The 115,343-nt window shown below is 35.2% G+C and carries 108 protein-coding genes, 3 pseudogenes and 2 other annotated features; of the genes and pseudogenes, 36 read left to right on the forward strand and 75 right to left on the reverse strand.

Annotated elements, in window-relative coordinates; translation table 11 throughout:
- Window positions 1-103 precede the first annotated feature (103 nt).
- From LPC09_RS18920 to LPC09_RS18930, 3 genes are all read right to left on the reverse strand, one after another.
- On the reverse strand, window positions 104-265 hold the full coding sequence (locus tag LPC09_RS18920; RefSeq protein WP_162987434.1) for a hypothetical protein: 162 nt from the start codon (window positions 263-265) through the stop codon (window positions 104-106).
- A gap of 99 nt (window positions 266-364) precedes the next feature.
- Window positions 365-1,738: an argininosuccinate lyase gene (argH, locus tag LPC09_RS18925; RefSeq protein ID WP_098795014.1), complete on the reverse strand. Its 1,374-nt coding sequence runs from the start codon at window positions 1,736-1,738 to the stop codon at window positions 365-367.
- Window positions 1,735-2,937, reverse strand: a complete 1,203-nt coding sequence (locus LPC09_RS18930) for an argininosuccinate synthase (protein WP_098795013.1) — start codon at window positions 2,935-2,937, stop codon at window positions 1,735-1,737. The genes argH and LPC09_RS18930 overlap by 4 nt, the downstream gene beginning before the upstream one ends.
- Before the next feature lie 243 nt (window positions 2,938-3,180).
- Between LPC09_RS18930 and LPC09_RS18935 the strand changes: the two genes are divergently transcribed.
- Entirely contained in the window at window positions 3,181-3,516 is a 336-nt protein-coding gene (locus tag LPC09_RS18935) for a hypothetical protein (protein ID WP_231308013.1), read from the forward strand.
- 37 nt (window positions 3,517-3,553) lie between these two features.
- On the opposite strand, the gene LPC09_RS18940 is transcribed toward LPC09_RS18935, so the two are convergent.
- Both LPC09_RS18940 and LPC09_RS18945 read right to left on the reverse strand, forming a co-directional pair.
- Entirely contained in the window at window positions 3,554-4,069 is a 516-nt protein-coding gene (locus LPC09_RS18940; protein ID WP_098795012.1) for a MogA/MoaB family molybdenum cofactor biosynthesis protein, read from the reverse strand.
- Between the two features lie 12 nt (window positions 4,070-4,081).
- A complete protein-coding gene (locus LPC09_RS18945) occupies window positions 4,082-4,921 on the reverse strand; it encodes an EcsC family protein (RefSeq protein ID WP_176550942.1) in 840 nt (279 codons plus the stop codon).
- Window positions 4,922-5,199: 278 nt separating this feature from the next.
- Between LPC09_RS18945 and LPC09_RS18950 the strand changes: the two genes are divergently transcribed.
- On the forward strand, window positions 5,200-5,346 hold the full coding sequence (locus LPC09_RS18950) for a hypothetical protein (RefSeq protein ID WP_176550941.1): 147 nt from the start codon (window positions 5,200-5,202) through the stop codon (window positions 5,344-5,346).
- 238 nt (window positions 5,347-5,584) lie between these two features.
- Here the strand turns inward: LPC09_RS18950 and LPC09_RS18955 are convergent.
- From LPC09_RS18955 to sppA, 8 genes and pseudogenes are all read right to left on the reverse strand, one after another.
- A protein-coding gene (locus tag LPC09_RS18955) for an IS1182 family transposase (RefSeq protein WP_176551265.1) occupies window positions 5,585-6,936 on the reverse strand; the annotation gives its coding sequence in 2 pieces (ribosomal slippage) (window positions 5,585-6,369 and window positions 6,369-6,936; 1,353 coding nt in all).
- A gap of 140 nt (window positions 6,937-7,076) precedes the next feature.
- On the reverse strand, window positions 7,077-8,264 hold the full coding sequence (locus LPC09_RS18960) for an acetate kinase (RefSeq protein WP_098795010.1): 1,188 nt from the start codon (window positions 8,262-8,264) through the stop codon (window positions 7,077-7,079).
- A gap of 396 nt (window positions 8,265-8,660) precedes the next feature.
- Window positions 8,661-9,654: pseudogene (locus tag LPC09_RS18965) on the reverse strand (class I SAM-dependent methyltransferase).
- Window positions 9,655-9,781: 127 nt separating this feature from the next.
- The gene (gene tpx / locus LPC09_RS18970; protein WP_231308014.1) at window positions 9,782-10,282 is read right to left on the reverse strand and encodes a thiol peroxidase; all 501 of its coding nucleotides are present in this window, start codon (window positions 10,280-10,282) and stop codon (window positions 9,782-9,784) included.
- A gap of 127 nt (window positions 10,283-10,409) precedes the next feature.
- Window positions 10,410-10,892, reverse strand: coding sequence for a GerW family sporulation protein (gene ytfJ, locus LPC09_RS18975; RefSeq protein ID WP_231308015.1), 483 nt, complete (start codon window positions 10,890-10,892; stop codon window positions 10,410-10,412).
- 76 nt (window positions 10,893-10,968) lie between these two features.
- Complete coding sequence (locus tag LPC09_RS18980) at window positions 10,969-11,649, reverse strand: DUF2953 domain-containing protein (RefSeq protein WP_098795006.1); 681 nt, start codon at window positions 11,647-11,649, stop codon at window positions 10,969-10,971.
- A gap of 230 nt (window positions 11,650-11,879) precedes the next feature.
- Entirely contained in the window at window positions 11,880-12,407 is a 528-nt protein-coding gene (locus LPC09_RS18985; protein ID WP_231308016.1) for an RDD family protein, read from the reverse strand.
- A 12-nt stretch (window positions 12,408-12,419) separates the two neighbouring features.
- Window positions 12,420-13,424 (reverse strand): signal peptide peptidase SppA, encoded by a 1,005-nt coding sequence (gene sppA, locus LPC09_RS18990; RefSeq protein WP_231308017.1) that lies wholly within the window; start codon window positions 13,422-13,424, stop codon window positions 12,420-12,422.
- A gap of 154 nt (window positions 13,425-13,578) precedes the next feature.
- On the opposite strand from sppA, the gene LPC09_RS18995 reads away from it, so the two are divergent.
- Window positions 13,579-14,379, forward strand: a complete 801-nt coding sequence (locus LPC09_RS18995; protein WP_231308018.1) for an NAD kinase — start codon at window positions 13,579-13,581, stop codon at window positions 14,377-14,379.
- A gap of 37 nt (window positions 14,380-14,416) precedes the next feature.
- Here LPC09_RS18995 and LPC09_RS19000 read toward each other — a convergent pair whose 3' ends face one another.
- The 7 genes from LPC09_RS19000 to ezrA form a co-directional block, all read right to left on the reverse strand.
- Window positions 14,417-16,018: an amidohydrolase gene (locus LPC09_RS19000; protein ID WP_231308019.1), complete on the reverse strand. Its 1,602-nt coding sequence runs from the start codon at window positions 16,016-16,018 to the stop codon at window positions 14,417-14,419.
- A 164-nt stretch (window positions 16,019-16,182) separates the two neighbouring features.
- Window positions 16,183-17,766, reverse strand: a complete 1,584-nt coding sequence (mbcS, locus tag LPC09_RS19005) for an acyl-CoA synthetase MbcS (RefSeq protein WP_231308020.1) — start codon at window positions 17,764-17,766, stop codon at window positions 16,183-16,185.
- A gap of 160 nt (window positions 17,767-17,926) precedes the next feature.
- On the reverse strand, window positions 17,927-18,070 hold the full coding sequence (locus tag LPC09_RS19010; RefSeq protein WP_162987437.1) for a hypothetical protein: 144 nt from the start codon (window positions 18,068-18,070) through the stop codon (window positions 17,927-17,929).
- Between the two features lie 71 nt (window positions 18,071-18,141).
- Window positions 18,142-18,357: an alpha/beta-type small acid-soluble spore protein gene (locus LPC09_RS19015; RefSeq protein WP_098795000.1), complete on the reverse strand. Its 216-nt coding sequence runs from the start codon at window positions 18,355-18,357 to the stop codon at window positions 18,142-18,144.
- Between the two features lie 118 nt (window positions 18,358-18,475).
- Window positions 18,476-19,675 (reverse strand): tRNA uracil 4-sulfurtransferase ThiI, encoded by a 1,200-nt coding sequence (thiI, locus tag LPC09_RS19020; protein ID WP_098794999.1) that lies wholly within the window; start codon window positions 19,673-19,675, stop codon window positions 18,476-18,478.
- 5 nt (window positions 19,676-19,680) lie between these two features.
- Window positions 19,681-20,826, reverse strand: coding sequence for a cysteine desulfurase family protein (locus tag LPC09_RS19025; RefSeq protein WP_098794998.1), 1,146 nt, complete (start codon window positions 20,824-20,826; stop codon window positions 19,681-19,683).
- Between the two features lie 222 nt (window positions 20,827-21,048).
- Window positions 21,049-22,758 (reverse strand): septation ring formation regulator EzrA, encoded by a 1,710-nt coding sequence (gene ezrA, locus LPC09_RS19030; RefSeq protein WP_176550940.1) that lies wholly within the window; start codon window positions 22,756-22,758, stop codon window positions 21,049-21,051.
- Between the two features lie 415 nt (window positions 22,759-23,173).
- Here ezrA and hisJ point away from each other — a divergent pair, with 415 nt between their 5' ends.
- Window positions 23,174-23,986, forward strand: a complete 813-nt coding sequence (gene hisJ / locus LPC09_RS19035; protein WP_231308021.1) for a histidinol-phosphatase HisJ — start codon at window positions 23,174-23,176, stop codon at window positions 23,984-23,986.
- On the opposite strand, the gene refZ is transcribed toward hisJ, so the two are convergent.
- The gene (refZ, locus tag LPC09_RS19040) at window positions 23,969-24,619 is read right to left on the reverse strand and encodes a forespore capture DNA-binding protein RefZ (RefSeq protein ID WP_098794995.1); all 651 of its coding nucleotides are present in this window, start codon (window positions 24,617-24,619) and stop codon (window positions 23,969-23,971) included. The genes hisJ and refZ overlap by 18 nt on opposite strands.
- 120 nt (window positions 24,620-24,739) lie before the next feature.
- Between refZ and LPC09_RS19045 the strand changes: the two genes are divergently transcribed.
- A complete protein-coding gene (locus LPC09_RS19045) occupies window positions 24,740-25,219 on the forward strand; it encodes a GAF domain-containing protein (protein ID WP_231308022.1) in 480 nt (159 codons plus the stop codon).
- A gap of 28 nt (window positions 25,220-25,247) precedes the next feature.
- Here LPC09_RS19045 and LPC09_RS19050 read toward each other — a convergent pair whose 3' ends face one another.
- A complete protein-coding gene (locus tag LPC09_RS19050; protein WP_231308023.1) occupies window positions 25,248-27,047 on the reverse strand; it encodes a sensor domain-containing diguanylate cyclase in 1,800 nt (599 codons plus the stop codon).
- 403 nt (window positions 27,048-27,450) lie between these two features.
- Here LPC09_RS19050 and rpsD point away from each other — a divergent pair, with 403 nt between their 5' ends.
- Window positions 27,451-28,053, forward strand: a complete 603-nt coding sequence (gene rpsD, locus LPC09_RS19055) for a 30S ribosomal protein S4 (protein WP_098794993.1) — start codon at window positions 27,451-27,453, stop codon at window positions 28,051-28,053.
- 106 nt (window positions 28,054-28,159) lie between these two features.
- On the opposite strand, the gene tyrS is transcribed toward rpsD, so the two are convergent.
- Window positions 28,160-29,425, reverse strand: a complete 1,266-nt coding sequence (tyrS, locus tag LPC09_RS19060) for a tyrosine--tRNA ligase (RefSeq protein ID WP_098794992.1) — start codon at window positions 29,423-29,425, stop codon at window positions 28,160-28,162.
- A gap of 57 nt (window positions 29,426-29,482) precedes the next feature.
- Window positions 29,483-29,711 (reverse strand) — a binding site (T-box leader).
- Between the two features lie 143 nt (window positions 29,712-29,854).
- On the opposite strand from tyrS, the gene LPC09_RS19065 reads away from it, so the two are divergent.
- Entirely contained in the window at window positions 29,855-32,713 is a 2,859-nt protein-coding gene (locus LPC09_RS19065; RefSeq protein WP_231308024.1) for a transglycosylase domain-containing protein, read from the forward strand.
- 35 nt (window positions 32,714-32,748) lie between these two features.
- Here LPC09_RS19065 and acsA read toward each other — a convergent pair whose 3' ends face one another.
- Window positions 32,749-34,461 carry an acetate--CoA ligase gene (gene acsA, locus LPC09_RS19070; RefSeq protein WP_231308025.1) on the reverse strand — a complete coding sequence of 571 codons (1,713 nt, stop codon included), beginning with the start codon at window positions 34,459-34,461 and terminating at the stop codon, window positions 32,749-32,751.
- Between the two features lie 696 nt (window positions 34,462-35,157).
- On the opposite strand from acsA, the gene LPC09_RS19075 reads away from it, so the two are divergent.
- The 3 genes from LPC09_RS19075 to LPC09_RS19085 are packed head-to-tail and all read left to right on the forward strand — an operon-like array spanning window position 35,158 to window position 37,641.
- Complete coding sequence (locus LPC09_RS19075; RefSeq protein ID WP_231308026.1) at window positions 35,158-35,790, forward strand: GNAT family N-acetyltransferase; 633 nt, start codon at window positions 35,158-35,160, stop codon at window positions 35,788-35,790.
- Window positions 35,791-35,842: 52 nt separating this feature from the next.
- Window positions 35,843-36,487 (forward strand): acetoin utilization AcuB family protein, encoded by a 645-nt coding sequence (locus LPC09_RS19080; RefSeq protein WP_231308027.1) that lies wholly within the window; start codon window positions 35,843-35,845, stop codon window positions 36,485-36,487.
- Entirely contained in the window at window positions 36,484-37,641 is a 1,158-nt protein-coding gene (locus LPC09_RS19085) for an acetoin utilization protein AcuC (protein WP_231308028.1), read from the forward strand. Before LPC09_RS19080 ends, LPC09_RS19085 begins: the two co-directional genes overlap by 4 nt.
- 96 nt (window positions 37,642-37,737) lie before the next feature.
- On the opposite strand, the gene ccpA is transcribed toward LPC09_RS19085, so the two are convergent.
- Both ccpA and LPC09_RS19095 read right to left on the reverse strand, forming a co-directional pair.
- Entirely contained in the window at window positions 37,738-38,739 is a 1,002-nt protein-coding gene (gene ccpA / locus LPC09_RS19090; protein ID WP_098794986.1) for a catabolite control protein A, read from the reverse strand.
- A gap of 406 nt (window positions 38,740-39,145) precedes the next feature.
- Window positions 39,146-40,222, reverse strand: a complete 1,077-nt coding sequence (locus tag LPC09_RS19095; protein WP_098794985.1) for a bifunctional 3-deoxy-7-phosphoheptulonate synthase/chorismate mutase — start codon at window positions 40,220-40,222, stop codon at window positions 39,146-39,148.
- A gap of 327 nt (window positions 40,223-40,549) precedes the next feature.
- On the opposite strand from LPC09_RS19095, the gene LPC09_RS19100 reads away from it, so the two are divergent.
- On the forward strand, window positions 40,550-42,697 hold the full coding sequence (locus LPC09_RS19100; protein ID WP_098794984.1) for a cell division protein FtsA: 2,148 nt from the start codon (window positions 40,550-40,552) through the stop codon (window positions 42,695-42,697).
- A gap of 218 nt (window positions 42,698-42,915) precedes the next feature.
- On the opposite strand, the gene ytxJ is transcribed toward LPC09_RS19100, so the two are convergent.
- From ytxJ to LPC09_RS19115, 3 genes are read right to left on the reverse strand one after another with little or no spacing between them, the layout of a single operon-like run.
- Window positions 42,916-43,245, reverse strand: a complete 330-nt coding sequence (gene ytxJ / locus LPC09_RS19105; RefSeq protein ID WP_098794983.1) for a bacillithiol system redox-active protein YtxJ — start codon at window positions 43,243-43,245, stop codon at window positions 42,916-42,918.
- A gap of 54 nt (window positions 43,246-43,299) precedes the next feature.
- Window positions 43,300-43,782 carry a YtxH domain-containing protein gene (locus tag LPC09_RS19110; RefSeq protein ID WP_098794982.1) on the reverse strand — a complete coding sequence of 161 codons (483 nt, stop codon included), beginning with the start codon at window positions 43,780-43,782 and terminating at the stop codon, window positions 43,300-43,302.
- Between the two features lie 27 nt (window positions 43,783-43,809).
- Window positions 43,810-44,250: a DUF948 domain-containing protein gene (locus tag LPC09_RS19115; RefSeq protein ID WP_231308029.1), complete on the reverse strand. Its 441-nt coding sequence runs from the start codon at window positions 44,248-44,250 to the stop codon at window positions 43,810-43,812.
- 195 nt (window positions 44,251-44,445) lie between these two features.
- Here LPC09_RS19115 and LPC09_RS19120 point away from each other — a divergent pair, with 195 nt between their 5' ends.
- Window positions 44,446-45,561 carry an aminopeptidase gene (locus tag LPC09_RS19120; protein WP_231308030.1) on the forward strand — a complete coding sequence of 372 codons (1,116 nt, stop codon included), beginning with the start codon at window positions 44,446-44,448 and terminating at the stop codon, window positions 45,559-45,561.
- A gap of 57 nt (window positions 45,562-45,618) precedes the next feature.
- Here the strand turns inward: LPC09_RS19120 and murC are convergent, their stop codons facing one another.
- The 6 genes from murC to LPC09_RS19150 form a co-directional block, all read right to left on the reverse strand.
- Window positions 45,619-46,917, reverse strand: a complete 1,299-nt coding sequence (gene murC, locus LPC09_RS19125) for a UDP-N-acetylmuramate--L-alanine ligase (protein WP_231308031.1) — start codon at window positions 46,915-46,917, stop codon at window positions 45,619-45,621.
- Window positions 46,918-47,117: 200 nt separating this feature from the next.
- A complete protein-coding gene (locus LPC09_RS19130) occupies window positions 47,118-47,759 on the reverse strand; it encodes a hypothetical protein (RefSeq protein ID WP_231308032.1) in 642 nt (213 codons plus the stop codon).
- A gap of 149 nt (window positions 47,760-47,908) precedes the next feature.
- The gene (locus LPC09_RS19135; protein ID WP_231308033.1) at window positions 47,909-50,521 is read right to left on the reverse strand and encodes a DNA translocase FtsK; all 2,613 of its coding nucleotides are present in this window, start codon (window positions 50,519-50,521) and stop codon (window positions 47,909-47,911) included.
- Window positions 50,522-50,948: 427 nt separating this feature from the next.
- A complete protein-coding gene (locus tag LPC09_RS19140; RefSeq protein ID WP_231308034.1) occupies window positions 50,949-51,752 on the reverse strand; it encodes a DUF1444 domain-containing protein in 804 nt (267 codons plus the stop codon).
- 51 nt (window positions 51,753-51,803) lie between these two features.
- Window positions 51,804-52,121 carry a thioredoxin family protein gene (locus LPC09_RS19145; protein ID WP_231308035.1) on the reverse strand — a complete coding sequence of 106 codons (318 nt, stop codon included), beginning with the start codon at window positions 52,119-52,121 and terminating at the stop codon, window positions 51,804-51,806.
- A gap of 186 nt (window positions 52,122-52,307) precedes the next feature.
- Window positions 52,308-52,805 carry a hypothetical protein gene (locus tag LPC09_RS19150; RefSeq protein ID WP_231308036.1) on the reverse strand — a complete coding sequence of 166 codons (498 nt, stop codon included), beginning with the start codon at window positions 52,803-52,805 and terminating at the stop codon, window positions 52,308-52,310.
- Window positions 52,806-52,999: 194 nt separating this feature from the next.
- Between LPC09_RS19150 and LPC09_RS19155 the strand changes: the two genes are divergently transcribed.
- Window positions 53,000-53,443, forward strand: coding sequence for a YtoQ family protein (locus tag LPC09_RS19155; RefSeq protein WP_231308037.1), 444 nt, complete (start codon window positions 53,000-53,002; stop codon window positions 53,441-53,443).
- 362 nt (window positions 53,444-53,805) lie between these two features.
- Window positions 53,806-55,389, forward strand: coding sequence for an IS1182 family transposase (locus LPC09_RS19160; protein WP_231308038.1), 1,584 nt, complete (start codon window positions 53,806-53,808; stop codon window positions 55,387-55,389).
- Between the two features lie 117 nt (window positions 55,390-55,506).
- On the opposite strand, the gene LPC09_RS19165 is transcribed toward LPC09_RS19160, so the two are convergent.
- Together LPC09_RS19165 and LPC09_RS19170 are read right to left on the reverse strand one after the other, a co-directional pair.
- On the reverse strand, window positions 55,507-56,373 hold the full coding sequence (locus LPC09_RS19165) for a R2-like ligand-binding oxidase (RefSeq protein ID WP_098794973.1): 867 nt from the start codon (window positions 56,371-56,373) through the stop codon (window positions 55,507-55,509).
- 36 nt (window positions 56,374-56,409) lie between these two features.
- Complete coding sequence (locus LPC09_RS19170; RefSeq protein ID WP_231308039.1) at window positions 56,410-56,646, reverse strand: hypothetical protein; 237 nt, start codon at window positions 56,644-56,646, stop codon at window positions 56,410-56,412.
- A gap of 223 nt (window positions 56,647-56,869) precedes the next feature.
- Between LPC09_RS19170 and LPC09_RS19175 the strand changes: the two genes are divergently transcribed.
- On the forward strand, window positions 56,870-57,529 hold the full coding sequence (locus LPC09_RS19175; protein ID WP_231308040.1) for a hypothetical protein: 660 nt from the start codon (window positions 56,870-56,872) through the stop codon (window positions 57,527-57,529).
- Window positions 57,522-58,580 (forward strand): alpha/beta fold hydrolase, encoded by a 1,059-nt coding sequence (locus LPC09_RS19180; RefSeq protein ID WP_231308041.1) that lies wholly within the window; start codon window positions 57,522-57,524, stop codon window positions 58,578-58,580. Before LPC09_RS19175 ends, LPC09_RS19180 begins: the two co-directional genes overlap by 8 nt.
- A 47-nt stretch (window positions 58,581-58,627) precedes the next feature.
- Here the strand turns inward: LPC09_RS19180 and LPC09_RS19185 are convergent, their stop codons facing one another.
- Together LPC09_RS19185 and LPC09_RS19190 are read right to left on the reverse strand one after the other, a co-directional pair.
- Complete coding sequence (locus LPC09_RS19185) at window positions 58,628-59,152, reverse strand: DUF84 family protein (RefSeq protein ID WP_231308042.1); 525 nt, start codon at window positions 59,150-59,152, stop codon at window positions 58,628-58,630.
- Window positions 59,153-59,174: 22 nt separating this feature from the next.
- Entirely contained in the window at window positions 59,175-60,248 is a 1,074-nt protein-coding gene (locus LPC09_RS19190; RefSeq protein ID WP_231308043.1) for a M42 family metallopeptidase, read from the reverse strand.
- A 256-nt stretch (window positions 60,249-60,504) separates the two neighbouring features.
- On the opposite strand from LPC09_RS19190, the gene LPC09_RS19195 reads away from it, so the two are divergent.
- Window positions 60,505-60,816 carry a PepSY domain-containing protein gene (locus tag LPC09_RS19195; RefSeq protein ID WP_098794967.1) on the forward strand — a complete coding sequence of 104 codons (312 nt, stop codon included), beginning with the start codon at window positions 60,505-60,507 and terminating at the stop codon, window positions 60,814-60,816.
- A 52-nt stretch (window positions 60,817-60,868) separates the two neighbouring features.
- Here LPC09_RS19195 and LPC09_RS19200 read toward each other — a convergent pair whose 3' ends face one another.
- Together LPC09_RS19200 and trmB are read right to left on the reverse strand one after the other, a co-directional pair.
- Entirely contained in the window at window positions 60,869-61,714 is an 846-nt protein-coding gene (locus tag LPC09_RS19200; RefSeq protein ID WP_231308044.1) for a YtnP family quorum-quenching lactonase, read from the reverse strand.
- Window positions 61,715-61,844: 130 nt separating this feature from the next.
- Window positions 61,845-62,489: a tRNA (guanosine(46)-N7)-methyltransferase TrmB gene (trmB, locus tag LPC09_RS19205; protein ID WP_098794965.1), complete on the reverse strand. Its 645-nt coding sequence runs from the start codon at window positions 62,487-62,489 to the stop codon at window positions 61,845-61,847.
- Window positions 62,490-62,732: 243 nt separating this feature from the next.
- Between trmB and LPC09_RS19210 the strand changes: the two genes are divergently transcribed.
- Window positions 62,733-63,020, forward strand: coding sequence for a YtzH-like family protein (locus tag LPC09_RS19210; RefSeq protein ID WP_373995127.1), 288 nt, complete (start codon window positions 62,733-62,735; stop codon window positions 63,018-63,020).
- Here the strand turns inward: LPC09_RS19210 and LPC09_RS19215 are convergent.
- From LPC09_RS19215 to thpR, 7 genes are all read right to left on the reverse strand, one after another.
- Entirely contained in the window at window positions 63,017-63,817 is an 801-nt protein-coding gene (locus tag LPC09_RS19215) for a phosphotransferase family protein (RefSeq protein WP_121663092.1), read from the reverse strand. The genes LPC09_RS19210 and LPC09_RS19215 overlap by 4 nt on opposite strands.
- A 190-nt stretch (window positions 63,818-64,007) precedes the next feature.
- Complete coding sequence (pulA, locus tag LPC09_RS19220; protein ID WP_231308045.1) at window positions 64,008-66,134, reverse strand: type I pullulanase; 2,127 nt, start codon at window positions 66,132-66,134, stop codon at window positions 64,008-64,010.
- A gap of 88 nt (window positions 66,135-66,222) precedes the next feature.
- Window positions 66,223-67,119 carry a diacylglycerol/lipid kinase family protein gene (locus tag LPC09_RS19225; RefSeq protein ID WP_098794961.1) on the reverse strand — a complete coding sequence of 299 codons (897 nt, stop codon included), beginning with the start codon at window positions 67,117-67,119 and terminating at the stop codon, window positions 66,223-66,225.
- 168 nt (window positions 67,120-67,287) lie between these two features.
- Window positions 67,288-68,247 carry a nuclease-related domain-containing protein gene (locus LPC09_RS19230; protein ID WP_098794960.1) on the reverse strand — a complete coding sequence of 320 codons (960 nt, stop codon included), beginning with the start codon at window positions 68,245-68,247 and terminating at the stop codon, window positions 67,288-67,290.
- A 115-nt stretch (window positions 68,248-68,362) separates the two neighbouring features.
- Window positions 68,363-69,049, reverse strand: coding sequence for an LrgB family protein (locus tag LPC09_RS19235; RefSeq protein WP_098794959.1), 687 nt, complete (start codon window positions 69,047-69,049; stop codon window positions 68,363-68,365).
- A complete protein-coding gene (locus LPC09_RS19240) occupies window positions 69,046-69,432 on the reverse strand; it encodes a CidA/LrgA family protein (protein WP_098794958.1) in 387 nt (128 codons plus the stop codon). Before LPC09_RS19240 ends, LPC09_RS19235 begins: the two co-directional genes overlap by 4 nt.
- A complete protein-coding gene (gene thpR / locus LPC09_RS19245) occupies window positions 69,429-70,010 on the reverse strand; it encodes an RNA 2',3'-cyclic phosphodiesterase (protein ID WP_098794957.1) in 582 nt (193 codons plus the stop codon). The genes LPC09_RS19240 and thpR overlap by 4 nt, the downstream gene beginning before the upstream one ends.
- Window positions 70,011-70,208: 198 nt before the next feature.
- Here thpR and cysK point away from each other — a divergent pair, with 198 nt between their 5' ends.
- Window positions 70,209-71,138: a cysteine synthase A gene (cysK, locus tag LPC09_RS19250; protein ID WP_098794956.1), complete on the forward strand. Its 930-nt coding sequence runs from the start codon at window positions 70,209-70,211 to the stop codon at window positions 71,136-71,138.
- A 77-nt stretch (window positions 71,139-71,215) separates the two neighbouring features.
- On the opposite strand, the gene pepV is transcribed toward cysK, so the two are convergent.
- Window positions 71,216-72,610, reverse strand: coding sequence for a dipeptidase PepV (gene pepV, locus LPC09_RS19255; RefSeq protein ID WP_098794955.1), 1,395 nt, complete (start codon window positions 72,608-72,610; stop codon window positions 71,216-71,218).
- Between the two features lie 233 nt (window positions 72,611-72,843).
- On the opposite strand from pepV, the gene LPC09_RS19260 reads away from it, so the two are divergent.
- Window positions 72,844-74,148 (forward strand): NCS2 family permease, encoded by a 1,305-nt coding sequence (locus LPC09_RS19260; RefSeq protein ID WP_098794954.1) that lies wholly within the window; start codon window positions 72,844-72,846, stop codon window positions 74,146-74,148.
- Between the two features lie 55 nt (window positions 74,149-74,203).
- Here the strand turns inward: LPC09_RS19260 and map are convergent, their stop codons facing one another.
- The 3 genes from map to LPC09_RS19275 form a co-directional block, all read right to left on the reverse strand.
- Window positions 74,204-74,950, reverse strand: a complete 747-nt coding sequence (map, locus tag LPC09_RS19265; RefSeq protein ID WP_098794953.1) for a type I methionyl aminopeptidase — start codon at window positions 74,948-74,950, stop codon at window positions 74,204-74,206.
- A gap of 143 nt (window positions 74,951-75,093) precedes the next feature.
- Window positions 75,094-76,251 (reverse strand): ABC transporter permease, encoded by a 1,158-nt coding sequence (locus tag LPC09_RS19270; protein ID WP_269217400.1) that lies wholly within the window; start codon window positions 76,249-76,251, stop codon window positions 75,094-75,096.
- A 6-nt stretch (window positions 76,252-76,257) separates the two neighbouring features.
- A complete protein-coding gene (locus LPC09_RS19275; protein ID WP_231308047.1) occupies window positions 76,258-76,962 on the reverse strand; it encodes an ABC transporter ATP-binding protein in 705 nt (234 codons plus the stop codon).
- 335 nt (window positions 76,963-77,297) lie between these two features.
- Here LPC09_RS19275 and LPC09_RS19280 point away from each other — a divergent pair, with 335 nt between their 5' ends.
- Entirely contained in the window at window positions 77,298-77,519 is a 222-nt protein-coding gene (locus tag LPC09_RS19280) for a DeoR family transcriptional regulator (protein ID WP_046590011.1), read from the forward strand.
- A gap of 77 nt (window positions 77,520-77,596) precedes the next feature.
- Here LPC09_RS19280 and LPC09_RS19285 read toward each other — a convergent pair whose 3' ends face one another.
- Window positions 77,597-78,325 (reverse strand): pseudouridine synthase, encoded by a 729-nt coding sequence (locus tag LPC09_RS19285; protein WP_231308048.1) that lies wholly within the window; start codon window positions 78,323-78,325, stop codon window positions 77,597-77,599.
- Window positions 78,326-78,653: 328 nt separating this feature from the next.
- On the reverse strand, window positions 78,654-80,288 hold the full coding sequence (locus LPC09_RS19290; RefSeq protein ID WP_231308049.1) for a putative polysaccharide biosynthesis protein: 1,635 nt from the start codon (window positions 80,286-80,288) through the stop codon (window positions 78,654-78,656).
- Between the two features lie 168 nt (window positions 80,289-80,456).
- On the opposite strand from LPC09_RS19290, the gene LPC09_RS19295 reads away from it, so the two are divergent.
- Window positions 80,457-81,722, forward strand: a complete 1,266-nt coding sequence (locus tag LPC09_RS19295) for a BaiN/RdsA family NAD(P)/FAD-dependent oxidoreductase (RefSeq protein ID WP_231308050.1) — start codon at window positions 80,457-80,459, stop codon at window positions 81,720-81,722.
- Between the two features lie 79 nt (window positions 81,723-81,801).
- Window positions 81,802-81,987, forward strand: coding sequence for a sporulation protein Cse60 (locus LPC09_RS19300; RefSeq protein WP_098794947.1), 186 nt, complete (start codon window positions 81,802-81,804; stop codon window positions 81,985-81,987).
- 44 nt (window positions 81,988-82,031) lie between these two features.
- On the opposite strand, the gene LPC09_RS19305 is transcribed toward LPC09_RS19300, so the two are convergent.
- The 14 genes and pseudogenes from LPC09_RS19305 to LPC09_RS19370 form a co-directional block, all read right to left on the reverse strand.
- Window positions 82,032-82,355: a rhodanese-like domain-containing protein gene (locus LPC09_RS19305; RefSeq protein WP_121663110.1), complete on the reverse strand. Its 324-nt coding sequence runs from the start codon at window positions 82,353-82,355 to the stop codon at window positions 82,032-82,034.
- Window positions 82,356-82,603: 248 nt separating this feature from the next.
- The gene (leuS, locus tag LPC09_RS19310; protein ID WP_231308051.1) at window positions 82,604-85,018 is read right to left on the reverse strand and encodes a leucine--tRNA ligase; all 2,415 of its coding nucleotides are present in this window, start codon (window positions 85,016-85,018) and stop codon (window positions 82,604-82,606) included.
- 100 nt (window positions 85,019-85,118) lie between these two features.
- Window positions 85,119-85,348: a binding site (T-box leader), on the reverse strand.
- A gap of 120 nt (window positions 85,349-85,468) precedes the next feature.
- Window positions 85,469-86,245, reverse strand: coding sequence for a 3-hydroxybutyrate dehydrogenase (locus LPC09_RS19315; RefSeq protein ID WP_231308052.1), 777 nt, complete (start codon window positions 86,243-86,245; stop codon window positions 85,469-85,471).
- An 18-nt stretch (window positions 86,246-86,263) separates the two neighbouring features.
- Window positions 86,264-87,583 carry a GntP family permease gene (locus tag LPC09_RS19320; protein WP_231308053.1) on the reverse strand — a complete coding sequence of 440 codons (1,320 nt, stop codon included), beginning with the start codon at window positions 87,581-87,583 and terminating at the stop codon, window positions 86,264-86,266.
- 369 nt (window positions 87,584-87,952) lie between these two features.
- Window positions 87,953-89,325: pseudogene (locus LPC09_RS19325) on the reverse strand (sigma-54 interaction domain-containing protein).
- Between the two features lie 83 nt (window positions 89,326-89,408).
- Window positions 89,409-90,614: an MDR family MFS transporter gene (locus tag LPC09_RS19330; RefSeq protein WP_231308054.1), complete on the reverse strand. Its 1,206-nt coding sequence runs from the start codon at window positions 90,612-90,614 to the stop codon at window positions 89,409-89,411.
- 153 nt (window positions 90,615-90,767) lie between these two features.
- A complete protein-coding gene (locus tag LPC09_RS19335) occupies window positions 90,768-91,250 on the reverse strand; it encodes a GNAT family N-acetyltransferase (protein ID WP_231308055.1) in 483 nt (160 codons plus the stop codon).
- Between the two features lie 151 nt (window positions 91,251-91,401).
- The gene (locus LPC09_RS19340; RefSeq protein WP_231308056.1) at window positions 91,402-92,736 is read right to left on the reverse strand and encodes an ABC transporter permease; all 1,335 of its coding nucleotides are present in this window, start codon (window positions 92,734-92,736) and stop codon (window positions 91,402-91,404) included.
- On the reverse strand, window positions 92,726-93,424 hold the full coding sequence (locus tag LPC09_RS19345; RefSeq protein WP_098794938.1) for an ABC transporter ATP-binding protein: 699 nt from the start codon (window positions 93,422-93,424) through the stop codon (window positions 92,726-92,728). The genes LPC09_RS19340 and LPC09_RS19345 overlap by 11 nt, the downstream gene beginning before the upstream one ends.
- A 21-nt stretch (window positions 93,425-93,445) precedes the next feature.
- Window positions 93,446-94,402: an ABC transporter permease subunit gene (locus tag LPC09_RS19350; protein WP_231308057.1), complete on the reverse strand. Its 957-nt coding sequence runs from the start codon at window positions 94,400-94,402 to the stop codon at window positions 93,446-93,448.
- Window positions 94,396-95,273 (reverse strand): annotated as a pseudogene (locus LPC09_RS19355) (ABC transporter ATP-binding protein). The gene LPC09_RS19350 and the pseudogene LPC09_RS19355 overlap by 7 nt, the downstream one beginning before the upstream one ends.
- Window positions 95,239-95,655 (reverse strand): GntR family transcriptional regulator, encoded by a 417-nt coding sequence (locus LPC09_RS19360; protein ID WP_098794935.1) that lies wholly within the window; start codon window positions 95,653-95,655, stop codon window positions 95,239-95,241. The pseudogene LPC09_RS19355 and the gene LPC09_RS19360 overlap by 35 nt, the downstream one beginning before the upstream one ends.
- A gap of 149 nt (window positions 95,656-95,804) precedes the next feature.
- Complete coding sequence (locus tag LPC09_RS19365) at window positions 95,805-95,972, reverse strand: glycogen biosynthesis protein GlgD (RefSeq protein WP_098794934.1); 168 nt, start codon at window positions 95,970-95,972, stop codon at window positions 95,805-95,807.
- Window positions 95,969-96,241 carry a YtzC family protein gene (locus tag LPC09_RS19370; RefSeq protein WP_098794933.1) on the reverse strand — a complete coding sequence of 91 codons (273 nt, stop codon included), beginning with the start codon at window positions 96,239-96,241 and terminating at the stop codon, window positions 95,969-95,971. Before LPC09_RS19370 ends, LPC09_RS19365 begins: the two co-directional genes overlap by 4 nt.
- 180 nt (window positions 96,242-96,421) lie before the next feature.
- On the opposite strand from LPC09_RS19370, the gene LPC09_RS19375 reads away from it, so the two are divergent.
- Both LPC09_RS19375 and LPC09_RS19380 read left to right on the forward strand, forming a co-directional pair.
- Window positions 96,422-97,384, forward strand: a complete 963-nt coding sequence (locus LPC09_RS19375; protein WP_098794932.1) for a tRNA modification radical SAM protein MnmL/YtqA — start codon at window positions 96,422-96,424, stop codon at window positions 97,382-97,384.
- A complete protein-coding gene (locus LPC09_RS19380) occupies window positions 97,384-97,956 on the forward strand; it encodes a tRNA 5-(aminomethyl)-2-thiouridylate-methyltransferase MnmM (RefSeq protein ID WP_098794931.1) in 573 nt (190 codons plus the stop codon). Before LPC09_RS19375 ends, LPC09_RS19380 begins: the two co-directional genes overlap by 1 nt.
- Before the next feature lie 30 nt (window positions 97,957-97,986).
- On the opposite strand, the gene LPC09_RS19385 is transcribed toward LPC09_RS19380, so the two are convergent.
- Both LPC09_RS19385 and LPC09_RS19390 read right to left on the reverse strand, forming a co-directional pair.
- Complete coding sequence (locus LPC09_RS19385) at window positions 97,987-99,066, reverse strand: tetraprenyl-beta-curcumene synthase family protein (protein WP_098794930.1); 1,080 nt, start codon at window positions 99,064-99,066, stop codon at window positions 97,987-97,989.
- A 52-nt stretch (window positions 99,067-99,118) separates the two neighbouring features.
- Window positions 99,119-99,913, reverse strand: a complete 795-nt coding sequence (locus LPC09_RS19390) for an alpha/beta hydrolase (protein WP_098794929.1) — start codon at window positions 99,911-99,913, stop codon at window positions 99,119-99,121.
- Window positions 99,914-100,041: 128 nt separating this feature from the next.
- Here LPC09_RS19390 and LPC09_RS19395 point away from each other — a divergent pair, with 128 nt between their 5' ends.
- The 3 genes from LPC09_RS19395 to LPC09_RS19405 all read left to right on the forward strand — a co-directional run bounded on the left by LPC09_RS19395 (window position 100,042) and on the right by LPC09_RS19405 (window position 102,699).
- A complete protein-coding gene (locus tag LPC09_RS19395) occupies window positions 100,042-100,554 on the forward strand; it encodes a gamma carbonic anhydrase (protein ID WP_098794928.1) in 513 nt (170 codons plus the stop codon).
- Window positions 100,555-100,930: 376 nt separating this feature from the next.
- Window positions 100,931-101,485 (forward strand): phosphatase PAP2 family protein, encoded by a 555-nt coding sequence (locus LPC09_RS19400; protein ID WP_098794927.1) that lies wholly within the window; start codon window positions 100,931-100,933, stop codon window positions 101,483-101,485.
- Window positions 101,486-101,556: 71 nt separating this feature from the next.
- Window positions 101,557-102,699 carry a glycosyltransferase family 4 protein gene (locus LPC09_RS19405; RefSeq protein WP_098794926.1) on the forward strand — a complete coding sequence of 381 codons (1,143 nt, stop codon included), beginning with the start codon at window positions 101,557-101,559 and terminating at the stop codon, window positions 102,697-102,699.
- Between the two features lie 113 nt (window positions 102,700-102,812).
- On the opposite strand, the gene LPC09_RS19410 is transcribed toward LPC09_RS19405, so the two are convergent.
- Window positions 102,813-103,226, reverse strand: coding sequence for a FixH family protein (locus LPC09_RS19410; RefSeq protein ID WP_098794925.1), 414 nt, complete (start codon window positions 103,224-103,226; stop codon window positions 102,813-102,815).
- Window positions 103,227-103,406: 180 nt separating this feature from the next.
- Here LPC09_RS19410 and LPC09_RS19415 point away from each other — a divergent pair, with 180 nt between their 5' ends.
- From LPC09_RS19415 to LPC09_RS19425, 3 genes are read left to right on the forward strand one after another with little or no spacing between them, the layout of a single operon-like run.
- Window positions 103,407-104,372 carry a YncE family protein gene (locus LPC09_RS19415; RefSeq protein WP_098794924.1) on the forward strand — a complete coding sequence of 322 codons (966 nt, stop codon included), beginning with the start codon at window positions 103,407-103,409 and terminating at the stop codon, window positions 104,370-104,372.
- On the forward strand, window positions 104,362-105,048 hold the full coding sequence (locus LPC09_RS19420) for a response regulator transcription factor (protein WP_098794923.1): 687 nt from the start codon (window positions 104,362-104,364) through the stop codon (window positions 105,046-105,048). Before LPC09_RS19415 ends, LPC09_RS19420 begins: the two co-directional genes overlap by 11 nt.
- Window positions 105,032-106,462 carry a sensor histidine kinase gene (locus tag LPC09_RS19425; protein WP_231308058.1) on the forward strand — a complete coding sequence of 477 codons (1,431 nt, stop codon included), beginning with the start codon at window positions 105,032-105,034 and terminating at the stop codon, window positions 106,460-106,462. Before LPC09_RS19420 ends, LPC09_RS19425 begins: the two co-directional genes overlap by 17 nt.
- A 26-nt stretch (window positions 106,463-106,488) precedes the next feature.
- Here the strand turns inward: LPC09_RS19425 and metK are convergent, their stop codons facing one another.
- Window positions 106,489-107,685 carry a methionine adenosyltransferase gene (gene metK, locus LPC09_RS19430; protein ID WP_098794921.1) on the reverse strand — a complete coding sequence of 399 codons (1,197 nt, stop codon included), beginning with the start codon at window positions 107,683-107,685 and terminating at the stop codon, window positions 106,489-106,491.
- Between the two features lie 891 nt (window positions 107,686-108,576).
- On the opposite strand from metK, the gene pckA reads away from it, so the two are divergent.
- Window positions 108,577-110,169 carry a phosphoenolpyruvate carboxykinase (ATP) gene (gene pckA / locus LPC09_RS19435; protein WP_231308059.1) on the forward strand — a complete coding sequence of 531 codons (1,593 nt, stop codon included), beginning with the start codon at window positions 108,577-108,579 and terminating at the stop codon, window positions 110,167-110,169.
- Window positions 110,170-110,283: 114 nt separating this feature from the next.
- On the forward strand, window positions 110,284-110,778 hold the full coding sequence (locus tag LPC09_RS19440; protein WP_231308060.1) for a CBO0543 family protein: 495 nt from the start codon (window positions 110,284-110,286) through the stop codon (window positions 110,776-110,778).
- Between the two features lie 42 nt (window positions 110,779-110,820).
- Here the strand turns inward: LPC09_RS19440 and LPC09_RS19445 are convergent, their stop codons facing one another.
- Window positions 110,821-111,063: a DUF2584 domain-containing protein gene (locus LPC09_RS19445; protein ID WP_098794920.1), complete on the reverse strand. Its 243-nt coding sequence runs from the start codon at window positions 111,061-111,063 to the stop codon at window positions 110,821-110,823.
- 91 nt (window positions 111,064-111,154) lie between these two features.
- Window positions 111,155-111,934, reverse strand: coding sequence for an alpha/beta hydrolase family protein (locus LPC09_RS19450; protein ID WP_231308061.1), 780 nt, complete (start codon window positions 111,932-111,934; stop codon window positions 111,155-111,157).
- A gap of 280 nt (window positions 111,935-112,214) precedes the next feature.
- Between LPC09_RS19450 and LPC09_RS19455 the strand changes: the two genes are divergently transcribed.
- From LPC09_RS19455 to LPC09_RS19465, 3 genes are read left to right on the forward strand one after another with little or no spacing between them, the layout of a single operon-like run.
- The gene (locus LPC09_RS19455; protein ID WP_231308062.1) at window positions 112,215-113,204 is read left to right on the forward strand and encodes an ABC transporter substrate-binding protein; all 990 of its coding nucleotides are present in this window, start codon (window positions 112,215-112,217) and stop codon (window positions 113,202-113,204) included.
- 12 nt (window positions 113,205-113,216) lie between these two features.
- A complete protein-coding gene (locus LPC09_RS19460) occupies window positions 113,217-113,987 on the forward strand; it encodes an ABC transporter ATP-binding protein (RefSeq protein ID WP_231308063.1) in 771 nt (256 codons plus the stop codon).
- Window positions 113,974-114,789, forward strand: coding sequence for an ABC transporter permease (locus LPC09_RS19465; RefSeq protein WP_231308064.1), 816 nt, complete (start codon window positions 113,974-113,976; stop codon window positions 114,787-114,789). The genes LPC09_RS19460 and LPC09_RS19465 overlap by 14 nt, the downstream gene beginning before the upstream one ends.
- A gap of 47 nt (window positions 114,790-114,836) precedes the next feature.
- Here the strand turns inward: LPC09_RS19465 and ytkD are convergent, their stop codons facing one another.
- On the reverse strand, window positions 114,837-115,307 hold the full coding sequence (gene ytkD, locus LPC09_RS19470) for an RNA deprotection pyrophosphohydrolase (RefSeq protein WP_231308065.1): 471 nt from the start codon (window positions 115,305-115,307) through the stop codon (window positions 114,837-114,839).
- Window positions 115,308-115,343 lie beyond the last annotated feature (36 nt).

Genomic DNA, 115,343 nt, shown 5'->3' on the forward strand with positions numbered 1-115,343 from the left:
AGAGATTTTACAATTATCTTGTTTTGAAAAGGATTTGAGGAAAATTAGTAGGGTTTTTGAGGATTAAAAAAGCTGACTCATCTTAAGCCAGCATGACATACTTTTAATCTTTTCTTATTGCTCGAAAATGTTCTTGTAAAAAGTTTGGATCATATTGCTGTTCGACAACCCCACTTGAATAAGAATCAGTTAATTGTTGCATTGTTTCTTGTTCGCCAAGGTGGTCGTAGTAATACGTTTGTCTCGTAACTCTTCTTTCTTTCACAGTTTTCAGCTCCTTATTTTCAAATGCTCGCGATTAGTTTATCTGAAAATAAGGAGCTTATACTGTTAATTACTGTTTTTTATTTTTTAGGAAATTGTTTTAGCTTAACGTTTTCTTTGCCTTTTCCAGTGCTTGTTTGACCATTTCAAAGCCAGTCCCACCAGCGCTCATACGTTTTCTTACTGCTTCGTAAGGATTGATCATTTCATATAAGTCTTCTTCAAATAAAGAGGAGGCTTTTTTATATTCTTCAAAAGGCAGATCCTTTAAATAAATTCCTGATTGAATGCATTGATAAACCAAAGTCCCAACAACTTCATGTGCGTCTCTAAATGGCATACCTTTTGTTGATAAATAATCTGCAAGTTCAGTAGCATTAGAGAAATCTTCTGATGTTGCTTTTTCCATCTTCTCTTTGTTTACTTTCAATGTATCAATCATACCGATAAAGATTTGAAGACTTCCTTCAATCGTTTTTACGGTATCAAACATTCCTTCTTTATCTTCTTGAAGGTCTTTGTTATAAGCAAGTGGAAGTCCTTTTAAAATAGTTAAAAGTGACATTAAGTTTCCATACACTCGACCTGTTTTCCCTCTAATTAGCTCAGCCATATCAGGATTTTTCTTTTGTGGCATAATACTGCTTCCTGTTGCGTAAGTGTCATCAAGTTCAATAAATTGAAATTCTTGCGAACACCAGAAAATAATTTCTTCACAGAAGCGTGATAAATGCATCATTAGCAATGAACTGTTGCTAAGAAATTCAATAATAAAGTCGCGGTCGCTTACCCCATCCAAGCTATTTTCATAGATGCCATCGAAATTCAGCTTTTCAGCAGTATATGCACGGTCAATCGGAAAGGTAGTTCCAGCAAGTGCAGCACTGCCAAGCGGCGAAATATTTATTCTTTTTAGTGATTCAGTAAATCTCTGTTTATCACGGTCAAGCATCCAAAAATAGGCCATTAAATGATGGGCAAATGAGATTGGTTGTGCACGTTGAAGATGAGTGTACCCAGGTAAAATTGTTTCAACATGTTCCTCAGCTTTGCCAATTAGCGATTGTTGCAAGCCCTCAATTAATTCAACAACCATTGCAACATGTTTACGCAAATAAAGATGCATGTCAGTGGCTACTTGATCGTTACGGCTTCTTCCTGTATGTAATTTCCCTCCAACAGGACCAATCTCATCAATTAATAGTTTTTCGATATTTAGATGAATATCTTCATAGTTTACAGAAAAAGTTAGTTCATTCTTTTTCGCTTTTTCTAACAGTGAAGTTAAACCTTTTGTGATTTGGTTTGCTTCGTCTTGAGTAATAATTCCGCACTTACCAAGCATTTCAACATGTGCGAGACTACCTGTGATGTCTTCCTCAACTAATTCCTGATCAAAATGGATGGATGCGCCGAACTCATCCACCCATTGTTCAGGGGTTTTTTGGAAGCGACCACCCCAAAGTTTTTTCATACTTCCACCTTCTTGTTGTTTTTCACCATGCTGTTTACTTTTGTTGGAAGTCCAAATAATTCGATAAAGCCAATTGCTGCATTGTGATCAAATGCATCATCTTTCGTATATGTTGCAAGTTTCTCATCATATAGAGAGTACTCAGATTTTCTTCCTTCAACAATCGCATGACCCTTGAATAATTTCACTCTTACAGTACCTGTTACATATGTTTGTGTTTCTTTTAAGAAAGCGTGTAAAGCAGATTTTAATGGTGAGAACCATAAGCCGTTATAAATAAGTTCTGCAAGCTTTTGTTCAATCACTGGTTTGAAATGAGCAACCTCTTTCACTAATGTTAAATCTTCTAACTCTTTATGAGCCTTAATTAGTGTCATTGCACCAGGACATTCGTAAACTTCACGAGATTTAATACCAACAAGACGATTTTCTACATGATCGATACGACCTACACCATGCTTACCAGCAATTTGATTTAATTCAAGAATTAATTCATGTAATGGATAAGCTTTATCATTAATCTTCACTGGTACACCTTGCTCAAATTGAATTTCGATCATTTCCGGTTGATCTGGTGTTTTTTCAATTGGTGTTGTTAAATCATATGCACCTTCAGGAGGAGCAGCCCATGGGTCTTCTAAAATACCGCACTCGTTACTTCTTCCCCAAAGATTTTGGTCAATTGAATATGGGCTATCTAAATTAATAGGAATCGGAATACCATGTTTAGACGCATATTCGATCTCCTCTTCACGAGACCATCCCCACTCCCTTACTGGAGCAAGAACTTCAAGATCAGGATTTAATGCTTTAATTGAAACTTCAAAACGTACTTGGTCATTTCCTTTTCCAGTACAGCCGTGTGCAATTGCAACCGCGTTTTCCTTTTCTGCAATTTCAACTAACTTCTTAGCAATTAATGGACGAGATAAAGCAGAAACTAACGGATATTTTCCTTCATAAAGTGTATGTGCTTGTAAAGCAACTAGCGCAAAATCTTTTGCGAATTCTTCTTTAGCGTCAATCATATATGATTCAACAGCACCTACTTGAAGAGCTTTTTGTTGTACAAATGCTGTATCTTTTCCTTCACCTACATCAAGGCAAACCGCAACAACAGCGTAACCTTGTTCTTGTAACCATTTAACTGCAACAGAGGTATCTAATCCTCCGGAATATGCTAAAACAACCTTTTTCATCTAATTGTTCCTCCTCAGTTGTATAAAAATTAATATATGTTTATAAAAATACATTTATTGTATAGATAACACTTTACCAACTGTTTCCCTGTTTCGTCAATAGAAAAATGTATATTTTCTTAATTCTTTGTATAAAAATAAATTTTTCTGTATTGCTCAAGTTAATATATACGGTTCATTTAAAAATGTTACGTACTTATAGATGATTTGATTCCACTATTGTAAAATAAGGAAAGATCATGAATGGAAGAAGGAGAAAAATTGAGCGAACACTTTACCTATGATCCTAGACTTAAAATAATGATTCCAACCCTGGATAAACCATGGACAACATATAGTATGCAAACTCAAAACCTCATATTAACAGAGTGGGAAAAAATCCGTGGTCATATTCCTGACAAAATTATAGAGGTAGAAAAAGAAATAAATAGGAAGCAGGAGCTACTTAACCATGAGGAAGATTTTGATACATCTTGTGAATTAAACGGGGAAATTGCGGAGCTTGCTTCTATCATAAATGATTTGTGGATATGGTTTAGAGCAACCCAACATGTGTCACCAGTTAAAACGCATAGCTAAAACAAAAGAAGGCTAATTCTAGCCTTCTTTAACTATTTCATATTAAGTCCTTCTTAACCTCTCTAACTACATGACCTAGTTCAGGAAGGATCAACTTCTCCATTGCCAGCTTAACAGCACCAGATGAACCTGGCATAGAAAAGATCGCAGTATTCATTGCTACTCCAGCTACAGCTCTACTTAAAATGGCGGCAGAGCCAATATCATCCCGGTAGCTAAGCATACGAAAGATCTCACCGAAGCCTGGTATTTCTTTTTCAATTAACGATTCAACTGCTTCAATCGTCACATCTCTTTTCGCTATCCCAGTACCCCCATTTGTTAAGACAACATCAATCTCTCTTGTTTCACACCCTTTTAAAACAGAACTGCGAATCAATGTTTTTTCATCACGGACGATTTCATAATCAACTATGATGTGGCCATTCTCCTCTAATAATTTCTTTATTAACTGACCACTTTTGTCAGTTCCTTTATCTCTTGTGTCACTAATTGTTACAACCTTGCACCTTATATGATCAGGAGCGTGTAACTTATGTTCTTCAGTACTCATGATACCCTCCTGCTACTGACTAGTTTTTTCAGAAATAAGTCTATATTGATAATAATTATTTGCAAATTCCGTTATCTGCCGTGTAAATTGATAATTTCCAGCAGCACCAATCATCATACTAACAAGTGGAATCCCTGCGACCAATTTTCTCTTAAATAAAGATAAGACAGAAAGCTTCGCAATTTGAGCAAGAATATACTTTATGCTATTTTGGTCAGCCATATCCTCGTTACCTTCATAAAAATAATTCATCCCATTATCCGATTGGAGTTCTTTCTTTAATTTAATCCATTGTTCGTATTGTAAATGTTTTGGCATTAAAGCGGCATGATACACTTTTAACGAAGTCATCATTTCATATGGATTATTTATCTCATAACCATAACACATAGAAATCATTTGAATGGCTCTTAGATTCATAACTGCCTGCAATGGAATATCAGCACTTGTGAGAAGCATTCCTCCTGTACCAGTGATACCTCCTTGAAAAAAGGAATAAAGCCGGTGTTTAGAACTCTGTAAATCAGCTAAGTAATGAAGCTGATCGATCGAAAGGAAATGTAAATCACTGATCTGCTGAATACGATTGTTCAATGCTCTTGCAGACAACAGTATTTGACTTTTCGCATCTTTCTGTATAAATGAATTTTGAATAACAGAGTGCAGGTTAAAAAGACTCGTATCCACTTTTTCATAAAACACCTTCTGCATTCGCTCAGGTATGTCATCAAGTTTCCGAGTAAGCCACCTGTCAAACGTTCTTTGAAAATCTGTACGACCATCATTTTGAAGGTCAATTTCCCATGTTTTAATTTCCTCTAATATAGCTTTCTCACGACTCAATTCATTCATCCTCATGATCTCCTTACTCTAAGCAAAGTAGGTATTATTTGGTGAACTTGTTATTTTTATCATAACATAAAAGCCCAGAATCAGAATAATAACAAAGGAACTGATTTTGTATAGATCGTTGCATTTGAAAATTGTGAAAAGACATCAAATTTGAAGTTTTTGTTACATCTATTTTCTTTCGACAAGAAAAGCATGTAACGAAATATAACAATCTTATAGAATGATGTTGTACTCTAACATATGATTAACACAATCAAAATAAAGAAGGAGTGTTGAAGATGAAACATTTCGTGTTTACGATTGATTCAGATGAAATTATTATCAAAGCCAATGGAATGATTGATGCAGTCTCAAAGGTAAAACAATTGATCATAGACAGTGGAAATGATAAAAAAGAATTGAAGTTTGTAGGTGTTAAGTATTAATGATTTTATATAATTCCTGTAAAAATAATTCTAAACAATACCCCGGTATGCTGGTTAAATAAACACTTTAACCCAGCATACCATTTTTAATCTTCATAGAAAAAGACAACCATTTATGGTTGCCAGCTTGTAGAGAAAGTGGGTGTTTTTCTCTACAGGCTTTTTTATTTTCTAAAAATGTTTTTATAAATAGTAATAATTTTCTTAAGCCAACCAAAAGAAAAAGCTTCTCACACACCTAGCTTAACTTAGCTAGGTGTGTGGCAATCTTTTTCATATTCTGGCAAGCAGCGGTGAGAAGCACCTGCTCACTTGCATTCCTTAATCCCCGTAACCGGCAGTAGCGAAGCCCATGCAATTCTTTTGAATCTGCAAAGCTTCGCTCTACCTTTTCTTTTCTAAATTTATATAGTTCTTTCCCAGATGGGGAAAGGCGATTTAATCTAACTTGATCTTTATGATCTTCCCAAACATGTCGAGTTACTACTTTTTGGTTGTTTTTCGACCTTGTACACTGTGAGAGTAGAGGACATGTTGCACATTTCTTGGGATCAGATTTATATTCTCGATATCCCTCTCTTGTAGTTGTTCGATAAGTTAACTCATCCTTATTTGGACAAATATATAGATCATTCTCTCTATCATATGTAAATTTCCATTTAGGAAACAAACCTTTGGTTGGTTTAAATCTTCTATGAGCAATTACTCCAAATATGTTTCTATCCGATAATCCCTTACAAACAGCACTAGTTAGATATCCTGAATCCAAAGCTGAAGCTTCTACTTTAAAACCAAATCGCTCGATTTGACGGTCAAGTCTTGATAAATAAGGAACAGAATCATGGACATTACCTGGTGTAACATACGCATCAGTTATAATATTGAATTTAAAGTCTGTCGTTCGATGATCTAGGTAACAGAACATTTCCTGTTTGTTATCTCTAGACATAAATCCACTTTCAGGATCTGTTGAACTTACACGTATTTCCTTAGTTTCCTTCACCTCCTCTCTTTCTTTCAGAGCTTTTTTCCATGTTCTTTACGATCTTGTTCAATAGCTTTATTTAAGTCTTCAATATAATCTCTAGTCTCAACCTCAACCGTTTCTCTAGTGAATTTGTGTTTATTCGCATTAGCTTTTAAATGAGTAGAATCTGTAAAGAGAACTCTTCCTCCTACCATACGATGTTCCATTGCCTGAAAGACAATCTCATCAAAGATTTCTTGGAATATATTTGTTTCTTTATAACGAGTTCTACGATTCCAACTTATTGTAGAATGATGAGGAACTCGATCAGATAATTTCAATCCTAAAAACCATCTATAAGCAATATTCATTTTAATTTCTTCTTCTAATTGTCTCTCAGAGCGAATTCCATATAAATAGCCAACAAACATCATTTTAAAAAGAACTAAAGGATCAATTGAAGGGCGTCCATTATCCTCACAATAATAAGGTTTTACCTTTTCAAGAATGAATGAAAAATCTATATATTTATCTATTTTTCGAAGCAGATGATTTTCAGGAACAAGGTCATCTATTACTATAAATTCAACTTCATTTTGTGTGTTTTCTCTTGTATTGAACATAAATATCACCATCCCCAATTTGTTATATATATTATACCAAATTAACGCGGTGAAAAGTAAAAGTAATCAGACAAAATAATAGGCTGCCGAGGTTTCTCGACAGCCTGACAACCATTTATGGTTGCCTTTAAGAAACATGATTATTTTGCCATTCTTACTACATCTCTTGCTATCATTACTTCTTCATTTGTAGGAATTACTAATACTTTTACTGGTGAATGTGGATAGCTAAGGTATGCCTCTTCTCCACGAACCTTATTAAGTGCAGGATCCCAATAAATCCCCATAAATTCAAGACCTTTTAATACACGTGCACGAATTTCTGTACTATTTTCACCAATACCGGCTGTGAAAATAATTGCATCAACACCTGACATTCTTGCAGCATAAGAACCAATATATTTATGAATACGACTAGCAAACACTTCTAATGCTGTTTCTGCTCTCTCGTTGCCTTCTTTAGCAGCTGATTCGATATCACGTAAATCACTTGAAAGACCAGAAATCCCTAAAATACCGCTTTTCTTATTTAAGATATCCAGCACTTCATCAGCTGTCTTTTCTGTTTTCTCCATAATAAATGGTATTAAAGCCGGATCAATATTCCCTGAACGTGTACCCATTGCTACACCTGCTAGTGGTGTGAAGCCCATAGATGTATCAATAGAGCGACCGCCTTCAATTGCAGCAATACTTGCTCCATTACCTAAGTGACATGAAATTAAGCGTAAATGCTCTACAGGTCTTCCTAAGATTTCTGCTGCACGCTCTGATACATATTTATGGGAAGTTCCATGGAAACCATATTTACGAATTCCATATTTTTCGTAATATTCATAAGGCAGGCTATATAAGAAAGATTGTTCTGGCATGGTTTGGTGAAATGCTGTGTCAAATACTGCAACAGCCTCAACATTTGGAAGAACTTCTTTGAAAGCCTTGATTCCTACAACATTGGCTGGATTGTGAAGTGGTGCCAAATCAGAAAGCTCTTCAATCTTAGCAAGTGTTTCATCTGTAATTAAAACAGAGTCATTAAATACTTCTCCACCATGTACAACACGATGTCCAATTCCATCTATTTCATCTAAAGATTGAATAATCCCTAAACCTGTAAGCTTAGATAATAAAATTTTAACAGCTACAGCATGGTCTGGAATATCTGATACTTCTGTTTGTTTTTCATCATTTACAGTAATGCTGAAAACCGAATCGTTAATCCCAATTCTTTCAACTAATCCTTTTGTTAATACTTTCTCACTTGGCATATCAAAAAGTTGAAATTTTAGAGATGAACTACCTGCATTGATTGCAATAATTTTTGCCATTTAGTAACTCTCCTTTTTTGTTTATACAAGCTGCCGTTAACAAAAACTCTTCATATGTAAAACGATCAGCAAGACATCTTTCATTTAATCGTTAGTCTATATTGAAAAAATCATTTCACAGAGATTCATCATAATCTTTACTTTCTTATTCTCTACAAAATGCTACCGATTATTATCTGCCTTTTCCATTTAAACACTGACATTTCGACATTTCAAGAACTTGATAAAATTGCAATCGGTTACACCTAAAATTCGTATAATTCAAATAATTCAACTTATGGATTAGGTGCAGTAGATAATGAATTTACACTTGTTTTTATAAAAAATCTCTTATCAAATTGTACTGAATCATAAAACAAAAAAGAGACTCTTTTTGAGCCTCTTTCTTATTTTTCATTACTTGTTTTCACTAAACCATTTATCAATTTGCTTCATAATGGAGTTCATTGCCTCTTTATTTGAAAATTTCGGAAGCTCAGCTAGTATTGCTTGTTTTGGCTGGGTAGCTTTTTCTCCTTTTTTCTGAAGAATTAAAATACTTTTTCCGTGTCTTTCATCTTTAAAGAGTGATAATGGTAATTTAATAAATCCTTGTATAATTGCGGCTTTCCGTAGATACTCATTTAGCTTTGGTGCTTCTTTTGTTTCAAATAAAGAATTAGGAACAACAAAAAATAAATATCCATCTTCCTTAATATGCTTGATACTCTGTTCCATAAAAAGGTGATGTGAATAAGAATGACCTTCATCAGCTTTTAATTCATATTTTGCTGCTTCCAGATCATTAGGATAATACCCCACTGGAAGATCGCAAACAACAAGATCAACCAACTGGATCTATAAACAATCGCTCTAAGCTATCTTGATTAAAAAATTGAACAGGATGCTCCTGAAGATTTGCGCTTATATAAGCTAATCTTATAAGCAAATCATCAACTTCAACCCCGTGACTATCCACTTCTTCGATCGTTAAATAATTTAGGATTGTTGTAAGTAAATTCCCCGTTCCTACTGCCGGATCTAGAATTGATAGTTTGTTTTGTTTTCCCACAAATTTACTAACAAGATATCCCAAGAACAAGCCAATTGTATCTGGTGTCATTTGATGATTAGGGTGTGCACCATCTTTTAATCCTTTTAAGATTGCTAATTGAAAAGCTTTTCGCAACTCTTCTCTATCATACGAACCTAACGTTACAGATTCATATTTTCTTTTTAAGCTTTTAGAAGTTATCTCACTTAAATCCTCTTGTAAGATAGATTGTTGGAATAAGTTTTCTCCTGTTTCAGCTAACGCCTCTATGTATGTAATATTACACTCCTGAGCGAGTAAATCTGCTGTTTCATTTATTACTGCAAACAAATTTTCAATCTTTGATATTGTTTTCATACATTTACTCCTCCTAGCACTTTCCTCTTTCCATTCTAGACATTGTTTTTCGTTTAGTCAAAGTAATCGTACTAGAATCAGTAAATAGAAAAAGGACCGACATATTGTCAGTCCCACATGATTAAACTTATTGTGCCGCTTTAGCTGCTTCAATTGCCGCTTCATAATTTGGATGATTCGTTGCTTCACTAACATATTCCACATATGTTACTTTATCATTTGAATCTACAACAAATACTGATCTTGCTAATAAACGTAATTCCTTAATTAATACACCATAAGCTTCACCAAAAGAAGCATCACGGTGATCAGATAATGTTTTTACATTTTCAAGACCATTCGATGCACACCATCTTTTTTGTGCAAATGGTAAATCCATGCTAACTGTTAACACTTCAACATTTTCAAGCTTTGATGCATCTTCGTTAAAACGGCGGGTTTGTGCATCACAAACTCCTGTATCAATAGAAGGAACTACTGAAATAATACGTACTTTCCCTTTTGAATCAGCTAGTGAAACTGGTGATAAATCATTTGCTAGTACAGTAAAATCTGGTGCTTGATCACCAGCATTAACTTCATTTCCTAGTAATGTAACTGGGTTATTTTTGAACGTAATAGATGCCATACCGAACTCCTCCTTTTAATTATGTACAGAGTAAATATAGCCTAGCTTTCCAAAATTATCAATAATTATGTTTGTAAAGTTCAGTTAACTTTACCTTCCGAAAAAATAACTGCCTAATAGTAGGCAGTTAAATGTCTAGATCTTGTTTTTGATTTTGACTTGATTGATTGCTATTAATATCTTCTAAAGGATCATTCTTTTGGTCATTACTCTTATCCTTTTTAAATATACCTTGAATTTTTTCAACCGCTTGAGGTGCAGCCTCCAAAATTTTCTCGTATAAGTGGGTGCTCTCGTCTAAATGAAGCATTTTCACTCCATTTGAAGAAACGATTAAGAATGCGATAGGAGTGATTGAAACTCCACCACCACTTCCGCCGCCAAATGGAAGTTTTGGTGTTTTTTGACCTTGACCATCACCTTCTTCTTTGCTAGCTGAATTAAATTCACTACCTCCAGCTGCAAAACCAAAGCCAACCTTTGAAACAGTTAAAATTACACTTCCATCGGGTGTTTCAACAGGATCTCCTACAATGGTATTTACATCAATCATTTGTTTTAAATTTTCCATTGCAGTCTTCATTAACCCTTGAATTGGATGATCACTCATTATGTAGCCTCCTTTAGAAATTATAACCGGTCATGCTCATCTCATCGAGAAGGGGTCATAGCCATCTTAGTTCATGCTAATTTGCAAAAAATGAAAATGGTTTGGTCTTAAGTTTAGGGCGACCACCTTTCCAATATTTGATAAGCTGAATACCTGCCAACATAGCTTGCCCGATTCGAAATTGAATCATACATTGTAATTTTGTTCTTGAACAATAAACATTAAATTCAGGTGTAATTGAAATAATAGGTGTTGTATGCAACTGCATATATTGACTAACGATTCCAACCACTCCACCTTTTATCGACCATACTAATCCTGTCAGCATTCCTGTATGGGCAGCATCTCCAATTCCGATTTGTGAATGCCACTCAAATTCTTTCACTTTTACTTTCTTTAAAAACCGTCGTACTATTTTATGTAATCCCACTACATGCTGCAGAATTTCTTTTACATCATGTATCGCTTTTACTTCCTCTTCAGGTGTAATCTTTTCTTTTCCCTTTTTCACCTTTTTGTTTGAATTCTCATCACCAAGCTTCTGCTCTTGCTTAACAATTACATTAGCTTCATCATCAACCTTTATTAAGGGAATGGATATCGTATAACGAATTATGCCAAGCCATGCCCGAAACTTTATTTTTATATGATCATCATCTCCGACGTGAAGTAAATCAATGATAACTGTTAGTCTTGTCAGCAAAATAAGAGAAAAAAGGAATAATAATATCAATATAATGACTATGATCCAAACCATTATGTCACACCCTTTCATTTTGCATTATCACCTCTTAAAAATTAAAATAAACCTGCTATTTTATATAACAGGTTAAAAAATAAGCTTGGTGTTAAACAACTATAAGAGAGATGAAGACTAAAACTGTTAGGATTACGAAGAGAAATGGTCTTCATAAGGGCGATAAAGAACAAAATTGCTGGGAATTCGAAGACTCTTTTCACCTCAAGCCAAAATAAAAAGCCTGTTGATTAAACAACAGACTCTTCTTTGATTGATTTTGAAAATACTTTTTCATGAATAACTAGGGTGTCAGCAAAAATATCATGTAAAGCTTGTTTTTTTGGAGTAAATGCTGCAATCACATAACCAACCCAAATCATTTTTGAAATATACCTTCCAATTAACTCTCTGAATAAGATTGTACCCCAATTTAAATTTTCTTCTCCCTTAGTAGAAACTACTTTTAATCCAAAAACCATTTTTCCTAAGGTTTGCTTCAACAGTTTTGTCATGATCACAAAATATGCAAAAAATGTAATGGCAGTAATAATTGAAACAACTGAAAAGATATATGAATCATTTGTATCTATGCCTATTAATTGTAACAGGGGGTAAACAAGGATACGATTAATACTACCAATAACAATCAGGTCTATTAAATATGCCCAAAAACGAATCCAGAAGCCTGCTAGTAGATTTGTATAGTCTACAACTGTTTCTTTTTCTACAGGTTGATCCTTTTCAGGATGATCTAACCCCTCATATGTAGCGCCCACATACAGCCCTCCTTATTCAGAATATAAATACATTAGCCTTGGTGAGTTTGTATTTGATAGAAGCTGATAAAGATTTGACAGTTCAATGTCTTCCTTAAATACTTTGCCAGCAGTCATTGTTAGAAAGCTTTCAAAACCTAAAGCTGTACCGTATTGAATCACTTGCGCATCCTCTATTTTTAAATCCTTTTTCATTGCTTCAACTGTATCGTCAAAATAACCTAATTCATCAATTAAGTTAATTTCCTTCGCTTGTCTTCCATCATAAACTCGACCATCTGCAACCTTTCGTACCTGATCTTCTGACAATGGTCGTCCTTCTGTGATAACATCTACAAATCCCGAATAAGCATTATCGACCATTGATTGTAGAATGTTTCTTTCATCCTCTGTCATTTCACGGGTTGGTGAAAAAATATCTTTGTATGGTCCGCTCTTAATCGTTTCAAACTTCACACCATACTTTTCAGCCAATCCTCCATAGTTTATAGACTGCATAATTACACCTAAAGAACCAGTTAACGTATCGGGTGCAGCAAAGATTTTATCTCCTGCTGTAGAAATATAATATCCTCCTGATGCTGCTTGTGTTCCCATCGATACATATAATGGTTTTTTGCTAGCTTCTTTTAACTCAAGAAGTTTTTTATGTATTTCTGCACTTTCCACAACTCCGCCACCAGGAGAATTTACCCTTAAAATGACTCCTTTTATCGTGTTATCCTCACCCGCAGCCTCTATCATATCTAAAAACGTTTGATGTTGATATCCCGCTGTACTAAAGAACGAGGTAACATCTTCGCCTGTGTCTTGGATCACTCCATTTACATTTAACACAAGAATTTTACTAAATTCTGAACCCTCATCAATGACTTCCTCGGAAAACTCTGAACCAGTAGAGAATGCTTCTGTGAACATCTCACTTTGATTTAAGAACATCATTGTTGAGCTGATAATAATGGAGAATACAAATAAAACAGCTGCAATTGCTAAAGCTCCCCAGCGCTTACCATTCATTGTTCTTACCTCCTCTATTTTTTTGCTTATATTATGATTTATCTAGCATGTTGAAACATTTTTCTTATGTAAAAGTGGTAAACTAAACAACATAAAGTATTGTACCATTTTCAAGGAAAAATGTGGAGATTTACATATCTAAGGAGGAATCATTGTGACAGATCGTCGTAATATTTACTTTTTCTACAAAAAAGAGGAACATACACTTGAAAAAATTAACACGTTAATTGAAGCTGCTAAAAATAGTGATTTTATAGTTGTAAATGATTATAAAAAGGCAAACATCATTGTCAGTATCGGAGGAGATGGTGCTTTCCTTCAAGCTGCACGAAAAACAAATTTCAGATCAGATTGTTTGTATGTTGGCATCGGCGTTGATGATACATTAAGTCTATACTGTGATTTTCATTTAGATGATATCGAGAAAATGATAGAAGCAATAAATGAATCACAAATTGAAGTAAGACGATATCCTGTTTTAGAAGTGAAAATTGATAATTCAACAACGTTTAAATGCTTAAACGAATGTTCCATTCGTTCAGGCATCATTAAAACATTTGTTATTGATGTTTTTATTGATAATCTCCATTTTGAAACATTCCGAGGAGATGGCATGTTGATTTCTACACCAACGGGAAGCACTGGATATACCAAGTCTGTAAACGGAGCAGTCGTTGATCCTATGCTACCATGTATACAAGTGAGTGAATTAGCTTCATTAAACAATAACCTTTACCGTACTCTAGGCTCTTCCTTTATTCTTAGCGATAAAAGAAAATTAAAGCTTAAGGTTGTACAAGATGGTAACGACTATCCTGTTATTGGTATGGATAATGAAGCATTAAGTATTCGCCATGTCCAGGAATTAGAGTTCGGTTTAAGTGAACAACCAATTAAAACGGTTAAACTTAAAGATAATTCTTTTTGGGAAAAAGTGCAGAGAACCTTTTTATAATACAGTTAATTAACCGGGGAAGAATACCTTCCTCGGTTTATGTTATTTGCAACGCATTCTTCTTATAAACAACTTCATTATCTACTACGGTCATCATGACATTGGTACTTAAGAGTTTATCAGGTTCAATTGTAAAAATATCTTGATCCAAAATTGTAAAATCTGCCGTATATCCTTTTCTAATCATGCCTCTATCGCGTTCATGATGAATAGCGTATGCACTGCCTTTTGTAAAAAGCTCAACAGCTTCGTACATAGATAATTTTTCTTCTGGCAGATAACTTTTTCCTGTTTCCTCATAATCGCTTGTTCTTGTGACAGCAGCATGAATTCCTAATAAGGGATCAACCGGCTCAATTGGTGCATCTGATCCTCCCGCACAGTGAATTCCTTCATTTAAAAGTGTTTTCCAAGCATAGCAGGATTCTAAATGCTCTTCCCCAATTCGGTCAATAACCCATGGGAAATCACTAGTTACAAAACGAGGCTGAATATCTAAAATAATGGGCAAATTCTTAGCTTTTTCAATTAAATCTTTTCTTAGAATTTGAGCATGAATAAGACGATCATGTTGTCCCTTCAAAGGTGGATTGTTTTTAATAATATCAATTGTCCATTGAAATGCTAGGTCACCAATTACATGAACTGCAACTTCCATCTTATATTGTCTCGCCTTTTGGACCAATCCCTCTAACTCTTTCTTTGTGTGAATAGCAACCCCTGATGTTTCTGGTTCATCTTTATATGGAAAACTAAGTAGCGCTGTTCTTCCACCAAGTGCACCATCAGCAAAGATTTTCATAGCACCAAATTCACCAAACTCTCCAATCTCTCTCTTTTTCTGTTGAAATTCATCAACGATAAGATGATGAACAAGTAAATGACTTCGAAATTTTAAGCCATTGTTTAATACTCTTTGAAAAGCTTCTAATGTATTTTCCAAACTTCCATAATAAGAGAGATCTTCGGTATGAGCTCCTACCAGCCCTTTTTGATAGCAATCTTTAATAGATGTTTGAAGAGCAAACTCTAGTTCTTCTACTGTCGGGGACGGAGCGATATTAAGCACAAGCTCCTGTGCTTGATCTAACAAATATCCAGTTGGGTTACGCTCCTGATCTCTGACAATAACCCCACCTGCTGGATCCTCTGATTCTTTCGAAATATTTGCAAGTTCCAATGCTTTTGAATTGGCTATAATAGCATGCCGACATATACGTCTTAACATAACAGGATGATCTGGCGATACCTCATCTAAGTCTGAGCGATGAAGTATTCTTTGATCTTCCAATTGATTTTCGTTCCAACCCTCTCCAATAATCCAACTTCCCTTTTTTACTTCAGTTGCTCTTTTTTTTATACTTTGAATAATCTCACTGGAGTTAGTTGTTTTTGAAAAATCCAATCTTAGCAGCTTTTCTCCATGAGCAATTAAATGAAGATGGCTATCAACCAGCCCTGGAATCATTGTATGACCTTGTAGGTTCTGTTTCTCTATAATTTCATCAGAGTACTGAGTAGTAAGTGTTTCATAGCTACCTACGTCTACGATTCGTCCATTTTTTGTAAAAACAGCATCAACTTTACCTTTTTCCTGTTCTAACGTGTAGATGTTTCCACCAAACCATAACGTTCCCATATTATTCCTCCACCAAAAAGAGTCATTTACTGAATGGTACCACATTTCAACTTCCATAAAAAATAACCAGGAAGTAATTCCATCCTGGTTATTTTTGGACGATAGTATAGAAAAGTGTAAAGCTTTCACCATTGAGACTTAGCAATAAGCCATGTTTTTTTATACTATGCCTGTTTAAGCTTTAATTCACGTTCTCTTAATACTACGCGTCGAATTTTTCCTGAAGTTGTTTTTGGTAAATCTTCAATAAATTCGATTTCTCTAGGATACTTATAAGGAGCTGTTAAATCTTTCACGTGCTGCTGAAGGGTCGATATAATCTCTGGTTCATTGGCTAATGAAGGATTTCTTAACACAACAAATGCTTTTACAACATTTCCTCTTACCTCGTCAGGACTTGCAACAACAGCACATTCTTTCACATATGGATGTTTCACGAGAGCGTCTTCTACCTCGAAAGGTCCAATGGTATATCCTGAACTAATAATAATATCATCACTTCTACCTTCGAACCAGAAATATCCATCTTTATCCATTCGGGCACGGTCACCAGTTACATAATAATCACCTCTGAACTGCATAGCTGTTCGTTCAAAATCCTTATAATATTCTTTAAATAAAGCTGGTGTGTCTCGGTGAACCGCAATGTCTCCGACTTCCCCTACAGCACAAACTTCACTTTCATCATTAATAATCTTCACATCATTACCTGGTGTTGGTTTCCCCATTGAACCAGGCTTAATTTCCATTCCTTTTAGGACACCAACAAGTAAAGTGTTCTCTGTTTGTCCATAACCATCGCGTACTTTAACATTAAAATATTTTTGGAATGTTTCAATAACCTCTCTATTTAAAGGCTCTCCAGCAGATACAGCACTATGTAAGTTTGTAAGTGAATATTGATCTAGTTTTTCAACCTTTGCCATTAAACGATATTCAGTTGGTGTACAGCATAAAACATTTACACTGTAATCGTCTAAAAGCTTTAAGTATTTTTCTGGATCAAACTTCCCGTGGTAGATCAATCCCGTTGCCCCGGAACCTAATACAGATAAAAACGGACTCCAAACCCACTTTTGCCAACCAGGACCTGCAGTTGCCCAAACAACGTCATTTTCATCAATGCTTAGCCAGTTTTTTGCGGCTGTTCTTAAATGAGCAAAAGCCCACCCATGTGTATGGACAACCCCTTTAGGGTTACCTGTTGTACCAGAAGTGTAAGATATAAATGCCATACTATCTGACTTTGTTTGGACTGGTTCCATTGAGGTACTTTGCGAACATATCAATTCTTCTAACGAAGTCCAATCTTGTTTATTTCCCTCTACAACAAATTTTTTTAGGGTATGATATTCCTTTATCTCTTTAAATTCATCTGTATAAAGCCCATAGCTTATAACGGCCTTTACATCTCCATGTGTAATTCGGTATTGTAAATCTTTTGTTTTCAGCATTTCGGAGCTAGGAATAACAACTAACCCAGCCTTTAACGCTCCCAGATATACAGCATAGGCATCTATCACTCTAGGAATCACTACTAAAACTGTTTGTCCAGGCTTTAACCCCTGCTCTATTAAAGCGTTTCCAATCTGATTTACTCGATTTATTAATGAAAGGTAGGTAATTTCCTCTTTCTCACCTTGTTCGTTTTCCCATTTTAATGCAACTTTTGTGGAGTCTCCAGCATATTTCTCTATTTCTTCAACTAGATTATAAATTGGTGGTGCAAGAAGTTCTTCTCTTACCATATTTTCCCCTCCTTCATTTATACTTCATATTATACCTAATCGTCCAAAGTTTTTAAATGTTAATGAAACTTCATTATGACAGAATAAATGCGGAAATCCGACATGAAAAACTAGAAAAAAATGAAAAACAGACCCCAATAAGGCCTGTTAGAAATTTATCTTAGCTTTGCTCATTTGCTTGTTTAGCATTTTTGGGTTCATTTCTTCTTTTTCTTTGCTGTTTTCGGCTTTTTTGAAGTTTTTGTCGTTGTTCTCTTTCACCATCATATTCTTCTGCTATTTCTTCTCGATCATCTCTAGTCAAATGGAACACCCCTTTTTTCACATTGAAAAGAGTGGGGTTTCCCCCACCCTTCGTAGCCATTATTTATTTAATTATTGTTGGTAAGAACCGCTCATTTGTTGTTGAGCAAAAGAAACTAAACGTTTAGTGATTTCACCACCAACTGAACCGTTAGCGCGTGAAGTTGTTTCTGGTCCTAAGTTAACACCAAATTCAGAAGCGATTTCATACTTCATTTGATCGATAGCTTGTGCAGCACCAGGTACAACTAGTTGGTTTGAGCTATTAGATCCACTGTTTTGTGCCATGTGTATCACCTCCTTGTGAGTATAGAATGTGTAAATACACATGGCTTCATTCATTATTTCAGTTGGTAATTCTTCACAAATAAGTGAAGTTTACAACACTAAAACTATAGTCTAAATTTTAAAATAAAGATTCAAAATCAGCTTCTTTCTCTTTTGCAATAGTTAATACTTCTATGTTAGAAACGGCTTCATCTACAAGTTCATCAAAATCAACGAAGCTTTCAAATCTAGATACTTTTTCTACCTTAGGTCTTGTTTTAGGATTTGCTGGAGTGAAAATTGTACAACAATCCTCATATGGACGGATAGAGATATCATGTGTTCCAATTTCTTTTGCAATTGAAATGATTTCTGTCTTATCCATTGTAATCAATGGTCTTAAAATAGGTGTATTTGTTACATCGTTGATCGCAACCATGCTTTCCAATGTTTGACTAGCCACTTGTCCAAGACTTTCTCCAGTAATTAACGCCAAGCCCTGTTGTTTTTCGCGAAGCTTGTCAGCTATTTTTAGCATCATTCTTCTTGTTGACGTCATTGTATAATTTTCTGGTACCTGCTCTTGAATTTTTTCTTGAATCTTTGTAAACGGCACAATATGTAAAGTAATTTTCCCCCCAAAGGAAGTTAGCTCTCTTGTTAAATCAATTACTTTTTGTTTAGCACGGTCACTCGTGTATGGGGGACTGAAGAAGTGAATAACCTCAAGCTCAACCCCTCTTTTTAATGAAAGAAAACCAGCAACTGGACTATCTATACCTCCTGATAGCAAAAGGACCGCTTTTCCACCAGATCCAACTGGTAACCCCCCTGCTCCTTTATAGTCAAAACATGTTATATAGGTTGCTTCAGATCGTACTTCAACGCGAACATTAATCATTGGATTTTTAACATCAACGGTTAAGTCATTTGTATTAACTAAAATATGACTTCCTACTTGATAATTTAACTCATTAGTATCAAGAGGAAATTGCTTATCTGCCCGCTTAGCCGTTACTTTAAAAGTATCATTAGGCTGGTATAGACTTTCGATCGCTTTTAATGCCATTTCCTTAATATGTGATATCTCACTTTTACATTTAATTGCTAAACTAAATGATTGAATTCCGAATATAAGTTTAAGCTTTTCAACTATTTCCTCGTGTTTTTCTCCATTTAAATGCAGATAGAGTCGATCTCTTGTTGCTTCATATGTTAAGTTTGGAAAATCCATTAAAACTTCTCTAATATTTCTTTTTAATCGATCAACAAACTTTCTTCGATTTCTCCCTTTAGTAGATATTTCCCCAAAACGAATTAATATGTGATCAAATTCCATATATCCTACCTCATTACCTTGGTTAATTTTTCCTTACCTTTTAATAGCACTTTAATAAACGGTTCGATGATTTCTTCATTATCATCTAACGATAAACTGACTCTTATTGCAGATTTGGCAATACTGTCATGTTTTCCCATTACTAAAAGAGCCTTGCTCATCTTTTTATCTCTTGAAGAACATGCAGATGTAGTTGAAACATAAATATTGTTTTCTCCAAGAAAATGAATGAGTACTTCAGCTTTTAAGCCTGGTACTGAGAAATTTAGTATATGTGGTGCAGAATGATTTCGTGGAGTATTTATCTCAACACCATCTATTTTTGATAATTCAAGCATAAGTTTATCTCGTGTAATTTTTACTTGTTTTAGTTGTTTTCCTGCTTTTTCTGTTGACAGCCTTAGAGCCTTTGCCAAAGCTACATTTCCAGCAAGACTTTCCGTTCCAGATCTAACATTGAGTTCTTGTGCACCACCAGAAAAAAGTGGAGCAAGTTCTACACCTTTGCGTACAAATAAAACACCTGTTCCATTCAAGCTATGAAATTTATGTCCTGAGATTGTACATAAATCAATTTTAGCTTTATTAAAATCAAGTGGGACCTTTGTTATTCCTTGAACATGATCAACATGAAAAAGCGCATTTGAATATTCTTTTATCATATGACCAATTTCTTCAATTGGCTGAATGGTGCCAATTTCATTATGAACATGCATAATAGAAACCAAAATGGTATCTTTTCTTAACGCCTTCTTAACATCTTCGGAAGAAACTCTACCATTCTGATCAACAGGAAGGTATGTCACGTTAAAGTTATGTACCTCCTCTAGTTGTTTAAATGATTCCAACACTGACGGATGCTCGATAGCAGATGTTATAAGATGTTTTCCTTTATGATTAGTAGAAAAAGCTGCTCCTTTTATAGCAAGATTGTTTCCTTCTGTACCACCCGAAGTAAAAATTATCTCTTCCGGTAAAACTCCTAGCAGTCCGGCAACCTGTTGTCTGGATTGACTTAACAATCTTTCTGCTTCACTACCAAGCTTATGAATGGAAGAAGGATTTGCAAAGTAATCTTTGGCAACTTTCATATAAGTTGCCAAAACTTCATCATATGGTTTTGTTGTGGCACTGTTGTCTAAATACAACATTTTGCTTCCTCCAAATTGCTATGTTTATATGTTAATTTTATAAATGAGTTGAATTCATAATAAATGATTCAAGCAATTAGTTTTATCAATGTGTAATCATAACATATTGAGACTGCAAAGAAAAACAATTCAACAATTACGTAATCGTTCGCATTTCCTAAATAAAAAAATGATAGGAAGAACTAAGTTCCACTATTTCGAAACTTGGTTCCTCTTATCATTTTACTTATAGGATATTGTTTTATCTTGTTCATCTATTAGTTCCCGAATTTTTTCGAAGGAACCAGGTTCTACTTGCTCTAGTGCTGCAGCTGCAACGTTTAAAGCCTCATTGTAATCATTATGTCTAAACAATTCTTCAGCCTGCTTAAATTTTGTCGCAAGTTGCTGATTACGGCTTCGATATCTGTTTCCATACTGGATGATTTGCTCTACTAGGTATACCTCTTCAATGAGATCGTCCCCAGTTTCTTTTAAAGACTTAACTGATTGAATAGCCTCTGATAGTAACTCATTAACAATCACCATATTAAGTGGGATTTCATCCAATTTCGTTGTTACCTTTAGAACGTCCCGTTTAGCCTTTTCTATTAATTCAAGAAACTCAACAGGCAGACCAGGTACATTACTTTGTTGTACCGATCTTGTTGTATCAAGAAGCAGTCTTTTTAATTGATTTAAGCTATCTCTTGCTTGAAGCTCATCACTTCTAAGAGTTTGAAGCATTTCACGGTATTGATTATGTTCTTCTAATAACTGCTTTATTTGTTTATCAATGTCTTCAAGATCTTCTTTTACGATGGAATGAGCCACTTGGTCATTTAATAAGTTCTGTTGAATATGTGCAAATTTCTTCTCAACCTGTAATATCTGCTTTTCAATTAGCTTTTGTTTATCTAATTCAGTCGTTGAAAGTTGATAACTCTGTTTAACAAGCTCTGTTTCTTCAACAGTAGCTTCTTTTTGTTCTGATAGTTCAACTAATTGATCATGTATTTGATCTTTCACTTTTTTAACAAACTGATTAGCCTCAACTTCTTTTTCTAATAAATCATATAAGTTATCAATAGATTCCTGAATGAATTGCAAGCCATCCTGTACATCATCAAGATCAGCTTCTTCTAGTTTCTTTTTGAACTTTTCTAGCTGATTGTTTATCTTCTCAATTTCTAAATCTAATTGAATATGCTCTAAATAGTAGCCTGATGCTACCATTTCCTTGTATCCTTCTTTTAGTTCATTTACTAAGTTTGGAATTGTCACTGAGCATTCCGTCAATAATTTAGGAAGTTCATTCATTTTTTCTTGTAGAACATCAAGGTCCATTTTTAGCTTAACTAACACTTCTCTAGCTACTAAATAATTTCCCTGTTCAGTTTCAGTATCAAATTGTTTAAGTGAATCTGTTATTTCAGTTAAGGCGTCATCTAATTTACGATGTGCTTTACCAAACTGATGACTATGAGCTAATAAGGTCTTTTTAACTCGTTTATACTGGTCTTTTACTTCTTCACCTTCAACTGTATTTTTCTCTTCACTCGTAACAAGCTCATTAATTTCTTCAATAATCTTATCGATATTTTCATTTACAGTTAAAAGGACAGTGTCAATATGTTGTAAAACACCTTGTGACTTTTTAAATCGATATTTATCAGCGAAATCCTCGGCATCAAAAAGTAACTCTTCTACTTCAGGAAGTTGAGTTGTAATAATCTCATCCCACTCAGCTCTCCATTGTTCAAACAATTCTTCTGCTTGTCCAACCATTTTCAACTCTTTTACTTTCGATAACTCATCGATAATTGAGCGATTCATAATTTCAATCTTACGTGCCTCTAGACGATCAACCTCTTTATATATTTTTCTTCTAAACATGTATCCCGCACCAAATACAATACATATCAGAAGGACAATTCCAATTAAAACTTCCATAGTTGGCCCCCTCGTACTACACAAAATCCTCATGACAGGGAAGAGTTCCCGGATGATGTACATCTTTCAACATCATGCTGATAAGCGTTATTAAGTATCTATTTATTTTTTCGTATGTTGAATATGTTTATTGTTGTTAATTAGTATTGTTCTCTTTAGAGTCTCCTTTTTTAACATACAATTAACAAGCTATTAAAAATCCTTAAAAAATCATATATATTCTAAGACTTTGTTAATGTTAATTCAATGTATTTATGATACCATGTAAACGACATTTTTTGACCACAAATTTTAAATTTTTTACATTATTTGTCCAGTTATGATGAAAGGGCATCTATATCTTTAATAAACAGGCTGAAACGTGTAACTTGATGACAAGATAAATTTTATGGTTACAGCAAAAGGGGGAGAAAATATGCCGCTAAAGAAGGATGGACATGTTCACACACCATTTTGTCCACATGGATCAACTGATGAACTGGAGTTATATATTAAACAGGCTATAAAAGAGGGGTTTAACTGCCTGACATTTACTGAACACGCTCCACTTCCAAAAGGCTTTAAAGATCCAACACCACAAGAAGATAGTGCCATGAAACTAGAAGAACTTGGCGATTATTTTGAAAGTATCCTTTTATTAAAAGAAAGATATCAAACTTCAATTACCATTAATGTTGGTTTGGAAATTGACTATATAAGAGATTATGAAAAAGAAACTACTAATTTTTTAAATGAGTATGGAAAATACTTAGATGATAGTATTTTATCTGTTCACTTTTTAAAGATAAAAGATCAATATTATTGTATGGATTTTGATGATAAAACCTTTAATGAAATGATTGTCGAAACAGGTTCATTAAAAGTACTACATGAAACCTATTACAATGAAGTTCTTCACTCAATTAATAGTGATTTAGGAAACTATAAACCAAAAAGAATTGGCCACATAACGCTTGTAAACAAATTCCAAAAACTGTTCCCTGTTACCTTCTCAAATGAAAAATGGATACTTGATATTTTAACTTTAATTAAAGAAAAAAACATGGAAATAGATTATAATGTAGCAGGATTAAGAAAAGAATATTGTGGTGAAATCTACCCTAATGATGAAATTGCAAAAATTGCAATAAAACAAGAAATCCCTCTCATCTATGGGTCAGATGCCCACAGCGCTAGGGATGTTGGAAAGAACTATAAATATTTTGAGCAGTTATCGAATAGCAAGTAGATTACGATCTTGTGAGAACTTGTCTACTAACAAAGAATTTAGCCATAATTTCAACTCTTTATAATACTGATGCACAAAGTATGCTTCGTGAGGTTGAATATGAAGGACTTCACTCATGTATTGTGGCTGTAAATACGGCATATGCAATAAACTTCTTAGTTGGATGATTAAATGCGGGATAAATCCCTTACGAAAATGTCCTTCCTCGATCCCTTGTTCTAATAGTGACTTAATGTAATATTTTTCTTTGGTTAAATAGGTTGTCATCACCTCACGATTTAAAACAGAGTCTACTGTCACTTCACGATACACTAATCGAGAAAGTTGACGGTTTTCATGCTGATAATGCAATAAATCTAAAATCATTTTACTAAGCACATCATGGGTGTTTCCATATTGTATATGTGAGTAATTTTCTTCAATGATTTTAAGATAACCTTCATAATAATGTGATACAAGATATTCAAGAAGTCCACCTTTTCCTTTAAAATAATATGAAATGTGGGCAACATTCACATTGGCTCTATTGGCTATCTCTCTTACAGAGGTACCTGTAAATCCCTTAGAGTTAAATAAGTAAATGGCAGCATCAAGTATCTTTTGTTTTGTATCACGGGAGTTTGTTTGAGTCATAGTCATTACACCTCCTATTCATATATAATATCTTCAATCATTTAGTATCAAACTCCTTTATGATTCGCTCGACAAAGTTCTTCATCATAAGGGAAATTTATCAAAAGGTAGGTAATTTAGATGTTTCATGTCGAAAAATACAATGGTAAAAAGTCAGATCAATATTCATTGGTCATAAATCAATTAAAAGCTTTACTAGAGGGGGAAGAAGATCGAATTGCTAATTTAGCAAACGCTTCGGCTCTTTTAAATCAATTTTTAGATAACATAAATTGGGTTGGATTTTACTTAATGAAGGAAGGTCAACTTGTATTAGGGCCTTTCCAAGGATTACCTGCATGCGTTCGAATTCCTGTAGGAAAAGGTGTTTGTGGTACAGCTGCAGCTAATAAAAAAACAGAGCGAATTGCAGATGTTCATCAGTTCCCGGGACACATTGCATGTGATGCAGCGTCTAATTCAGAGATTGTTGTTCCTCTGCTCGTTGACGGTGAAGTAATTGGCGTGTTGGATATTGACAGCCCAATAAAAGATCGATTCAATGAAGAAGACCAAGTGTTTTTAGAAAACTTTGTAGATGTTTTGGTTCAATATATGTAAAAAAGGTGAGCTACTTAGCTCACCTTTTTTAATGAATATCATCCTCAACGATTACTTGATTTTTCCCTAATTTTTTAGCAACATATAACGCCTTATCAGCGCGGCTGAATAACTGATTATAATTACGTTCATTTTCAGCAATCCAATAGGATACTCCACAAGATATTGTCACTGAGGGATTTGTATTTTCCGCTACCTTTTTTACAATCCTTTCGGCAATGGCGGTTCCTGCTTCAAGGTCAACTTGTGGCAGATAAACAGCTAATTCCTCGCCACCCCATCTTGCTCCAATATCATGTTCTCTACTATTACTTTTAATAATATTAGCAACCTGAACCAAAACTTCGTCTCCAACTTGATGACCGAATGTATCATTAACTCCCTTAAAATTGTCGATATCAATTAATAAAAATGTTCCTTGACGATCAGCTTTCATTGAGTTCTCTATACAAGTGTTCATGTAATTACGTGAGTACAATTGTGTTAATTGGTCAGTTTTAACTAACGTTTCTAGCTCTTCTCGTAATAAGGAATTAGATAGTGCCAATGTAGAATGATGTATTAACGATTGAAGAAGTTTAAACATATCAAATGAAAAATGATAAGAATTTTTGTGAAGGACAATTGCACAGCCTCGAAGAGTATCACTCTGTACCATTGGTACAGCCATAACTGATGCAAAGGAGCCATCCGGCAGGTATGTTGTGATATCACCTAAAAACAGCCCTTCTAGATTTTTCTCAAGTTTTCCTTTTATATAATCGATATAAACATGCACTTCATTCGTATTAAAAAATTTAGTACTACCTGGAAAAATTTGAAATTCATTTTGATGATTTTGATAGAAAAAGCCCACCTCATCAGCTTCAAAAGATTCCATGATTCTTGATGTCATATATGTCATCGTATCTGCCAGTCGTAAGTTTTTATTTAAACGATGGGACGTTTCATTTATAAGCTGTAAATCCTTAATTAATCTCTTTGATTGATCGTATAATTGTGCATTTTCCATCGCAGTACCAGCAGCATTTGCAAGCATAATGATAAAGTTTTTATCTTGATCAGCCAGGTTTATCCCGTGATTAACGACCACTTGTAATACACCATATACCCCTTGCTTACCTTTTAATGGAGTATATAAAATCGTTTGATTTATCTTCTCATCAAATGAAAACTGTATTTTTCCTGTTACAAAGGCTTCCATAGCCATTTCATTTCCATCTTGATGATCAAAACCGAGATCTTTAATTGGTAAATTCAAGTTATTTTCATTATCGTGTGATAAAAACAAATAGAAAATAAACTCAGTATACATTTCTTGTAAGGTTGTAATTAATTCCACTAAAACATCATCTTTATTCATAAAAGCATGAAATTGCTCTGTTAAATGAAATAATCTTTCATACTTCTGCTCATTTTCGGTAACCTGTATTAATTCCATACAATGGGCATAGAAGGATGTACATGTTTTTGCTAATTCATTCATAACTGCTGGTGAGTACTCATTTTCAAAGCCCTTTAATTGAAGGATCCCCTTTAGTCTATCTTTTCGAAAAATTGGGAGTAGAACTTGATCATCATAGTAATAGGCTTCACCATCTTTGAGAATGAACGTATTAAATGGGGTATCATCAACTGGTGAAGACTGTGTGTAAAACTCGTCACTACTATTATAGAAATAAAAAACAGCATGACGAATTGAAAGCTCACTTTTAACAGTTTCAGAAAGCTTTTCCACAATATCAGATAATGAACGTTTATTATGATGTTTGCTAATAAAATCAAAAAAAGCGCATTTAGTAGCAGTTATCACGAATTGTTCTCCCATAAAATCACCCACACTAAAAGTTACAAATTTAAACTAAGTCAAATTACTCATACATTATATCATAAATCAATTCTATAGATAGTAGAGTAAATATTTTTATTTCCAATTGAAATGAAATGAACTTAGTTTATACTTTACTAATGATTATTTCAAAAAATTATATATTTATGTAAAGGTTCTTGACTTTATACATAGAAAAACATATAATGTTCGTTGTGTATAAAATATGCAGCCTATTGATGGTGCAATGGTGAATTCATTTTATTCCCCTTTTTATTTTAAGGAGGTGTATCGAGTAACTCTATGCTGCTGGAGCGAGGATACATGAAAATAAAATGTGCATGATTGTTAGTCAGTCTGGTTTTTATTTTATGCAAAATAAAAACATAAAGGAGGAGTTAGCATGGCTCGTTATACAGGCTCAAGCTGGAAACTCTCTCGTCGTTTAGGTATTTCATTAAGTGGTACAGGTAAAGAATTAGAAAAGCGTCCATATGCTCCAGGACAACACGGTCCAGGACAACGCAAAAAAATCTCTGAGTACGGATTACAATTACAAGAGAAGCAAAAGCTTCGTCATATGTATGGTGTAAATGAGCGCCAATTCCGTAACTTATTTGATAAAGCTGGTAAAATGGCTGGTAAACATGGTGAGAACTTCATGATTCTTCTTGATTCTCGTCTTGATAACGTAGTATACCGTTTAGGTTTAGCTCGTACTCGCCGTCAAGCTCGTCAATTAGTTAACCACGGTCATATCATGGTTGATGGCGGACGTGTTGATATCCCATCATACCAATTAAAACCTGGTCAAACGATCACTTTACGTGAAAAATCTCGCAACCTTGACATCGTTAAGGAAGCAATCGAAGTAAGCAACTTCGTACCTGACTACCTAACTTTCGACGCAGATAAATTAGAAGGTACTTTCACTCGCTTACCTGAGCGTTCTGAATTACCTGCTGAAATTAACGAAGCTCTTATCGTTGAGTTCTACTCTCGTTAATAGTTTTGAAAAAACCTATACCAATTGGTATAGGTTTTTTATATTGATCAAATAAACATTTGAAAGAAAAAAGAGAACAAATCCTTAGATTCATTCTCTTCTCGCTTTACCTGGTATAACGAATAAGGAAGTATTTCTTTTTCCCTCTGCGAATAACAGTAAACTTCCCGTCAATTTTATCTTCATCTGAAATAACTTTCGTTAAATCTTGAACACGTTCACCATTGATATAGATTGCACCATTCGATAGATCTTCACGAGCTTGGCGCTTCGATGGAGAAATTTTCGCTTCTATAAGCAAATCAATTAATCCTATTTCCTCTGAAGAAATTTCTGTTGATGGAACATCTTTAAAACCTTCTAAGATCTCTTGACTTGTTAATTCTTTGATTTCACCACTAAATAAAGCCTGTGAAATCTTGATTGCTTGTTTTAAAGAATCTTCACCATGCACCATTTTTGTCACTTCTTCGGCAAGAGCCTTTTGAGCCGCACGTTTTTCTGGTGCATTTGCCACCTCATTTTCAAGATCTTCAATCTCTTGTTGAGTAAGAAATGTGAAGTACTTAATGTATTTAATAACATCTCGATCATCCGTATTAATCCAGAATTGGTAAAACTCGTAAGGTGATGTTTTTTCGGCATCCAACCAAATTGCTCCACCTTCTGTTTTACCGAATTTCGTTCCATCTGCCTTAGTAACTAAAGGAATCGTTAATCCAAAAGCCTTTGAGTCTTCCTCTGACTTACGGATTAATTCTAAGCCTGCTGTAATATTTCCCCACTGATCACTACCTCCGATTTGTAGTTTACAGTTATTATTTTGGTATAACTTTAAAAAGTCGTAAGATTGTAAAATCATGTAACTAAATTCTGTGAATGAAATACCAGACTCAATACGAGTTTGTACTGAATCTTTTGCAAGCATATAGTTGATCCCGAAGTTTTTCCCCACATCACGTAGGAATGAAATAACATCTAAGCTGCCAATCCAATCAAAGTTATTAACGATTACAGCTGGATTTTTATCTAACTCAAAGTCCAAAAATCTTGAAAGCTGCCCTTTAATTCGGTCAGACCAGTTCTGAACAATATCAGAAGTGTTTAAGGTACGCTCAGCCTTTTTACCACTAGGATCACCGATAAGTCCAGTAGCTCCTCCAACTAGCGCTATTGGATGATGTCCATGTAATTGAAAACGACGAAGAGTTAAGACTGGCAGTAAATGACCAATATGAAGGCTATCTGCTGTTGGGTCAAATCCTGAATATAGGCTAATCTCTCCTTCTTCCAAAGCTTTTGCCAAGCCCTCTTCATCTGTTACTTGATTAACTAACCCTCTAAATTGTAAGTCCTTTAATAAATCACTCATCTTTGGTCCTCCTTTATATTTTATTGTAAGGTAAACAGCAAAAAGCCCCTTCATCACTGAAGGGGCGAAAAAATCGCGGTACCACCCTACTTAGGATTTATTTTCATAATCCTCACTCGGCTAAATAACGGTAAAAACCGTCTTTTCCTACTTAGGTTTACTAATCCCTGTTCAAAAAAGAAGCTCATGGACGTAATTCATGGAGAATCTTTGTACTGATTTACACCAACCATCAGCTCTCTATAACAGTGAGACACCCATTACTGAATCCAATCTTTGCTATTCCATATACTAATTACAAGCAATTTTAACCATAAAGGAAATAGAATGTCAACTGGTTAAATAACCATCATCTCCTTTCATGACAAAAGCATACAAATTTTTTATCTTATTATGTTATAATAAATAAGATTTGGGGGGAATGCATATATGAGCAAAAAGGATGAAAAACAAAGGCGTTTCTCACCTTTTAACAAAGATATTGCCAAAGGTCTCCGGATATCATATAACGTCATTGGAAATCTACTTTTATTATTTCTTATTATAGGACTTATTGGTATATGCTTTGCAGGAGGTGTAGGTGCCGGGTATTTTGCTTCGCTTGTAAAAGACGAGCCCATTCGTTCATACGAAAACATGAGAAATGATATATACAACTATGAAGAAACTTCTCTCATTTATTTCGATGAAAACGTCTACTTAGGTAAATTAAATGCCGACATCGAGCGAGAGGAAGTAAAGCTGGAGAATGTTTCAAAACATGTTATAAATGCTGTTGTTGCAACAGAGGACGAACTTTTCTATGAACATCATGGTGTCGTTCCAAAAGCGATCATGCGCGCGCTTTTTCAAGAGTTTACAAATGCATCTGTACAAACAGGTGGAAGTACACTCACACAACAATTGATCAAAAATCAAATATTAACAAATGAAGTATCTTTTGACAGAAAAGCAAAAGAAATTCTGTTAGCTTTACGACTAGAAAAATTCTTTGAGAAAGATGAAATCATTGAAGCTTATTTAAATGTAGCAGATTTTGGTCGTAATTCAAATGGAAAAAATATTGCAGGTGTTCAAGCAGCTGCCAAAGGAATATTTGGTGTTGAAGCAAAAGATTTAAGTATTCCACAAGCTGCATTTATTGCTGGATTACCACAAAGTCCATTCGGATATACACCATTCTCAAATGATGGCGGGGCAGTAAAGAACAGTCTTGAGCCTGGTATTAATCGAATGAAAACTGTACTAAGCCGTATGTATACTGGTGGCTTTATTACGAAAGAAGAATATGAAGAGGCACTTACGTATGACATCCGCGCTAACTTAACACAAAAGAAACCATCTTCTATTGAACGCTACCCATATTTAACATATGAGGTTGAAGACCGTGCAATTGACATCATTATGCTCAAACTTGCAGAAAAAGATGGATATACAGAAGAAGAAATTAAAAAAGATGATGACTTACAGGCACAATATCGTTCTTTAGCAGATAAGGACCTTAGACAACAAGGATATCGAATTCACACAACAATTAACAAAGAGATTTACGATAAAATGCAAGAAGTGGTTGATGAATATGGGTATTACGGCAGTGATAAGCCTGAAAAGGTAAAAGATCCGGATACTGGAGAAACCATTACTGTGCAAGAACCTGTTGAGGTTGGTGGTGTTTTAATTGAAAATACTACTGGAAAAATCATCAGTTTTGTTGGTGGGCGTGACTTTAATCGAGAAAATCTAAATCATGCAACTGATGCCCTGCGTCCAAATGGTTCAACGATGAAGCCATTGCTCGTTTATGCTCCTTCTATGGAGCTTGGTAAATCTCAACCTGGGACAGTTATTGCCGATGTTCCAATGACTGGTTCGTGGAAACCAAAGAACTACGGTGGAGGCTATCATGGCTTAACTAGTGCTAGAACAGCATTAAAATATTCTTACAACGTTCCAGCTGCTAAAACCTACATGGAGATTATGAATCAAAATCCAGTTTCTTACTTGGAAAAGATGGGCTTTAGTACGCTAACTGAAGAAGATTACGGAATTGCTTCACTTAGTCTTGGAGCTATGACAAAAGGTGTAACCGTTGAGGAAAATGTTAATGCCTATGGAACCTTTGCTAATCAAGGTAAATTTGTTGATGCTTATTTAATCGAAAAAATTGAAGCAAGTAATGGTGACATTATTTTTCAACATGAAAAAGTGGAAAACGAAGTATTTTCAGCCCAAACTGCCTATCTTACTCTTGATATGATGCGTGATGTTATTAGAAGCGGTACAGCTGCTTCACTAAATAGTTATCTTTCATTCAGTGCGGATTGGGCAGGAAAAACAGGAACCGGTCAAGATTATAGAGATGCATGGTTTGTTGCTACAAATCCAAATGTATCGTTTGGAACTTGGATTGGTTATGATACACCAAAACCACTGGAGCAAAATTATAAAGGAATGTCATATAGCAAAAGAAACATTCTATTATGGGCAAAACTGATGAATGTTGCTTATGAAGTAAATCCAGAACTAGTTGCACCGAAAAATCGATTTGAAATGCCAGGTGGAATTGTTAGACGTTCTTACTGTGCTCTAACCGGTAAGCTACCTTCAGCTTTATGTCGAGATGCTGGTCTTGTTACAACAGATCTTTTCAATGCAAAATATGTTCCAACTACAGTTGATGACAGCTTAACGAGAGGTAAATATGTGTTTGTTAAAGACCGGGCTTATAAAGTTCCTTCAACAGCTCCTTCTGAGTTTGTTCAAGAAGGTGTTATGTTAAAGAAAGAAATTCTTGATAAACACAATATTAGTAATGTTAGTGATCTCAAACGACTGTTACCTAACACTGTGAAATGGGGTAATTTAGTTGTAACTGAGGGAAAAGAAATTACCGATAATGGTGCATCCCCTAGCCAAGTAAGTGGGGTATCAGCAAGTGGAACGAGAATTAGTTGGAGAGCAAATGGAGACAACGACATCCTTGGATACCGTGTCTACGCTGCAGCTAATTTTTCAACGAACTTTAAAAAGGTTGCAAGTGTTCCAGCTTCAAATTCATTATCTGTAACCGTTAGTAGCAATCCTGCTGCTTATTATGTAGTGGCAGTTGACGTAGCTGGCAATGAATCAGTGCCATCAAGCATAGTGAAAATTGGGGAATATGCTGAGGAAAAACCAAAGGTAGAACCCCCTCCTAAGCCAGAGGAACCAAATGAAGAAACACAACCTGCTGAACAAACAGAAGGAGAGCCAGAAACTCCCTCTCCTTCTGAACCAGCAACAGAATAAAAAAGAGCTGTTCAAATTTGAACAGCTCTTTTTTATTAATCTTCCATTGTTGATAAATCACCTGTAGGTAAATCTAGCTCCCAAGCCTTTAACACACGGCGCATAATTTTTCCGCTTCGTGTTTTAGGAAGTTTATCACGGAAATCTATTTCACGTGGAGCAGCATGTGCTGCTAACCCTTTTTTCACAAACGTGCGGATTTCTTCCTTTAATTCATCAGTAGGCTCATATCCTTCACGAAGTGCGACGAATGCTTTAATAATTTCTCCTCTAACAGGATCAGGTTTACCAATAACACCTGCTTCAGCAATTGCAGGATGCTCAACCAGCTTACTTTCAACCTCAAACGGTCCTACACGTTCACCTGAAGTCATAATAACATCATCTATACGGCCTTGGAACCAGAAGTATCCATCTTCATCCATATAAGCAGAGTCCCCAGAAACGTACCAGTCACCAGGCATAAAATAAGATTCAAATTTCTCCTGATTATTCCAAATTGTATGCATCATTGAAGGCCAGCCTTTTTTAATAGCTAAGTTCCCCATTCGATAAGGTGGTAATTCATTACCTTGATCATCAACAATTGCAGCTTCTACACCAGGAATTGGTTTACCCATAGAACCAGGCTTTATTTCCATACATGGATAATTGCAAATTAGTTGTGCCCCAGTTTCTGTCATCCACCATGTATCATGTATACGGTTGTTGAATACCTTTACACCCCAACGAACTACTTCAGGGTTTAATGGTTCACCTACACTTAAAACATGTCTCAATGTGCTTGTGTTAAATTGTTTAACAAGTTCATCTCCAGCTCCCATCAACATTCTAAAAGCTGTTGGTGCACTATACCAAACAGTAACTCCATAATCCTCAATCGTTTGATACCATGACTCTGGTTTAAATCTTCCACCAACAATAACATTAGTTGCCCCGGATAACCATGGTCCGAAGATTCCGTAAACTGTTCCAGTTACCCAGCCTGGATCTGCTGTGCACCAGTATACATCATCCTCTTTTAAATCTAATACCCATTGCGCCGTTTGGTAATGCTGCACCATCGCCCCATGGACGTGCAGAACACCTTTTGGTTTACCAGTTGAACCAGACGTATAGTGAAGCAGTAACCCATCTGTTTTTTCCATCCATTCAATTTCTAATTCCTTACTTGCTGTTTTCATCTCAGTTAGTAAATCTATATGAGAGTCGTCTACTGTTTCCCCAACAACAACAACATGCTTTAAGGACGGTAGTTCATTTACAGGAACTCTATTAAGTAACTCAGGAGTTGTAACAATTACTTTTGCATCACTATCTTCTAATCGGTCTCGTACAGCACCTTCCATAAAAGCTTCGAATAAAGGACCAACAATAGCCCCAAGCTTAATTGCACCTAAAATGACAGAATATAATTCAGGGGTTCTTGGCATAAACACAAAAAGGCGGTCACCTTTTACAACATCAGCTTTATCCTTTAAGACGTTCGCAGCTTTATTTGAAAGCTCTTTTAATTCTTTAAATGTATATTTCTCATCTCGTTCAGGGTCGCGATAATAAAGAGCTACTTTATTTTTTCGGAACGTTTCTACATGCTTATCGATTGCTTCATATGCAGCATTAACACGGCCTGTTTCAGCCCAGGTAAAATTCTTTTCAACTTCTGACCAATCAAATGAGTTATACGTTGTATCATAGTCTGTTAAATTATAATTCCCCTTCGTTACTGGCAACGCTTCCAATTTCATCTTAACTCCCCCTTATGTAGAATACATATCTATTATATTACAATACTTCATTTTTCACAATTTTTGAAATTTATATAATTTATTATCTTGTAAACGCTTAAATTTTTAACTTAATCTAGTATAATAGATAGTAGACATATGAAATCAAACTGACAAACTATAATAAATTGTAAAAATTAGCCACCTTCAACTTGAATATAACGTATATTGAAAATACTTTGCAAGGCTTTTTTCTTTCCTGTTCAATATGATACGATTTTTTCTAAGACAAAATCCAAAATGGTTTGTTATGTTTTATTTACCTATAAGATGTGAAAAAGACACAAATAATCTGAAATACACGTACTAGTCTATAATCAAGTTTGGATTTGGGAAGATTATGCCTTTGAATACCTATTTTAAGAACAATAGTGGAATGAAGCGGAAGACACTTGACTCCTGCGGGAGGTAGAGGAAAGGCTGAGACCCCGCAGGCGAAGCCGAGGAGGCTCAGCTTCCTCCCCGCGGAAAGCAAGTGTCTGGAGCGCAATGGAACGAACCAATTTTTACAACTACTGTTTTAAAAATTAACAAGGTATGCCAAATAATAGACTTTTATTAAAATCACTTTTTGAAAATTTAATTTCACATTGTTATTTCTAAAAATCTGTGAATCAACTGAAGAACAATTCTATTACAATTAAGGGCGGTGACCTAATGAATCATCCTAAGACATATAATGCAAAAGAATTAAAAACACCGATCGGTAGTATTTTTATTGAAGGGCCAATTCTACCTGATAAGCTTGCAGGCTATGAATTTCATGAAGGATTAGTAGCCTTTCGTCAGCCTAAACAACAACAAAAAGCATTGGTGGAAATCGCAGGATTACCTGAAGGAAGAATTATTATAGCTAGACACCGTGAAGTTATCATTGGATATGTTACATACCTTTACCCTGACCCACTTGAAAGATGGTCTGAAGGAAATATGGAGGAATTAATAGAATTAGGGGCAATTGAAGTTGCTCCTGAATTCCGCGGTTATTCAGTAGGAAAAAATCTCCTAAGAGTTTCAATGATGGATGATGCAATGGAAGATTACATTATCATTACAACAGAGTACTATTGGCATTGGGACTTAAAAGGATCTGGATTAAATGTATGGGAATATCGAAAAGTAATGGAAAAAATGATGAATGCTGGTGGTTTAGAATGGTACGCTACAGATGAACCTGAAATAAGTTCCCACCCAGCAAATTGCCTTATGGCTAGAATAGGAAAAAGAATCCATTCTGAATCTGTTCAGAAGTTTGATCAGCTGCGGTTTAAAAACCGTTTCATGTATTGATTCATATAGATAAACAGATCGTCGCTAACCTAAACCCTGGGAGGGAAAAACAATGATTGTTAGACAAATCATGAAGCAAGACATCATTACCTTACGTTCTGATGATCCTATAAGTCTCGCACTAGCATCAATGAAAAAAAATAAAATACGTCATATTCCAATTGTTAACGAATCTAATCAATTGGTTGGGATTGTGACGGAAAGAGATGTTAAAGATGCCAGCCCATCTATTTTCCAGCTGGAGCTAAAAGAGGATTTTTTAAACAAACCTATTAAAAAAATTATGTCCACGAATCTTATTACCGCACATCCACTAGACTTTGTTGAAGAAGTTGCAGCCATTTTAATTGATAACAGAATTGGTTGTTTACCAATTCTTCAGGATCATCAGCTTGTTGGGCTAATTACAGAGTCGGATTTATTATATACATTTGTAAAACTAACGGGTGCTGACCAGCCTGCATCACATATTGAAATAAAGGTTCCGAATAAAGCTGGAATGTTAGCTGAGGTTGCTTCCATTTTTCTAAAAAGAAAAGCAAATATTGCAAGTGCTCTTATCTATCCTGATACGGACGAAAAATTTAAAATACTTGTTTTTCGTATTCAAACAATAAATGTCACAATGATCATAAATGACCTAAAAGCTGAAGGATATCAAGTATTATCACCTGATATGTCGGAGAATGCTAGATGACAAAGAAAGATACTGTATTTGTCTACTCCCCCCTATTTCAGCAATATAAGTTTCATAATGATCATCCTTTTAATCAATTACGAGTTGAACTAACTTATGACCTACTAAAAGAGATAAAGGCACTTGATGAAGCAGACCTCGTTACACCTAGAATGGCTACAATAGATGAATTAGCACTTATTCATGATCGAAAATATATTAAAGCTGTAGAATTAGCTGGACATGGAAAATTACAGAATGAGGAAGCACTAAACTACGGGATCGGCACAGAAGATACTCCAATCTTTCCTAACATGCACGAAGCGAGTTCATTACTTGTAGGAGGAACCTTGACTGCTGTTGATTATGTAATGGAAGGGAAAGCAACACATGCAGCAAATTTTGGTGGAGGTCTACATCATGGTTTTAGAGGAAAAGCATCCGGATTTTGCATTTATAATGATAGCTCTGTAGCCATAAAATATATGCAGGAGAAATATGGTGTAAAAGTTTTATATATCGATACCGATGCTCATCATGGCGATGGAGTTCAATGGACTTTTTATGATGATCCAAATGTATGTACACTTTCTATCCATGAAACGGGCAGGTACCTATTCCCTGGAACAGGAAATGTAACAGAACGTGGGGCCGGTAAAGGATATGGCTACTCCTTTAACATTCCTTTAGATGCATTCACAGAGGATGAGTCATGGCTTGATGCCTATCGTACCTCTATAGAGGAGGTTGCCGCTTTTTTTAAACCAGATGTTATTCTAACACAAAACGGAGCTGATGCACATTATCATGATCCTTTAACACACTTATCGGCTACAATGGCCATTTATCACGAAATTCCTAAAATTGCTCATGAAATTGCCCACAAATATTGCGATGGCCGATGGATTGCAGTTGGTGGTGGAGGATATGATATTTGGAGAGTTGTTCCTAGAGCATGGAGCTTAATATGGCTTGAAATGAATCAAAAAAACATACCGGATACCATCCCTAAATCATGGATAGATAAATGGCAAAAAAAATCTCCAGTTAAATTACCAGAGCGTTGGTATGATCATGAAGATCTTTATAAGCCGATCCCTAGAAAAGCAGAAATTGAAGAAAAAAATGCCTTAACAGTTGAAAAAGCACTTTTACCAATTCGACCTAATAAATAATTTTATGATTTTGATTAAAATAGAAACACACTAAACTCCTTTATTATATAACAAAACGAGCAAATCAAAGGTTTGCTCGTTTCATTGTTTATTCCATTATTTAGTTGATTGTCTATACTCAATTCGATGTGGCAGCTCTACAATATGATTTTCTACTTCTTCTTTATTCATATATTTTGTTAATAAACGCATAGCAACTGCTCCGATGTCATAAGTCGGTTGAACAACAGTTGTTAACTGTGGTCGTACCATTGTTGCAAGTCTTGTGTTATCGAAACCAACTATTTCAAAATCTTCAGGAATTGAATATTGACGGTCTTGTGCACCATGAATAACTCCTAGTGCCATTTCATCTGTACCAACGAAAATTGCTGTTGGTTTTTCCTGTAATTCATCAATCTTATCAAAAGCTTCAATTCCAGAATCGTATGTGTAATCACCTTCGACAACTAATTCTTCATCAAAAGGAAGTCCTGCCTCTTCTAAGGCACGTTTATACCCAACTGATTTTTTCAAGCGGTTAACAGGCTCTTCTGCTGGTCCTTCAACATATGCGATTCTTTTATGTCCCTTCTCAATTAACATAGAAATAACATCATATGCTGCCTGCTCGTAATTGATATTAACCGAAGGTGTTGTTCCTGTTAAATCAACAGATGCAGCTAAAACAATTGGTACGGGAGAACGTTTAAATTGTTCAACTAACTCTTCTGTTACATTTCCACTCATGAACACAATTCCGTCCACTTGTTTCCCTAACATTGTATTTAACAGATGTAATTCCTTATCTTTATTTTGATCAGAATTACTTAATATAATATTGTACTTGTACATCGTAGCTATATCTTCAATTCCACGGGCTAATTCTGAATAGAAAATACTTGAGATATCCGGGATAATGACTCCTACAGTTGTGGTTTTCTTACTAGCCAATCCTCTAGCAACTGCATTTGGGCGGTACCCTAATCGCTCAATAGCATCTAAAACTTTTTTTCTTGTTGTTGGTTTAACATTGGGATTTCCGTTTACTACACGAGAAACAGTTGCCATTGAAACATTTGCTTCACGAGCAACATCATATATTGTAACACTTGACATGATCAACACTCCTTCAAATACATACGAAATATATATTTACTATTTTCATTACGTTCATTATGATACTTTGACTTTGCTATGTAATAAGCTGTAACCTCTTGTCGTATCTAAGTACTTTATCCCGTTCTATGTACCTTATCATACGATACTCTGAAAACGTCTGCAATCTATTTCATCGCATTTTTACGTTGTTGTCACATATTTGTTCGTTTTTTCACATATATACGAATTTAAAAACAAGAATACTGTCATTTTCATCCTCTTCTATTTACATTTTTACCTGTAAATCAATTTTTATGAATAAAAATAGAAATAAAGAGAGGCTGACATAAGTAGAAACTTTTAACTACATTAAGTAGCTTTAACAAGTTCCCGCTTTTAGTCAGCCTCTTCAATAGATTGTTTCTTATGCGTTTACTTTTACCAAAGGTTTTAGTTCAGACATAAAATTGCTGAATTGATCAAAATCCATTTGCTGCGCTGAATCTGATAAAGCAACAGCAGGGTCTGGATGAACTTCTGCCATTACACCATCAGCTCCAATAGCCAATGCTGCTTTCGCTGTTGGAACAAGTAAATCTCTTCTTCCAGTTGAATGAGTTACATCAACAAAGACTGGTAAATGAGTTTCTTGTTTTAAAATTGGTACTGCAGAAATATCCAATGTATTTCTAGTAGCACGCTCATAAGTACGAATACCACGCTCACATAAAATGATTTGGTCATTTCCTTGTGAGATAATATATTCTGCAGCATTAACAAACTCGTCAATTGTTGCTGCTAAGCCACGCTTTAATAAAACTGGTTTTCGAACAGCTCCAGCGGCTTTTAACAATTCAAAGTTCTGCATGTTACGTGCACCGATTTGAATGATATCAACATAGTCTAGCGCCGTTTCAATATCAGCCGGGTTAACAATTTCACTAATAATAGCTAAGCCATATTCATCTCCAACTTTTCTTAAAATCTTTAAACCTTCAAGACCAAGACCTTGGAAGTCATATGGACTAGTACGTGGTTTAAACGCACCACCGCGAAGAATTTTTATCCCTTGTTTCACAGCCTGTTCTGCAACAGATGCTACCTGATCATAGCTTTCCACAGCACATGGACCGATAATAAACGATTGACTGCCATCACCGATTCTTACACCGTTTACTTCTACAATTGTGTCCTCAGGTTTTTTCTTACGTGAAACAAGTAAAGCTTTACTATGATCATCTTCCTGAAGCTCTAAACTAGCTTTAAAGATTTCTTTGAAAATATGTTGTAAGGTAGAGTTTTCGAATGGTCCATCGTTATATTCCTTAATACTATTCAACATTTTGCGCTCGCGAACAGGATCATAACGATGTACACCTTGTGCATCTTTCGCTTTCCCGATCTCCTGCACAACTCTTCCTCGCTCATTAATTAACTTTAAAATCTGTAAATTAATCTCATCTGCTCTCTCTCTTAATGCTTCTAATTCCGCATTACTCATCTCTCTCATCCTTTCGCAATCAATTTTTGAAAATTATAACCACTCTAATGAATGAAGTATTGCAACATAAGGTTTTCTTTATCATTCCATAAAAGTGTGGTACATTTTCTATAATTAGTTGTAATTATAAACGATAAAATAGTGATTGTCATTAAAAACTTTAACATTTAAACGCTTTTAAGCTTTTAAGCAGTAAAGTGTATGGCCATACTTACTTTATAAAAACCTGTTAACCTTGGTTTTATAATGAATACATGCAAAATTAGAGGAAAGATCATATTCAGAGGTTTATTTAAAAAAACTCTGTTTAAAGAAGGTGTAACGATCATGACAAACAAAGATTTAACATTTGCTCTTGATATTGGAACAAGATCTGTTGTTGGTTTAATTTTAAAAGAAGAAAACGGCTTCTATCATATCATGGACACTGTTATCAAAGAACATGATAAAAGATCCATGCTTGATGGTCAAATACATGATGTATTATCTGTAGCCAATGTCATTACTTCTGTTAAAGAAGAGCTTGAACACGTTTATGGTCCTCTTCATAAAGTATGCGTAGCCGCTGCCGGTCGTGCATTAAAAACAGAAAGAGCAACCATTTCAATAGAGATTAGCGGAAAGCCTATGATTCAAAAAGAAGATATTCTTCATTTAGAATTAATGGCTGTTCAAATTGCGCAAAAACAGCTTGCTGAAAAACATGAAAACGAACGTTCACATCATTATGATTGTGTTGGTTATTCAGTTCTTCATTACAAATTAGATGGTGAGGAAATAGGTAGTTTAATAGATCAACAAGGTGAAGAAGCAAGTGTTGACATTATCGCTACTTTTTTGCCAAAGATTGTTGTCGAATCTTTATTAGCTGCCTTGAATCGTGCAAATCTCGAAATGGAAGCATTAACATTAGAGCCAATTGCAGCTATCAATGTGTTAATTCCCTCTTCCATGAGACGATTAAATGTGGCACTTGTTGACATCGGAGCAGGTACATCAGATATTGCGATTACAGATATGGGCACAATCATTTCTTATGGCATGGTTCCTATCGCTGGGGATGAAATAACAGAAGCTGTTTCGGATGAATTTTTACTGGACTTCCCTAAAGCTGAGGAAGCAAAAAGAGAATTACTTACCGAAGCAACTATTACCATAACTGATATTCTAGGTTTTGAAGCAGAATTACCAAAAGAAGATGTTATAACGAAAATTTCACCAGCGATTGATCGGTTAACAAAAGCAATTAAAGATGAAATTTTACGACTAAATAATAATCATTCACCAAAGGCCGTCATGCTAGTTGGCGGGGGAAGTCAAACTCCAGAATTAGCTAGAAGACTTGCAGCACTTCTAGAATTGGCTGAAAATCGTGTTGCCATTAGAGGAATTGATGCTATTTCTCAACTTGAACTTGCCGAACATATTAACAAAGGACCTGAACTTGTTACTCCTATTGGTATTGCTGTTTCATCTAAGCAAAACCCTATACAGTATATTAGTGTAAAAGTGAATGAACGCTCCGTTAGACTTTTTCATATGAAAGCTTTAACCGTAGCAGATAGCTTATTAGCTTCGGGAATTCAGCTTAATAAACTATATGGAAAGCCCGGTATGGCTTTATTTGTAAATGTTAATGGGCAGGCGATTACCATTCCGGGCGAACATGGAACAGCACCATTAATTAGAAAAAACGGAGAAAACTGCTCACTAGAAGATCCTATTAATCACGGAGACATTATTACGGTTGAAAATGGAATAGATGGAAAAGCTCCAGTTGTTTCAATTGGCTCTATACTTGATGAGATTCCTTCTAAAACAATCAGTATAAATGGTGAATCCTATACTCTTCATGCAAGTATTTTATTAAATGACAAAGAAGTATCAAAGGAAGCTATTTTATCAGACCGTGACAGAGTAACATGTATCATCCCTTCATCCATAGAGACTTTTGTTAAAAGTATTGGGCATGGAAAAGAACTTGATAAGTTAAGAACGTTTTCTGTAAAAATAGACAATAAGATCCATACCATTCAGGTATTTTCAGGAAAGATCATTAAAAACGGCTTAATCGCTTTTAAAGATTCCGTTCTCGAAGATGGGGATATCATCACCATGCAACAAACGAAGATCCCCACACTTCAGGAGTTTGTCCAAGAAGCTGATTTAACACAAAACCAAACCCTGCCTATTATCTATAATGGAAAATCTATCAACCTTGAAAAGCCTGTTACCGAATTTTTTCGCAAGGATGTAAAGTTAACTAATACAGACCTCATCTATAATGGTGATGAGCTTACAACTAAAAAGAGAGTAATTGAACCTTTTATTTTTCAAGACCTGTTTGCTGTTGTAGATCTAAAAATTCCTAGTACGGCAAACAGTCAATTTACACTTTTAAGAAATAATCAAGAAGTTAACTTTCAGGAGCCCCTTACACCTGGGGATGAACTTACAATTAAATGGATGGATTAAAACCAAAAGCGCAAGTGCCTCGTTCAGGCCCGAAAAGCATAAGACGATTTAGAATAGATGGCGTTTTTTGCCTTATATTCTAAATTGGCTTATGACCTCGAGGGTCTAGGCACTGGAGCTGGATGTCGAAGCGTTATCAAAAATTAGTGCAGTTTACAATTTTCCTAAACCGGAACAAAAAAGTGTCTGACTCAATTAAGAGTTAGACACTTTTTCTATTACCCATTAATTTCTTTTTTTAATGCATCATTTGTTATTTTCCAGTGAGAAGCATTCCACACAATTTCTTTTCCTTTAAATAACAATGCTTGTGGTGACTCATGCTTAATGGCAAATTGCTCAGCAATGTAGTTAGATAATGGACGAGAATCCTGAACATGCAAATGATAACAAGGATACTCGTTATATTGCCCTGCAAACTCTTGATATTCTTCAAAAGCTGCCTGACTGATTGGACATGTTAGGCTGTTTTTAACAAATAGAAATTCTTCATGTTTTTGAAATAATTCTTCAAATTGGTCTACTGTTTCAATTAATTGATTGCTCACGTCATTTCACCCTTCTACAGCTAATGAGAAGCAGCTTCAGACTGCTTTTAGTTATTAACTATTTGTTTTTACTTCCTCTTCTGATTGACTAGAGTCTTCCTGAGATGGTTGTTTAGTTTCTTGTGTGTTTTCATTAGGTTCCTCTACAGAAGCTTCTTCTTTTTGTCCATCTGATCCTTCTGTAAGCTCCTCTAAGGCATTTGTTATTTCTTTTTCTACAAATTCTGCCTGATCTTCTGACTCAGTCGTTTTTGTAATGGAACGAACTTTATCCATTATTTGTGAGGATTGTTCTGTAACAACCTGTGATAATGAAGATGTTTTTTCTTTTGCCAATGATGCTAACCCTGAGCTTTTTTCTAAGGCATCATTTGTCAATTTTCCAGTTCGATTCTTCATCACGCTTGCTTGCTCACTTAAGTTATCACGTATTTCCTTCCCTGACTTAGGTGCTAAAAATAACGCAGTTGCTGCACCTACAAGTCCTCCTACAAGTGAACCGATAATAAAGTCTTTACCATTGTTTTTTTTAGCCATTTCGTTCGACCTCCTCTATTGGATATATTACTTATAACCATTAATTTGTTGCTTGTTTTCCGATTTCTGTTTCCATTTTGCCCATATTTCCATTGCAGCATTACTCCATTGAACCACTTGATTAATTTTATCTTGATTTTGTTCAAGATTTGTTGAGGCAGTTGTCGTCACTCTTTTCACTGTCGTATTAAGCTGCTGAATGGTGTCTCCTACATCTTTAACCGACTCAACTACTGTGTTCAGCCTATCTGACTTATGCTGAATATCTTCTGCAAGAGCATTTGTTTTATGTAATAATTGCGTTGTTTCAGTTGTTATACCTTCCATTTGCTTTTCAAGACCTGATAAAGTTCCCGCAACATTTGTTAAAGTTGACTGTAATGCCCTCAATGTTTTGGACACATAAATAACTAAAATAGTAAATGCAATGGCAATTAAAGCAACACTTAAATATAAAATAAGAATCATATGTCACACCTCCTAAACCTCTTCTTTTTCATTACCCATCCACTACTATTATAAACATAAATCTTACATAAAAGCTAAAATCTCCTTATGATTAGACATCTCTCTTAATAATTTTGTAACTGTTATCATTCATGGCCATTGTTTTACTAAGATGGGGTAAAATAGAGATGCATCTCATTAAAAGGAGGATTTCAATTGAAAGATCCACGTATTGAAACATTAGCAAAAAACCTAATAAATTATTCAATTAAATTACAAAAGGGTGAAAAAGTACTGATTGAAAATTTCGGACTTCAACGCGAACTCGTTGTTGCCCTTGTAAAAGAAGCTTATGCTGCAGGGGGTTATCCTTTTGTATCTCTTAAAGATCACCAAGTAGATCGCGCTCTAATGATAGGAGGACAAGAGGAACAATATAACATGATTGCTCAATTTGAAGCACAGGTTATGAGTCAGATGGATGCCTATATCGGTCTTCGTTCCGGGGATAATATTAATGAGCTTGCAGATGTTCCTGATGATAAGATGAAATTACAAGGAAAAACAGTTGGACAAAAAGTACATAGAGAAATCAGGGTACCAAAAACAAGATGGGTGGTTTTACGCTATCCAACATCATCCATGGCTCAATTAGCAAAAATGAGTACGGAACAATTTGAAGATTTTTATTTTAATGTTTGTAATTTAGATTATAGTAAGATGGACAAAGCGATGGATGCATTAGTTGAACTTATGAACAAAACAGATAAAGTACGATTAACAGGTGTGGATACTGACTTAAGCTTTTCAATTAGTGATATTCCTTCTATTAAATGTTCTGGTCAGATGAACATTCCTGATGGAGAGGTTTATACTGCACCAGTCCGTGATTCAGTAAATGGAAAAATTACATATAACACACCTTCTCCATATAATGGATTTACCTATGAAAATGTACAATTAACGTTTAAAGACGGAAAAATTATTGAAGCAACAGCAAATGATACAGAAAGAATTAATAAGATTTTTGATACAGATGAAGGAGCTCGCTTCATTGGAGAATTTGCAATTGGTGTGAATCCTTTTATTCAACATCCAATGCAGGATATTTTATTTGATGAAAAAATTGATGGCAGCTTTCACTTTACACCTGGACAAGCGTATGAAGATGCCTTTAATGGAAATAACTCCAACATCCACTGGGATATGGTGATGATTCAACGTCCTGAGTACGGAGGAGGCGAAATTTATTTTGATGATGTATTAATTCGTAAAGATGGTCGGTTTGTGATCCCTGAATTAGATGCATTAAATCCTGAGAATCTAAAATAATCATTTATATGTAAACAGCTGACTTTCGATAAGAAAGTCAGCTGTTTTTTATTTTGTTTAAACTAAAACATTTTCATATGCTTCTTGATATTTCTGAATATCACCGGCACCCATAAATACTAATACAGCCGAATCATGAGCCTTAAGAACAGATGTTTCATCTTCTCTAATTAAATTAGAATGATCAATTTTCTCCAGTAAGTTGTCTATAGTAAGCTTTCCAACATTTTCACGTGCAGACCCAAATATGTCACATAGATAAACATAATCTGCTCTTTGTAAGCTTTCTGCAAACTCTTCTAAAAACGATTGTGTTCTTGTAAATGTATGTGGTTGAAACACAGCAACAACATCTCTGTCAGGATATTTTTGTCTAGCAGCATCAATTGTTGCATTAATTTCTGTTGGGTGATGAGCATAGTCATCAATTAATATTTGATTCCCAATTTTTTTCTCGTTAAAACGTCTTTTAACACCTTGAAATGTTTGCAATCTTTCTTGAATAATCTCTACGTCAATTCCTTCATAATGACAAAGAGCAATAACTGATAATGCATTTAGTACACTATGGTCTCCATATGAAGTGATCTTGAACGAAGCATAGAATGTATTGCGTACAAATACATCAAATGAAGTACCATCAGTTGACTTTACAACATTTCTTGCTTGAAAGTCATTGTCTTCACCGAATCCATAATAAACAACAGGTACTTTCGCTTGAATTTGTTGAAGCTGTTCATCATCACCACAGGCGATGATCCCTTTTTTAACTTGAATTGCCATTTCTTGAAACGCGCTAAAAACATCCTCAATACTTGAAAAATAGTCAGGATGATCAAAATCAATATTGGTCATAATCGCATAATCAGGTTCGTAAGATAAGAAATGCCTACGATATTCACATGCTTCAAAAATAAAATATTTACTATCCGGTACCCCACTACCAGTACCGTCACCGATTAAGTATGACGTTGGTTCTGCACCCTGAATCACATGAGAAAGTAATCCTGTTGTGGATGTTTTTCCGTGTACACCAGTTATCCCTACACTTATATACTTTTGGAGAAACTCCCCTAAAAAGCGATGATAACGAATAACAGGTAAACCTAAAGAATTAGCTTCTACAATTTCTTCATGTGTATCGGGATACGCATTTCCTGCAATGATTGTTAAGCCTTCTTTAATATTATCTTTTGAAAAAGGTAATATCTTAATATTACGTGCTTCTAAGGCCTTTTCTGTAAACACTTTTTTCTCAATATCAGAGCCCTGAACTTCGTAATTCATATCATGTAAAATCTGTGCAAGGGCACTCATTCCAGTCCCTTTAATTCCAACAAAATGATAAACAGTCATAATAAGAACCTCCAACAAACGTCTATCTGATTGACAGTATATGACGCTTATCTTGATTTGCAACCCATGTATATAATACGATTAAGAATCGCTTCTAATTTCTTGTGTTTTTTAATATGTAATCAGCTTACGAAAATATATTATATCATTTGCCATTCATTATGACCATGAAAAATAAAGTTTACAACTTTATCCACCTTTTATTTCACTGATTGACTAGTCCAACTATATTTTATGGAATATTTCTTTAAAAATGTACGCCAGCTTTCGTTACTTTTTTTAAATTCCGTTAATAACAAATCAATTAAGGTATGATCCTGTTGAATAAACATATCGCTTACACATAATTGTCCATCTAGTAAAGGTATTGATCTAAGAAACAAAATGCTTGAAGGCTCGACCTCTTCAACCTTTCTATCCGTTTTAATCACACACTCTTCACCAGTAAGTAATTTCTTAGCATGTATATTCTCTCCAACCGTTTTTATTACTTTAAACGGTTCAAGTACACTCGCCATAAAAAGGGCATGGACAACAGAATCTAGTGGGTGCTTTTGTCCATTTTCGTTTTTAATATAGCTTTGATAAATAGTCATGCCACTAATTGTTACATAATCGTAAGTAAACCAATCATTAAAAAGCTTTTCTTGTAAAGAAGAAAAAACAACACCTTTTTCTAAAGAAATTTGTTCAGAAAAGATATGCTTTGCTTTTACTTTTTCTCTAATATTAACTTGACGTTCTAAATACGTATGCGCAGCAGATGTATGTTGAGAAACAAAGCTGACTAATTGGTTTTCTTTTTCCTCACGAAGATTATGAAGATAAACAATATTATCCATACTACAACCCTACTTCAAGTTATGTAAAATTACTTTTTTCCTTCACTGAAACACCTTTAACATAACCTACTTTGATAAACGTATAATAGCATATCTTGAATGATGTTTTAAAGGTAACCAATTAAGACTGGTTACCTTTATTTATCTTATTACACATTACTTTCATGAATAGAATCAAGCTCTTCTTCCGAAATTAAAACATCTCTAGGTTTGCTGCCACGATTTTCAGAGATAATTCCTTGGTCTTCCATCATGTCAATTAGGCGTGCTGCTCGATTATAGCCAATTCTAAATCTTCTTTGTAAGCTTGATGTCGAAGCTCCACCTTGATTAACAACAAATTCACATGCTTCTACAAATAATTCATCTTCCTCAGATTGAATGGTTGCTTTTTTCACCAATTCCTCTTGATGAAACAAATATTCCGGTTTTGATTGAAGCTTCACATGCTTTACGACTCTTTCAATCTCTTCATCTGATACAAAAGTACCTTGAAGACGAACTGCTTTTGATGACCCATTTTCCAAAAAGAGCATATCACCCTTACCAAGAAGTTTTTCTGCACCGCTCACGTCAATAATTGTTCTTGAATCAACTTGAGATGAAACAGAAAAGGCTATCCTAGTTGGAATATTAGCTTTGATCAAACCAGTGATTACATCAACAGATGGGCGTTGGGTCGCAACGATTAAGTGAATTCCACACGCCCTAGCTTTTTGTGCAATACGGCAAATGGCTTCCTCTACATCATTAGGAGCAACCATCATTAAGTCAGCAAGCTCATCAATAACAATAACAAGATATGGGAGATGTTCTCCCTGATTATGTTCCTTAACAAGCTGATTATATCTCGTAATCTCTCTTGTGCCGGAGTGAGCAAATAATTCGTAACGTCTTTCCATCTCCTCAACAGCCCATTTCAATGCAGCAGTTGCAGCCTTCACATCCGTTATTACAGGACTGACAAGGTGTGGAATATCATTATAAGGTGCTAATTCAACCATTTTTGGATCAATTAACATTAATTTCACTTCATGTGGTGAGGCTTTATATAATAAACTCACCAAAATTGTGTTTATACAAACACTTTTACCTGATCCTGTTGCTCCAGCTATAAGACCATGAGGCATTTTTTTCAAATCAGTAACTGCTGGCTGACCAGCAATATCTAAACCTAGTACTGCGGTCATAGGGGAAGGATTATTACGAAATTCTGAACTTCTTAAAATCTCGCGTAAATAAACCATTTTACCTACCTTATTCGGCACCTCAATTCCAATCGTATTTTTCCCTGGAATTGGAGCCTCAATCCTAATATCCTTAGCAGCTAAACTTAATTTAATATCATCACTTAAGTTTGTAATTTTGTTAACTTTCACTCCCGGTTCGGGATGAACTTCAAATCTTGTTACAGAAGGCCCTTGGGTTACATTTACTACACTTGCTCTCACATTAAAATTCTTTAATGTAAGGTTTAGAAGGTCTTTTTGTGACTCAAGCCATGTATGGTCTTCTGTTAATTCTTTTTCTGGTATATTTAAAAATCCAAGCGATGGAAATTGATAACTCCCTACCTGTGCTTGTTCTTGAGTTTTTTCTTGTGTTTGTTCTTGTGTTTGTTCTTGAACTTGCACTGTTTTTTCACGAATTTTTTGCTTATCTCTTCCAAGCATCATGACGTTAAATGGTAATGTTTTTCGATTATTGCTTTCTTGTTTAGGCGTTTCTGGTTGGTGTAAGATTGGTTCTTCTTGTTCTTTTATTGATTCTTCAAATGACTCATTTTCAAATCCTGAAACCTTTGTTTCCTCAAAAAATGTCTCGCTTTGATCTTCATTTAGATAAAATTCAGTTTGTTCTTCTTCTTCATATTGATCATTATATGATGGTTTCATTTCAACACTTTCTTGTTCAATTTGTTCAATTTCTAGAGCTTGATCAAATTCAACAGGTGGTTGTTTCTTATTAAACTCAGTTTTAACAATGGAAAGTGCTTCATCTACAAGATCATCATCTTCCTTATCATCAATCACCGTATCAGCATTTGTTTCATATACCATTTCTTCGATCTCATGATCTTCAAGAGAGTATGTAACTGTAGTCTCCTCTTCTTGTTGAAATTCGTCAGAACGGTCATATTGTTCAATAGTTGTTGCTTGCTGGTCATTTTCTTCCTGTATTTTTAAAGCAGCAGGAGTATCTGCCATTTCATAATTAGACTGTATTGGAACCTCTGTTTCCATCTTGTAAGTAACAGATTCCTCCATGTAACTGCTATCCGCTAAACTTTGTGGTTGTTTTTGTTTCGTATGCTGTGTTTCTCTACTTTGCATCCTCTCTTCTTTTGATTGAAAACCATAAATCGGAGATGGGATGGAAGTAGGGTAAAATGGTTGTTTCTTTTTTATTGGTTTTTCCTCTACATTTTCCTCGATGTATCTTTTCTTCACAGATTTATGATTTGGCAAGACAGGTCTTACTTCGCTCTTTGTTTGAAGTTTTTCATGACTTGAACGCCTTGGCCGCATATCTCTTGATGTTTGTTTTTCATCAGGTATCATTGGAAAACGGAAATTCCCTTTAGGATATTGATAAGAAACTCTTGCTTCTGCCTTATGATGATTTTGTGTTTCATTCTCACTCTTTGAAACACTCCCTATGTTTCTTTGAGCTTCTTGCTCATGTTCTCTCGTCTCACTGTTTTCACTTACTTTTTCGTCATCTCCTAAAAAATAAGAAAATAGTTTTTTCATCCAACTCATTTTTAATCACTCTTTCAATATATTCAGCAAAAATAATCACATACATTTACTTTCACCCTAACTCGGTGAGAGATTATGAATATTTGTATTTACAAATCTGATAAGCTTGCTTGTAAAAACATATATTCTATTGTATCAATAAATGTCTATTTTTGTAGATAAAAGTATAGTCTCTTTTGAAAAGTTATTCGTTTATATTGGACGGTGATTTTCATTAGGCATCTACTTCAAATACAAACACAAAAGAAAAGAGGTAGACCGAATATAATAATCTTATATCACGGCTGCCTCTTTTTCTTTGACAATATAGCTAATATATATGTTCGAAATAAATCTTTTCTTTAACGGGGTAAAAAAAGGAAATGATTTTTTTTGCTATAAAACATAAAGCAACCGTAAAACTACCGATTGCTTTAAGAATGCTCCCTTATTTATGAGGTTTATTTTTACCTAGTATAAAAATAGGTTCAAGCTCATTGTTTTCATATAAAAAGGATAGGGCAGTAATAGGAACTGTGCCACTTGCAAAAAAGCTCATCGTTAATTGTGCTAAAATATCATAGCCGGTATCGTTACGAACATCTACAATAATTAGCACATCTTGATGCGGAACAGCTACAGCCATTTTTCCTTCTATTTTCTCTGCAAAAGATTGTAATAAACTTTCGTTCAGAATTCTACTTGCATCATAACCATCATTTGCATTTAGAAAATAAAAAACATTACCAGCAACTAAATCTTCTTTTACGCTCGTCTTTAAAGATCTTAAGTTAAAAGCAGCTACTTCTTTAATCTGATCTTTCGTCCAATTTTCTCTTTTCATCATCTTTTCATCTATTAAGCGGTATGTACTTCCAAGATCAAGTGCATAGTAAATACGTGTTTCAGCTGTATGTTCACTATAACATAAAGCTATGCCTTCATTGCTCTCTGTTGGAAAAGACGTAGATCGAATGACTGGAAATATATTTTTTTCCTTTCCAGATAAATCTTGCTGTTCGTTCATCACTGTTAATGCTTCCTTAACATAATAAACAACTTCATCTATCGCTTTCTGCTTCGAGGTTTCATATTTTGCAATTATACCTGGAAGAGATAAGGTCACACCTTTTTTGCTAAGAGAATCCTCCACTCTTAACGTATCTTTCTCACGATCAAAATCAAATTGCCATTGTGGATTTGAAAGTTTTCCCTTTAGGGTTTCAACTAATTTTCTTGATGTCATTTTCATATTTCTTCCTCCTTCCCTTATAAGAAGTTCCACATATAAAACAATTACATGTTAAACAGTTATTGTATTGATAAATTCTTGAATTTGTTCTTTAGATTTTCTATCTTTATTTACATAACGGCCAACTTCTTTTCCTTTATGAAAGGCAACAAAGCTCGGAATACCAAATATGTCTAGTTCAACACAAAGGTCAATAAATTGATCTCGGTCTACATAATAAAATGTAAATGTACTGTTTTCTTCTTCTAGCTCTGGAAGAACTGGCTCAATCACACGGCAGTCAGGACACCAGTCTGCTGAGAACATGAAAATGAACTTTTCATTTTCTATAATTTGTTTATATTCATCTACTGATGTTAATTTTTGCATTATAATATCCTCCTAAAAAATGGTTTGTTATCATAAGTTGTTCATCTTAACTTAGTCGGCATTTGAGAACTTTTCCTCACACCTTTTGTAGATAGCATATTATCTTAAACAAAAAGCGTAGTTCTAGTGTATATGATTGTTGTATATGTTTCCACTTTCCCATCTTGCACGTAATAGAAAACCTATTTATTGAACAGAATTAGCAATCATCATCATAGCTTCAGCGTCTTCTACTACATCGTTCCCCTTAACTTCAGTAGTTACCTTTGTGCCTCCTACGCCAACTGTTACTTCATATTTATTTTCTGCAATTTTAACGACAAATAAGTAACCAAAGCGACCCTTTTGCTCAAACGTTTTTGAAATAAATGGCTCCTGATACTGCTCTGTTAGAGTTTTATAGGAAACTTTACTACTTTTTGGCTCCTTCAAATTAACAAAAAGGATATAACTTTTATTTCCATCTTCAAGTAACACATTATAATCATTTTTTTCTTTTATCTTAAAATCATTTGGCAAGTAAAATGAAAATTGTTCTGTTTCTTCATTAACTTCCAACTCCTCATTATCAAATGCCTGTTTTGTGTGATCAATAGAATCATTCCTAAGACTCTCTTCAGATTGGGTGCAACCTGAAAGTAGGACTAAAATTATGACCAGCATGAAAAAGCTATATTTCCTCATATAAATCCCCCTTTTTATGAATCCTACAGAAATTAGCAGCTATTTATTTAGACCTTAAAATTTGCTTTTACATAGAGTCTCTTACATCATAACCTCTTCTTTTTTATATTAGCAAGACAAAGTGAATAAGCTGTAATCTTTGGTTTTGGATGAAATATGGTAAAATGGATGTAAACTCTATTTGGAGGGATTTGATGGAATTTATTGTGTACTTGGCAGGAGAAATACATACAAATTGGCGCGAGCAATTAAAAAAGGAAACAGCAAAACGTAATTTACCTTTTAAATTTGTAGGACCAATGGAACGACATGATTTATCCGATGATATTGGTGAAAAAATTATTGGAGAACAACCTGGACCTGTTTACAAAGATGAAGCTGCATCAAGTATTAATAATTTGCGAACATCTTTGTTAATGAATAAAGCTGACCTTGTTATCGCACTATTTGGAGAAAAATACAAGCAGTGGAATACCGCAATGGACGCAAGTACAGCTATTACATTAAACAAACCTCTTATTTTAATAAAACCTGAACAGCTTCATCATCCATTAAAAGAGTTGTCTAATAAAGCAAATGTAACTGTTGAAAACATTCAACAAGCACTTGATGTCCTATCGTATGTAGTTGAAGCATGAGTTAAAAGGGGCTGACCCAAAAGTCTAGATTTTAGACCTTTGGGTTAGCCTTTTTTAAAAAGTGTTTTTTAAATAAAGTTAACTATAAAAACTGGTTCGTTCCATTGCGCTCCAGACACTTGCTTTCCGCGGGGAGGAAGCTGAGCCTCCTCGCCTTCGCCTGCGGGGTCTCAGCCTTTCCTCTACCTCCCGCAGGAGTCAAGTGTCTTCCGCTCCATTCCACTATCCTTTTAAAATAATATTTATTTGCAACAATCTACGAAAACAACCTTTTAAAAGACAAAATTAAAAACAAAAAAATCGCCCGATTCTGTATAATGAAGTTACCACACCACTTTATACAAGAAAGGAACGATTTTTTTATGAAATATGATCATATTTCTTTCGTTAATTATAACATGAATCAGTTAGTTCTTCCATTAGACCTTGAAATTCTCATCCCTCAAAATCATTTATCTATCATTGTTCATGAAGCTGTAGAAAAGCTAGACGATACTTTGTTGGTTCAACCTTACAAAGGTGGTGGACGCCCATCATATCATCCAAAAATGTTACTTAAAGTCATCATTTATGCTTATACACAAAAAGTTTACTCAGGAAGACAAATAGAGAAATTACTAACCGAAAATATCTACTTTATGTGGTTAAGTGGTAGTCAAACTCCTGATTTTCGTACGATTAATCGTTTTCGATCGGAGCGAATGAAAGACATAATCTATCAAGTTTTCTTTTCAATTGTAGAGTTACTACGTGAAAAAGGATTAGTCAAGCTGGAGCACTATTTTGTAGATGGGACTAAGATCGAAGCAAATGCAAATCAGTATACTTTTGTTTGGAGAAAAGCGACAGAGAAATATGAAAAAAGTTTAGATGATAAATATCGTCAACTCGCTTTACAAATTGAGCATATCCTTGAAAAAGAGGAAAAGACCGCCACTTCCATGGGGCTAGAAGAAAAGTTAAAAGAAACTCCGATTACCTCGGAACAGATTGAACAAAGTATTAAAAAGTTAGAAAAGCATTTAGAGACAGAACCCAAAAATAAAGAGGCGAAAAAAGCTGTTCGATTATTAAAGAAAGACTACCTTCCTCGAAAAGTGAAATATGAAGAACAAAATCAACTTTTCAATGGAAGAAACAGTTTCTCGAAAACAGATAATGATGCGACCTTTATGAGAATGAAGGAAGATCATATGCGAAATGGGCAGTTAAAACCAGGATATAATGTACAAACAGGAACAGAAGGTCAATTTATTACAGGTTTCTCTCTACATCAAAGAGCAGGTGATCCAGGCTGCTTAATCCCTCATCTTCAACACCTGGAGGAGCACGGAGTGAAACCAGAAAAAATAGTTGCCGATTCTGGTTATGGTAGTGAGGAAAACTATGACTTTTTAGAAAGAGAAGGACGAACAGCGTACATAAAATATAATACATTTGATCAGGAACAAAAAAGAAACTGGAAAAATAAAATCGAACGTGTAGAAAATATGGAGTACGATGAGGAACTAGATGAGTTTATATGTGCAAACAAGCAACGCCTTGTATTCCAGTATGAAACCTCAAAAACTTCTGATAATGAATATGTTTCAATTAAAAGAAAGTATTCATGTTTTGAATGTGCCGGCTGCCCTTTCCAAAAAACTTGTGCCAAAGGAAAAGAACAAAAAACAATTACAATATCACTAGAAAATCAAAGGCAACGAAAAGAGATTCGTGAACGTCTTCAGAGTGAAGAAGGACGAAAATTATATAGCCAACGAAAATGTGATGTGGAAAGTGTATTTGGACAAATAAAACATAATCAGCAGTTCAGACGCTTTTCAATGCGTGGCCTCCAAAAAAATACGATTGAATGGGGGCTTCTTTGCGTTGCACATAACTGTAAAAAAATGCAGAAGGCAATAAAAAGAAATAAAGCAAAAGAGGATATTGGATGCCAATAAGGGGGAGGAATACCCCTTTTTCATTAAAAAAATCCTACTTATTTGGTTTCTATACCAAAAATAAAGAAAGGGTGCTCAAAAGGTCGTTATTTAACAACCTTTTGAGTCACCCTCTTTTCATTTAGGTTTCATCGTATCTATTTGCTGACTTTTTGCTCTTGAAAGAATTTCTACTCTAGCTTTAAGTTGTTTTTTTGTAAATTCCATAAGCTCTGAGTTGCTTTTTTTGTCATGCTCACCTTCACCCATTATCATTCCTTCAGCATTTAGAGCTAAAGAAAGTGGTGCTAATTGTTCAAGCTTTTTTAATACTCTGTCTAGTAAATGAGGGTGTTCGTTAATTAACCTTTGTAATAAAAACGTTCCATATGCAATATGCCTTGATTCATCTATTTTTAAATGCTCAATTCCTTTTAATAACCCGGGCATTTTCCGCATTTTATTCAGACCATCTGCAAACACTTTATAACCTGTTTCTGCTAGGACTCCCTCAGAAAACATGTTATACACAGTGGCAGCATCTGCTAAACTCTCAGGTGACCTGTCTTTCCAGAGCTTCTCCATAGTTTCTGGAAGTATCTCATAAAAGAATTTACGATAGGTTTTTGAATGGAAATGTGTTAAATCCCCCTTTTCCCCAAGCTCATCCAAAACCTTCCGGAAGAATTCTGTATGTTTCGCTTCATCAAAAAGGAATGTTGTTAAAAACATTTCCTCCTCTAATCTACCTTCCTCAGCAACTACTTTTAATAGTGGTAATAAATCATGTGTAACAGCTTCTTCTCCACCTTGAAACTGTGCGAGAAGTCTTACAATCCATTCTCGATGCTTTTCACTTAGATTCTTCCAATCTTCTTTATCCTGTGAAAAGTCAATTTCATTAGGATTCCATGTCCCATATTTTTTTGCCTTTTGATACAGCTGATAGGGAAAGGAATCTGTCATTAGTCCTTTTGAGCTCGTCGTAATAAGCTTTTTTCTCAATTATATCTCCCCCCTTTATAAACACCATAAAATAGCTTAAAAAATAATTGGAAATTTATCTTTTTCATATATAGCATCAAATATTTTATATAAACCTATAAATTCTTCAAAAGTAATTCCATCTTTTAGTTCAAAATGTGTTAAAAAAGCATCTAATGTTTCAACATCCATATCATGAAATTGGCTTGATAAGATTAATTGATCGTAAATATTTCTAACTTTACTATATTGATTATTTTCGTCCAATACACTCTTAAATTGGTTTTCTTCCATCTTAAAATCCCCTCCCTAATTAGAATGAACAAACTTAGTTTATTCACACTAACATAGGTTTGTAACGGTTATTACACTAGTTGCTAGAAACTTGGACTAGATTAATTAACTATTTTAAAAACAGGCAAAGGCTCGTTCATTAATTTTTGCACAAATAATAGAATGCGCTTCTATACTATAGAAATAAATTTTTTGATTTTACTTAGATAGGAGGAGCTATAACATGAGTAAGAACGAAACACCTGAATTATTTCCTTTGCTAAAACAACTTGGTTTTACTCTGGAAAATAAACTCAATAAATATATTCAAGATAAATTAGATCATAAAGAAGTAGCAGTTGCAGCCAATTCAGCCGGTAAAGTTTTAGCACATTTAATGGAAGCTGTTCATGAATATGTAGAGCAATTATCCGCACAATTAAACTTCCCTACTAAGAAAGATGTAGGTCGTTTAGGTAAGTTAATTGTTCAGTCGGAAGATAAACTCGATGATTTGGAAGATGAAATACACGAGGTGTTAGATATGTTAAAAGATATAAAAAAGACACTTTTGAAAAACCTAACAGAACATCGCTTTGAAGGACTAGATGAAAAGCTCAGAAATGAACTGGCAGATTTAATAAAAAATCCTACTAGCCATATTAAAGAAGAAATTGTTAAACCGTTAGAGGAACTAGAAGATAAACTTAAGAAACGTGTGATTAAATGCAGTAAAGAACTATTAAAGAAGAAAAAAATGTGTATATCCTCTTCTCATTCACTGAAAGATGAACTTCATAAAGAACTAATGAAACCACCTGGTCAAGTTGATTTTCAAGAAGTAAATCAGAAACTACTACAGCTTCTTAAAGAAAAAAGAAAGAGAAAGAAAAAAAATGGATAAAAAACAACCATCCACTCCGACTTATGATCTTGATCAGGAAATAAAAAGATGGAAAACTTTCTTTGGGGTATGGAGTAGTCCTGAGCCTAAAGTTGGGGCTACACCTAGAGAAGCTGTTTGGAAAAAGAATAAAGCAACATTATGGTACTATGCGCCTGCTGAAAAAAAATATAAGGTACCTTTATTTCTCGTTTATTCATTAGTTAATCAGCCGTTTATTTTAGACATGGCACCTGGTAACAGTGCCATTGAAAATTTCACACGAAACGGCTTTGAAGTGTATTTATTAGATTTTGGTATCCCAGGATATGAAGACAAAGACATTACTGCGAGTGACTATGTTGTTGATTATATTCAAAAAGGTGTTCGACGAGCATTAAGACATTCAGGTGCTGAAGAAGTTACAATCATTGGCTATTGCTTAGGTGGTACTCTTGCAACCATGTATGCCACAATTGCCGACGAACCAATTCGCAACTTGATTTTAAATGTATCGCCAATCGATTTTGAAACAGTTCCTTTTTTTGAGGAACTAGCTAATGCAAGTAAAGAAGGCAAACTTGATGTGAGTGAGCTGCTTGATACAATCGGTCTTATTTCCGGAAATTCTATGAAAGCAGCCATGAGGATGGTGACAAACCCCATCTATTTTAGTCCTTACTTATCATTACTGAATAAAGCATATGATGATGAATATGTAAAAAAGTGGAAGAGGCTGAAAAAATGGACAGATGGACATATCCCATTTACAGGTGCAGCTATGAGGGAGTTAATGCAGGAATTAGGAAAACAAAACAAATTGATTAATGGCGGATTAATGATTCATGGCAAAGAGGCAAACTTAGCTAATATTACTGCTAATCTGCTTGTTATATCAACTGATTTTGACAGACTTGTATTAAAAGAGCAAAATATTCGTGTCATTGACTTTGTTTCAAGTAAAGATAAAACCTTTAAATTAGAAAATGGAGGCCATACAACTCGGGCAAATGATAAAGATTTACCCCCTTTCTTAGCCAACTGGCTTCCTCAACGTTCTGACCCTATTTAAATTCTAAACCCTTCAGTAAAGAGATAACTGAAGGGTTTTCTTACTTCTTATTTATGTTTCTGTTGATATAAATATTGACCGATAAGAAGACTTGAAAGTTCTTGGAACATTTTTGTGCGATCTACAAGTCCATTTGTAAAGACTCCAATTGCCCCTTCATTTTGGCGAACATTGTTTTTCTTTACATAATCGTCCATTACATCCCCTAATTCACGTCCACTAAAAACAAGATCACCTATTTCATCAGGAATCATTATTCTAGCCCCACCTGCAATAATTGGTTGTGACTTAGGTGCAGCAAGTGCTCCCCAATTACATAAAAAATAACCAAAATCTGTTTTTACCAGGCCACCTTCTAAACCTACCCCAAGATCTGAGTCTGAACCTTCAGCCTTAAGAGCATTTTTCGCTCGGTTCATAGCACCTGTTAACGTTTCGTGATCAGTTATAGGCTGTGCAGAAACATTTGATGAAACATTTGTTGATATAAATTCTGCATCTACATGTTTAGCAAAGGCACCTTTTACTGCATTTACTTTTGTCGGATTTTTTGTTCCAATTGCTATTCTCACGGTATGCCTCTCCCTTATTCTCTTAGGAATTCTCTTTTATTGTTGTAACCGTTGTTGCATCACATTGTTTAACTAACCGTATGAGAAGCTCTTTTGCTGCTGCATAATCATCAACATGAAGAATAGATCCAGAAGTATGGATATAGCGGGAGCTTACTCCAATTACAGTCGAAGGAACACCTTGATTTGATACATGTACTCGACCTGCATCTGTTCCTCCCTGTGAAACAAAATATTGATAAGGAATCTTATTTGTTTCTGCTGTATCGAGAACAAACTCCCTCATTCCACGATGTGTAACCATCGATCTGTCGTAAATTCGTAGAACTGCTCCCTTGCCAATATGACCAAACTCTTTTTTATCTCCACTCATATCATTTGCCGGACCAGCATCTAATGCGAAAAACAAATCTGGTTTAATCATATTTGCGGCTGTTTGCGCACCTCTTAATCCAACCTCTTCCTGTACTGTCGCACCTGAATATAATGTATTTGGCAGCTTATCATCTTTTAACTCTTTTAATAATTCAATTGCAAGTCCACATCCATAGCGATTATCCCAAGCTTTGGCTAAAATTTTCTTAGGGTTTGCCATAGGTGTAAATGGACAAATAGGGACAATTTGTTGACCTGGTTTGATTCCAATTTTCTTTGCATCATCACGATTATCTGCCCCAATGTCAACAAGCATGTTCTTCATGTCCATTGGTTTTGCGCGCTGACTTTCACTCAACAAATGAGGTGGTATCGAGCCTATAACCCCAATAACAGGTCCATTGTCTGTAATAATCTGTACTCTTTGTGCAAGAAGTACCTGACTCCACCATCCACCTAATGGCTGAAAACGCAGCATCCCATTATCTGTTATAGCAGTAACCATAAATCCTACTTCATCCATATGTCCAGCTACCATAATCGTTGGATCGTTTTCCTCGCCTTTTCGAACCCCAAAGATCCCACCTAATTTATCCTGAACAATTTTATCTGATATTGGCTCTAATTGACTTTTCATAAATGCACGTACTTGATGCTCATTCCCTGGTGCACCCGGCAGCTCTGTTAATGTTTTAAACAACTCTAATGTTTCTTGATTCATGTTTTCCCTCTTTTCATCTTTTTTAAATTTTTTTTATGTACTCTAGATCTTTTTTATATAACACAATTCCTTATATTAGCCTTGATTTTTATGTAATGACTTCTTTGATTCAATAGCCCGTCATACTAAAACATACTATTACCTCATCTAATCGTTCTTAACATGACTTAAAGGTTTCTGTATACTAATTATAGAGTTGAAACTTTAGATACCCAAACACAGTGTTAAAGACATATAAAAAAGGGGTGTATGAAACGTGAAAAGCAAATATTTTTTACTTGGCTTAGGCTTAGGTATTGCCGGGACGTATTTAGTAAAAGACCAATTAAAATCAAGCAAAATTTCATCTGAAAAAGCACTTGAAATCGTGAAAAAAGCCTTTAAGGAAAAAGGATCCATTGATGGGTCTTGGATTTATACAGTTCCAGAAAACTTCTCAACTGACCATTTGTCTTATGAAGTTTATAAAGCAGGTGTGTCTCGAACTGTACAGGATCAATTAGAGCAGTATGAGGCTTTTGTTGACACAAACAGCGGAACAATTGTTCATGTTGAAAAAATTAACTAAGCAGTATCGCTTAAAGTCGGGCATTTCATTTGAAATGCCCTTATCCTCTTAACTATGTTCTAACTCGATCTAGTTTACCGATTATTTCACCTTGTTCATTCCACTTTATGCTCCGGTAAAATGCATCATGATAAAAGGTAAACCAGGCATTTTTATTTCCAGCAAAATTCAACCATGTTTGTTTCTTTTCTATTGAAGTCATAGGGTAGTCATCATATGCAAGGACCCAAAGAGGGTTTTTATGAGCATGTGTTGGCATTAAGTCAGCCATATGAACGATTGTTTCTCCCCCGTCTTGAATAACAATAATAGAATGACCATCACTATGCCCACCAGTGTGGTACATAGTAATTCCTTCTTCAATTAATAGTGATGTTTGAAACGTTTCAACCTGTTCTTGAATTGGCTCCCAATTTTCTTGCCAATAAGTATTTTTTGATCGTATATTTGGATTTCTCATTTCTTCCCACTCAGTTGAAGAAGTAATGATCTTCGCTTTAGGAAATACGGATGTTAATTGCCCATTCTTCCATTTCGTGAGACCGCAAGCATGATCAAAATGCATATGAGTCATTAATACATAGTCTATATCATTTGTTGTTAGGCCCAATTGTTCTAGACTTTCTTCAACAGAAGACTCTTCTTGAATACCATAATTCCGAAGCTGCTTTTCACTAAACTTTCCTGCACCTATTCCAGATTCAATTAAAATATGTAACCCATCTTTTTGAATCAAGATTGGATCTGTTCGCAGTTCAATTTGATTTTTTTCATTAACAGGATATTTTTTAGACCATAACGGCTTTGGGACTACCCCAAACATTGCCCCACCATCAAGAAAAGTTACTCCACCCTTTAACCATGTCATCTTCGTTTGACCAATTTGAAATGTTTCCATTAACATCCCCTCCCCATCTATTATTTTACCATAGAGATAATCGTTAGGAAAAAGATGTGAGATCCTCTAATCAATAGCATAAAACGCAAAAAAGGAAATGGCCATTATCACCATTTCCTCAAAACACAACTTATTCATTCATATACTTAGCTTCTACACGATAAATACGTTGACCTTTTTCAGAAAATTTCTCTTCATATTCGGTCATAACATTTCCTTCAAAATCACTTTTATGAAGATCAAGACTAATATATTTTAAGCGAAGTCCATATTCTGAAAAACTAATAAGAGAATACTCAAATAATCCCTGGTTGTCTGTTTTGAAATGGATTTCTCCACCTTTTACAAGCACGCTCTCATACATTTGTAAAAAACTCTTATAAGTAAGACGTCGCTTTGCATGACGTACTTTTGGCCATGGATCAGAAAAATTCAGGTAGACACGATCTATTTCTCCTTGATCAAAATACTCTGTTAAATTTTTGGCATTCACGTTAAGCAACTTAAAATTTGAAAGTTGCTTATCAACTGCTTTTTGAATTGCAGCCACAATCACACTATCAAATAGCTCTATGCCAATATAATTAATGTTAGGGTTTTGTTGAGACATTCCTGCTAGAAATTGCCCTTTCCCTGTTCCTACTTCTATATGAATTGGGTTTTGATTACCGAACACTTCATGCCATTTCCCTTTATAATTTTCAGGGTTTGAAATAGCATAGTCAGAATGCTCAGCGATAAATTCACCAGCCCAAGGTTTATTACGTAAACGCATGAAGACACCTCTATCGTTATTATATCGTTCTAAAACATAACATGAAAAAAGCTTGTTCGCAAGGCTTATCTAAGTACACCTATTTAGGAATTGTGTAACTTACACTTCTTCTTTCATTACAATAAAAAGACTGACTTTTATCCAGTCAGTACCTAAGTAAAAATTGATTTTCTAATAATAAGATTTACTTGTATATTTTTACTTAATAAACACAAATTAAGGTATATGGCTTATTTAAAAGGAGTGTTAATTTTGCCAATTCAATACCAGGATCAGGTAAACTTATTAAAAGATATTTTATCAGATCATCAAAGTGAATGCTGTGGAACTGTAGCAGAGTGTGAACAGCTGGAAAGAGTCATAAAATCTCTTATGGTTCATTCAAATACGAATCAACAATCAAAGGAACTACTTGAAGATATATATAACTATAGCCAAACGGGCAAATATTCAGCATCATTAGATCAACATATAGAATCACATCAAAATCAATTATCACAATGGATTAATGATATTGATACGTATTCTTAACGGTTTTTTATTTTATCAAGTATGATTCTAATATGCTCAACCCAGTTTTGCTTTTCTTTTTCGTTTTCTTTTGCATGGTACCATAAAAAAGAGGTTAAAGCTTGCAATAGCACATACCAATAAATTCTAGTTGTTAAATGCTCGTCCAGCTCCAAACCGTATGATAAAAGCCATTCTGTCCAATCAGCTTCATCGATATACCAGTAAAGTAAAATGCCTATATCAATAGCAGGATCAGCAATCATAGCTCCATCCCAATCAACTAAATATAATTGATTATCCTCAGATAGAAGCCAGTTATTATGGTTCACATCACAATGGCAGACAACTTGGTCATTACATTGAACATTTGGCAATTGTTTGACTAAGAGCTCTATAGCTTCAGTAATTTCAGGAATATCGAATCCTTCAAAAGCAACTGCTTGCCAAATATCTTCAATTATGGAGTTTGGAGTGAGCGGTTGCTTTCCTAATCTTCTCAGCATATCTAAAAGCTCTTTTGAACGATGAATTTTATGCAGCAATTCAGCAACATTTTGCCCATTCATGTCCTTTGGCTTTAACTCGCGGCCAATTAGGCGGTGTTGTGCTGTAATCACATCACCGTTTTCCATCCGCTTTGTCCACACTAACTTTGGAACGATGCCTTCTGCAGAGAGTACGGCTAAGAATGGAGAACTGTTTCGCTTTAAAAAAAGCTCCTGCCCTTCTTTTGTTGCAAAATATGCATCTCCTGTTGCTCCTCCAGCAGGTGTAATTTTCCACTCGCTACCTAATACTTGTTCCAACCAGTTCACCTTCAATTTCAACCCAACATTTCGTATAAAAATTTATGAAAAAGTTATTTTTCTTTAGGTTCTTACAATAGTATAAATAATCGCTAATATAAAAAGGATAGCTATTAGTGATTATAGACTCTTTGCACTATAGCCATCCTATTAAATTTTAGCCTCTTAGACTAAGACTAGTCAAGCAAAACTAAAAATCCTAGTTTTTACAAAAAACATATGTTCCAATTTCTCTTATCTCTATTTTATTATCTACATCTATAGGTTGATCGAGTAGGATACTAGAAGGACTAACAATCTGTTTCCATCCCTTATTTCCAGGTAGTTTAAATTGATACGATTTATTACATTGAGGATGGTGGATCACAACTATTCTTTCCCATGGACCATAGGCTCCTACATTCTCCATTTCATAAGAAAGAAGGTGAGGATCATCATTAAAATAGACATGTTTGTTTATCAATTCTTGAGATGATAATCGAAACCCTCCATGGAGCTTTCTAAGCTTGATCAACCCTTTAATATACTCAACATTTTCTTTTTGTTGTGATCTTTCATCCCAATTTAGATGGTTGATTTCGTCAGGAGAGTTATAACTATTTTCTACACCGTTTTTTGTTCGGAAAAATTCTTGACCACCATGTAGAAAGGGGATGCCTTGAGATAATAGAACAATGCTTGTTGCTAACCGATGTCTTGCCTTTCTTATTTCTTCACTTTCAGCATCTGCAAAAGATAAAAAGCGATCCCACATCGTATGATTATCATGTGACTCAACATAATTAATTGATTGATGAGGTTCATGAAACATAGTAGGTGATCCAGTTATAAGTGCTTTCATCTGCTCGAGAGTATCAAGATTTTCATATACAAACCCGCGATCTTGAACACTGAATGTACTACCTTTAATTACATCCCTAAACTGGTCATTAAAAAAGCTTATTGTTGGCAGTTTATGAGCATTTGGAATGATTGCTTTTTCTTCATAAGGTAATGGAGTAAGCAAATCCCATCCTTCTCCTAATAAAATCGCATCTTCTTTTATCTCTAGAACTTCCTTTTGAACCTCATTCATTGTCTTAACATCAAGAATGCCCATTAAATCAAAACGGAAACCATCTATATCAAACTCATTCATCCAATACTTTACACAATCTGTAATAAACTTTTTGACCATCATTCGTTCCGAGGCAAGATCATTTCCTACACCGGTTCCATTAGAAGGCATTCCATTTTCATCATGCCTGAAATAGTAACCCGGTAATAACTTTTCAAATGAAGAATTTTCTTTAGAATAAACATGATTAAAAACTACATCAATAATAACTCTTAAATTTTGTTTATGAAGAGATTGGATAAGTGTTTTGAGTTCTATTATTCGCTTATATGGGTTTTCAGGTGCTACAGAATAACTCCCTTCTGGAGCGAAGTAATGAAGAGGGTTATAGCCCCAGTTATATGCTTCGAATGGTTTTTGTTCATCAACTTCCTCAAAATCATTTACAGGCAACAATTCAATGTGTGTTACACCTAACTCTTCCAAATAGGATATGCCTGTAGAATCGCCTAGACTATTTTTCGTATTTAACTCCTTCCACGCGTCATATTGCCCTTTATTTTTCATCCCGCTATTTTCATGAATAGAAAAATCTCGAACATGAACCTCATAGATGATGGTATCCGTTTTCTGGTTAAGTGCAGGCGGCATAATGATTGGTACATTTGTTAAGCTTTGATCGATAATAACACCGTATTCTCCATTAATTGAGACCGCTCTTGCGTATGGATCAACTGCCTCATTCCACACAAGATTTATGCAAGCTAGAAACGTATAATAATATCCTTCAAAATCACCATCAATTGTAATCGACCATGTACCTTTTTCACATCGAATCATATGGAAAGTATCAACTTGTGTTCCATCGCTTCGATAAATTCGAAGTTTTACAATGGTTGCTGTAGGAGCCCAGACTTTCCACTCTGTTTTTTCCTTAGTATAATTTGCTCCTAAGTCATTGCCATCATAATAAAATTTCTTATCGAATTTCTCCGATCGAATGACAGCTCCTATTTGTAAATCTGTTTCTAAACCATCTTCATCACTAATGATATAGGTTTTCCCAAATGATAGTGGGTTCGATAAACTACAGACAAATTTTATTTGTTTTCCAATATCAATTTTTTCTACTATTGATAGAGCCTCGTGATTTTGATCAATCTTTATAAAAAAAGCCTTATTTTCGCTATCAAATTCCTTAGGCATAATAACTGCAATTTCATTCATTTTATCTAAAAAGGCTTGGAATCTCCTATTAATACTCAGCATGATGAGCACCCCCATATGAGAGTTTTTGTTGTTAATTTAGAAAAATTTTTAACTAATGGTAGAATTCTCAAAGTTAACACTATAACATCTATAAGATACATGCCTTATGTGATTCGCTAATCTTGATGATCACCGGGCTTTCTCCTATTACATCTCCATCAGCATGAACAAGTCGAATAGAATCAGTCTTAACTGTGATCTCCTTGCAAGAGAGTTCCTCAATAAACTCATTTTTTGTTTTGTTTCTTACCTTAGTCAATAATAATAAAGGTAGTAATTTAAGCCTTTTAGCTTCTTTTATGATTAAAACATGTAAATTTCCATCTCTAGTAGTAGAACGATTAGAAACGATGATGAACCATACTGAATCAAACTCCAAGGGTTGCTCTTGATCTATTTCAAGAGATATTGAAAATAATTCATAATTCCATAATACCTTTAATAGCCCGACAATAAACCTGACATGCCCTAAAATGGGCAAATCTGACTTTATCTTTACCACCATTTTTTCTTGACTCAGTATGCTGGCGTCTAGACCTATACCTACACGATTGAAGAAATAATTCTTCCCACTCTTTCCTTCAACACGATATTCCCCTAAATAATATCCTTTTAAAGGTGCGTTCCAGCGTTGAAATAAATGTTTTATAGCTTTTTTGGGATCAGAGGATAAAGAGAAATTGGTCAATGATTTATTTCTACTTCCTGTATAAATAAAGCCCATCTGTATTTTATCAAATGAACTTAAACCGTTTACAATTTCGTTAATTGTGCCTTCTCCACCTATCCCAATAACAGTTTTTAGACGGTAGTCTTGGATTGTGGCAATTTGTCTGGCAAGAGCCTCCGCATGTCCAGGATATTCTGTATAGAAAGAACGAAAAGATACTTTTCTTTTTTCAAGTTCTTTCTTAACTTTTTTCCATATTTTACTTCCTCTACCATAACCAGATTCCCGGTGAATAATCAAAAATAATACACTCATATTGAAGCTCCATCTTGTTCATAGTTTATGTATTTGTCAGTTTTGTGTTCATGTCCCATTTATTAGGTTTTCATTTTAAATCATGCGCTTTTTTGGAAATAAAATAAAGGACAAAATATCCTCTTGTCCTTCATTTTATATACATTTAAAATTGGGTATTAGTTACTTTTATGTTGTTTCATTCCATTCGCTTCGGTTAAATGAGTTGGTTAAACAGTGGGATAAGAGAACTTGTGCTGCTTTTAACTGAGTGTGCTTTAAAGGCGCTGATGAGGTTCTTAGCCTTTGAAACCATTCTTCATAATTTCTCTTATCTAAAATCGTAATATCATGTGGAGCAAAGGGATAGTCAACATAACCGTTGCGACTTATAATTAATTTTTTAACTGAAATATCAATATCTTGTGAACGAATTAATTTTTGTACAACCGTACCCGTTCGATTTAAACTAAGTACAGGATTTAATAACTTGCGTTCAGCTTCCCCTCTTCGTGCTGTCCAAAATTTCTCCTTTGACCCGATAAAAACAGTTTCAGGTAATTGTTCTACAACTGTTAAACAATAAATTTCCGTTGTTCCAATTAAGATAATATCCAATTCTACTGGTGCATTTTTCAATTTAAAAACAGGACGATAAAGTAGTAAATAATGATCGGGAAGACGTTTCACAAAATAAGGCAATAACTGATCTCGATAAATAGCATGATCAATAGAGGATTTCTCACGAATTGTTGAACTTGCCCATCGAATTTGAAAACGAAAAATATAATCTAAAAATAAATGCTTTAAGTCCTCATGTGTCTTTGGAATGGTCGTAAATTGAAACTGTAATTCATCATCATCTAAAGCCGAATCATTTACTAAAGGTTTAATCATTTGTTGCTCTTGTTCTACCTTTGAAAACCTTTTTTTAAATTTCTTTATAAAAGTAGATTTCTCATCTTCTTCTTCACGCTGGTTATCAAGCGTTTCACTTACCTTCATAACTGTATGGAACATGTTATTCTCCCAGGCCTGAAATACCTTTTCCCATTGCTGTTTCTTTAACCGTATGAATTGACTTGGGTAACGATAAGCATCTAATTCATAGCGGGATATATAATCAAAAAGCTTAATGATTTGCGCCAAACGCTGAACAACTCCTATTTTGCTGTTTTAAAAACTTAGTTACTACAAAGGCAGTATGCCACTAGTCGTAAACTGATGGTCCCCTGGTGTTGTAGCCTCTTTCATTAAATTTTCTTTATAAAAATAAGGATAAAAGTATTGGACAAAGAATGCTAGTAAATATTGCACTTAGCGTCATTGAAATTGAGCTTATGGCTCCTTCAACAGTTCCCATCTCTAATGCTCTTGCCGTTCCAATCCCATGTGAAGCAGTCCCAAAGCCTATTCCCCTTGAGATTGGTTGTTTTATTTTAAACAAATTCATCAAGTAAGGTCCAAACATTGCTCCGGAAATTCCAGCAATCATTACATAAACAGCTGCAAGAGTCGGCGTTCCTCCCACCATCTCACTTATGTCCATAGCTATTGGGGTCGTAACAGATTTAGGTGCTAACGAACGCAATAGTTTTTCGTCTACATTAGTTAGCAGACTCATGATAATACCACTACATACACCAATTAGCGCACCAATGAAAACACTAGTAAAAATACTTAATATGTTACGCTTTAAAATCTCCCGGTGATCAAAAAGTGGAATTGCAAAAGCAACAACCGCAGGACCCAAAAGATGCTCAATCCATTGACCACCAATCATATATGAGCTATAAGATATTTTAGCTATAAGAAGAATAATGACAATAATCAGGCTGGACGTAAAGATTGGTACTAAAATCGGGTGCGAAAATTTCGTGTAGAGTCTCCTCATAAGACTATAAATAAGTAAAGTTATCAAAATAAAAAATAACCCTATTAAAAATGTCATAAAGATAGCTCCTTTTCTTTATGAACTTTCTTCCCTTTTGCCAAAAGAACATCACTTATATAAGCTGAAGCCACCATAACGATCATCGTACTGCTAAATGCAATGAATAAGGTAATAATGCCAAATCCTTTAAATATATTAAGATAATCAATAATTCCCACAGTTGCAGGAATAAATAATATCGGCAAATTTTTCAAAAGAAATGATCCCCCGGAAGAAAACCAATTCCTTTTAATCAATTTAAAATGGAAAGCAAGAAATAATAAAACCATTCCAATCAAGCTTCCTGGAATGGGAAGTTTAATAAGTGCCCGTATTCCTTCACCTATACTATAAATTCCATATAGACAAGTAATTTGAAGAATCAGCTTAACGTATTTCATTCTCTTACACTCTCCAAAGTTTGCAAAAGAAATGTTTCAACCACCTCATACTTTGGAATTTTATTCAGATTTGTTTGATACAGATGAATTTTCTCCACTTTAAAATGAGATGAACTTCCTTCAAAAGCATGATCCAGTTGTGACCATTTTCTAAAAGGCTCTTCTGACTTCCATTTTCTAGCTAACGTAATGTGTGGACGAAAAGGCTTTTTATCAAGTTGAAACCCCACTTCTTGACATCTGTCAAACACTTGTTTTTGGAACTGCTGTAGATTCGTTGATTCTTTTAAACCTGCCCAAAAAATTCTTGGAAAATCAGGCTTACCAAAAACGTCGATTCCTTTTAAAAACAATTCAAATTGTGGAACAAATTGAACAGTCTGTTTGATTTTTTCGACTAATAACTCTAATTTCTCATCTTCCCCTACATCACCTAAAAAAGCTAATGTAATATGATAATCATTTGGATGGACCCATGATTGAAAGGGCAATTTATTTTTATAGGTTGTAATCCAATTTTGAATAAGCTGTTGATGATGTTCTTCAATAGGTACAGCAATAAAATAATGTTTTTTCATAGCAGCCCCCAATGTTATTCAAGATAATTTTATTTTATCCCACATATCCAAGCTTTAAAAGGTCGATTCATATACAATGCGTTCAGCAGTTGCTATACTGTTAACTGTCTATATTATAAAATAAGTGATTTAGTAAAAATACTACGTAACAAGGTTTTCACATAACAACCTTATATAAAAGAAAAAGGACGTGGCAACATGAAAATTGCAAATAACGTATCAGAGCTTATCGGAAATACACCTCTAGTTAAGTTAAATCGTTTAAACCCAGAAAATGGTGCATCGATATATTTAAAGCTTGAATTCTTTAACCCAAGTGGAAGTGTAAAAGACCGAGCAGCTTTCAACATGATCGTTGAGGCAGAAAAGCAAGGCTTATTAAAGCCAAATTCAACGATTATTGAGCCAACTAGTGGGAATACCGGAATTGGAATTGCAATGAACGCGGCTGCAAGAGGCTATAAAGCGATCCTTGTTATGCCTGACACGATGACAAAAGAACGTATTAACTTGCTTAAAGCTTACGGAGCAGAAGTAGTTCTAACTCCGGGACACGAAAGAATGCCAGGATCAATAAAGAAAGCTGAGGAGCTAGCTAAACAAATTCCTGATTCATTTATTCCGATGCAATTCGATAATCATGCAAACCCTGATGCTCATAGACATACAACTGCAAGGGAGATTATCGAGGCACTTGATGAAATCGGCAAACCACTCTCAGCATTTGTTGCGACAGCTGGAACTGGCGGTACCATTACAGGTACAGGTGAAGCCTTAAAAGAGCATTATAAAAATGTAACAGTCCATGTTGTTGAGCCTGCCGGTTCTCCTGTCCTTTCAGGTGGTAAACCTGGAAACCATAAGCTAGTTGGGACAAGCCCTGGATTTATACCACCTATTTTAAATCAAGATGTATATGATGAGATTTTTAAAATTGAAGACGAACAAGCGTATGACATTACAAGAAGATTAGCACGTGAGGAAGGACTGTTAGTTGGTCCTTCTTCAGGAGCTGCATGCTATGCCGCAATTGAAGTTGCAAAACGTCTAACACCTGATGATGTTGTTGTTTGTATCACTTGTGATACAGGTGAAAGATACTTATCAAGTGATGTTTTCTCATTTTAAAAAGGGAAAAGAAATTTCCCTTCCCCGTGCTGTCGAGATGCCTCGACAGCTTTTTTCTTTATTCTCACAAACAAGCTTTATTTTGCTAATTCATATATTGCTTGTGCATAAATGGCTGTTGCTTTCAGCAAATCTTCAATGTCAATATATTCATCCTTTTGGTGAGCAACATCTGGTCTACCTGGAAATAAAGGTCCAAAAGCAACACCAGCTTCTAATGATCTTGCATAAGTTCCTCCACCAATCGCTATAAGCTCAGCATTTTCTCCAGTTTGTTCTTCATACACTTTTTTCAACGTTTGAATAAGGGGATGATTTTCCTCCACATAGTGTGGTTTCGAGTCATCAAATGATACTAATGAAAAGCCTTCTACATTGTTTATTTCAGTTTTTATTGTTTCAGCATTTCCTGAAACAGGATAACGTATATTTACTCCAATTTTGCCTAGCTGGTCTTTAGTGTATTTCATCACACCAAGATTAACTGTTAGTTCCCCGCTAACTTCATCAGAAAATGCTATGTTGAGCTTATGACCGCGCGTGTCATTTAAGAAATAATGAACAATCGCTTGTATATAATTTTCGCCTTTTTGATCAAGATTCAGATTATGTAGAAATTCAGCTAACAAAATGCCCGCATTCGTACCATTGTTAGGCTCCATTGCATGTGCTGAGACACCTTCAACAGTTAAACTTATCGTTTGCTCTTGAATTGTAGCCTGTCCGCTTATATTTTTGTCATGAATAAATGATTCAAATTGTTTCATGATTTCATTCTTATTATGAGATGATAAAACAGCTTTAGCAAAGTCTGGAACCATATTATATCTTCTTCCAGACTCAAAGGAATGAAGAACAATATCTGATGGTAAATCAGTGAAAGATCCATTTTGTTCGATCGTTAAATCAATAATTCCTTTTTCAGCAAAAATAATCGGAAAATCCGCATCAGGGGCAAAGCCTAACTCTGGCATCTTCTCATGCTTAAAGTAATGATCAACACAGCGCCATTCACTTTCCTCATCTGTTCCGATAATCATGCGAACATTTTTACTTAACGGTAATTGCAAATCTTTCACAATTTTCATCGCATAAAATGCTGCAATTGTTGGACCCTTATCATCCATCGCACCTCTTGCAAAAATTTTCCCATCACGAATCTCTGCACCATAAGGTTCACTTGTCCAGCCATCACCTTCTGGAACAACATCAACATGGCATAATATTCCTACAACCTCTTCTCCATTTCCTTTTAATTCAATATGACCTGCATAGCCATCAACATTTTTAGTAGTAAAGCCAGCTTCTGCTCCTAAATGTAAGAGATGAGAAAATGCCTGATGAATTCCTTCTCCAAACGGAGCATCACTTGTTATTGAGTCTTCATCCAATACACTTTTAATCTGTAAAAATTCCTGTGTATCTTTTATAAGACTCTCTCTTCTTTTCTCAACTTCTTCGTTCCAATTCATGTATGATCCTCCTTCTATATTATTCATTATTCTATTATCATACTAACACGTGCCTTTATGAAAAAGTATGTTGAGTGTTAAAAAGCAAATCTGTTTGTTAGTTTTTATCTTTTTGTCACAAAATATAAATGGATTGTTAGGAACAATGTGAAGAAAACTATTGCAATATAAATTAAAAACGAATATTATTATAAATGTTTTGAAAAAACGTTCGTAAAAAATCGGAGGTACATATGTTTAAGTTATCAGAAAACAGAACAAATGCCCGAACCGAAATTTTAGCTGGAATCACAACGTTTTTAACTATGGTATATATCGTTGTCGTGAATCCAATTATTTTGGCAGATGCAGGAGTTCCATTCGACCAAGTCTTTACAGCAACAATCATTGCGACAATAATAGGTACACTTTGGATGGCCCTATCAGCAAATTATCCAATTGCAATTGCACCGGGGATGGGATTAAATGCATACTTTGCCTATTCCGTTGTTGGAGCAAATGAAAATATTTCATATACAACAGCCTTCTCTGCTGTTTTTATTGCCGGAATACTTTTTGTCATCCTTTCGCTAACTCCGTTTCGAAAGAAATTAATTGAAGCAATACCGAGCAATTTAAAGCATGGAATCACAGCTGGTATTGGTCTTTTCATTGCGTTTATCGGTCTTCGTTTAACTGGAATTGTCACAGCAGATCCAAACAATTTAGTGGCATTAGGTGATCTTCACTCTCCATCTGTTGTGTTAGCATTAATTGGCTTGGCTATAACATTAATATTAATGAGCCTAAATGTTCATGGTGCGCTATTCGTTGGTATGGTTATCACCGGGTTTATTGCCTTTTTCACAGGTCAATTATCATTTGATCAAGGATTTATGTCATTCCCAAGCTTGCCTGAAGGATTGATTATTACAAATCCATTTTCAGCTTTAACAGATGTCATATCACATGGCTTATATGCCGTTGTATTTTCTTTCTTACTTGTAACCATTTTTGATACAACAGGAACAATGATTGGTGTGGCCCAACAGGCAGGGCTTATGAAGGGCAATGAATTACCGAGAGCTCGTACGGCGCTTCTAGCAGATTCAGCTGCTACAACAATTGGTGCAATGTTTGGAACAAGTCCAACTAGTGCTTACATTGAATCTTCTGCAGGTGTTGCAGCAGGGGGAAGAACAGGCTTAACAACGTTAACTGTTTCAGCCCTATTCGGTCTTACGTTATTTTTCAGTCCTTTAATTGGAGCAGTTTCAGGGATCTCAGCAATTACTGCACCAGCATTAATTATTGTCGGGAGCTTAATGATGGGGGCTATTGCAGAAATCAATTGGAAAGAGCTTGACGAAGCGTTCCCGGCCTTTTTAGTTGTTTTAAGCATGCCACTAACATCAAGTATTGCTACTGGAATTGCACTTGGCTTCATTTCATATCCATTAATGAAAATTGCAAAAGGGAAATGGAAAGAAGTTCACATTTTTGTTTATATTTTTGCCGTTCTCTTTTTCATTCAACTAGCCTTTATTGGAGGGCACTAAAAAAAGCGAAATGAATCCTATTGATTCATTTCGCTTTTTTATTAGAAAATTATAGTTATTGTCTCGTTAAAATAATTGGACCGTCTTTTGTTATCGCAATTGTGTGTTCATATTGTGCTGATAAACTTCCGTCTATTGTTCTTGCTGTCCATTTGTTATCGTCCATTTTCGACTCCCATGCCCCGATATTCACCATCGGTTCAATGGTGATAACCATACCTTCTTTAAGGCGTTGACCTTTATTAGGCTCACCATAATGAAGGACTGTTGGTGGTTCATGAATGGTTCTTCCAATTCCATGACCTGTAAAATCTCTAACAACTGAATACCCTTCACCTTCAACATAAGATTGAATAGCGTGACCAATATCTCCTAGTCTGTTTCCAATAACAGACTGTTCAATTGCCTTGTTTAAGGCTTCCTCCGTAACATGTAATAGATTAGCCGCTTGTGGTGAAACATCTCCTACAGCATACGACCAGGCTGAGTCAGCAAGTGCGCCATTCAAATTTACAACCATATCAATTGTGACGATATCACCATTTTGTAATGGGGTGTTTCTCGGGAAACCATGGCAAATTTCATCATTTATTGATGCACATGTTGCAAATTCATAGCCTTTGTAACCTTTTTGTTCAGGGGTTGCACCATGTTGTTTTAGATACTGTTCTACAAATGCATCAATTTCAAGTGTTGTGATCCCTGGCTTGATTCTTTTCGCAATTTCTTTATGACAATTTGCCAGCAATTGACCTGCTTTATGCATGAGTTCAATTTCTCGTTTACTTTTTAAAATAATCACCTTGATACCTCCGATTAGTCCGTTGCCTACGTATGTATAATATGTAATAGCTATTTGTATGCTGCTTGCTTAAAAAATGTAAGCTTTTTTTCTATATATAGCCTAGCACGAATTAAGAAAAAGTTCTAACTGATTGAGCTCTTTTAAAGCAAGATAGTAAACACTGTTGACAAACTAGCTACTAAGATTACGATGCAAACACCTGGGTAAACGAATCGGTTTTCACATTTTTTCTGAGCTATAAACATATAATTCTTTTCTCCATAGTCAACTGACAGATATGGGTTCTGTTTAACGATTTCTTTAAACATCAGTACAATCCATTCTCTAAAGAAAAAGTAAAAGACGATTGTTACTAACCATTTTATCCATATAGGTGTAGTGAATATGATAAATGATGTAACAGATATAACCTGAAAATATTGCAGTAGATTCCCTTTATCACGAAGAAATGATTTCATAAACAGCTCTGTTACCCCATTTTCAGGTGATCTTTTCTGAAAAATTCTTGCGGAATTCCTCCATAATATCCAAGACCTTTTCTTTTGCTTTTTTACTTGTGGCATTGTGACTTCTGGATTCACAGTAAACATAAACTTTATATATTTTACTTTATTTTTTTGTTCTTTTTCAACATCATCATAGAATGTTTTTATTTGAGATTGATATTCCTTCACTTGCCATAATGATAAGCAGAAAAAAATGAGAGCAATCCCTATAATTAACGGATGAATAGGCTTAAAGATAATAGCAAAACACAAAATCAAAATGAAACAAGTAACAACTAATTCAATGATCAGCTTCTTCCAAAATCCAAACTTGTAAACAACTTGTTTGTAAGTTGTAAGTAATAAATTTAAACTAAAAAAGAATAGAGAAGTAACAAGTAACTGATAAAAAGTTAGATCATCGTAATGGTTTAATAACGGATATAACCAAACAAAAAGTAGTAACCACTTAAGAAGTAGTAAGATCCAAGAGTAAATGACCCCTATATACCTTATTTCCGTCATAATCTTTGACAATTGTAATAGTGTAAGTTGATCGGCTTCTTCCATAAACGTTCGAATGGTACCTTGCCAGCACAACAAAAAACAAAAAAGAAAAAGAACTTCATATGGCACTCCCTCAAGCCAACCAGGCAACGAGTTCCACCAGGAGTAATAGGTTATACCTAAAAAAGCCAAGAATGGGATAAGAAGATAAACAATGATCGTCCAATCAAAGACAGTACGAATAACTTTAAATTGATAAAGCCAATCTTGTTTCAAGCGCCTCCACCAAATTGTGCTTCCTCTCATTTTTCTTTACCTGCCTTCCTCAACTTTATTGAAGCAGTCAAGTAAAGAAGCACCAGGTAGGTCTGTACTTACCTGAATTTCCTCAATTGTTCCTTGAGCGACCATTGTACCCCCTGATACTAGTAAAAACCGATCACATATTTTTTCAGCCGTGTCCAAAACGTGAGTTGACATTAAGATAGCGGCACCGCGATTTTTTTCTCCTTCCATAACAGTTAAAAACATTTTAGTGGCGCTCGGATCAAGACCTATAAAAGGCTCATCAACAATATAATAATCTGGCTGTAAGACAAGAGCTTGTATGATCATTACTTTTTGCTGCATTCCTTTGGAAAAGGTGGATGGCATCTCATGTTTCACTTTTTCCATTTTAAAAGCATTTAAGTAGAGATTAGCTCTTTCTATTAACATCCTATCACTGATTCCATTAACTGCAGCCAGGAGGTCCAAATGCTCCCACAATGTTAAATGATCATAGAATATAGGTTTTTCAGGTATATATGCATATTTGCTTAATGGTTGCTTGTATATCGCTCCTTTCACATATTCCATTACACCCAATAAAGTCTTTATTGTTGTACTTTTACCTGCACCATTTGGACCGATTAAACCAATCCATTCTCCTTTATGTAAATGAAAATCAATTCCCCGAATAACAGGATGTTTTTCTTCATAGCCTGCTTCTTCAATTTTTACTGCTAAAATACTCATCTTTGATCCTCCTTGTTTCATTTAATACGCTCGATAGATGGAAAAAGATTCAAAAAACTAAAAAAAACCCCACTTTATTGTCATACTATTCAGAACGATAGGCATATAGATTTATTGTGTTAAGTACGCGCGTGCTTGTTTATCTTAAAATAAAAATGTTAATATTGTGTAAATTGAAACTTTTCTATGGATTATTACTGTCGAAATCGTGTAAAATATTGTTGTAACGTTTTACCGCATAAAACTAAATATGTATGAAGTGACATCTGAAAGAGCAGTCATCGAAAGGTTGTAGTAGGCATGGCCAGTGCGATCAAACGATAAGGAGTGGTTTTTTGAAACCTTCAACAAACCGTATGCTAACCAGAATCAAATCAGTCTACATGTTTATTAATGAGCGGGGAACTGTGACGACACAGCAACTCGTTGACGAATTTGGTATTACACCGAGAACCATACAACGTGATTTAAATGTGTTAGCATATAACGATTTGGTTCACAGCCCAACAAGAGGTAAATGGGCCACTACAAAGAAGAAAGTTAAGATGTCTTCGTAAGATCAAAAATAAATATTCCTATATACATAAAATAAGGAACCTTATGATCAAGGTTCCTCCTTTTTGCCTAAATGTTTTTATAATTCTATCGGTTTAGCATTTCTTAATTCCTCTATTTCTTCATCTGTTAGATCGCGATATTCCCCTATTTTTAATTCATCCTCATCTAAAACAATTGGTCCCATCGATATTCTTTTTAAATATGTTACTTTTTTTCCTACAGATTCAAACATACGTTTCACTTGATGAAATTTACCTTCTGTTATGGTAATATGAATGGTCGATTGATTCCCCGCTGTTAGAATTTCAAGTATAGCAGGCTTTGTTAAATAACCATCATCCAATGTTACACCATTCTTAAATGCCTCGATGTCCTCTTCAGTTACTTCACCTAATATGACTGCATAATATGTTTTTGGAACATGTTTTTTTGGTGACAGCAGTTGATGTGAAAGTTGTCCATCGTTCGTCAAAAGCAATAGCCCTTCCGTATCTTTATCAAGACGACCAACTGGAAACGGTTGATAAACAGCGTCTTCCATTTCCAATAAATCAATGACTGTTTCTTGATACTCATCTTCTGTTGCGGATAAATATCCTGCCGGCTTATTCATTAGTAAGTAAACGAATTCTTTGTATTCAACTTTTTCTTCATTTACTGTAATGTGTTGATGATCAGGATCCACATGTGTTTTTGGATCCTTTATTGGTTCTCCTTCAACCTTTACAGCTCCTGTTTTAAGTAATTGTTTTACTTCTTTTCGGCTTCCAAAGCCTATATTTGCTAATAATTTATCAATTCTCATATTATGTAAGACCTCCTGATGATCCAAGATTTTTTGATTAAGTCTATTTGTTGATATCTTGGCGTTTTTTTACATTTAACCTAAGAACAGGTTCGTTCCATTGCGCTCCAGACAATTGCTTTCCGCGGGGAGGAAGCTGAGCCTCCTCGGCTTTGCCTGCGGGGTCTCAGCCTTTCCTCTAGCTCCCGCAGGAGTCAATTGTCTTCCGCTTCATTCCACTATCGTTTTGATAGTTTAAATCAAAGAATTTAACAGAAACAACCTTTAGTAAAAAAACTCGGAGGATCCGAGTTCTTTGTTATCTTTAACTTATTTAGTATAAACCAACCTATTCAACTGATCGTTTTTTACTTGGTAAAAAACGGTTTAAACGGTTTCCTAATAATTTTTCTAACAAATGAGATCGATATGTTAAGTAGGCATATGTTGCTCCACCTACTACGACGGCGATGCCAACAACAATAACAGCATTCATACGACTATCTGCATAATTAATAAAAATACTTAGTATAGAAAATACGACGGAAACAACAAGTCCCATGAAGATACATAGTATTGTAATTAATAACGACCTCTTAATTAGAAGCCTAAAGGAATAACCTGCATGGCGTTTAATCATCGCAAATCCATAGATTAACGATACAATGTAGCCTGCTGCCGTTGCGATAATTGAGCCTACTCCTTCATATAGCTCAATTAACGTAACGTTTATAGAAAGCTTCACAATTAAACCTATGACTAAGCTAATCACCGCAAGCTTTTGTTTATTAATACCTTGTAAGATTGCTGCATTCACTGTAAAAAGAGAGAAAAGCAATGCTACAGGGGCATACCACATTAAAATATGCTTCCCAATTTCTTCTGATGTTCCCGCGTAGAACACATTATAGGCCGGTCCCGCTAAAACAGAAAGACCAATCACAGCAGGTAAAACAAGTAACATAATCACCTGTAAAGTTTGATCAATCTGTTTATGTAGTAAGCCTCGATTATTATTTGAGAAAGACTCTGTAATAGTTGGAATCAGTGTTAACCCAAAAGCTGTAGCTAATGATACAGGAATCATCACTAATTTTGGCACATAAAGAAGTAACACAGAAAACATATCCATTGTATATGACTGTTCATTTCCAGTACTTAACATCGCACGGTTAAAAGTCAAGGTATCGATGTAATTATAAATAGGAATTGCCAATCCAACAAAAACAAATGGACCAGCATAACGAAATACTTCCTTAAACATTCTGCCGAGTGGCATTGGTTCGGCTTCAATTGGATTGTCCTGCATAGCTAAGAGTGTACCCTTTCGTTTCACCCAATAGATAAACAAAACAACTAACCCGCCTACTGCTCCAACAAACGCAGCAAATGTAGCATAGCCAACTGCCAAAACAAGTCCACCATTTAATACATTCATCACGATGTAAGTGGAAACTAACAAAAAGACAATTCTGACAAGCTGTTCAACAACCTGCGAAACTGCTGTAGGTCCCATAGATTGGTGCCCCTGAAAGAAGCCCCTTATTAAGCTCATTAGTGGAACAATAATAAGCGCAATGCTCACCATTCTGATGACAAGAGTTGCATCTTCAACGGTTACTCCATTAAGCTCTCTTTCAGCAAGTGCAGCAATTGCAAACCATGGTGCCAGCATATATAAGATAGCAAAAGCAAGTAAGCCAGTTATGAGCATAACAAGTATGCCTGCCTTAAACATCCTTCGGCTCGTTTGATAATCCCCTAAAGCATTATATTTTGAAACAAATTTAGATACTGCTGCTGGAAACCCTGCTGTTGCAACACTTAAAAAAATTGTATATTGTGCATAACCTGCATGAAACAATCCTCCACCAGTTGTTCCCACCATCGCAGCAAAAGGAATTAAATAAATCATTCCTAAAATTCTTGATATGTATGTACCTAATGTTAATACGAACGTTCCTCGTAGCAAATTATTAGACATTTTTCTTACTCACCATTCTTCTCTATGAAGATTCAACTTTTCTATTTTACCATAAACCCACATATATACCATAAGCATTGTGATTCATCATTATTTTTCATCACTTTTTACTTTTTACGTTCTTCAGATATAATATGGTAGCAGACAAGTAAAAAAGGTGTGAATTAGATGAATTATGATGTAGTTGTAATTGGTGGAGGCCCATCAGGATTAATGGCCTCAATTGCTGCAGGAGAAAAAGGGGCTCGTGTACTTCTATTAGATAAAGGAAATAAACTAGGAAGAAAGCTTGCCATATCAGGTGGTGGTCGTTGTAATGTAACAAATAGATTGCCGATAGATGAGATTATTAAACATATACCCGGAAATGGCCGTTTTTTATATAGTGCTTTCTCAGAATTCAGCAATGAAGATATTATCCGTTTTTTTGAAAATCTAGGTATTCAATTAAAAGAAGAAGATCATGGTCGAATGTTTCCTGTCACGGACAAAGCGCAATCTGTCGTTGATGCACTAATTAGCGAATTAAAGCGTTTAAATGTGGAAATACGTACAAATGAACCTGTAAAAGAAGTGATATACGATGCGGAAAAGGTAACAAGTATTGTACTCGTTAACGGAGAAACAATTTTAACAAGGGCAGTTGTACTAGCTGTTGGCGGAAAAAGCGTGCCACATACCGGGAGTACAGGTGATGGATATGCCTGGGCTGAAAATGCCGGACATACGATTACGGAATTGTTTCCAACTGAAGTACCAATTACATCAAATGAACCATTTATTCAGGAAAAAGCTCTACAAGGACTCTCTTTACGTGATGTGGCACTCAGTGTTCTTAATCCAAAAGGAAAAACAATTATTACCCATAAAATGGATATGATTTTCACTCACTTCGGAATATCAGGTCCAGCTGTTTTAAGATGTAGTCAATATGTGGTCAAGGCTATGAAAAAGTTCAAAACAAATGCGATTACTGTTAGTATTGATGCCCTGCCTGATCAAAAAGAGGAACAGCTTTTTCAATCAATTGTTAAAGATTTAAAACAGGATTCAAAAAAAGCAATAAAAAATGTGTTAAAAGGATTGCTACCTGAACGGTATTTACTCTTTTTGTTGGAAAAAAATCAAATTGATTCGTTAGTTACGTATGATAATCTATCAAATGAAAAATTGCGCTCTTTTGTACAAGATTGCAAGCAATTTCAATTTCAAGTCCATGGTACACTATCAATTGAGAAAGCATTTGTAACCGGAGGTGGTGTATCTGTAAAAGAAATTCACCCGAAGGAAATGTCATCCAAACTAAAAGCGGGGTTATATTTCTGTGGTGAGATACTAGATATACACGGATATACAGGTGGCTATAATATTACATCAGCTTTAGTAACCGGCCGACTTGCTGGATCAAATGCTGCTATTTACTCTAAAGAATAAAATCACTTCTCCATTCTAGTAATAAATTTAGACAAGCTGTCATACAAATTATTAAAATGGAAATTAGGAAGTGATCATGATGTTAAAAGTGGCGCTTTTTGATGAAGAACACGAAAAAGATCTAGAAGAAGAAATCAATGGATTTCTAGCGAACCTTGGAGAAAATCAGGTTAGAGATATAAAGTTCAGCGTATCAGTATCCATAGACGAGGATGGAGAACAAATCTATTGTTACTCAGCTCTTGTTATTTACCGGGAAAAGTAAAATAAAAAACTGCTCGTCATTTATAAGACAAGCAGTTTTTTATTTTAAGCTAGTTGACTCTTCGGCTTTGTTTCACCTTTATAATCAAGCATGCCACCAGTCATGTTAACAACATCGTATCCTTTGTCTTGTAGATAAGCACAAACATTTCCACTTCTTCCACCTGAGCGACAAATGTAAATCGTTTCTTTATCTTTATCAAGTGCATCTAAATGCTCCGGAATATCATTCATACGAATATGCTTCGCTTGCGGAATCATGCCTGCTTCTACTTCTTCGTCTTCACGAACATCTATTAGCTCAAGCTTTTCCCCATTTTCTAATCTTTTTTGTACCTCTTCAGGAGAAATTTCTTTAAATTCAGACATTATGTACACCCTTTCAGTTTTAATAGTTGCATTATATCAAAGTAGTTTGTGAGGTGCTAGTTTGCTGAATTTCTTTATTTGACGCTTTTAGAGATATATTTGATATTTTGCTTAATTTATTAGTCAATTTATATGATTTATTTGCTAATTTTGACCAAATATTAGTTTTTCGACAATCCACGACATGCACAAACAAACAAACAAGCCCGACTCACAATGAGCCGGACTTGCCAATTCCAAAACACGTACTAGTTCGCTACAATATTCACAAGCTTACCAGGTACGGCAATTACTTTACGTATTGTTTTTCCTTCTACATGTTCTTTCACACGGTCATCGTCCAGCGCAATTTGTTCTAACTGATCTTTTGTAACATCTTTTGCTACTAAAAGCTTTGCACGGACTTTTCCGTTTACCTGAACAACGATTTCCACTTCATTTTCTACAAGTTTCGCTTCATCAAATGATGGCCATGCTTCATAAGAAATCGTGCTGCTGTGGCCTAATTTGCTCCATAGCTCTTCTGCTAAATGAGGCGCAATTGGAGATAGAAGTTTCACAACACCTTCCACATACTCTTTTGGAAGCACTGTTTGTTTATATGCTTCATTAATGAAGACCATAAGCTGTGAAATAGCTGTATTAAAGCGTAGTCCTTCCAAATCTTCTGATACTTTTTTCACCGTTTGATGATAAACGCGTTCAAGAGCATCGCTTGTTTCATCAACAACCTTTGGACTTAACTCACCATTATCTTCAATGAATAAACGCCATACGCGATCTAAGAAACGTCTTGCTCCATCAAGACCTGTTGTCGACCAGGCAATTGATGCTTCTAATGGTCCCATAAACATTTCATAAAGACGAAGTGTGTCCGCACCATGTGATGAAACAATCTCATCCGGATTCACAACATTTCCTTTAGATTTACTCATTTTTTCATTGTTTTCACCAAGAATCATTCCTTGGTTAAATAGCTTTTGGAATGGCTCTTTCGTTGGAACAACACCGATATCATATAAAAACTTATGCCAAAAGCGAGCGTACAATAAGTGAAGAACTGCGTGCTCTGCTCCACCGATATAAATATCAACAGGTAACCATTGCTTTAACTTTGCATCATCTGCAAGAGCTTCGCTGTTTTTTGGATCGATGTAACGTAGGTAATACCAGCAGCTTCCAGCCCATTGCGGCATTGTATTTGTTTCACGACGACCTTTTTTACCTGTTACAGGATCAACAACATTTACAAAATCATCAATAATTGCAAGTGGTGATTCCCCTGTTCCAGATGGTCTAATTTCTGTTGTTTTTGGTAATACAAGTGGAAGTTCTTCTTCTGGAACAGCAGACATTGTACCATCTTCCCAATGAATAATTGGAATTGGCTCACCCCAATAACGTTGACGGCTGAATAACCAGTCACGAAGACGGTAAGTTACTTTCTTTTCACCTTTTTTGTTTTGTTCAAGCCATGCGATCGCTTTTTCAATTGCTTCTTGTTTGCCAAGTCCGTTTAAGAAATCAGAGTTAACGTGTTCACCGTCACCAGTGTATGCTTCCTTCGTCACGTCTCCACCACTCACAACTTCTTTAATCGGAAGATCAAACTTTACAGCAAATTCATAGTCTCGCTCATCATGTGCAGGAACTGCCATAATCGCACCAGTACCGTAAGTTACAAGTACATAATCTGCAATCCATATTGGCATTTTTTCACCGTTTACAGGGTTAATAGCATAAGCACCTGTAAATACGCCTGTTTTATCTTTTGAAAGCTCTGTACGTTCTAAATCACTCTTATGTTTTACTTCGTCAATATAGGCCTCAACTGCTTGTTTTTGATCCTCAGTTGTAATTTTTTCAATAAAAGAATGCTCTGGAGCTAAAACAGCGTATGTTGCACCAAATAATGTATCAGGACGAGTAGTGAAAACAGTAAATGTTTCATCATGTCCCTCAATATCAAATGTTACATGAGCACCTTCAGAACGGCCAATCCAGTTACGCTGCATATCTTTAATGCTTTCTGGCCAGTCAACGTCTTCTAAGTCTTCAAGAAGACGGTCAGCATATGCTGTAATTTTCAGCATCCATTGCTTCATTGGACGTCGCTCAACTGGATGACCTCCACGCTCACTTTTCCCATCAATAACTTCTTCATTTGCTAAAACGGTACCTAACGCAGGGCACCAGTTTACAGGTACTTCATCTACATAAGCCAAACCTTTTTTATAAAGCTGCAAAAAGATCCATTGAGTCCATTTGTAATATTCAGGATCTGTTGTATTTACTTCGCGATCCCAATCATAGGAAAACCCTAGTGCTTGAATTTGTCTTCTGAAATTATCAATGTTTTGCTTTGTAAATTCAGCAGGGTCATTTCCTGTATCAAGCGCGTACTGTTCAGCAGGTAAACCAAATGCATCCCACCCCATTGGATGAAGAACATTATACCCTTGCATACGTTTCATACGAGATAAAATGTCTGTTGCTGTATATCCTTCAGGATGTCCTACATGGAGGCCCGCTCCTGATGGATATGGGAACATGTCCAATGCATAGAACTTCGGTTTTTCTGTATCTTCTGTTGTTTTAAATGTTTTATTATGTAACCAATAATCTTGCCATTTCTTTTCAATCTCTTGATGATTGAAGCTCATCTGTTTTCCTCCTTAAAGCTTGCTCTTAATTTATTTTATAACCTGTTGAACGGGTCAAAGCTTTCTAAAGTCCATAAAAACGAAAAAACCCCGCATCCCAAACAGGGACGAGAGGCTTAATTCCCGTGGTACCACCCAACTTTGGCATAGTGTGATTATGCCCACTTTGACATCCGTAACGTGGATAGACGACAAATATTACTTGATATATTTCTCTTTCACATTTGTAACTCAAAGGCGAGTTCATTAGCAAAAACTGGTTGACTCTCACCATCCGTCAACTCTCTGAGCACATTTTCACTAATTACTATTCCTTTTCTCCGTTCATTTCGTATATAGATTTAAGATTATTTTATATAAATTTGTCGTGATATGCAAGTATAGGCATCATTTACGATTTTTCTTTCAACATAAAGAGACTTGCGAACATTCTCGCAAGTCCCATTTCTCCTATTGAACTGTATATCCACCATCTATTACGACCGCCTGACCTGTTACTCCACCAGCCTTTTCACTAGTTAAGAAAATCGTATAGTCTGCAACTTCTTTTACAGAGAGCAGCCTTTTTTGCGGAATAAGCGGATACAAAACCTCTTCTAATACATTTTCTAGAGGTACATTTCTTGTATCAGCAAGATCTTGAAGCTGATTTCGCACAAGCGGAGTATCTACGTATCCAGGGCAGATTGCATTAACGGTAATTCCATGTGGTGCTCCTTCCAAAGCAGCCACTTTTGTTAACCCAATAACTCCATGCTTTGCACTATTATAGGCAGCCTTACCAGCAAACCCTATTAATCCGTTAATAGATGACATATTTATAATTCTTCCAAACTTTTGTTCTTTCATAATCGGAAAAACATGTTTTGTAGCGACAAAAGGAGCTACGAGCATAACTTTTGTTAGCAATTCGAATTTTTCAGTCGGAAAATCCTCGATATGAGCAACATGCTGTAGACCTGCATTATTTATTAGCGTATCAACTCTTCCATAATGCTCCTTCGTTTTTTTCACAACATCAATAATGTCTTGTTCATTTGTTACATCACATCTAAGTCCAATCACATCATAGCCTTGATTTTGCAATTCTTTTGTACTCATTAAAACCTGCTCTTCATTCAAGTCTGTTAATACAACCTTTGCTCCTTCTAACGCAAAAGCTCTAGCCAGTTCAAAGCCTATGCCTTGTGCTGCTCCTGTTAGTAGTACTACTTGAGCCTGAACCAAAATAACCAACCTCCGTTTCTATATACCTAATCCAAATGAAAATAATATAATTGCTAAAACAACGCCTAGTAGCGGAACAATGACAGTGAGTGCACCTACAGGATTGTATGCATCCTGATGAGACTCTCCACAAATTGCACGAACAGTTGTCACAACATATCCGTTATGTGGGAGAGAATCTAATGCACCAGATGATATCGACACAACCCGGTGTAAAGCCTCCGGATTCACGCCCATATCCATATAGTGTGGTGCTAGTAATGGTAAGGCAATGGCCTGACCTCCAGAGGCTGAGCCTGTCATACCAGCAATCACACTGACCGCAATAGCTCCACCAATTAACGGGCTTCCTGGAATACTAGTCATGGCATTTACAGCTACTTCAAATGCTGGTACCGCCTTTGCAACACCACCAAACCCTACTACTGCCGCTGTGTTCCCAAGGGCTAATAATGCTCCAAGTGTTCCTTCTGATACAGCATTCCAGAACGATTTAAAATACTTACGGTTTAATAGATAAGTAGCAATAACTCCACCTAGTAAGGCAATAATTAATGCTGATTGCTGCAAGGAATCGTGGAAAATAAACGAAATAACTAACACAACAAATAACGGAATTACTCCAAATAACGGATTTGGTAAAGCTTTGTGTTCATTTACAGGATCATTGTCTCTTGCAACAAATTTCTCACCACGTGCTACTGCTTTTGAAATCATTCTTCTTAGCCACCAATAACCAAATACCATCATAAACACAGCAACAATTAAACTAACTTCCCACCCTGCATACGGAGAAGTACCTAAATATTCAATCGGAATCCAGTTTTGAATCTCTGGTGAACCTGCTGATGTCATTGTAAAGGTAACAGATCCAAAAGCGAGTGCCGCTGGAATAAAGCGGCGTGGCAGATCTGCTTCTCTAAATAAACTAACCGCCATTGGATAAACAGAAAATGCGACAACGAATAAACTAACACCACCGTATGTTAACACCGCACATGCAATAACAATGGCAAGTACAGCTCTTTTCATCCCAATTTTACTTACAATCCATTTTGAGACACTATCTGCTGCCCCACTATCTTCCATTACTTTTCCAAAAATGGCCCCTAGTAAAAACATGAGATACCAAGAAGCAATAAATCCAGAAAAACCAGTCATATAATTTCCTACTAAATTTGCCTCACCTTCTCCCACTAATTGTGGAAAAAGTGGTAAACCACTAAATACAGCAACAAATAAAGCACATAACGGACCTGCTACTAATAAGTTCATACCCCTCATTGTTAAAAAAATTAAAAGTGCTAAACCACCAATTAATCCAATCATACTTAACATCTGTCTTCCCCCTTTGCTTGACTATAAGTCTTAAGAATGGTAACCGCTTTCATTTCTAAGTAATCCTTTTTAGAACACTCCCTTATTCACCAGGCACCTTTTCTTTAAACAACAAATATACATTCTGCATTTTATACCTCCTTTCAACTTCACAATTATAAAAGCAAGAAGTATGCCAACAAGCATAAACTGAGTAAATAATTACATATCAAAGAATACCCGCTATGTTATAACTCTTTTTCTACTATACTTATTCCGGATTTCTGGAATACTTTAAAAAATCATAGCTAGTCCACATCATCCTAAAGGTTATTTTCAAGCATTAAAAGAGCAGTCCAAAATCTTGGACTGCATTCCGGATATTCGGACTTATTCAAGACCATATTTTTGAATTTTTTCATACATACTAGACTTACTGATTCCTAACGCTTTAGCAGCGGCCTTTTTATCTCCTTTGTATTTCTGAATCATTTTAAGTAAAATTTCTTTTTCTGCATCATTTAGCATGTCTTTTAATGTTAATGCTGATTCTGATTTCGAATGATAAATTGTTGATTGTTTTATATAATCAGGAATAGAGTCTAATGTAATTAGATCTGATTTGGCTAAGTGAATAGCAGCTTCAATAACATTTTCTAGCTCACGAATATTTCCTTGCCAATGATAATGGTAAAACGTATCCATCACATCTTCATGAATCATTGAAATTCTCTTTCCTGTTCGAATTGAAACCTTTTTGATAAATTGGCGAACTAAAACCTCTAAATCTTCCTTACGTTCTCTTAGGGGAGGAATAAACAAAGGAATCACACTTATTCTGTAATATAGATCACTACGGAAATCATTTGTTTTCATCAAATCTTCCAATGGTCTATTTGTTGCAGTAATAACTCGAACATCCAAAGGTATTGTTTTGGTGGATCCTACAGGTTCGACTTCTTTTTCCTGAAGAACACGAAGCAGCTTTACCTGCATTTGCAAGCTCATATCACCGATTTCATCTAAAAAAATGGTTCCACCATTAGCCTGCTGAAATTTCCCCTTTTTTCCGCCCTTTTTAGCTCCAGTAAAAGCACCATCTTCATACCCGAATAATTCCGATTCAAGCAGATGCTCCGGGATCGCACCACAGTTAACCTTTACAAACGGCTTATCACTTCTATGACTTAAAAGATGGATGCTATGAGCAAATAATTCTTTTCCCGTCCCACTTTCTCCCCTAATGAGAACTGAGCTATCAGTTGCTGCAATTGATTTGACTTTTTCCTTTAACCCGGCCATAATGGCTGATTTTGAATGAATGTCGTTTAATGTGTATTTTGCTCCTGTATCATCTTGCTGTTCGATAAACGATTGAATAGATGACAAATGGTGACGAACATGTGAGTTCATTTCACTCCATTCCTTCGTATCTCTAAACATAACGGTACCAAACGCTCCAACCACCTTACCGTCAGCAATAATCGGAATCCGGTTTGCAATCATATAATTACCACGAATATATTGAAGATCAGCAATTTCCTCTTCACCGTTTTTGACAACAATATGCATTCTTGTATTTTCTATTACTTCTGTAACATGCTTCCCAATAACCTCTTCCTTTGTTACTTCACAAAAACGACAATAATTGTCATTCATATAGATAATATGCCATCAGCATCGACTATAACAATCCAAACGTAAGCGTTTTCTATAACAGTTTCAATTATTTCCTTTGCGTAAGGAAAACGTTGATTGATCATGACATATTACCTTCCCCTGTTAATCATTTTTTCTCTTATCGTATCACAAGTTAGTAGTCTAAATTTCAGAAAAAAAAAAGGGCTTAGACCCCGTAAACATCGGGTTCCTGAGACCTTTTCTTTTCAATAACAGCATTAAGCTTTTTATCATAAATAAAAGTAGTAAAGATACCAACTGCTAATAAAGTAATAATAATTATAAATAAGAGGTTCATATTGTAATAGTCTGCAATTACACCTCCAAGTATAGGGCCAATCATTCTACCACCTGTTGCAGTACTATTAACAAATCCTTGATAAAAGCCTTCTCTACCTACAGGAGCTAAATCATTTGCAATTGTAGGAACTGCTGGCCAAACAAGCATTTCTCCTATTGTTAAAATAACCATAGCAACAAGAAATCCAGTAAATTGCTCTGCAAACGAAGCAATCACAAAAGAAAACATAAACACAACAAATCCAATGATCATTTGTCTTTTTAATGTTTTAGCAAAGCGTTTCACAAACATGGAAATAAGTGGCTGACCTAACACAATCATTGCGCCATTTATTGTCCATAAAAGACTGTATTGGCTTATAGGAATATTTAGTGTTTGTGTGTAAGAAGAGATGGTTGAAGGCCATTGAACATAACCAACCCAGCATAGTAAATAACCCGTACACAAAATAATCAAAGCCGTAAACTTATGACGACTTTTTATAGCTGTTTTTTCATTTAAAATCGACGTTTGCTTCGCATTTGCTCCATCAATATTTCGATACCCGAAGAATGCTACAAAGAAAAAAACAGCATACAAAGCTGCATTTGCTACAAATATATAATTAAATGAGATGCTAGCAACAATTCCTCCTAACGAAGCTCCTGCTGCAACACCAACATTTTGTGCTACATAAATAGAGTTAAAGGCTTTTCTACCACCTTCTGGCCAAACAGTTCCGGCTAGAGCATATGTAGCAGGAAAAACAATACCTGAACCGAATCCAATAAAGATTAGCAAGTACATATAAACAGGCCAGCTATGATTAAACATCAAAATCACAATTGAAACCAAAGTGATGACGATACCTATTAAAATAGATTTATATCCCCCAATCTTGTCAAACAAGACACCACCAACAAGATTTCCTATTACACCTGCAGCAGCATTAAGCATCAGGACAATCCCAGCTAAAGTTAAAGACTTGCCTAGATGTTCATGGATATAGATCGTGTTTAACGGCCATAAAAATGACGCTCCGGTAACATTAATCATCATACCAATTACAAGTAACCATAAAGAACGTGGCATACCTCAACCTCCTTCACGTGCATGATCATAGTGAATTTCCCCTCAACTATGTAACGTTCCTCAGAGAATTTTAGCCCCTTTTCTTATGATTTGCAATGAAGAAATCACCTATCTTATAATGTTGTAATAATGAGAAAATATAGACTTTTACTATTACTCTATTAGCCTATACATTAAAACATCGTCCACATAATTCCCGTCTATGTAAAACTCTTTTATTAATTTGCCTTGCTCAATAAAGCCGCATTTTTTATAAAAGATTAACGCCCCTTTATTAGTAGACAAAACACGTAGTGACAGTTTCGTGTTTCCTCTTTCTTTCGCAAGCTCTATTGCTTTGTCCAACAGCTTCCTGCCAATTCCCATTCCTTGGTACATTTTGTCTACAGCTATATCAATTTCCATAACGTGTTGATTGGTTTTTAAAGGAGTAGAAGCGTGATACCCTAAATACCCTGCAACGTCTCCATTTACAATTGCAACAATTTGACTGCCTTCAGGATTTCTTTCTCTAAATTCGTTAACAGAGTTCCATACAATATCAGCAGGTGTTGTTGCAGCATCCCATACACGATGATCTAACTCTATTAACTTTTCAAAATCTTGTTCTTCTGAAAAACGAATGGTGATCTCCATACTTTTCCCCCATAGTTGTAATGTTTACCTTAGAATATCAACTATTTAGAGTAAGAGAAATAGTTTTTGAAAAATTCTCCATTTATATTCCGATTCACTGTGCAGAGCATACGAAAAAACTGCCAGCATAAAGCCAGCAGTTCGAACGAGCTTATAGTTCCCTTCTTAAAGCGGCTAGCACATTGATATTTGTTGCTTTAACAGCTGGGCGCAGCCCGGAAATCATAGCTACTCCAATACTAATGGCTACTGATATCACAACTAGACTTATCGGAATATATGAAAATGTAAAGTCTATTTCACTAGTACCTCCACCTGTAGCAGATTGTAAAATAATTGGTAAAATCTTGTTAGCAGCAAAGCTAATACCGTAGGAAATGAGTACACCAATGGTTGCCCCGATAATTCCTATATACGCACTTTCCATTAAAAACAATCTTCTAATAATTCCTGGTTGTGCACCTAACGCTTTCATAATTCCTATTTCTTGAGTTCTTTCCGTTACAGCCATTGTCATCGTATTAAAGATCCCAATTGATGCTATAATAACTGCGATTGTTCCAACAAATATTAATCCAGCCTTAAAAAAGGTAAAAAATAAGTTTATACTATCTAATTCTTCCGTTATTGAATAAACCATATAATCTTTATCTTTAAGGTCAGTGGTCACCTGTTCTACTGCCTCCAAGTTAGATGCATAGACAAAAACCTCACTATAGGGAATTTCACTCACCTGACTTCCTTCTTCTAAAGGCATTGCAAAGGAAAGAATCTCCTCTCGAAGTACGTCATTTATATAGATGCTTTGATCCTGCATCCAGTCCCGAGCAGGTGCTTCTCCCACTCCTGCAATTTTAAAAGTAAATGACTTTTTCTCTTCTTTTCCTTCTTCTGTTTCTTTCGTAATAGTCATCGTAATTTCTTTACCTACAAGATTTCCTTGGTATCCTGTTGGCTCTTTAACAGTCTCATTTGGTGAAGATTCCATCTTCTTCTGATATTCAATTTTTTCATTTTCTGTTAATAGAGCTTTGGCAAAATGATATCCAACAATGATTTCATTATCCGCTTGTGGTACTTTTCCTTTTTCCAATGATAAATTAGCCTTTAACTCTTCTTGCATATTTGTTATTGTTGGCCAAACTTCTCCTTTTCTGTCCTCGAGTGAAACCTCCACCGGAAGGTCAATCGAGTTACGGCGGACAACCGCTGTTACATTTTCGGTTTCACTAAGTTCTTTTAGATGCTCCTTATTAATTTGTTGATATCCTTCCTTCTCCGTTTGTTTTCCTGAAACAGAAACTTCTGTAATAATTTGTTGCGATTGTATTTCTTCCGTCATGCTCTTTTGAACACCGAACCCAATTGAAGCCAAAACAATTAAAAAGGCACATGCCATTGTGGTTGCTAAAATGGTCATAAAAACCCTAAGCCGATTTTTCTTCATATTTTTCAACATAAGTTTTAATTGATCATTAAACTTCAACGAAAGCACCACCTTTTGACAGCACTCCATCTTGTAAATGAAATTGATGATTGCTTATTTTCGCTACTTCATCATCGTGTGTAATAATACAAAATGTAATTCCTTTTTCTAAGTTTAAGCTTCTTATTAAATCTAATATTTCTAATTCAGTTTCTGTATCGAGACTTCCAGTTGGTTCATCAGCAAGAATAATACTTGGCTTTGTAATTAATGCTCGTGCAATACTTACGCGTTGTTGTTGTCCCCCCGATAATTCATTTGGATAGTGACTCGCGTGTTCATGTAAACCTACATTTTGTAATAAATCCATGACTTGTTTTTTTCGCTCAGGGGAAGGTACCCCTTTTAAGGTAAGAGGAAGCTCCACATTCTCAAATGTCGTTAAACTTGGAATGAGCTGAAAGCTTTGAAAAATAAAACCAAAGTGACTCAATCGAAACTTTGCCCATTCTTTTTCATTAAAGTTTGTTACATTGTTTTCATGGATGATCAATTCGCCCTCAGTAGGCGATATATAACCTGAGATTAAATTCAGCAAAGTGGATTTTCCAGAACCACTTCGACCAACAATTGTCGCGATCTCACCTTGCTTTATGTTAAATGTTACATTTTTCAAAACTGGAATTTCTTTTTCTGTTCCTTTTTTTCCCACTCTAAAGGAATGACTCAAGTTCTTAACCTCAATCATATACCTTCTCCTCCATTACATTTATTTTTGTTTTTTATAAATAGCAAAATAACTAATGATAAATCCAATACCTGCACCGATTGCAGCTCCAATAATGTAACCGACCATATCTTCTTGGGATGAAGACATATACCCCAATGTACTGAATCCTAAGATTCCTAGAACGATAACGATGACTTGGGCAGGTCTTTCCATCCATCTCCACACAAAGAATGAGCCGTTTCGTTCAAATGGATGTTTTTGAAAAGCATAATAACCAATACTAAAAAATAGTAAACTACTAATAAAAGGTAAAAGTAAACTTTTAACAGGAAAATGACCATACGTAAAAAACAAATAAGAAATAGGTGATAGATTGTAAACAGCAGATTCAAATGAGCGATCAATGTTAACTTCAGGGTAAAATAATATTCCAATTTGAATAAGTGATAATCCAAATACAAGAATCGGAAATACACTCACTGTAAATGCTACTAATCCTTGAGCCAATGGGTTACCGGTAAACGCTCCCGCAGAAAATGTAACACTATACAGTAGCAACAATGCACCCAATAAATACAAATAAAACTCTGTAAAATAAAGAACTGGAATATCTATAAACAGGATTAGTATAGCCGTTATTGTAAATGAAATGACCCAACTTAGAATAATACTTACGGCACCTACACTCCATTTCGTTAGGTAAATACTTCCCCTTGAAAAAGGCAGCGTCAGAGTAAATTCCATATTTCCATTACTTCTCTCCACACCAATTTGCACAATGGCTAGTGTTATAACAAACACACATAATAAAAATGCTGAACCAAAATGTTGTAGATCAATCTCTTTTAAATCTTCGGGAAGATTCTTTATATTTATTAAATTTAAATATTCCAGCCATATTTGTGCTGGCAGAAGAAACGAAATAAAGAGGACCATGATTAATAATTGAACCCAATGTTTCTTTATTTCATGTTTTAATAAATCAGGAGCTACCATCTTCGCTTCCCTCCAAACTTTGCAATAAAGATTTCTTCCAAACTTACTGGAAGCTCATTCCAAATTTTAGGTTCATGTGAGCGTAACCACTCATGACTTTCCCGATCCTCCTGTTTCATAACAACTGTATAAAAAACACCGGTGGACTCTAAGATTGGAATGCCCCTCTTTCTCATCTCTAACGTTAAATCTTGATTGAAAGCCAATTGTAATTTCACATAATTCTCCTTTAAATCATCTACATTCAGTACATCTGTGAGCTGATTATCTTCTAAAAAGGCAATGCGATTACAAATTCGTTCTATGTCTTCGAGTCTGTGTGATGTTATTAAGATAGTCGTATTTCTATGAGCAACTTCATCAATCATTAATTGCAAAAGATCGTGCCTTGTTACGGCATCAATTCCATCTGTTGGTTCGTCAAGTAAAATAACAGCAGGACGGATCGCAAATGCAAGAATAAGACCCAATTGTTTTTTTAACCCTGTGGAAAGTTCACGATATTTTTTGTTTCTGGTACTCCGTAGCGATTCATTAGTTCATTTGCATACGTTACATCAAAGTCCGGATAGAGTGTACGGAGTGTTCTAACAAGTTGTTTATAGCTATACCGATCATAGGCAGGATTTTGAACTGGCATATATATCACTTTTCTTTTTACAAGAGGATGATCAAAAATGGACACATTTTCAAACAGCACTTCACCCTTTTCTGGTTGAATAATTTGTTGTATGCACCGTAATAAGGTTGTTTTTCCAGAACCATTTCTTCCTAATAAGCCAAAAATTTCGCCTGATTCAAGAGTAAGGTCAATCTCTTTAAGAACCTCAACTCCATCAAGTGTTTTTGTCAGTTTTTTTATTTGTAGCATGGGAATCCCCCCCTACTTCCTTCCTGATTTCATCAATCCACTCATGAATATAGTTAAAGTCAATACCAGCATAAAACGCATCAATAATTAGCGGCTTTAATTGGTCCTTAATCATTTCCATCTTCCTTTCATCTAGTGATTCTCCCGTATTTTCTGACACAAAGGTTCCACGCCCACGTAATGTCTCAATTATCCCTTGTCTTTCAAGCTCCTTATAAGCCTTACTAACAGTGTTTGGGTTTGCAACAATCATGGTGGATAATTCTCGAACAGATGGAAGCTTGTCACCAGACTTTAATACCCCTTTAAAACATAGCTCCTTCATCTGCTGAATAATTTGCTCATAAATGGGAGTTGAACTTCTCGGATCTATTTGGATCATCGTTTCTCCCTACTTTCTTATCATTTTATATTGATCTATGTGTATTACATCATGTAGTACACTTTGTACATTACGCCAACTCTTTAAAATTGTCAATAAAATACAGATATTTTTTCCGAAAATAAAAAAAGGACCAGTTGGCCCTTTTATCATTCGTCTTCTACTCTCTGCTTAGATTTAATTGGCTGACCCTTTTTTGCATTTTTAGCTTTTGTTTCTTTAATTGGATCATAATCCTGACCAAGCTCTAGATCATTGCTGTTAACACCGTTTTTTGTTTTCTGCTCAGGGTTATTTTGCTTTGATCGTTTTTTCATCGCTCAGCATCCCCTTTAAGAATCATCTTATTTTGAAGTTCTTGAAGTTGTAATCTCATACGATAAAGCTGATCTTGTTGCTGATCATTTGCACTTAATGAAAGATGATTAATTTCGTTAACAGAATCCTCTAGTCCTTGAAGTGCTTTTGTATATTCTGTTTCATTATAATGCTCTTGTTGTGCTCCAGTTTTATATTGTTCACGAGCATATTCAATTGCGTCCGTACAGCGTTGTAAATATTCATTAACAGATTGTCTTGTTGCCATGTCCATCTCCTCCAAACGATATGAAGTCAATTGAAGCTTCATCAGTTATATTGTTTACAACGGATGAAAAAACTTGTGTTCAAATATATGGAAAGCCATCAAGTAATCTGTCTTTCCTGAAGCTTAAATGGTAAAATGATTAGATGGAAATTTGACATACTATTAAAGGAGGTTTCTATTTTGAAGCAATCCTCTTCATTTGCCTATTCTACGGATAATAAACGTTATCATACATGGAATTATCATTTACGTCAGCACTTTGGACATAAGGTTTTTAAGGTTGCTTTAGATGGAGGTTTTGATTGTCCTAATCGAGATGGTACTGTTGCACATGGTGGTTGCACCTTTTGTAGTGCTGCAGGGTCTGGTGATTTTGCAGGTAATCGTGCAGATCATCTTATTACGCAATTTCATGAAATCAAAGATAAAATGCATACAAAATGGAAGAACGGAAAGTATATGGCTTATTTTCAAGCCTATACAAATACACATGCTCCGGTAGAAGTGTTAAGAGAAAAGTTTGAATCTGTTCTCGCTCAAGAAGATGTGGTAGGTCTTTCTATTGCAACACGACCAGATTGTTTACCTGATGATGTGGTTGAATACTTGGCAGAATTAAATCAGCGTACGTATCTTTGGGTTGAGCTTGGTTTGCAAACTGTTCACGAACGAACAGCCCTTCTCATTAATCGTGCCCATGATTTTCAATGCTATGTTGATGGCGTGAAAAAATTACGTAAACACGGAATTAGAGTGTGTTCTCATATTATTAACGGATTACCACTAGAAAATAATGAAATGATGATGGAAACCGCAAAAGCAGTTGCAAACCTTGATGTGCAAGGAATTAAAATCCACCTTTTACACTTATTAAAAGGAACACCTATGGTTAAACAATACGAAAAAGGAAAGCTTGAGTTTTTAGGTTTAGAAGAATATGTGAATCTTGTTTGTGATCAATTGGAATTACTTCCACCCGAGATGATTGTTCATCGTATTACAGGTGATGGGCCGATTGATCTTATGATTGGGCCTATGTGGAGTGTAAACAAGTGGAATGTTTTAAATTCGATTGATGCCGAATTAAAACGAAGAAATAGCTTTCAAGGAAAATATTATCGTAAAACAGAGGTACTTTCTTAATGAAGTTAAAACGTATATTGCCTTTTGCCAAACAATTATTAGAAGAAGCAATTAATGAGGGAGATATTGTTGTTGATGCTACAATTGGTAATGGTCACGATACTGTTTTTCTAGCACAACTCGTTGGAAAACAAGGTCATGTTTACGGATTTGATATTCAAGAACAGGCTCTTCTCAATACAGTGGAACGACTGAAAACAAATAACCTTCAAGAAAGAGTCACACTTTCTCAACAAGGACACCATTTTATTTCATCAGTTATACCTGAAGAAAAGCATGGGCTTATAAGTGGGGCTATGTTTAATCTAGGTTATTTACCAGGTGGAGATCCTTCTATTGTTACGAATTTTGAAACAACAATATCAGCTATTAAACAGCTGTTACATGTGATGAAACCTGAAGGAATGATTGTCATTGTTGTTTATCATGGTCATCCTGAAGGAAAGATAGAACGAGACGAGCTTATGAGCTTTGTTGAAAGAATCGATTCAAGTGTAGCTCATGTTTTAAAATATCAATTTATAAACAAACAAAATAATCCACCATATATTGTTGCGATTGAAAAATGTTAGAGGCGCCCTCATTAGGCGCCTTTTAGTTCATTAGGAACTTTTTTTCCAAGGGAATTTTTGAATTGTACGATATGCTCTTCCATTAAAATAAAAGAAAAAAGAGGTTATTCCACCTAACTTTATTAATCTTTTTGCTAATTTATTAAGCTCTTTCCTTGATGCAACCTTATCATCTGATAAATACACTCCAAGTAATCCCCGATTAATCAAGCGATGAAAATTCTCATGTGGAATCCCTTTCAAGTGAATATCTGCCTTCTCAACGAAGTACTCCAATCTATTGATCATGACTTCTTCTGACGAATAATAGCTACAAAAATTCAAGTCTCCACCCTGTTGATCCTCTTCTTGGTCAATTAAATAATCGAGCAGAATATGAAGACCCTGGATATAAGGGAAATAGCTGTCCATTATTTGTTTAGCTTGATTCTCTTCAAACCCTTCTTGAAAAGCATATGCTACTAAACAAAAAATACCAAGAGTTGATCCTGTACAAGCTGAAAACTCATACCATTCCATTTGGGGTACATTTCCTCTATGTCGTTCAAACCAATCCTCAAGGCGTGACACTCGTTCATCCTTTTTAACATGCTTATGTACCTGAAGATCGCAATAATAATTTGATAATTCTAGTAAATACTTTGATATCAAAGGATAGTGTTGTAAGTCCGATAAAACATTTTGACATGTTTGAACTAACTCATGAAGATAGCCACCATCATCCTGATCTTCCCTAAATTGGTAATAATTTTTACAAGGAGCACCGCATGATAAAGCATCTAACATAGACTGGTGAAGCATGCGAAAATCAACAGGATCCAGAGAAGTACTTCGATCACAAAGATTATCTAGATAATCACTTATTGTTTGATAAGCAACAATAAATTCGATGCATTGCTGTTTATGCTGACCTGAAATCATTGATAAAATTGCTCCACCTTCACAGTGAAACTCTTTTTCCTGTATACTATTTAATGCTTGTATCCTTAATTCCCTATTCGGTATGCTTTCTGCTTTCTCTTTCCAATGCTTTATATAAAAATGGGTGATGGGAAATATTTCTTTATATACCTTAGTCATTAACCTAATCGGATGCTGGGGTACTGTCAAAGGGGTTGTCACCTCTTGTATATAGAATAAAGTTAAAGCATTTTATAGTGTTTTACTTTTGATCATGTGAATGGGCGTCAAAAAACCTCTTCGCCGTTTCAAAAACTATTTCTTGCTCTGGCTCATTAAAAATTTCATGATAAAGCCCTTTCCACTCTTTATAATTTTTCTCATGAAGATCTACTTTGTTAAACCATGCTTTCACAAGTGACTTGTCAACAATCTTGTCTGCGCCGCCTTGCATAAGTAGTAACGGTACATCCTGAAATTTACCAACCTGATTTTGTGCTTCTTCCATAGCCTTTATTAACTCACGGTACCATCTTACGGAAACCTTTGTCACATATAAAGAATCATTTTCATCAATCTCCTGTACAGCTTTACTTCGAGTAGCAAGACCAACATTCAATTGTGACTGTACTTTAAAAGATGGCATAATTAAATTCAAGCCTCTTGAAGCAAGCTCAAGCGCCTTATTAGGTTTAAATAATATTCCCAAGCAAGGAGACGATAGAATTACTGCCTTCACATCATGATGCTTTTCCTGCAAGGCACGAATAACAATAAGGCCTCCCATGCTATGACCTAATAAAAATAGCGGAGCACCAAATTTCTTTGCTTCCGTAATCCACTCATTCACTTCTTTTATATATTCATCAAAAGATTCTATGTGTCCTCTTCTTCTGGTTGTAGTTCCTTGACCTGGTAAATCACCGATTACAACATGATATCCAGCTAATCTCCACATTTCTACAAGCATTTTATAGCGACCATGATGTTCAGCAGCTCCATGGACAATAACAATACATCCCTTTACATCATCTGTTTCAGCTTCCCATTTCCACATAATGCTGCCTCTCCTTTCACTATCTTCTCTTTTTAAATATCTATGGAAATCAACATTTTAGTATTATAAACCAGTGGTATAATAAACGAATAAAAGTATATTCTTTCCATTAGAAAGGAATGACAAACATGATTTATCCATTTAAAGACAAAGAGCCCCAAATCTCTGAATCAGCTTTCATTGCAGATTATGTAACAATTACCGGTGATGTAATTGTCGGAGATGAATCAAGCATATGGTTTCAAACAGTCATCCGCGGAGATGTTTCACCAACAATTATAGGTAAGCGTGTGAATATTCAGGATTTATGTTGTCTTCATCAAAGTCCTAACAAACCACTAATCCTCGAAGATGACGTGACTGTTGGCCATAGTGTCGTTCTACATAGTAGCATTATTCGCAAGAAAGCTTTAATTGGTATGGGTTCCATCATTTTAGATGGTGCAGAAATTGGTGAAGGAGCCTTTATTGGAGCAGGTAGTCTTGTTCCTCCCGGAAAAAAAATACCCCCTAACACGCTTGCTCTTGGTCGACCAGCAAAGGTTGTAAGATCACTAACTCAAGAAGATATAAAAGATATGGAACGAATCCGTCGTGAATATGTTGAAAAAGGACAATATTATAAATCCATAAAAAAATAGGCACCATGAATAATTTTTATGGATTTGCACATTACATAAAGTCTTTTTAAAGAATAAAAAATTCACCAATGAAACTTGGCGATAAGCCAAGTTTTTCTAATCTTTCTTATTATGTTACCACCCTCTACCTTTCCATACCACTTTCAAAATCTTCTTTCATAAATTGTTTAAAAATGACTCAGGACAGACACAAATGCCTCTACTTCTTACATATTATACCTATCTTAAGAAAATAATTTCATTTCATAATGTTTATTTAGCTATCATTAATTTTTTGAAAATTATGTGAAGCAATTTTTTACATTATCTTATTATTAACTAAATAATCATCAACTAAAATAATAGTAAAGGGGTAAAAAAAAGGAGCGTTCCTAAGATGAAAACAAGGCTTTTATCGAACATGTATGATTTTGAATGCAGGCTGTTTCGAAGTGTAAACCGTCATTTTGATCAAAAGATTCTAAATTTCTATTTTCGCAATATTACACATCTTGGTGGAGCTATTATCACAATCACGGTTTGTCTTTGTCTTATGTTTTTCACAAAAGGTAACGTACAAACTACAAGCATTGCTAGTGGATTATCACTTCTTTTAAGCCATCTTCCCGTGGCTATGGTTAAAAAACTGTATCCACGTAAAAGACCTTACATTGCACTTGTAGAAACAAAAGTACCTGCAAATCCATTGGAAGATCATTCCTTTCCATCAGGACATACAACTGCTATTTTTTCTGTTATCATTCCATTTATTTTATTTATGCCACAATTTGCACTTATTCTTTTACCAGTTGCTATAAGTGTAGGTTTATCAAGAATGTATCTTGGCTTACATTACCCTTCAGATGTTCTGGCTGGATGTTTACTTGGAAGCTCTGCTGGATTTGTTAGCTACACAATTTGCCATGAAATATTGTATAAGGGCTTTCTTTAACCTAAGTATGAACATAAAAATAGAAACTCATTAATGGTACCTTTCACTTTTTAGTAACTGGGGGGATTTATATGAGAATAGCTATTTTCACAGATACTTTTGCACCTGATGTAAATGGGGTTGCAAGAACATTAAAGAGATTTACAGACTATCTCGAAAAAAACGGCTATGAATTTAGAGTTTTTGCACCAGAAAGTACAAATGAAAGCTTGTTTTCAAGTCATATTCACCGTTTCACAAGCTTACCATTTTTTTTGTATCCTGAATGTAGATTAGCTCTTCCCAATATGCTACATGTAAAGTCAGAGCTCCAAAAATTCAAGCCAGATTTAATCCATGTTGCCACACCTTTTAATATAGGTCTTTGCGGACTGCATTATGCTAAAAAACTAAACATCCCGCTTGTTGGATCCTACCACACTGATTTTGATCAATATTTGGAGTACTATGATTTTCAATTTCTATCTAAGTTTCTTTGGAAGTATATGCATTGGTTTCACAAACCTCTAAGTAAAATCTTTGTTCCATCTAAAGAGACACTGGAACAATTAAAGCGAAAAGGGTTTTCCAACCTTCATATTTGGGGAAGGGGAGTCGAGTGTCAATTATTTCATCCTAATTACCCTAATGAAGAAATTCGTAATAAATATCATATTAAAGAAAAATATATTTTATCCTATGTTGGCCGTTTAGCTCCTGAAAAGGATATTGAAACTCTTATGAACATCACGCTAAGCCTTCCTCAGGATATGAAGAATCATATTCATTGGTTAATTGTAGGAGATGGACCATCTAAAGAAGATATGCAAAAGAAGGCTCCTGAAAACATGACATTTGCCGGCTACTTAAATGGTGTGGATCTCGCAAAAGTATACGCTGCATCGGATGTATTTGTCTTTCCATCTCCAACGGAAACATTCGGAAATGTCGTTTTAGAAGCCCTTGCATCAGGTACACCAGTCATAGGAGCTAATTCTGGTGGAGTTAAAAACATTATTAAGGAAAATCAAACCGGACATTTATGTGAACCAAGGAATGTGGAGCAATTCACAAATGCTATTATTCATTTATTAACAAATCATTCTTTAAAAACTCAAATGGGAAAAGAGGCACGTCAATATGCTCTTTCTCAAACATGGGATCAAATTTTTGAAGGACTACTTAAAGAATATGAAGATGCATTAATTGAAAAGAAGTTTATTCGTTATGCATGAGGTTTGCTGAATAATATAAGAAACATTAAAAAAGCAAAGGAGTATTTTTAAAATGTCTCCTTTGCTTTTTTAATGTCCTCTGACACAATTCAGTTTCTTGTTTCTTTGAATGATCAGGTACCTTCACCAACTTGAATATCGATCGTTGGCATTGTGTGGTATCCTTTTACATTTGTATGTGCTGTTACTTGATAAACTCCAGGGTCAGCGAAAATATAATCAATTGAATAAGTACCGGTATCTGTTAGTTCCGCCAACATCTTCTCGGATTCTTCTTCACCTTTTTTAATTTCAAATGTTACTTCAGCATCGTCAACAAGTTCTTCACCGTAATATACATTCGCACTAATTGTTTCTTCTTGATTTGTATTTGTATGAACATTTGCTAGTATTTCAACTTTGGGTGCCTTCACTTCAACTTCTTCTGAATGATTAGTATGCTGATGTTCAGAAGATTGCTGGCAGCCTGCTGCAAGAAGTACACTTATCGCTAGGATACTTATACTTATCACTATCTTAAGCTTCATTCTTATTCCCCTCCTACTCTTTAAAGATAGCGAACAAATGTGATATTTTTATGAAGTAAAACAATATGACTTTATGACTTCATTCATTATTCACATTTTCAAGTTATAATAATCACTATACCATCCAAATGAATGCCTTACCTACACTATAATAAAAATAAGAATTTGAGAGGAATATCAATGAAACGATTAATCTTTGGGACCATTCTTCTACTCCTAATGGTCTCCTGTTCTACAGAACCTACATTACCCAAAATCCCATTATCTAAATCTGTCATTGCAAGTTTGAATATATACGACCAGTCTATTACTTTTATAGATGCTGATACAAAAGAAAAAATGATCTGGGAAGTACCGCATCCATTTAAAAGTGGAATCCTGTTATCGAATGACAAACTTCTATTATTAAATAAAGAATCATCAAAGGGTTATGTATACCAACTTTCAACAGGCAAGAGCAAAGAGTGGGAAATTGGTGAGGGAATAGAAACCGGTCTTCTATCTTCTAAAAAAAACTTATATCTGGCTGATCAACAAACCAATAAAATAAAAATGTTTAATTTAGATGGTAAACGTTTGAAAGAAACAACGGTGGAGCACACACCATTTGCAATATTTGAAAATCAGCATCATTTGTACGTTAGTTATCTTGATCAACCAAGTATTGCGATTCTTTCTAAGAATCAGTTAGAAATGGAAGGAACGATTCCTACTCATGATGGAGCAGCTGGTGGATTTATAACGGAGAAACAAGAACTTTGGCTCGGCGGCCATGGCTCAGGAGTTCACATCCAAGAAGATATATATATTTATGACCTTACAACCCAACAATTAAAAGCAACCGTTCATGCACCTTTGATGCCAATTGATTTTATAACAAAAGATGGCAAGGTTTATGTTTTAAGTCATGGCTCTAATATATTAAGGGAAATTGATAGTAACTCCCATCAAATTCTCCGTTCTATCGAGGTAGGTGCAAACCCCTTTTCAATGACGTTATATAATAATAATTTATATATTAGCAACTATGACGCAAATGAAGTGGAAATCATAGATCTTAATCGTTTCAAGAAAATAGATACCATACCAGTTGGTGATGGTCCTTTACAGTTAATCGCAAGAGAGGGAACAGCTAATGCTAAATAAAAAGATTTTAGTCGTTGATGATGAACCTGAAATGAGAGAATTAGTAAATCTTTATTTACGAAAAGAAGGATATGATGTTTTACAAGCTGAGGATGGTGATGAAGCATTAAAGTTCCTTCCTCAATTTTCACCACATTTGATTCTCTTAGATGTGATGATGCCAAAAATAGATGGATTTACACTTGCAAAGCAAATTCAAGAAGAATATAGCATTCCGATTATATTCTTAACAGCGCGTGGTGACGAATGGGATCGTATACATGGTCTTAAATTAGGGGCAGATGATTATATTGTTAAGCCTTTCAGTACAGGTGAACTGCTAGCAAGGGTGGAAGCCGTACTAAGGAGAACAAGCAATCATGCAAACCAACTCCAAGATAATCGACAAAACTTTGGTTCAATCTCCTTTGAATTAAAATCAAGAAAAGCATTTTGTTATGAAAAACCCTTATCCTTAACACTCAAAGAGTACGAATTACTTTTATTTCTTGCAACTCATAAATCACAAGTTTTCTCCAGAGAGCATTTACTTGAGAAGATTTGGGGAATTGATTATACAGGAAGTGAAAGAACGGTTGATACCCATATCAAAACATTAAGACTAAAGTTAGATGCAGCAGCAAACAGTATACAAACAGTTTGGGGGGTTGGCTATAAATTTGAAGCCGAAATGTAACTGGTCATCTAGTTCGTTAAAAACAAAAATCCGCCTATTGTTTGCTGTTATCCTTTGTGTTTCAATCTTGTTTTCATTTTTATTTATTCATTATTTGTATCGAAATCTTTATGTAAATGAAGTGGAGCAATCTCTTCTAGATGAAGGATTAAAGCTAAAAAGTAGTTACACATCAGGCGAAATTTCAGATGAGTTTAAGTCCCATCTTAATTGGTATAACACAATTAGTGAATCAGAGATTTTATTGGTTAATAACCCAAGAGAATTGAGTGCATGTTTACCATTTGAAATTAATCATGAGGGGTTAATTAGCGAAGAAGAGCGAAGGAACTTATTACGTGGAGAGCATTTAATCAAGATAGGCTATGAAGAAAGATTTGACCGACAAATCATGGGTGTTGTCGTACCCTTACTTGATGAAAATAAATTAGTCGGTATCATTTATCTTTATTTACCGCTTGCTCCTATAGAAGAAGTTTTTAATAGAACAACACCTTTGTTAATTGCAGTTGGCATCATTTTCTTTTTAGTTATCTTTAAAATCGTGAATTCAATGAGCAATACGTTTTTGCAACCTATCCATGAGATGAGAAAATATGCAAAAGAACTTGCTAAAGGAAACTTCAAAAATCGAATTCCTGTAAGAACATCAGATGAAATTGGTGGATTAGCCAAAACCTTTAATCAGATGTCAGAGGCATTGGATCAGTCAGATCAAAAGAAAAAAGACTTCTTAGCCAACGTCGCCCATGAACTAAGAACTCCGTTAAGTTATGTAAAGGGTTATAGTGGGGTTCTTCAAGAAAAACTTTATGAAACTGAGGATGAAGCTGAAAAATACCTTTCCCTTATTCAGCGTGAATCTGAGAGAATGCAAAGACTTGTTAATGATTTATTAGATTTAGCTCAGCTTGAAGGAGAAAATTACCCTTTAATAAAGGAACCTATTGCATTCTCACAATTAGTTAATGACACTGTGGATCGATTTGATCATCGTCTTCAAGAAAAACACTTAATGCTTCAGCAACACTTAGACGATGAAATCATTATTATTGGTAGTCCTGACCGACTGCAACAAATTATATATAACCTTCTTGAAAACGCAATAAGATACTCAGATAAACCTGGAACGATCTCACTCTCTTCCACACAAGATCAAGAAAGCATCTTCTTTTCTATTTCTGATAATGGAATGGGGATGTCAGAAGAAGAGATTATGCATATTGGTGAACGTTTTTATCGTACAGATAAAGCAAGAAACCGTAAAGAAGGCGGTACTGGGTTAGGACTAGCAATTGTAAAACAATTAGTTCTTTTGCACGGGGGCAGAATGGAATTCCATAGTAAGCTCGGCAAAGGTACTACAGTTACGCTTGTATTTCCAAATGAACTTAACAAAAAAGGTCTGATGTGAACATTCACATCAGACCTTTTTATACTTTATTGTAATGCAGCTTTATTTAAAGCATCTGCTTTATCTGTTCTTTCCCAAGGAAGATCAAGATCATTACGGCCAAAATGTCCGTAAGCTGCAGTTTGTTTGTAAATAGGACGTCTTAAGTCAAGCATTTTAATGATTCCAGCAGGACGTAAATCGAAATTACTGCGAACAACTTCTACTAATACTTCTTCAGAAACTTTTCCTGTTCCGAATGTATCAATTGAAATAGATACTGGCTGTGCTACACCAATTGCATACGCTAATTGAACTTCACATTTATCAGCTAAACCAGCTGCAACGATGTTTTTCGCTACATAACGAGCTGCATATGCTGCAGAACGGTCAACCTTTGTTGCATCTTTACCAGAGAATGCTCCACCGCCGTGACGAGCATATCCACCGTAAGTATCAACGATGATTTTACGTCCAGTTAAGCCAGCATCTCCTTGTGGTCCACCAATAACAAAGCGACCTGTTGGGTTAATAAAGTATTTTGTTTCTTCATCAATTAATTCTGCTGGAACAACAGGGTTAATAACATACTCTTTTAGGTTACGTTGAATTTGCTCAAGTGTAACTTCAGGATGATGTTGAGTTGAAATAACGATTGTATCAATACGAACTGGTTTATTATTTTCATCATATTCAACCGTTACCTGTGTTTTTCCATCAGGACGTAAGTATGGAAGAATTTCATCTTTACGAACTTCAGTTAAGCGACGTGATAATTTATGTGCTAAAGAAATTGGAAGTGGCATTAATTCTTTTGTTTCATTACATGCAAATCCAAACATTAAACCTTGGTCACCTGCACCAATTGCTTCAATTTCTTCATCAGACATTTGACCTTCACGAGCTTCTAGAGCTTGGTCAACACCCATAGCGATATCTGCTGATTGCTCATCGATTGATGTTAATACAGCACATGTTTCCGCATCAAAACCATACTTAGCACGAGTGTAACCAATGTCTTTAATTGTTTCACGGACAATTTTTGGGATATCTACATACGTACTTGTTGTAATTTCTCCTGCAACTAACACTAAACCAGTAGTAACAGAAGTTTCACACGCTACACGTGCATTTGGATCTTTTGCAATAATTGCATCAAGAATTGAATCTGAAATTTGGTCACAGATCTTATCTGGATGGCCTTCTGTTACAGATTCTGAAGTAAAAAGACGTTTTTTAGACATAATTAAAAGCTTCCTCCTCATATTCATGTTCATTCATTTGATCCGGAACTCTTCCCAAAGTATGACCTTTAGAAAATCACGTTGGCATATTTTGTGAACAGAAGTATTATGTACCTTTACCACATGCTTGTCCTGGTAAAACTCTAATGAAGAATACTTTTTTCTGTTATCAAAAAAAACCTTTCCCATGTGAGGAAAGGTTTATCATCGTTCATCGCCTTTCGCTCTTATCGATCAAGGGCTTTCGCCTTGCTTCAGGTTAGCACCTTTGCGTCGGAAAATGTCGTTCTAAAGTGCGTCGGTTTAACATAGTTCCACGATTGGGGTTTTTTTTGCCCTAAGCAAGCTGTCGCTTGCTTGAATGATGCTTTCGCATCATTCCTGACCTAAGAAAAACACAACATGAATCAAAACGAGTTTTGATTCATAACGTGCTTTTCTTAGGTCAGGCAAAAAAATTACTCAAATAAAACTATATAATTAGTGCACAGTCGCCGCTTTCCTTTGATAGCAGGTTGCTGGGTTTCATAGGGCCTGTCCCTCCACCAGCTCGGGATAAGAGAATCCGTTCAAGGACATATCATAGCGCACAAACCTATTGGTGTCAACAAAAATCGACAACTATTACCATTGATTTATTAAAATATTTGATAGATGTCTATCACTATTGTGTCCCATTCCCTATAGAAATATAAATATCAATTGTTTTTCTACATTATGCTAGTGTGATGTGTTGTACAAAGCTTAAGTTTTTCTAATAGCAAAATATTTTTTCAATTCAAAAATTTAATGATAGCAAATCATCAAATAGTATGTTTTATTAAAATTAATGTGTTATACTAATTATCAACATAAGGGAAATTATTCTTTTCTAGAAGGAAGGTAATGGGGATGAATATTACAGATATCACAAATGAGCTTAATCAGCTTGTTAATGGGGAGAATGCTAAACATAATTTATCAGTTGCACAGCTTGTTGAAAAAGTACTTGAACGTAAAGAAGGGTTATTAACATCAACAGGTGCAATTCGAGCAACAACCGGAGCTTATACCGGGAGATCACCAGAGGATAAGTTTATTGTAGACGAAAGTTCAGTAAAAAGTAAAATAAATTGGGGTCCAGTAAATCAGCCTATTTCAGAGGAAGCATTTGATCGCTTATACAGTAAAATGATCTCACACCTTAAGAAACGAGATGAAATCTTTATATTTGATGGATTTGCAGGTGCTGATCCTCGCTTTCAGTTACCTCTAAAAATTATAAATGAGTTTGCCTGGCACAATCTTTTTGCAAGCCAACTGTTTATTAAAGATCAAGAACAAGAAAACGAGTCAAAGGAACTACCTTTTACCATTTTATCAGCCCCGCATTTTAAAGCTGATCCAGAAGTTGATGGTACAAAATCAGAAACATTCATTATCATTTCCTTTGAGAAAAGAACGATTTTAATCGGTGGCACTGAATATGCTGGCGAAATGAAGAAGTCTGTATTCTCAGTTATGAATTTATTATTACCTGAAAATAATATTCTCCCTATGCATTGCTCAGCAAATGTTGGCTTTGAAGGTGATGTTGCCCTGTTTTTCGGACTTTCCGGCACAGGGAAAACAACGTTATCTGCTGACCCTAACCGTCGTTTAATTGGTGATGATGAACATGGATGGTCTACTTCTGGCGTATTTAATATTGAGGGTGGTTGCTATGCAAAGTGTATCAACTTAACGAAAGAAAAAGAACCACAAATTTTTAATGCTATCCGATATGGATCTGTTCTTGAAAATGTCGTTGTTGATGATGACACTAGAGAAGCAGATTACAGCAGTTCCTTTTTCACAGAAAATACTCGGGCTGCCTACTCACTAACTGCTATTGACAAAGCCATTATTCCAAGTATTGCTGGTCATCCACAAACGATTGTCTTTTTAACTGCAGATGCTTTTGGTGTATTACCGCCAATTAGTAAGTTAACAAAAGAACAGGCAATGTATCACTTCCTAAGTGGATACACAAGCAAATTAGCAGGAACAGAGCGTGGCGTAACAGCTCCTGAAACTACGTTCTCTACTTGCTTTGGCTCTCCATTCCTGCCACTTAAAGCAACACGTTACGCTAACATGCTTGGACAAAAAATTGATGAACATGAAGTTCAAGTATTCTTAGTAAACACTGGTTGGACCGGAGGAGCATACGGTGTTGGTAAACGGATGAATCTCAAGTATACAAGAGCTATGGTTCAGGCTGCAGTTGAAGGTGACCTTGATCACATTGAAACCGTAAAGGATGAAGTTTTTGGTTTAAATATTCCAATTCATGTACCGGGGGTTCCTGATGATGTATTACAGCCACACAAAACATGGAGCTCTCAAGATGAATACCTTGTCAAAGCAATCGAATTAGCTACAGAATTTAAAGATAACTTCAAGAAATTCAATAGTTTATCTAACGATATCGAGAAATTGGGAGGCCCAATTCGTTATAACTAGTGTGTTTTAAAGCTCATCATATGATGGGCTTTCTTTGGTTTTTTACCTCTTCCTATAGTGCTTCAATATTTTAACGAAAGTTAGGACAAACTTTCTATATTAGGAGGGATGATCGTGAGAAAACACCAGTTTGAAAAGAACACACTTAAATTTCTATTAGTATTTGGGCTTATTTCAGTCATTAAAATTATTAAAAAGCCACCTATGAAGGATTGGTTAATTATCTTCCTTTTTAAAGGGTATATTTCTTCTATAATGGACAATCTTCTCATTCATCGTGGTTATATAAAATACCCAATAAAACTATTTAAATCTTTTGATATTAGCTTTATCTATGATTATTTGTTGTTTCCTCTATCTTGTGTGTATTACAATCAATTAACGAAATCCTCTAGTATCCCAATGATTCTTTTAAAAGTGTTTTATTTCAGCATTCCAATGGCTATCGTTGAACATTGGCTTGAAGTAAATACAAAATTAGTCAAATTCAAAAAAGGCTGGAACAGTTTATCAAGCTTTGCATCAATCACAATAACCTTTCTTATCGTAAGAACCTTCATTGCTTTTGTAAGAAAAGCTGATGATACACCTGTTCCTAAAGCCGAATAAAAGCCAGGTAATGAGATACCCTCAATTACCTGGCTTTATGTATTAGTTGGTTGAATTTAAGTTGATAAGTTGATACGTGACAATTGTTTTAATGTTCGTTAATTCTAATTTCTGAACCACAGCTTGTCCAGTTACTTCACCACTCATTGTTTTTCTTACCTCAATCGGTATATCTATTGGGTAAACTCGATATCCATCCTTTGATAACTCAAAGGTATTTTCATCAATACGGACTTCTTTTCCCTTTGTCACAATCATTGTGTTAAATTCCATTGGCATTCCCATATAGGACCCCTCCTCTTTCTACTTGAACTTATACTCATAATACCACCAGAGCTTTTTTATCACACCTATAAAACTTAGTAAAATCAACCTCTTATTGTTTTTTCATCCATAAACAAAGTCTTTGTAATGTATCACGATTTATTTTCGGAGGAAAATAGTGTGTAAATTGTTCAAAGTACCAACTTTCGACTGGTTTATTTAGCTCCTTTAACCGTTTTTCTAGCCTGTAAGCATGTTCAACTGATACATTCTTGTCTTTTACACCATGAATAATTAAAGTTGGTGCGTGTAGCTTGTCCAATTCATATAAAGGTGTTCTCCAGGCATATCTTTTTGGAAATTTTGTTGGTGTACCACCAATCACTCTTTTCATCATCCTACGTAAATCTTCCCGTTCAACATAAGTTAAGACCATATCCGTTACACCACCCCACGTAACAACAGAACGAATATCTTCAGCGATAATACCTGCTAATAAGGCCATGACCCCTCCTCTTGAAAATCCGAACACATGCACTCTATCAGGCTGGACTTTTGGATGATGTTTTAGAATTTCCATTGCAGAAATAGCATCATAGCGATCTTCTCCAGCAAAATCCTCGTTTCCTTCTCCCCCCTGATTTCCACGATAAAAAGGAGCCATCACAACAAATCCTTCAGAGGCGAATTGAATGACCCTGCCTATCCTCACCATTCCCACACTTTTAATCCCGCCACGTAAATACAATAATCCCTCGTATTTACCTTCACGTACAGGCTCAGCTAGTAAGCCCTTTATTTTTAACTGTTCGGACTGATATGTCACAATCCATAAATGAATGTTTGGATTAGGTGAGGGATATTTTATCTTACTAATAATTTCTCCATTCATCTTACAATCACTCTTTCTTCTTTTGTTCTATTTCTTTACCTTTCCCCAAAATACATAACTAGGCATTCACACATTTTTAAAAAGATCATAAATTATCCTATATTCTTTAGAAATCACATTTCATACATTACAAGAGAATACACGTTTCTACATCATCTTATTAGAAAACTCAGTTTATCGCCAATTCTAAAGGCGAAACCTTAGTTATTTTTACTATTCATCCAAACCCTATTCTACTTGCTTGTCAAAAAAGGTGATATACATCAAGGAGGTTAATGACATGAAAAAATGGCTGTTGTATTTTTGTGTTGCGTTATTAATTGTTTTACCCCTTTCTGCATGCAGTCAGGAAAAGGTTGAAACGATTAATCTTGCCGAAGTAACACACTCAATTTTCTACGCCCCTTTATATGTTGCAATGGCGGAAGGTTTCTTTGAGGAAGAAGGACTTGACGTGAAGTTAACAACAACTTGGGGTGGAGATAAGACAATGACCGCTCTCCTCTCAGACGGCGCAGATATTGCCTTAGTTGGCTCAGAAACATCTATCTATGTGCATGCACAAGGCTCAAATGATCCGATCATTAATTTTGCTCAACTTACTCAAACAGATGGAACCTTCCTTGTTAGTAGAGAAAAAATTGAAGATTTTGAATGGGAACAACTAAAAGACAGTACCTTCCTAGGGCAAAGGAAAGGCGGAATGCCGCAAATGGTCGGGGAGTTCGTGTTAAAGGAGCATGGAATCGATCCCCAAACAGACCTTGATCTCATTCAGAATGTTGATTTTGCAAATATTCCAAGCGCTTTTGCTTCTGGTACAGGAGATTTTGTTCAGCTTTTCGAACCAACAGCCAGTATTTTTGAAAAAGAAGGCACAGGCCATATCGTCGCTTCATTTGGTACGGAATCCGGCAAGGTTCCTTATACAACGTTTATGAGCAAGCAAAGCTTTTTAGATGAAAACGCGGAGGCTGCAAAGAAATTTACAACCGCTATTTATAAAGCACAGCAATGGGTTCAAGAAAAAAGTGTAAAAGAAATTGCAGAATCCATCGCTCCTCAGTTCGAAGATACAGAACTAGAGTTGATTGAAACAGTTGTACAACGATACAAAGAACAAGGCTCATTTGCAACCGATCCGATATTGGATGTTGAAGAGTGGGAAAATCTCCAAAACATTATGGATGAAGCTGGGGAACTGCCTATGAGAGTCGATCACGAAACACTTGTTAATACCTCTTTTGCAGAAGAAGTATCAAGCAAGTAAGGAGGAGCTATTATGTCATTTTTACTCGTCGATCATGTTCACCACATCTATTTAACAAAAGACTCGGCGACAGTTGCTTTAGAAGGTATTCAACTTTCTATCGAGGAAGGGGAATTTGTCTCCTTCCTTGGTCCTAGCGGCTGTGGCAAAACAACATTATTATCAATTATTGCCGGCCTTATTAAACCTATTGAGGGTACGGTAAGTATTGCAAATAAACCTATTACAAAACCTGATGAATTAATTGGCTATATGCTTCAACAGGATTATTTATTTCCTTGGAAAACCATCGAAGAAAATGTCACATTAGGCTTGAAAATAACTAATCAAAAAACACCTGAAACTACTGAAAAAACATTAGATTTATTAAGGAAAATGGGCCTTGATTCAGTAGAAAAACAGTTCCCTAGCCAACTTTCAGGTGGAATGAGACAACGGGCAGCTCTTGTGCGTACATTAGCGACAAATCCCCAGATTTTATTACTTGATGAGCCCTTTTCTGCTCTTGATTATCAAACAAAACTGAAACTTGAAGATCTTGTTGTTCAAACGTTAAAGGATTTTAATAAAACAGCAATCCTTGTCACACATGATATAGGCGAGGCTATTGCAATGAGTGACAGAATATTTGTTTTCTCAGCTAAACCAGGGAGACTGAGTAGAACCTATTTAATTCCTAAAGAAATTCGCGAGCTTCCTCCATTTTATGCAAGACAGCATCCAAAGTTCTCAGAATTATTTCAGCAAATATGGAAGGAGCTGGATCAGAATGAAACAGAATGAAAGCATTGAACTCCTTCATAGAAATTATAAACGAGGTCTTGAACGAGAAAAAAAGTGGATCAGATTTTATCAACTATTAATTTTCATTTGTTTTTTTGGACTTTGGGAAATAGCGGGCAAAAGAGAATGGATTGATCCATTACTTTTCAGCTCACCCTCAAAGATATGGAAGCTATTCCTTACGAAAATAAATGACGGAACCCTACTTTCTCACCTTGGTGTGACTCTTTTCGAAACTGTACTTGGCTTTATATTAGGGACAGCGTTAGGTGCACTACTTGCAGCGATTTTATGGTGGTCACCAAGATTATCAAAGATACTTGATCCTTACCTTGTTATAATGAATGCTATGCCAAAAGTGGCTCTTGGTCCAATATTAATCGTAGGTTTAGGTCCTGGTTTTTTTTCGATCATTGCAATGGGGACAATTATTTCGGTTATCATTACAACAATCGTTGTGTACACGTCTTTTAAAGAAGTAGATTCAAATTATATTAAGGTGCTGCAAACGTTTAAAGCGAGCAAATTCCAAACCTTTAAAGAAGCCGTTTTACCAGCTTCATTTCCTACAATTGTTTCGACTCTAAAAGTAAATGTAGGGTTATCATGGGTAGGTGTAATTGTAGGGGAGTTTCTTGTTTCAGCAAAAGGATTGGGTTATATGATCATTTATGGATTCCAAGTATTTAATTTCACTCTTGTCTTATTGAGCCTAATCATTATTGCCTTTTTTGCTACTATTATGTACCAGGGCGTTGAATTGCTGGAGAAACGATTGATTAAAAACGACAAAAGAGGCTGACTACGATGTTCCCTCATTGCTCCTTGAGGGTTCATCGTTTGCCGCCTCTATTTTAATCTTCTTTTTATTTCCTCAATACTTCTTTGTAATACATCATCTTTCATGATAAAACTAAATTTTTTATCCTTTTGAATCCCTTCAGGCAGTTCCTTAAGTAACACAGGTCCAAATGTTTCAAAATAGCCATCTTGTTCAACTAATTGATTAACCATAGCAAAATAGATATTCTTTACGATAACCTTTTCTTTACCTTTTACTTTATATTGGCCAATATATTCTATTTCTTTAACAATTCCACCTGTCTCCTCTTTCACTTCCCTAATAGCTGCTTCAAGGGCCGTTTCATTGTCCTCAACCTTTCCTCCCGGAAATTCAAATCCACGATCAGAATGCTTTGTTAGCAACCATTGGTCTTGATGACGGCAAACAACCCAAACATGTTTGGGATCTTTCGAAAAAGGATGATCATCAAAAGATAAAACAACTTCATTGTGATAATAATCTATAAATCGGTACATGTTAATCCCTCTATTTTTTTCCTAATAAACAAATCT

The organism is Metabacillus sp. B2-18 (genome assembly GCF_021117275.1).
Classification (GTDB): domain Bacteria; phylum Bacillota; class Bacilli; order Bacillales; family Bacillaceae; genus Metabacillus.

What these genes read in the sequence shown, in the direction of transcription:
- LPC09_RS19465 (WP_231308064.1), top strand. Translation starts at nt 113,974, where the DNA reads ATGAAACAGAATGAAAGCATTGAACTCCTTCATAGAAATTATAAACGA.
- refZ (WP_098794995.1), bottom strand. Translation starts at nt 24,619, where the DNA reads ATGACTCAAACAAACTCCCGTGATACAAAACAAAAGATACTTGATGCT.
- LPC09_RS19050 (WP_231308023.1), bottom strand. Translation starts at nt 27,047, where the DNA reads ATGGGAGAACAATTCGTGATAACTGCTACTAAATGCGCTTTTTTTGAT.
- LPC09_RS19335 (WP_231308055.1), bottom strand. Translation starts at nt 91,250, where the DNA reads ATGGAGATCACCATTCGTTTTTCAGAAGAACAAGATTTTGAAAAGTTA.
- LPC09_RS18935 (WP_231308013.1), top strand. Translation starts at nt 3,181, where the DNA reads ATGGAAGAAGGAGAAAAATTGAGCGAACACTTTACCTATGATCCTAGA.
- LPC09_RS19045 (WP_231308022.1), top strand. Translation starts at nt 24,740, where the DNA reads ATGTTTCATGTCGAAAAATACAATGGTAAAAAGTCAGATCAATATTCA.
- LPC09_RS19275 (WP_231308047.1), bottom strand. Translation starts at nt 76,962, where the DNA reads ATGAGTATTTTAGCAGTAAAAATTGAAGAAGCAGGCTATGAAGAAAAA.
- LPC09_RS19095 (WP_098794985.1), bottom strand. Translation starts at nt 40,222, where the DNA reads ATGAGTAATGCGGAATTAGAAGCATTAAGAGAGAGAGCAGATGAGATT.
- LPC09_RS19450 (WP_231308061.1), bottom strand. Translation starts at nt 111,934, where the DNA reads ATGAATGGAGAAATTATTAGTAAGATAAAATATCCCTCACCTAATCCA.
- LPC09_RS18945 (WP_176550942.1), bottom strand. Translation starts at nt 4,921, where the DNA reads ATGAATGAATTGAGTCGTGAGAAAGCTATATTAGAGGAAATTAAAACA.
- LPC09_RS19190 (WP_231308043.1), bottom strand. Translation starts at nt 60,248, where the DNA reads ATGAATCAAGAAACATTAGAGTTGTTTAAAACATTAACAGAGCTGCCG.
- LPC09_RS18960 (WP_098795010.1), bottom strand. Translation starts at nt 8,264, where the DNA reads ATGGCAAAAATTATTGCAATCAATGCAGGTAGTTCATCTCTAAAATTT.
- LPC09_RS19300 (WP_098794947.1), top strand. Translation starts at nt 81,802, where the DNA reads ATGTTAAAAGTGGCGCTTTTTGATGAAGAACACGAAAAAGATCTAGAA.
- LPC09_RS19260 (WP_098794954.1), top strand. Translation starts at nt 72,844, where the DNA reads ATGTTTAAGTTATCAGAAAACAGAACAAATGCCCGAACCGAAATTTTA.
- pckA (WP_231308059.1), top strand. Translation starts at nt 108,577, where the DNA reads ATGAATATTACAGATATCACAAATGAGCTTAATCAGCTTGTTAATGGG.
- LPC09_RS19075 (WP_231308026.1), top strand. Translation starts at nt 35,158, where the DNA reads ATGAATCATCCTAAGACATATAATGCAAAAGAATTAAAAACACCGATC.
- LPC09_RS19360 (WP_098794935.1), bottom strand. Translation starts at nt 95,655, where the DNA reads ATGATCCAAATAGATCCGAGAAGTTCAACTCCCATTTATGAGCAAATT.
- LPC09_RS19420 (WP_098794923.1), top strand. Translation starts at nt 104,362, where the DNA reads ATGCTAAATAAAAAGATTTTAGTCGTTGATGATGAACCTGAAATGAGA.
- LPC09_RS19295 (WP_231308050.1), top strand. Translation starts at nt 80,457, where the DNA reads ATGAATTATGATGTAGTTGTAATTGGTGGAGGCCCATCAGGATTAATG.
- LPC09_RS19100 (WP_098794984.1), top strand. Translation starts at nt 40,550, where the DNA reads ATGACAAACAAAGATTTAACATTTGCTCTTGATATTGGAACAAGATCT.
- LPC09_RS19410 (WP_098794925.1), bottom strand. Translation starts at nt 103,226, where the DNA reads ATGAAGCTTAAGATAGTGATAAGTATAAGTATCCTAGCGATAAGTGTA.
- LPC09_RS19290 (WP_231308049.1), bottom strand. Translation starts at nt 80,288, where the DNA reads ATGTCTAATAATTTGCTACGAGGAACGTTCGTATTAACATTAGGTACA.
- LPC09_RS19150 (WP_231308036.1), bottom strand. Translation starts at nt 52,805, where the DNA reads ATGAGGAAATATAGCTTTTTCATGCTGGTCATAATTTTAGTCCTACTT.
- thpR (WP_098794957.1), bottom strand. Translation starts at nt 70,010, where the DNA reads ATGAAAAAACATTATTTTATTGCTGTACCTATTGAAGAACATCATCAA.
- LPC09_RS19065 (WP_231308024.1), top strand. Translation starts at nt 29,855, where the DNA reads ATGAGCAAAAAGGATGAAAAACAAAGGCGTTTCTCACCTTTTAACAAA.
- tyrS (WP_098794992.1), bottom strand. Translation starts at nt 29,425, where the DNA reads ATGAGTGATTTATTAAAGGACTTACAATTTAGAGGGTTAGTTAATCAA.
- LPC09_RS19155 (WP_231308037.1), top strand. Translation starts at nt 53,000, where the DNA reads ATGGAATTTATTGTGTACTTGGCAGGAGAAATACATACAAATTGGCGC.
- argH (WP_098795014.1), bottom strand. Translation starts at nt 1,738, where the DNA reads ATGAAAAAACTTTGGGGTGGTCGCTTCCAAAAAACCCCTGAACAATGG.
- LPC09_RS19240 (WP_098794958.1), bottom strand. Translation starts at nt 69,432, where the DNA reads ATGAAATACGTTAAGCTGATTCTTCAAATTACTTGTCTATATGGAATT.
- LPC09_RS19145 (WP_231308035.1), bottom strand. Translation starts at nt 52,121, where the DNA reads ATGCAAAAATTAACATCAGTAGATGAATATAAACAAATTATAGAAAAT.
- LPC09_RS19015 (WP_098795000.1), bottom strand. Translation starts at nt 18,357, where the DNA reads ATGGCACAAAACAGTGGATCTAATAGCTCAAACCAACTAGTTGTACCT.
- metK (WP_098794921.1), bottom strand. Translation starts at nt 107,685, where the DNA reads ATGTCTAAAAAACGTCTTTTTACTTCAGAATCTGTAACAGAAGGCCAT.
- cysK (WP_098794956.1), top strand. Translation starts at nt 70,209, where the DNA reads ATGAAAATTGCAAATAACGTATCAGAGCTTATCGGAAATACACCTCTA.
- rpsD (WP_098794993.1), top strand. Translation starts at nt 27,451, where the DNA reads ATGGCTCGTTATACAGGCTCAAGCTGGAAACTCTCTCGTCGTTTAGGT.
- LPC09_RS19345 (WP_098794938.1), bottom strand. Translation starts at nt 93,424, where the DNA reads ATGATTGAGGTTAAGAACTTGAGTCATTCCTTTAGAGTGGGAAAAAAA.
- LPC09_RS18950 (WP_176550941.1), top strand. Translation starts at nt 5,200, where the DNA reads ATGAAACATTTCGTGTTTACGATTGATTCAGATGAAATTATTATCAAA.
- trmB (WP_098794965.1), bottom strand. Translation starts at nt 62,489, where the DNA reads ATGCGTTTACGTAATAAACCTTGGGCTGGTGAATTTATCGCTGAGCAT.
- sppA (WP_231308017.1), bottom strand. Translation starts at nt 13,424, where the DNA reads ATGAATGGTAAGCGCTGGGGAGCTTTAGCAATTGCAGCTGTTTTATTT.
- LPC09_RS19350 (WP_231308057.1), bottom strand. Translation starts at nt 94,402, where the DNA reads ATGGTAGCTCCTGATTTATTAAAACATGAAATAAAGAAACATTGGGTT.
- LPC09_RS19000 (WP_231308019.1), bottom strand. Translation starts at nt 16,018, where the DNA reads ATGGGAACGTTATGGTTTGGTGGAAACATCTACACGTTAGAACAGGAA.
- LPC09_RS19460 (WP_231308063.1), top strand. Translation starts at nt 113,217, where the DNA reads ATGTCATTTTTACTCGTCGATCATGTTCACCACATCTATTTAACAAAA.
- LPC09_RS19170 (WP_231308039.1), bottom strand. Translation starts at nt 56,646, where the DNA reads ATGGAAGAAAACCAATTTAAGAGTGTATTGGACGAAAATAATCAATAT.
- LPC09_RS18980 (WP_098795006.1), bottom strand. Translation starts at nt 11,649, where the DNA reads ATGGTTTGGATCATAGTCATTATATTGATATTATTATTCCTTTTTTCT.
- LPC09_RS19200 (WP_231308044.1), bottom strand. Translation starts at nt 61,714, where the DNA reads ATGGAAACATTTCAAATTGGTCAAACGAAGATGACATGGTTAAAGGGT.
- murC (WP_231308031.1), bottom strand. Translation starts at nt 46,917, where the DNA reads ATGACTGTTTATCATTTTGTTGGAATTAAAGGGACTGGAATGAGTGCC.
- LPC09_RS19390 (WP_098794929.1), bottom strand. Translation starts at nt 99,913, where the DNA reads ATGTGGAAATGGGAAGCTGAAACAGATGATGTAAAGGGATGTATTGTT.
- ezrA (WP_176550940.1), bottom strand. Translation starts at nt 22,758, where the DNA reads ATGGAAGTTTTAATTGGAATTGTCCTTCTGATATGTATTGTATTTGGT.
- LPC09_RS19365 (WP_098794934.1), bottom strand. Translation starts at nt 95,972, where the DNA reads ATGAAAAAACGATCAAAGCAAAATAACCCTGAGCAGAAAACAAAAAAC.
- LPC09_RS18930 (WP_098795013.1), bottom strand. Translation starts at nt 2,937, where the DNA reads ATGAAAAAGGTTGTTTTAGCATATTCCGGAGGATTAGATACCTCTGTT.
- hisJ (WP_231308021.1), top strand. Translation starts at nt 23,174, where the DNA reads ATGCCGCTAAAGAAGGATGGACATGTTCACACACCATTTTGTCCACAT.
- LPC09_RS19085 (WP_231308028.1), top strand. Translation starts at nt 36,484, where the DNA reads ATGACAAAGAAAGATACTGTATTTGTCTACTCCCCCCTATTTCAGCAA.
- LPC09_RS19455 (WP_231308062.1), top strand. Translation starts at nt 112,215, where the DNA reads ATGAAAAAATGGCTGTTGTATTTTTGTGTTGCGTTATTAATTGTTTTA.
- LPC09_RS19380 (WP_098794931.1), top strand. Translation starts at nt 97,384, where the DNA reads ATGAAGTTAAAACGTATATTGCCTTTTGCCAAACAATTATTAGAAGAA.
- LPC09_RS19025 (WP_098794998.1), bottom strand. Translation starts at nt 20,826, where the DNA reads ATGTTGTATTTAGACAACAGTGCCACAACAAAACCATATGATGAAGTT.
- LPC09_RS19320 (WP_231308053.1), bottom strand. Translation starts at nt 87,583, where the DNA reads ATGTTAAGTATGATTGGATTAATTGGTGGTTTAGCACTTTTAATTTTT.
- LPC09_RS19405 (WP_098794926.1), top strand. Translation starts at nt 101,557, where the DNA reads ATGAGAATAGCTATTTTCACAGATACTTTTGCACCTGATGTAAATGGG.
- acsA (WP_231308025.1), bottom strand. Translation starts at nt 34,461, where the DNA reads ATGAAATTGGAAGCGTTGCCAGTAACGAAGGGGAATTATAATTTAACA.
- LPC09_RS19080 (WP_231308027.1), top strand. Translation starts at nt 35,843, where the DNA reads ATGATTGTTAGACAAATCATGAAGCAAGACATCATTACCTTACGTTCT.
- LPC09_RS19160 (WP_231308038.1), top strand. Translation starts at nt 53,806, where the DNA reads ATGAAATATGATCATATTTCTTTCGTTAATTATAACATGAATCAGTTA.
- LPC09_RS19180 (WP_231308041.1), top strand. Translation starts at nt 57,522, where the DNA reads ATGGATAAAAAACAACCATCCACTCCGACTTATGATCTTGATCAGGAA.
- LPC09_RS19445 (WP_098794920.1), bottom strand. Translation starts at nt 111,063, where the DNA reads ATGGGAATGCCAATGGAATTTAACACAATGATTGTGACAAAGGGAAAA.
- LPC09_RS19140 (WP_231308034.1), bottom strand. Translation starts at nt 51,752, where the DNA reads ATGAAAATGACATCAAGAAAATTAGTTGAAACCCTAAAGGGAAAACTT.
- mbcS (WP_231308020.1), bottom strand. Translation starts at nt 17,766, where the DNA reads ATGGTAAGAGAAGAACTTCTTGCACCACCAATTTATAATCTAGTTGAA.
- LPC09_RS19400 (WP_098794927.1), top strand. Translation starts at nt 100,931, where the DNA reads ATGAAAACAAGGCTTTTATCGAACATGTATGATTTTGAATGCAGGCTG.
- tpx (WP_231308014.1), bottom strand. Translation starts at nt 10,282, where the DNA reads ATGGCATCTATTACGTTCAAAAATAACCCAGTTACATTACTAGGAAAT.
- LPC09_RS19285 (WP_231308048.1), bottom strand. Translation starts at nt 78,325, where the DNA reads ATGAGAATTGATAAATTATTAGCAAATATAGGCTTTGGAAGCCGAAAA.
- leuS (WP_231308051.1), bottom strand. Translation starts at nt 85,018, where the DNA reads ATGAGCTTCAATCATCAAGAGATTGAAAAGAAATGGCAAGATTATTGG.
- LPC09_RS19110 (WP_098794982.1), bottom strand. Translation starts at nt 43,782, where the DNA reads ATGGCTAAAAAAAACAATGGTAAAGACTTTATTATCGGTTCACTTGTA.
- LPC09_RS19225 (WP_098794961.1), bottom strand. Translation starts at nt 67,119, where the DNA reads ATGAGTGTATTATTTTTGATTATTCACCGGGAATCTGGTTATGGTAGA.
- LPC09_RS19175 (WP_231308040.1), top strand. Translation starts at nt 56,870, where the DNA reads ATGAGTAAGAACGAAACACCTGAATTATTTCCTTTGCTAAAACAACTT.
- ytkD (WP_231308065.1), bottom strand. Translation starts at nt 115,307, where the DNA reads ATGTACCGATTTATAGATTATTATCACAATGAAGTTGTTTTATCTTTT.
- LPC09_RS18940 (WP_098795012.1), bottom strand. Translation starts at nt 4,069, where the DNA reads ATGAGTACTGAAGAACATAAGTTACACGCTCCTGATCATATAAGGTGC.
- LPC09_RS19305 (WP_121663110.1), bottom strand. Translation starts at nt 82,355, where the DNA reads ATGTCTGAATTTAAAGAAATTTCTCCTGAAGAGGTACAAAAAAGATTA.
- LPC09_RS19115 (WP_231308029.1), bottom strand. Translation starts at nt 44,250, where the DNA reads ATGATTCTTATTTTATATTTAAGTGTTGCTTTAATTGCCATTGCATTT.
- ccpA (WP_098794986.1), bottom strand. Translation starts at nt 38,739, where the DNA reads ATGTCAAGTGTTACAATATATGATGTTGCTCGTGAAGCAAATGTTTCA.
- LPC09_RS19135 (WP_231308033.1), bottom strand. Translation starts at nt 50,521, where the DNA reads ATGAGTTGGATGAAAAAACTATTTTCTTATTTTTTAGGAGATGACGAA.
- LPC09_RS19235 (WP_098794959.1), bottom strand. Translation starts at nt 69,049, where the DNA reads ATGACATTTTTAATAGGGTTATTTTTTATTTTGATAACTTTACTTATT.
- LPC09_RS19130 (WP_231308032.1), bottom strand. Translation starts at nt 47,759, where the DNA reads ATGGATAATATTGTTTATCTTCATAATCTTCGTGAGGAAAAAGAAAAC.
- pepV (WP_098794955.1), bottom strand. Translation starts at nt 72,610, where the DNA reads ATGAATTGGAACGAAGAAGTTGAGAAAAGAAGAGAGAGTCTTATAAAA.
- LPC09_RS19415 (WP_098794924.1), top strand. Translation starts at nt 103,407, where the DNA reads ATGAAACGATTAATCTTTGGGACCATTCTTCTACTCCTAATGGTCTCC.
- pulA (WP_231308045.1), bottom strand. Translation starts at nt 66,134, where the DNA reads ATGCTGAGTATTAATAGGAGATTCCAAGCCTTTTTAGATAAAATGAAT.
- thiI (WP_098794999.1), bottom strand. Translation starts at nt 19,675, where the DNA reads ATGGAATTTGATCACATATTAATTCGTTTTGGGGAAATATCTACTAAA.
- ytfJ (WP_231308015.1), bottom strand. Translation starts at nt 10,892, where the DNA reads ATGAGTGATCATCCAATTCAAGGGTTAATGAAGACTGCAATGGAAAAT.
- LPC09_RS19270 (WP_269217400.1), bottom strand. Translation starts at nt 76,251, where the DNA reads ATGAGAGGAAGCACAATTTGGTGGAGGCGCTTGAAACAAGATTGGCTT.
- LPC09_RS19330 (WP_231308054.1), bottom strand. Translation starts at nt 90,614, where the DNA reads ATGCCACGTTCTTTATGGTTACTTGTAATTGGTATGATGATTAATGTT.
- LPC09_RS19370 (WP_098794933.1), bottom strand. Translation starts at nt 96,241, where the DNA reads ATGGCAACAAGACAATCTGTTAATGAATATTTACAACGCTGTACGGAC.
- LPC09_RS19395 (WP_098794928.1), top strand. Translation starts at nt 100,042, where the DNA reads ATGATTTATCCATTTAAAGACAAAGAGCCCCAAATCTCTGAATCAGCT.